This is a genomic window from Prosthecodimorpha hirschii (assembly GCF_001305515.1).
Lineage (GTDB): Bacteria > Pseudomonadota > Alphaproteobacteria > Rhizobiales > Ancalomicrobiaceae > Prosthecodimorpha > Prosthecodimorpha hirschii.
This window is the reverse complement of sequence record NZ_LJYW01000001.1, coordinates 4,696,049-4,809,730: the sequence shown is the minus strand read 5'-3', so window position 1 is coordinate 4,809,730 and position 113,682 is coordinate 4,696,049. Positions and strand designations below refer to the sequence as shown.

The 113,682-nt window shown below is 68.5% G+C and carries 104 protein-coding genes (1 of these 104 running past the window's edge); 56 read left to right on the top strand and 48 right to left on the bottom strand.

Annotated features, from left to right (window positions below):
* Positions 1-24 carry the 5' end (the start) of a class I SAM-dependent methyltransferase gene (locus tag ABB55_RS21165; protein ID WP_244472089.1) on the bottom strand. 693 nt of this gene lie to the left of the window's left edge, so 24 of the gene's 717 nt are visible here — the first part of the coding sequence; it begins with the start codon at positions 22-24; its stop codon lies off the left edge, out of view.
* A gap of 24 nt (positions 25-48) precedes the next feature.
* Positions 49-1,242 carry a tRNA 2-thiouridine(34) synthase MnmA gene (mnmA, locus tag ABB55_RS21160; protein ID WP_054360583.1) on the bottom strand — a complete coding sequence of 398 codons (1,194 nt, stop codon included), beginning with the start codon at positions 1,240-1,242 and terminating at the stop codon, positions 49-51.
* 380 nt (positions 1,243-1,622) lie between these two features.
* Here mnmA and ABB55_RS21155 point away from each other — a divergent pair, with 380 nt between their 5' ends.
* From ABB55_RS21155 to flbD, 8 genes are all read left to right on the top strand, one after another.
* Positions 1,623-3,455, top strand: coding sequence for a flagellar hook-length control protein FliK (locus tag ABB55_RS21155; protein WP_054360582.1), 1,833 nt, complete (start codon positions 1,623-1,625; stop codon positions 3,453-3,455).
* Between the two features lie 228 nt (positions 3,456-3,683).
* Positions 3,684-4,349 (top strand): flagellar hook assembly protein FlgD, encoded by a 666-nt coding sequence (locus tag ABB55_RS21150; RefSeq protein WP_054360581.1) that lies wholly within the window; start codon positions 3,684-3,686, stop codon positions 4,347-4,349.
* Positions 4,350-4,509: 160 nt separating this feature from the next.
* On the top strand, positions 4,510-4,785 hold the full coding sequence (gene sciP / locus ABB55_RS21145) for a CtrA inhibitor SciP (protein ID WP_054360580.1): 276 nt from the start codon (positions 4,510-4,512) through the stop codon (positions 4,783-4,785).
* A 327-nt stretch (positions 4,786-5,112) separates the two neighbouring features.
* A complete protein-coding gene (gene fliF, locus ABB55_RS21140; RefSeq protein ID WP_083463814.1) occupies positions 5,113-6,840 on the top strand; it encodes a flagellar basal-body MS-ring/collar protein FliF in 1,728 nt (575 codons plus the stop codon).
* A gap of 7 nt (positions 6,841-6,847) precedes the next feature.
* Positions 6,848-7,936 carry a flagellar motor switch protein FliG gene (gene fliG, locus ABB55_RS21135; protein ID WP_083463813.1) on the top strand — a complete coding sequence of 363 codons (1,089 nt, stop codon included), beginning with the start codon at positions 6,848-6,850 and terminating at the stop codon, positions 7,934-7,936.
* A gap of 16 nt (positions 7,937-7,952) precedes the next feature.
* Positions 7,953-8,636, top strand: coding sequence for a FliH/SctL family protein (locus ABB55_RS21130; protein ID WP_054360579.1), 684 nt, complete (start codon positions 7,953-7,955; stop codon positions 8,634-8,636).
* Between the two features lie 39 nt (positions 8,637-8,675).
* A complete protein-coding gene (gene fliN, locus ABB55_RS21125) occupies positions 8,676-8,975 on the top strand; it encodes a flagellar motor switch protein FliN (RefSeq protein WP_244472192.1) in 300 nt (99 codons plus the stop codon).
* A 23-nt stretch (positions 8,976-8,998) separates the two neighbouring features.
* The gene (gene flbD, locus ABB55_RS21120; RefSeq protein WP_054360577.1) at positions 8,999-10,378 is read left to right on the top strand and encodes a sigma-54-dependent transcriptional regulator FlbD; all 1,380 of its coding nucleotides are present in this window, start codon (positions 8,999-9,001) and stop codon (positions 10,376-10,378) included.
* A gap of 113 nt (positions 10,379-10,491) precedes the next feature.
* Here flbD and ABB55_RS21115 read toward each other — a convergent pair whose 3' ends face one another.
* Together ABB55_RS21115 and ABB55_RS21110 are read right to left on the bottom strand one after the other, a co-directional pair.
* Positions 10,492-11,193 (bottom strand): outer membrane protein, encoded by a 702-nt coding sequence (locus ABB55_RS21115; protein ID WP_054360576.1) that lies wholly within the window; start codon positions 11,191-11,193, stop codon positions 10,492-10,494.
* 122 nt (positions 11,194-11,315) lie between these two features.
* Positions 11,316-12,617, bottom strand: coding sequence for an MFS transporter (locus ABB55_RS21110; RefSeq protein ID WP_160321285.1), 1,302 nt, complete (start codon positions 12,615-12,617; stop codon positions 11,316-11,318).
* A gap of 76 nt (positions 12,618-12,693) precedes the next feature.
* Between ABB55_RS21110 and ABB55_RS21105 the strand changes: the two genes are divergently transcribed.
* Both ABB55_RS21105 and ABB55_RS21100 read left to right on the top strand, forming a co-directional pair.
* Positions 12,694-14,121, top strand: coding sequence for a class I adenylate-forming enzyme family protein (locus tag ABB55_RS21105; protein WP_054360574.1), 1,428 nt, complete (start codon positions 12,694-12,696; stop codon positions 14,119-14,121).
* An 88-nt stretch (positions 14,122-14,209) separates the two neighbouring features.
* Entirely contained in the window at positions 14,210-15,640 is a 1,431-nt protein-coding gene (locus tag ABB55_RS21100) for a class I adenylate-forming enzyme family protein (RefSeq protein ID WP_054360573.1), read from the top strand.
* 249 nt (positions 15,641-15,889) lie between these two features.
* On the opposite strand, the gene ABB55_RS21095 is transcribed toward ABB55_RS21100, so the two are convergent.
* The 3 genes from ABB55_RS21095 to ABB55_RS31310 form a co-directional block, all read right to left on the bottom strand.
* Positions 15,890-16,567 carry an outer membrane protein gene (locus ABB55_RS21095; RefSeq protein ID WP_160321284.1) on the bottom strand — a complete coding sequence of 226 codons (678 nt, stop codon included), beginning with the start codon at positions 16,565-16,567 and terminating at the stop codon, positions 15,890-15,892.
* Between the two features lie 180 nt (positions 16,568-16,747).
* Positions 16,748-17,455 carry a response regulator transcription factor CtrA gene (gene ctrA, locus ABB55_RS21090; protein ID WP_054360571.1) on the bottom strand — a complete coding sequence of 236 codons (708 nt, stop codon included), beginning with the start codon at positions 17,453-17,455 and terminating at the stop codon, positions 16,748-16,750.
* 338 nt (positions 17,456-17,793) lie between these two features.
* Complete coding sequence (locus ABB55_RS31310; protein WP_140941227.1) at positions 17,794-17,838, bottom strand: hypothetical protein; 45 nt, start codon at positions 17,836-17,838, stop codon at positions 17,794-17,796.
* A gap of 2 nt (positions 17,839-17,840) precedes the next feature.
* Here ABB55_RS31310 and fliI point away from each other — a divergent pair, with 2 nt between their 5' ends.
* The 3 genes from fliI to ABB55_RS21075 all read left to right on the top strand — a co-directional run bounded on the left by fliI (position 17,841) and on the right by ABB55_RS21075 (position 22,062).
* The gene (gene fliI, locus ABB55_RS21085) at positions 17,841-19,157 is read left to right on the top strand and encodes a flagellar protein export ATPase FliI (protein WP_054360570.1); all 1,317 of its coding nucleotides are present in this window, start codon (positions 17,841-17,843) and stop codon (positions 19,155-19,157) included.
* 251 nt (positions 19,158-19,408) lie between these two features.
* Complete coding sequence (locus ABB55_RS21080; protein ID WP_054360569.1) at positions 19,409-19,822, top strand: flagellar export protein FliJ; 414 nt, start codon at positions 19,409-19,411, stop codon at positions 19,820-19,822.
* A 278-nt stretch (positions 19,823-20,100) separates the two neighbouring features.
* Positions 20,101-22,062, top strand: a complete 1,962-nt coding sequence (locus tag ABB55_RS21075) for a methyl-accepting chemotaxis protein (RefSeq protein WP_054360568.1) — start codon at positions 20,101-20,103, stop codon at positions 22,060-22,062.
* A gap of 19 nt (positions 22,063-22,081) precedes the next feature.
* On the opposite strand, the gene ABB55_RS21070 is transcribed toward ABB55_RS21075, so the two are convergent.
* Positions 22,082-22,885 carry a sulfotransferase-like domain-containing protein gene (locus tag ABB55_RS21070; RefSeq protein ID WP_200912052.1) on the bottom strand — a complete coding sequence of 268 codons (804 nt, stop codon included), beginning with the start codon at positions 22,883-22,885 and terminating at the stop codon, positions 22,082-22,084.
* Positions 22,886-22,967: 82 nt separating this feature from the next.
* Here ABB55_RS21070 and ABB55_RS21065 point away from each other — a divergent pair, with 82 nt between their 5' ends.
* Positions 22,968-23,975: a proline racemase family protein gene (locus tag ABB55_RS21065; protein ID WP_054360567.1), complete on the top strand. Its 1,008-nt coding sequence runs from the start codon at positions 22,968-22,970 to the stop codon at positions 23,973-23,975.
* A 12-nt stretch (positions 23,976-23,987) separates the two neighbouring features.
* Here the strand turns inward: ABB55_RS21065 and ABB55_RS21060 are convergent, their stop codons facing one another.
* The 12 genes from ABB55_RS21060 to ABB55_RS21005 all read right to left on the bottom strand — a co-directional run bounded on the left by ABB55_RS21060 (position 23,988) and on the right by ABB55_RS21005 (position 37,435).
* Positions 23,988-24,671: a GNAT family N-acetyltransferase gene (locus ABB55_RS21060; protein ID WP_244472088.1), complete on the bottom strand. Its 684-nt coding sequence runs from the start codon at positions 24,669-24,671 to the stop codon at positions 23,988-23,990.
* 401 nt (positions 24,672-25,072) lie between these two features.
* Entirely contained in the window at positions 25,073-25,894 is an 822-nt protein-coding gene (locus ABB55_RS21055; RefSeq protein ID WP_054360566.1) for a MipA/OmpV family protein, read from the bottom strand.
* A 136-nt stretch (positions 25,895-26,030) separates the two neighbouring features.
* Positions 26,031-27,158: an iron-containing alcohol dehydrogenase gene (locus ABB55_RS21050; protein ID WP_054360565.1), complete on the bottom strand. Its 1,128-nt coding sequence runs from the start codon at positions 27,156-27,158 to the stop codon at positions 26,031-26,033.
* 184 nt (positions 27,159-27,342) lie between these two features.
* Positions 27,343-27,576, bottom strand: coding sequence for an antitoxin (locus ABB55_RS21045; RefSeq protein ID WP_054360564.1), 234 nt, complete (start codon positions 27,574-27,576; stop codon positions 27,343-27,345).
* 76 nt (positions 27,577-27,652) lie between these two features.
* Positions 27,653-29,794, bottom strand: a complete 2,142-nt coding sequence (gene flhA / locus ABB55_RS21040) for a flagellar biosynthesis protein FlhA (protein ID WP_054360563.1) — start codon at positions 29,792-29,794, stop codon at positions 27,653-27,655.
* Positions 29,795-30,075: 281 nt separating this feature from the next.
* Entirely contained in the window at positions 30,076-30,990 is a 915-nt protein-coding gene (locus ABB55_RS21035) for a CheR family methyltransferase (protein ID WP_054360562.1), read from the bottom strand.
* Positions 30,987-32,225 (bottom strand): protein-glutamate methylesterase/protein-glutamine glutaminase, encoded by a 1,239-nt coding sequence (locus tag ABB55_RS21030; RefSeq protein ID WP_054360561.1) that lies wholly within the window; start codon positions 32,223-32,225, stop codon positions 30,987-30,989. The genes ABB55_RS21035 and ABB55_RS21030 overlap by 4 nt, the downstream gene beginning before the upstream one ends.
* A 10-nt stretch (positions 32,226-32,235) precedes the next feature.
* Positions 32,236-32,601, bottom strand: coding sequence for a response regulator (locus ABB55_RS21025; protein ID WP_054360560.1), 366 nt, complete (start codon positions 32,599-32,601; stop codon positions 32,236-32,238).
* Between the two features lie 35 nt (positions 32,602-32,636).
* The gene (locus ABB55_RS21020) at positions 32,637-33,104 is read right to left on the bottom strand and encodes a chemotaxis protein CheW (protein WP_054360559.1); all 468 of its coding nucleotides are present in this window, start codon (positions 33,102-33,104) and stop codon (positions 32,637-32,639) included.
* Positions 33,101-35,863, bottom strand: coding sequence for a hybrid sensor histidine kinase/response regulator (locus ABB55_RS21015; protein WP_054360558.1), 2,763 nt, complete (start codon positions 35,861-35,863; stop codon positions 33,101-33,103). The genes ABB55_RS21020 and ABB55_RS21015 overlap by 4 nt, the downstream gene beginning before the upstream one ends.
* Positions 35,864-35,996: 133 nt before the next feature.
* Positions 35,997-36,653 (bottom strand): histidine phosphotransferase ChpT, encoded by a 657-nt coding sequence (gene chpT / locus ABB55_RS21010; protein WP_054360557.1) that lies wholly within the window; start codon positions 36,651-36,653, stop codon positions 35,997-35,999.
* A gap of 152 nt (positions 36,654-36,805) precedes the next feature.
* Positions 36,806-37,435 carry a YHS domain-containing (seleno)protein gene (locus tag ABB55_RS21005; RefSeq protein WP_054360556.1) on the bottom strand — a complete coding sequence of 210 codons (630 nt, stop codon included), beginning with the start codon at positions 37,433-37,435 and terminating at the stop codon, positions 36,806-36,808.
* A gap of 180 nt (positions 37,436-37,615) precedes the next feature.
* Here ABB55_RS21005 and ABB55_RS21000 point away from each other — a divergent pair, with 180 nt between their 5' ends.
* Both ABB55_RS21000 and ABB55_RS30475 read left to right on the top strand, forming a co-directional pair.
* Positions 37,616-38,194 (top strand): DUF1134 domain-containing protein, encoded by a 579-nt coding sequence (locus ABB55_RS21000; RefSeq protein WP_054360555.1) that lies wholly within the window; start codon positions 37,616-37,618, stop codon positions 38,192-38,194.
* 244 nt (positions 38,195-38,438) lie between these two features.
* Complete coding sequence (locus tag ABB55_RS30475) at positions 38,439-39,629, top strand: coiled-coil domain-containing protein (RefSeq protein ID WP_054360554.1); 1,191 nt, start codon at positions 38,439-38,441, stop codon at positions 39,627-39,629.
* A 236-nt stretch (positions 39,630-39,865) separates the two neighbouring features.
* On the opposite strand, the gene ABB55_RS20990 is transcribed toward ABB55_RS30475, so the two are convergent.
* Positions 39,866-40,732 carry a MurR/RpiR family transcriptional regulator gene (locus ABB55_RS20990; RefSeq protein WP_054360553.1) on the bottom strand — a complete coding sequence of 289 codons (867 nt, stop codon included), beginning with the start codon at positions 40,730-40,732 and terminating at the stop codon, positions 39,866-39,868.
* A 381-nt stretch (positions 40,733-41,113) separates the two neighbouring features.
* On the opposite strand from ABB55_RS20990, the gene ABB55_RS20985 reads away from it, so the two are divergent.
* The 15 genes from ABB55_RS20985 (at position 41,114) to ABB55_RS20915 (ending at position 59,572) form a co-directional block, all read left to right on the top strand.
* Positions 41,114-41,902 carry an N-formylglutamate amidohydrolase gene (locus ABB55_RS20985; protein WP_054360552.1) on the top strand — a complete coding sequence of 263 codons (789 nt, stop codon included), beginning with the start codon at positions 41,114-41,116 and terminating at the stop codon, positions 41,900-41,902.
* A 92-nt stretch (positions 41,903-41,994) separates the two neighbouring features.
* Complete coding sequence (locus ABB55_RS20980; protein WP_054360551.1) at positions 41,995-43,581, top strand: amino acid permease; 1,587 nt, start codon at positions 41,995-41,997, stop codon at positions 43,579-43,581.
* 101 nt (positions 43,582-43,682) lie between these two features.
* A complete protein-coding gene (locus ABB55_RS20975) occupies positions 43,683-45,050 on the top strand; it encodes a glutamine synthetase family protein (protein ID WP_054360550.1) in 1,368 nt (455 codons plus the stop codon).
* 110 nt (positions 45,051-45,160) lie between these two features.
* A complete protein-coding gene (locus ABB55_RS20970) occupies positions 45,161-46,558 on the top strand; it encodes an aldehyde dehydrogenase family protein (protein WP_054360549.1) in 1,398 nt (465 codons plus the stop codon).
* Positions 46,559-46,611: 53 nt separating this feature from the next.
* A complete protein-coding gene (locus ABB55_RS20965; RefSeq protein WP_054360548.1) occupies positions 46,612-47,787 on the top strand; it encodes an iron-containing alcohol dehydrogenase in 1,176 nt (391 codons plus the stop codon).
* 119 nt (positions 47,788-47,906) lie between these two features.
* A complete protein-coding gene (locus ABB55_RS20960; RefSeq protein WP_054360547.1) occupies positions 47,907-48,791 on the top strand; it encodes a choline kinase family protein in 885 nt (294 codons plus the stop codon).
* Positions 48,788-51,235 (top strand): GcvT family protein, encoded by a 2,448-nt coding sequence (locus ABB55_RS20955; RefSeq protein ID WP_054360546.1) that lies wholly within the window; start codon positions 48,788-48,790, stop codon positions 51,233-51,235. The genes ABB55_RS20960 and ABB55_RS20955 overlap by 4 nt, the downstream gene beginning before the upstream one ends.
* A gap of 328 nt (positions 51,236-51,563) precedes the next feature.
* Complete coding sequence (locus ABB55_RS20950) at positions 51,564-53,162, top strand: ABC transporter substrate-binding protein (RefSeq protein ID WP_083463808.1); 1,599 nt, start codon at positions 51,564-51,566, stop codon at positions 53,160-53,162.
* A gap of 218 nt (positions 53,163-53,380) precedes the next feature.
* Positions 53,381-54,394: an ABC transporter permease subunit gene (locus ABB55_RS20945; protein ID WP_054360545.1), complete on the top strand. Its 1,014-nt coding sequence runs from the start codon at positions 53,381-53,383 to the stop codon at positions 54,392-54,394.
* Positions 54,384-55,298 carry an ABC transporter permease subunit gene (locus ABB55_RS20940; protein ID WP_083463807.1) on the top strand — a complete coding sequence of 305 codons (915 nt, stop codon included), beginning with the start codon at positions 54,384-54,386 and terminating at the stop codon, positions 55,296-55,298. The genes ABB55_RS20945 and ABB55_RS20940 overlap by 11 nt, the downstream gene beginning before the upstream one ends.
* A gap of 63 nt (positions 55,299-55,361) precedes the next feature.
* Positions 55,362-55,613 carry a type II toxin-antitoxin system RelE family toxin gene (locus tag ABB55_RS20935; RefSeq protein WP_054360543.1) on the top strand — a complete coding sequence of 84 codons (252 nt, stop codon included), beginning with the start codon at positions 55,362-55,364 and terminating at the stop codon, positions 55,611-55,613.
* A 10-nt stretch (positions 55,614-55,623) separates the two neighbouring features.
* Positions 55,624-56,025 (top strand): helix-turn-helix domain-containing protein, encoded by a 402-nt coding sequence (locus ABB55_RS20930; protein WP_054360542.1) that lies wholly within the window; start codon positions 55,624-55,626, stop codon positions 56,023-56,025.
* 1 nt (position 56,026) lies between these two features.
* Positions 56,027-57,052 (top strand): ABC transporter ATP-binding protein, encoded by a 1,026-nt coding sequence (locus ABB55_RS20925; protein ID WP_054360541.1) that lies wholly within the window; start codon positions 56,027-56,029, stop codon positions 57,050-57,052.
* Positions 57,049-58,035: a dipeptide ABC transporter ATP-binding protein gene (locus ABB55_RS20920; protein ID WP_054360540.1), complete on the top strand. Its 987-nt coding sequence runs from the start codon at positions 57,049-57,051 to the stop codon at positions 58,033-58,035. The genes ABB55_RS20925 and ABB55_RS20920 overlap by 4 nt, the downstream gene beginning before the upstream one ends.
* Before the next feature lie 88 nt (positions 58,036-58,123).
* Positions 58,124-59,572 (top strand): pyridoxal phosphate-dependent decarboxylase family protein, encoded by a 1,449-nt coding sequence (locus tag ABB55_RS20915; protein ID WP_054360539.1) that lies wholly within the window; start codon positions 58,124-58,126, stop codon positions 59,570-59,572.
* 10 nt (positions 59,573-59,582) lie between these two features.
* On the opposite strand, the gene ABB55_RS20910 is transcribed toward ABB55_RS20915, so the two are convergent.
* Together ABB55_RS20910 and ABB55_RS20905 are read right to left on the bottom strand one after the other, a co-directional pair.
* Positions 59,583-60,083, bottom strand: coding sequence for a hypothetical protein (locus ABB55_RS20910; RefSeq protein ID WP_054360538.1), 501 nt, complete (start codon positions 60,081-60,083; stop codon positions 59,583-59,585).
* Positions 60,080-60,718 (bottom strand): hypothetical protein, encoded by a 639-nt coding sequence (locus ABB55_RS20905; RefSeq protein ID WP_152982124.1) that lies wholly within the window; start codon positions 60,716-60,718, stop codon positions 60,080-60,082. The genes ABB55_RS20910 and ABB55_RS20905 overlap by 4 nt, the downstream gene beginning before the upstream one ends.
* A gap of 82 nt (positions 60,719-60,800) precedes the next feature.
* Between ABB55_RS20905 and kduI the strand changes: the two genes are divergently transcribed.
* The 3 genes from kduI (at position 60,801) to ABB55_RS20890 (ending at position 62,837) form a co-directional block, all read left to right on the top strand.
* A complete protein-coding gene (gene kduI, locus ABB55_RS20900; RefSeq protein WP_054360536.1) occupies positions 60,801-61,631 on the top strand; it encodes a 5-dehydro-4-deoxy-D-glucuronate isomerase in 831 nt (276 codons plus the stop codon).
* A gap of 20 nt (positions 61,632-61,651) precedes the next feature.
* On the top strand, positions 61,652-62,410 hold the full coding sequence (gene kduD / locus ABB55_RS20895) for a 2-dehydro-3-deoxy-D-gluconate 5-dehydrogenase KduD (RefSeq protein WP_054360535.1): 759 nt from the start codon (positions 61,652-61,654) through the stop codon (positions 62,408-62,410).
* An 82-nt stretch (positions 62,411-62,492) separates the two neighbouring features.
* Positions 62,493-62,837 carry a cupin domain-containing protein gene (locus tag ABB55_RS20890; RefSeq protein WP_054360534.1) on the top strand — a complete coding sequence of 115 codons (345 nt, stop codon included), beginning with the start codon at positions 62,493-62,495 and terminating at the stop codon, positions 62,835-62,837.
* Positions 62,838-62,898: 61 nt separating this feature from the next.
* Here ABB55_RS20890 and otnK read toward each other — a convergent pair whose 3' ends face one another.
* From otnK to ABB55_RS20855, 7 genes are all read right to left on the bottom strand, one after another.
* Entirely contained in the window at positions 62,899-64,179 is a 1,281-nt protein-coding gene (gene otnK / locus ABB55_RS20885) for a 3-oxo-tetronate kinase (RefSeq protein ID WP_054360533.1), read from the bottom strand.
* Positions 64,176-64,958 carry a 2-oxo-tetronate isomerase gene (otnI, locus tag ABB55_RS20880; RefSeq protein ID WP_054360532.1) on the bottom strand — a complete coding sequence of 261 codons (783 nt, stop codon included), beginning with the start codon at positions 64,956-64,958 and terminating at the stop codon, positions 64,176-64,178. The genes otnK and otnI overlap by 4 nt, the downstream gene beginning before the upstream one ends.
* Before the next feature lie 103 nt (positions 64,959-65,061).
* Positions 65,062-66,021, bottom strand: coding sequence for an L-threonate dehydrogenase (gene ltnD / locus ABB55_RS20875; protein WP_054360531.1), 960 nt, complete (start codon positions 66,019-66,021; stop codon positions 65,062-65,064).
* The gene (locus tag ABB55_RS20870; protein WP_054360530.1) at positions 66,018-66,923 is read right to left on the bottom strand and encodes a carbohydrate ABC transporter permease; all 906 of its coding nucleotides are present in this window, start codon (positions 66,921-66,923) and stop codon (positions 66,018-66,020) included. Before ABB55_RS20870 ends, ltnD begins: the two co-directional genes overlap by 4 nt.
* An 11-nt stretch (positions 66,924-66,934) precedes the next feature.
* Positions 66,935-67,786 (bottom strand): carbohydrate ABC transporter permease, encoded by an 852-nt coding sequence (locus ABB55_RS20865; protein ID WP_390866563.1) that lies wholly within the window; start codon positions 67,784-67,786, stop codon positions 66,935-66,937.
* Positions 67,787-68,023: 237 nt separating this feature from the next.
* Positions 68,024-69,331 carry an ABC transporter substrate-binding protein gene (locus ABB55_RS20860; protein ID WP_054360528.1) on the bottom strand — a complete coding sequence of 436 codons (1,308 nt, stop codon included), beginning with the start codon at positions 69,329-69,331 and terminating at the stop codon, positions 68,024-68,026.
* 186 nt (positions 69,332-69,517) lie between these two features.
* A complete protein-coding gene (locus ABB55_RS20855) occupies positions 69,518-70,579 on the bottom strand; it encodes an ABC transporter ATP-binding protein (protein WP_054360527.1) in 1,062 nt (353 codons plus the stop codon).
* A 203-nt stretch (positions 70,580-70,782) separates the two neighbouring features.
* Between ABB55_RS20855 and ABB55_RS20850 the strand changes: the two genes are divergently transcribed.
* Both ABB55_RS20850 and ABB55_RS20845 read left to right on the top strand, forming a co-directional pair.
* A complete protein-coding gene (locus ABB55_RS20850; protein ID WP_054360526.1) occupies positions 70,783-71,793 on the top strand; it encodes a LacI family DNA-binding transcriptional regulator in 1,011 nt (336 codons plus the stop codon).
* A gap of 166 nt (positions 71,794-71,959) precedes the next feature.
* Complete coding sequence (locus ABB55_RS20845) at positions 71,960-72,508, top strand: phasin (RefSeq protein ID WP_054360525.1); 549 nt, start codon at positions 71,960-71,962, stop codon at positions 72,506-72,508.
* Between the two features lie 581 nt (positions 72,509-73,089).
* Here the strand turns inward: ABB55_RS20845 and ABB55_RS20840 are convergent.
* The gene (locus tag ABB55_RS20840; RefSeq protein ID WP_054360524.1) at positions 73,090-73,908 is read right to left on the bottom strand and encodes a quinoprotein dehydrogenase-associated SoxYZ-like carrier; all 819 of its coding nucleotides are present in this window, start codon (positions 73,906-73,908) and stop codon (positions 73,090-73,092) included.
* A 277-nt stretch (positions 73,909-74,185) separates the two neighbouring features.
* Between ABB55_RS20840 and ABB55_RS20835 the strand changes: the two genes are divergently transcribed.
* From ABB55_RS20835 to ychF, 8 genes are all read left to right on the top strand, one after another.
* The gene (locus ABB55_RS20835; RefSeq protein ID WP_054360523.1) at positions 74,186-74,527 is read left to right on the top strand and encodes an accessory factor UbiK family protein; all 342 of its coding nucleotides are present in this window, start codon (positions 74,186-74,188) and stop codon (positions 74,525-74,527) included.
* 352 nt (positions 74,528-74,879) lie between these two features.
* The gene (locus tag ABB55_RS20830) at positions 74,880-75,380 is read left to right on the top strand and encodes a type III secretion system chaperone family protein (protein WP_054360522.1); all 501 of its coding nucleotides are present in this window, start codon (positions 74,880-74,882) and stop codon (positions 75,378-75,380) included.
* A gap of 47 nt (positions 75,381-75,427) precedes the next feature.
* A complete protein-coding gene (gene proC / locus ABB55_RS20825) occupies positions 75,428-76,249 on the top strand; it encodes a pyrroline-5-carboxylate reductase (RefSeq protein ID WP_054360521.1) in 822 nt (273 codons plus the stop codon).
* A gap of 148 nt (positions 76,250-76,397) precedes the next feature.
* A complete protein-coding gene (locus ABB55_RS20820) occupies positions 76,398-77,063 on the top strand; it encodes a DUF2336 domain-containing protein (protein ID WP_054360520.1) in 666 nt (221 codons plus the stop codon).
* Between the two features lie 178 nt (positions 77,064-77,241).
* The gene (locus ABB55_RS20815; RefSeq protein ID WP_054360519.1) at positions 77,242-77,841 is read left to right on the top strand and encodes a 50S ribosomal protein L25/general stress protein Ctc; all 600 of its coding nucleotides are present in this window, start codon (positions 77,242-77,244) and stop codon (positions 77,839-77,841) included.
* 24 nt (positions 77,842-77,865) lie between these two features.
* Positions 77,866-78,561 carry an aminoacyl-tRNA hydrolase gene (pth, locus tag ABB55_RS20810; protein WP_054360518.1) on the top strand — a complete coding sequence of 232 codons (696 nt, stop codon included), beginning with the start codon at positions 77,866-77,868 and terminating at the stop codon, positions 78,559-78,561.
* A 256-nt stretch (positions 78,562-78,817) separates the two neighbouring features.
* Positions 78,818-79,129: an alkylphosphonate utilization protein gene (locus ABB55_RS20805; protein ID WP_054360517.1), complete on the top strand. Its 312-nt coding sequence runs from the start codon at positions 78,818-78,820 to the stop codon at positions 79,127-79,129.
* A 154-nt stretch (positions 79,130-79,283) separates the two neighbouring features.
* Positions 79,284-80,378: a redox-regulated ATPase YchF gene (gene ychF / locus ABB55_RS20800; RefSeq protein ID WP_054360516.1), complete on the top strand. Its 1,095-nt coding sequence runs from the start codon at positions 79,284-79,286 to the stop codon at positions 80,376-80,378.
* Positions 80,379-80,423: 45 nt separating this feature from the next.
* Here ychF and ABB55_RS20795 read toward each other — a convergent pair whose 3' ends face one another.
* Positions 80,424-80,714, bottom strand: a complete 291-nt coding sequence (locus ABB55_RS20795; protein WP_160321283.1) for a DUF4282 domain-containing protein — start codon at positions 80,712-80,714, stop codon at positions 80,424-80,426.
* A 409-nt stretch (positions 80,715-81,123) separates the two neighbouring features.
* On the opposite strand from ABB55_RS20795, the gene ABB55_RS20790 reads away from it, so the two are divergent.
* Positions 81,124-81,585 carry a MaoC family dehydratase gene (locus ABB55_RS20790; protein WP_054360514.1) on the top strand — a complete coding sequence of 154 codons (462 nt, stop codon included), beginning with the start codon at positions 81,124-81,126 and terminating at the stop codon, positions 81,583-81,585.
* The gene (locus ABB55_RS20785; RefSeq protein WP_317131869.1) at positions 81,585-82,067 is read left to right on the top strand and encodes a MaoC family dehydratase; all 483 of its coding nucleotides are present in this window, start codon (positions 81,585-81,587) and stop codon (positions 82,065-82,067) included. Before ABB55_RS20790 ends, ABB55_RS20785 begins: the two co-directional genes overlap by 1 nt.
* Positions 82,068-82,188: 121 nt before the next feature.
* Here the strand turns inward: ABB55_RS20785 and ABB55_RS20780 are convergent, their stop codons facing one another.
* The 4 genes from ABB55_RS20780 to ABB55_RS20765 form a co-directional block, all read right to left on the bottom strand.
* Complete coding sequence (locus ABB55_RS20780) at positions 82,189-83,982, bottom strand: IlvD/Edd family dehydratase (RefSeq protein WP_054360513.1); 1,794 nt, start codon at positions 83,980-83,982, stop codon at positions 82,189-82,191.
* A 168-nt stretch (positions 83,983-84,150) separates the two neighbouring features.
* Positions 84,151-85,278, bottom strand: coding sequence for a hypothetical protein (locus ABB55_RS20775; RefSeq protein ID WP_054360512.1), 1,128 nt, complete (start codon positions 85,276-85,278; stop codon positions 84,151-84,153).
* Positions 85,279-85,357: 79 nt separating this feature from the next.
* Positions 85,358-86,944, bottom strand: coding sequence for a TRAP transporter large permease (locus ABB55_RS20770; protein WP_054360511.1), 1,587 nt, complete (start codon positions 86,942-86,944; stop codon positions 85,358-85,360).
* Positions 86,945-86,948: 4 nt separating this feature from the next.
* Positions 86,949-87,467, bottom strand: coding sequence for a TRAP transporter small permease subunit (locus ABB55_RS20765; RefSeq protein ID WP_054360510.1), 519 nt, complete (start codon positions 87,465-87,467; stop codon positions 86,949-86,951).
* Positions 87,468-87,676: 209 nt separating this feature from the next.
* On the opposite strand from ABB55_RS20765, the gene ABB55_RS20760 reads away from it, so the two are divergent.
* The 4 genes from ABB55_RS20760 to ABB55_RS20745 all read left to right on the top strand — a co-directional run bounded on the left by ABB55_RS20760 (position 87,677) and on the right by ABB55_RS20745 (position 93,531).
* Positions 87,677-88,453, top strand: a complete 777-nt coding sequence (locus ABB55_RS20760) for a gamma-glutamyl-gamma-aminobutyrate hydrolase family protein (RefSeq protein WP_054360509.1) — start codon at positions 87,677-87,679, stop codon at positions 88,451-88,453.
* Between the two features lie 217 nt (positions 88,454-88,670).
* Positions 88,671-90,230 carry an AMP-binding protein gene (locus ABB55_RS20755; protein WP_152982123.1) on the top strand — a complete coding sequence of 520 codons (1,560 nt, stop codon included), beginning with the start codon at positions 88,671-88,673 and terminating at the stop codon, positions 90,228-90,230.
* A gap of 43 nt (positions 90,231-90,273) precedes the next feature.
* Complete coding sequence (locus ABB55_RS20750) at positions 90,274-92,004, top strand: thiamine pyrophosphate-binding protein (RefSeq protein ID WP_054360507.1); 1,731 nt, start codon at positions 90,274-90,276, stop codon at positions 92,002-92,004.
* A gap of 414 nt (positions 92,005-92,418) precedes the next feature.
* Positions 92,419-93,531 carry a hypothetical protein gene (locus ABB55_RS20745; protein WP_054360506.1) on the top strand — a complete coding sequence of 371 codons (1,113 nt, stop codon included), beginning with the start codon at positions 92,419-92,421 and terminating at the stop codon, positions 93,529-93,531.
* A 253-nt stretch (positions 93,532-93,784) separates the two neighbouring features.
* Here ABB55_RS20745 and ABB55_RS20740 read toward each other — a convergent pair whose 3' ends face one another.
* From ABB55_RS20740 to ABB55_RS20715, 6 genes are all read right to left on the bottom strand, one after another.
* Entirely contained in the window at positions 93,785-94,294 is a 510-nt protein-coding gene (locus tag ABB55_RS20740; RefSeq protein WP_054360505.1) for a c-type cytochrome, read from the bottom strand.
* Positions 94,291-94,737: a c-type cytochrome gene (locus ABB55_RS20735; RefSeq protein WP_054360504.1), complete on the bottom strand. Its 447-nt coding sequence runs from the start codon at positions 94,735-94,737 to the stop codon at positions 94,291-94,293. The genes ABB55_RS20740 and ABB55_RS20735 overlap by 4 nt, the downstream gene beginning before the upstream one ends.
* Positions 94,738-94,795: 58 nt before the next feature.
* Positions 94,796-95,335 carry a methylamine dehydrogenase light chain gene (locus tag ABB55_RS20730; RefSeq protein WP_200912051.1) on the bottom strand — a complete coding sequence of 180 codons (540 nt, stop codon included), beginning with the start codon at positions 95,333-95,335 and terminating at the stop codon, positions 94,796-94,798.
* Between the two features lie 34 nt (positions 95,336-95,369).
* Positions 95,370-95,963 (bottom strand): methylamine dehydrogenase accessory protein MauD, encoded by a 594-nt coding sequence (mauD, locus tag ABB55_RS20725; protein ID WP_054360503.1) that lies wholly within the window; start codon positions 95,961-95,963, stop codon positions 95,370-95,372.
* Between the two features lie 66 nt (positions 95,964-96,029).
* On the bottom strand, positions 96,030-96,587 hold the full coding sequence (locus ABB55_RS20720) for a MauE/DoxX family redox-associated membrane protein (protein WP_054360502.1): 558 nt from the start codon (positions 96,585-96,587) through the stop codon (positions 96,030-96,032).
* A 1-nt stretch (position 96,588) separates the two neighbouring features.
* Positions 96,589-97,743: an amine dehydrogenase large subunit gene (locus tag ABB55_RS20715; RefSeq protein ID WP_054360501.1), complete on the bottom strand. Its 1,155-nt coding sequence runs from the start codon at positions 97,741-97,743 to the stop codon at positions 96,589-96,591.
* A gap of 200 nt (positions 97,744-97,943) precedes the next feature.
* On the opposite strand from ABB55_RS20715, the gene ABB55_RS20710 reads away from it, so the two are divergent.
* Positions 97,944-98,951: a helix-turn-helix domain-containing protein gene (locus ABB55_RS20710; RefSeq protein ID WP_054360500.1), complete on the top strand. Its 1,008-nt coding sequence runs from the start codon at positions 97,944-97,946 to the stop codon at positions 98,949-98,951.
* Between the two features lie 8 nt (positions 98,952-98,959).
* On the opposite strand, the gene ABB55_RS20705 is transcribed toward ABB55_RS20710, so the two are convergent.
* On the bottom strand, positions 98,960-100,177 hold the full coding sequence (locus ABB55_RS20705) for an aminotransferase-like domain-containing protein (protein WP_054360499.1): 1,218 nt from the start codon (positions 100,175-100,177) through the stop codon (positions 98,960-98,962).
* A 196-nt stretch (positions 100,178-100,373) separates the two neighbouring features.
* On the opposite strand from ABB55_RS20705, the gene ABB55_RS20700 reads away from it, so the two are divergent.
* Positions 100,374-101,048, top strand: a complete 675-nt coding sequence (locus ABB55_RS20700) for a Crp/Fnr family transcriptional regulator (RefSeq protein ID WP_054360498.1) — start codon at positions 100,374-100,376, stop codon at positions 101,046-101,048.
* Positions 101,049-102,520: 1,472 nt separating this feature from the next.
* Here ABB55_RS20700 and ABB55_RS20695 read toward each other — a convergent pair.
* From ABB55_RS20695 to ABB55_RS20685, 3 genes are all read right to left on the bottom strand, one after another.
* On the bottom strand, positions 102,521-103,762 hold the full coding sequence (locus tag ABB55_RS20695) for a flavin-dependent oxidoreductase (RefSeq protein ID WP_054360497.1): 1,242 nt from the start codon (positions 103,760-103,762) through the stop codon (positions 102,521-102,523).
* Positions 103,763-103,795: 33 nt separating this feature from the next.
* Positions 103,796-104,251: a cupin domain-containing protein gene (locus ABB55_RS20690; RefSeq protein ID WP_054360496.1), complete on the bottom strand. Its 456-nt coding sequence runs from the start codon at positions 104,249-104,251 to the stop codon at positions 103,796-103,798.
* Positions 104,252-104,384: 133 nt separating this feature from the next.
* Entirely contained in the window at positions 104,385-105,557 is a 1,173-nt protein-coding gene (locus ABB55_RS20685; RefSeq protein WP_054362207.1) for an ABC transporter substrate-binding protein, read from the bottom strand.
* Between the two features lie 188 nt (positions 105,558-105,745).
* Here ABB55_RS20685 and ABB55_RS20680 point away from each other — a divergent pair, with 188 nt between their 5' ends.
* From ABB55_RS20680 to ABB55_RS20670, 3 genes are all read left to right on the top strand, one after another.
* Positions 105,746-106,288 carry a MarR family winged helix-turn-helix transcriptional regulator gene (locus ABB55_RS20680; RefSeq protein ID WP_160321281.1) on the top strand — a complete coding sequence of 181 codons (543 nt, stop codon included), beginning with the start codon at positions 105,746-105,748 and terminating at the stop codon, positions 106,286-106,288.
* Positions 106,289-106,519: 231 nt separating this feature from the next.
* Complete coding sequence (locus ABB55_RS20675) at positions 106,520-108,109, top strand: OpgD/OpgG family glucan biosynthesis protein (protein ID WP_054360494.1); 1,590 nt, start codon at positions 106,520-106,522, stop codon at positions 108,107-108,109.
* Between the two features lie 101 nt (positions 108,110-108,210).
* Positions 108,211-109,392 carry a pyridoxal phosphate-dependent aminotransferase gene (locus ABB55_RS20670; protein ID WP_054360493.1) on the top strand — a complete coding sequence of 394 codons (1,182 nt, stop codon included), beginning with the start codon at positions 108,211-108,213 and terminating at the stop codon, positions 109,390-109,392.
* Between the two features lie 143 nt (positions 109,393-109,535).
* Here ABB55_RS20670 and ABB55_RS20665 read toward each other — a convergent pair whose 3' ends face one another.
* A complete protein-coding gene (locus ABB55_RS20665) occupies positions 109,536-110,222 on the bottom strand; it encodes an NUDIX hydrolase (RefSeq protein WP_083463801.1) in 687 nt (228 codons plus the stop codon).
* Positions 110,223-110,616: 394 nt separating this feature from the next.
* On the opposite strand from ABB55_RS20665, the gene ABB55_RS20660 reads away from it, so the two are divergent.
* Positions 110,617-112,791: a cytochrome-c peroxidase gene (locus tag ABB55_RS20660; protein WP_054360492.1), complete on the top strand. Its 2,175-nt coding sequence runs from the start codon at positions 110,617-110,619 to the stop codon at positions 112,789-112,791.
* 540 nt (positions 112,792-113,331) lie between these two features.
* Here the strand turns inward: ABB55_RS20660 and ABB55_RS20655 are convergent.
* The coding region (locus ABB55_RS20655) for a transposase (RefSeq protein ID WP_152982281.1) at positions 113,332-113,682 on the bottom strand (351 nt) is incomplete at its 5' end.

Here is a 113,682-nt window from a genome sequence, read left to right as displayed (position 1 = left end):
GTTTCGGTTGTTCTGGATGGACATGCGTTTCTCGCTGATAGGGGCCCTTCACGCGGCTGCCGTGCCGGTGCTGAGACGATCGCCCGACGCGACACCCGCCGTGACGCTGCTACGCGCCACCCGCGCGATGGTTCCACCGCCGAGCACGCGGGCGCCACGATCCGCCGAATCGTAGAACACGCAGGCCTGCCCGGGTGCGACGCCATGCTCCCCGTCGGCGAGTTCGACGACGATGTCGCCATCGCGCCGAGCCAACAGTGCCGGCTGCGGCGGCCGGGTCGATCGTACCTTCGCCCAGACCTCGACGCCGGTGGCGGGAATCGCCTCGATCGTACCGTCTCCGATCCAATTGACCTGACGAAGATGAAGCTCGCGTGTCATCAGCGCCTCGCGCGGCCCGACCACCACCCGGCGCGTCTCCGAATCGAGATGGACCACATAGAGCGGCTCGCCGGCGGCGACCCCGATGCCGCGGCGCTGGCCGACGGTGAAGCGGATGATGCCGGCATGCCGGCCGAGCACGCGGCCGTCGACATGGACGATCTCGCCCGGCTCGGCCGCCCCCGGCTTCAGCCGCTCGATCACGTCGGCATAGCGCCCCGACGGCACGAAGCAGATGTCCTGGCTGTCGTGCTTCTCGGCCACGGCGAGCCCGAAGGCGCGGGCGAGGTCGCGCGTCTCGGCCTTGGTCAGACTGCCGAGCGGGAAGCGCACGAAATCGAGCTGCTCCTGCGTGGTGGCGTAGAGGAAGTAGCTCTGGTCGCGATCCTCGTCGACCGGGCGATAGAGCGCGCGGTGGCCGGTGCCGAGCGCGCGGCTGTCGACATAATGGCCGGTCGCCAGCGCCGCCGCCCCCAGACTGCGGGCGGTGTCGAGCAGGTCGGAGAACTTGACCGTCTGATTGCACGAAACGCAGGGCACCGGCGTCTCGCCATGCAGGTAGCTCTCGGCGAAGCTGTCGATCACGGCAGCGCGGAAGCGCTCCTCGTAGTCGAGCACGTAATGCGGAATGCCGAGCGTCTCGGCGACGCGGCGGGCGTCCAGGATGTCCTGGCCGGCGCAGCAGGCGCCCTTGCGATGGGTGGCCTCGCCATGATCGTACAGTTGCAGCGTCACGCCGACGACGTCGTAGCCGGCGCGTTTCAGGAGGCCCGCCACCACGGAGGAATCCACCCCGCCCGACATCGCGACGACGACGCGGTTCTCCTCCCGGCGACCCGGCAGGTCGAGCTCAGGAAACATGGGCGGTCCTCTCTCCTCCTCGCCCGTCACGCCGCGCGCCGGATGACCGGCGGCCCGGTTGCGGGTCGCATTGTCCAATGAACGGGCGATCTGGCCTGCCGATGGGTGGGCGGCCCGCAGCTGATGTGGGGCGGCCCGGGCCGGGCCGCAACGGCCGGACTATAGCCAAACCCGGCACCAGCCGGAAAGGGGCCGGGCGGCAGGTCTTGCCTGCGCAGGCACGAATTGCCGGGGCGGAAAGCGCGGCAGTCCCGCGGCGCCATCGCAATCTGAAGATAAGGCCTTGCCGGGACAGGCGTTTATCGGCCGTCGGCGCGGTGGCCCCGCGCTTGCAGCGGACCTTGCGTCAGTGAGCCCGAAATGGGCCGAGGAGACCCGACTTGGCTGCGATCTCGCTCCTTCCCGCCAGTGCCCAGACCGGAACGCCCGCCACCGCCATGGCCGCGGGCGGACCGACGGCGGATGGTCTGTTTCTCGATTTCATGGCGAATTTCGCAGCCTCGCTGAACGCCTCGGCGCCGGAGGCCGCAGCTGCGGCCGAGGCGGGCGGCGCGCCGCCGCTGCTTCCCGCCACCGCCCGGCGCCGCCCCGGCAGCGGCGACGATCCCGCCCTCGATGCGGCGGCGGCCGCCGCCCAGGCGGGCTTGATGGCCTCCGCCCTGCAGGCCCAGGCGCCGATTCCGATCCTTTTCCTCGCCGGGCTTGGGAGCGCGCCGGAAGCTGCCCCCGCGCCGACTGCGGACGCCGGAAAGGCCTTGGCCGGCGCCCCGGCGATCGGCGACGCGGCCAACGGCGGAGCGGCGATCCCGCCGGCCGGCGGCCAGGATGCCGGCGCCGCAAATCCCAGCGGCCTCGGCCCTGCCGGCACGGGCGCTGGTGGCGTGGGCCCCGGTGGTATGGGCGCGGCTGGCGCCGGCCCGGCCGCGGCCGGCAATGCCGGATCGACACCGACACCGAACGGCGCCGTGGTTCCGGCCGCCAGTTTCGCCGCCCTGATGGCGGCGCTCGGCGTCGACGAGGCGGCGACATCGGCAGACGGCTTGGCGCCGCCGTCCGGCGCCTCGACCGGGGCGGACGCATCCGCCGCCGCAGGAGACCGTCAGGCGCCCACCGCAGCCCAAGCGGCAGCCGCCGCGGCCGCCGCACCGGGCCTGCCGCCCGGGTTGGGACGCATCACCATTCGCAGCCTCGCCCCAGGGGCCACGCCTGGAGCCGCGTCCGGCGCTGCGGCTGCGGCTGCGGCCACCGGCCCCGGCGCGGACGGCGCGACGCCCGCCTCCGCCGCCGGTCCGGCACCGGAGGCCGCCGCGCCGTCTTCGTCCGGGGGTGCGGCGTCCACCGCGACCGGACCGGCGGGCGCCACGAAGGGCGGCGACGCGACGGCCGCACCGGAAGCGTCCGGAAAGTCCCTCGGTGCGACCGCCGCCATGGCAGATGCCGGCGCCGCGACCGGAAAGTCGGCGGCGAAGGCCGGGCATCGGATGTCGGACGGGCTCAAGGCCGGCACCGAACCGGCCGAGCAGGGTCCGGATGGCAAGGCGGTCGATCCGGCCGCGCCGCAGCCCGCAACCGCGCGGATCGCGGCCGGCCCCGGCGCTGCCGAGGCGGCCGGGCATGCGCATCGGGACGCAGCCGATCGGGACGGCGGCGACCGGGATGCCGACGGACCGGCCATCGATGCCACCGCCGCCCCGGGCGCCAACCCGGCCGCCGCCGCGACCAACGGCTCCGGAAAGGGACCGGACGGCCTCGCCGCGACGGCTCCAGGCGGCGCCGATACCGCCCGCGGCGCACCGGCCGAACAGGTCGCCGCCGCCGTGCAGGGTGCCGCCGCCCGCAGCGACAAGCGCCTCGAGATCCGCCTCGATCCGCCGGAACTCGGCAAGGTCGACATCCGCATGCAGATCGGCACCGACGGCGAGGTTCGCGCCCATCTGGTCGTCGAACGGGCCGAGACGCTCGACATGATGCTGCGCGATCAGCGCGGGCTTGAGCGCAGCCTGGAGCAGAGCGGCATGAAGCTCGCCGACAACGGCGTCAGCTTCTCGCTGCGCCAGGACGGCGGCCAGCCCGGAGGCGACGGCTGGCGCAATCCCTATGGCGCCGATCGCCGGGGCGATGCCGTGCAGGCGCCGGACGAGGAGATCGCCCTCCCGGCCGCCCTGCCCTACCGCCGGCCGGAGCGCGCCGGCGGTATCGATCTCAGCGTCTGATCCGGTGCCGGCCGCCGGCCGGCGCGAGGATCGACCCGTCCTTCAGTCATCGCATGCGGTTGTGGCGGCTCGACCGAAGTTCGCCGCCCCCCGTGGTCCGTTCGAGACGGATGGTTCCCATCCGCCTCTTGGATCCGAACCACTCACTCTTTGATTGCGTGGTCAATTCAATCTGACATTCGCGGAGCGCAAATGTCAGATTTTGACCACTAGCGAAGGAAACGCATCATGGCCATTTCCGGCATCTCGACGGCACCCGGCACCAGCAGCAATTCCGCCTCGACCGCGGACCAGACCCGGCTGTCGTCCAACTACACCATGTTCCTGACTCTGCTGACCACGCAGCTCAGACACCAGGATCCGACCCAGCCGATGGACGCCAACCAGTTCACCCAACAGCTGGTCCAGTATTCGTCCATCGAGCAGCAGATCAAGATGAACACCAACCTCGAGGACATGAAGAGCGCCCTGGCGATCGCCAACGCCACGCAGCTGGTCAACTATGTCGGCACGACCGTGACGGCGGATTCGAGCAAGACCACGCTGCAGGGCGGTCAGGCCAAGTGGAGCTTCTCCATGCCGAAGGCGGCCTCGGCGACCGTGACGGTGAAGAACGAGGCCGGCGCCGTCGTCTATTCGCAGCAGAAGAGCTTCACCAGCGGCGTCCAGGAATTCGTCTGGAACGGTAAGAAGACCGACGGGACCGCCGCGCCGGACGGCACCTACACGATTTCCTTCGACGCCAAGGATTCCGCCGGCAATGCCGTGAAGCCGAGCGCGGAAGTCACCGGCAAGGTGACGGCGCTCGATTTTACTTCCGGTCAACCCTACCTGCTGATCGACGGCATGAGCATCTCGGTCTGGTCGGTGAAATCGGTCACCGCGGCGAACTGACAGGCCCGCCAAGCCCTTGCCGGGACCGGCCGGGGCGCATTGCCGAAGATGTTCATCTCAATCCAGTCGAAGTGTCGGTCATCGCTTAGCCATATTTTAAGGCGGTCGCGCTTACGCTCTCAATCGATGTGGTCGCATCGAGTGTGTTTGTGAGAGTACGATGACCGATCAGGTTAGACCGCGAGTGAAATACGTCATCGGGCCGGACGGCAGCCCCCTGACGATCGCCGACCTGCCGCCGACCGATACCAAGCGCTGGGTCATCCGCCGCAAGGCCGAAGTGGTCGCTGCGGTTCGCGGCGGGCTCCTCTCGCTTGAGGAGGCGTGCAACCGCTATACTTTGACGGTCGAAGAATTCATCGCCTGGCAGCAGTCGATCGACCGCCACGGGCTAGCCGGTCTGAGGACCACGCGCATCCAGCACTACCGCCAGTAGCGATCCTCGCGAACGATGCCGAATTTCCTGAAGGCCGGGCCCGCAGCCCGGCCTTTTTCGTTCGCCCGTCGGCTCCGCCGTTGGCCCGGCCGGGTGCGTTTCCGGGAGCTTAAGGGCGGCCGGCAATTTCCGCACGGTCGCCGAACCGGCGGTTAACGAAATTGCCGTCATTTCTGCACCGGGCGTGCCGCAACGGGACCCTTGTTAACCAGACGTTTACCATCCACTGGGAAATTCTTGCCCAGCGGTTCGGCGTCGGGCCCCCCGCGCCCCACACGGGGGATCCGGCGCCGCCGCTGCCCCCTCCGACCTCGGACAAGAACCCCCGTGAACGGCGCCGTCGAGTTCCTCAAGACCCTCGGACCTGCCCGCCTCGCCGCCATGGCGGTGGTCACGGCCCTGCTCGTCGGCTTTTTCGGCTTCATCATCATGCGGGCGACCCAGCCGGTGATGGCGCCGCTCTATTCGGACCTCTCGGTCCAGGATTCCGCGTCGATCGTGAAGGAACTGGAGGCCGGCGCGGTCCCCTACGAACTGCGCCAGGACGGCGCCCAGATCCTGGTCCCCAAGGAGACTCTGCTGCGGCTGCGCATGAAGCTGGCCGAAAAAGGCATCCCGGCCGGCGGTTCGGTCGGCTACGAGATCTTCGACAAGTCGGACGCGCTCGGCACCACCAGCTTCGTCCAGAACATCAACCATCTGCGCGCCCTGGAAGGCGAACTGGCGCGCACCATCCGGGCCATCGACCGGGTCCAGGCCGCGCGCGTGCACCTGGTCATCCCCGAACGGCAACTGTTCCAGCGCGAGAAGGCGATGCCCTCCGCCTCGATCGTGCTGAAGCTGCGCGGGACGCTCGAAGCCCAGCAGATCCGGTCGATCCAGCACCTGGTCGCCTCGGCCGTGGAGGGCCTGAAGCCGTTCCGCGTCTCGATCGTCGACGAGAAGGGCACCCTGCTCGGCGGCGGCCAGGAGGAAGACCCGCAGGGCACCGTCGCGGCCTCCCTGCAGGAGCGGACCGCCGGCTACGAGCGCCGCATGGAAACCCAGATCGAATCGATCGTCGGATCGATCGTCGGCCAGGGGCGCGCCCGCGTCCGCGTCTCCGCCGAACTCGATTTCAACCGCGTCACGCAGACCTCGGACACCTTCGATCCGAACGGCCAGGTGGTCCGCTCGACCCAGACCAAGGAAGAGAATTCCAGCTCGGCGACCGGCGACAAGGCCGTCTCGGTCGGCAACCAGCTGCCGGGCTCCCAGCAGCAGAACGGCGCCGCCGGCCGCGATGCGACCAACAGTTCCGAGGAACTGGTCAACTACGAGATCTCCAAGACCACGCGGACCGAGGTCCTGGAGGCCGGCCGGATCAAGCGCATCTCGGTCGCCGTGCTGGTCGACGGCGTCTATGCCGCCGGACAGAACGGCGAGGTCACCTACCAGCCGCGCAGCCAGCCGGATCTCGACCGCATCTCCGCCCTGGTCCGCTCTTCGGTCGGCTTCGACCAGAAGCGCGGCGACCAGGTCGAAGTGGTCAACCTGCGCTTCGCCGAGGCCCCGGCCTCGCTGCCGCTGGAGGCGCAGGCCAAGACCGGCATCATGGCGCTGATCGACTTCACCAAGGACGACATCCTGCGCCTGATCGAGCTGGGCATCCTGTTCCTGATGACCATCCTGGTCCTGCTCTTCGCCGTCCGTCCTCTGATCAAGCGCATGGTCGATCCGACCGCCGCCCAGGCCGCTGCCGGCAACGGCGTGGCCGCCCTCGGCACCACGGCGGCACTCTCGGGCGAGCCGGGCTCGACCGTCCTGCAGGTCACCCTGCCGGGCCATGTCATCGGCGCCGACGGCAAGCCGGTGCCGGTCACCGCCGGAACGGTCGGTCCGGACGGACAGGCCGCCGGGGTGCCCCTGCCCGAGAACATGAACCTGCAGAAGCTCGAGCAGGCCAAGGCGCTCGGCGCCATGCATGCCACCTCGATCCAGAAGGTCGGCGAACTGATCGTCGAGCATCCGGCCGAAGCCACGGCGCTGATCCGCGGCTGGCTGATGGAGGGCTGAACCCGCGATGGCCGCACCCGCTCCCACCCCACCGCCCGCCACGCTGGCCCAGCGCGCCACCGGCGTCGCCGCGCTGCAGGTCAGCACCAACGAACGCTACCGGGAACTGGCCGGCGCCGAGCGCGCCGCCGTGCTCCTGCTGGCGCTCGGCGAGGAACACGGCCGGGAGGTCTGGAAGCGGCTCGACGAACTGGAGATCCGCCAGATCTCGCAGGCCATGGCCAAGCTCGGCCCGGTCACGCCGGAGATGCTGGAAAATCTCTTCGTCGACTTCGTCACCCGCATCTCGTCGAAGGGCTCGCTGACCGGCAATCTCGATTCGACCGAGCGGATCCTGCTGTCCTTCCTGCCGCCGGACCGGGTCAACCAGATCCTCGAAGAGATTCGCGGACCGGCCGGCCGCAACATGTGGGAGAAGCTCTCCAACGTGCAGGAGAACGTGCTCGCCAACTACCTGAAGAACGAATACCCGCAGACCGTCGCGCTGGTCCTGTCCAAGATCCGCTCCGACCATGCCGGCCGCGTGCTGGCGATCCTGCCGGAAGAATTCTCCCTCGAAGTCGTCAACCGCATGCTGAAGATGGAGGCGGTGCAGAAGGAGGTGCTCGACAAGGTCGAGCAGACCCTGCGCATCGAGTTCATGTCCAACCTCAGCCATACCTCCCGGCGCGATGCGCACGAACTGATGGCGGAGATCTTCAACTCCTTCGACCGCCAGACGGAAGCCCGCTTCCTGACCGCGCTGGAGGAGGACAACCGCGAATCCGCCGAGAAGATCAAGGCGCTGATGTTCACCTTCGAGGATCTCGGCAAGCTCGACAGCGCCGGCGTCCAGACGCTGCTGCGCAACATCGACAAGGACAAGCTGGCCATCGCCCTCAAGGGCGCCTCGGACAGCCTCAAGAACATCTTCTTCTCCAACATGTCGAGCCGCGCCGCCGGCATGCTCAAGGAGGACATGGAGGCGCTCGGACCGGTGCGCCTGCGCGACGTGGACGAGTCGCAGGCGACCATGGTCAACGTCGCCAAGGATCTCGCCGCCAAGGGCGAGATCATGATCACCAAGTCCAAGGGCGACGACGAACTGATCTACTGAGGACCGGAAAACCAGCATGGCAGCCCCCGCCCGCTTCCTGTTCGACAAGGACTTCGCCGCGCCGCCCGTGCCGCCGAAGCCGGTCGAGGTCGTGCCCGAGCGGCCGACGATCGATCTCGAACTGCATCTGGCCGAAAAGGCGGCCGCAGAGGCGCGCGGCCGCGAGGCGGGGCTTGCCGCCGGCCGGATCGAGGGCCGGCAGAGCGCCGAGGTGCGCGCCGCCGAGCGGCTGGCCGAGGAGGCCGCCGTGCTGGTCGCCTCCGCACGCGCCCTCCTCGCCGCCCTCGATGCCGACAGGACCGCGCTGGAGAAGCAGGCGATCGATCTGGCGCTCGCCGCCGCGCGCAAGCTCAGCGCCGGGCTGATCGACCGCGAGCCGACCGCGGCCATTCGCGCGGTGCTGGCCGAATGCCTCGGCCCGTTGCGCAAGGCGCCCCACATGGTGCTGCGGCTCGCGCCCGAACATGCCGAACAGATCCGCGCCGAGGTCGACCGGATCGCCCGCGAGAACGGCTTCGACGGCCGCATCGTCATCCTGGGCGAGCCGGATGTCCGGCGCGGCGACTGCCGGATCGAATGGGCCGACGGCGGCATCATCCGCGACGGGGCGGCCCTGGAGGCTGCCGTCGACGACGCCGTCGCACGCTATTTCGCCGCCCGCGATGCCGCGGCGGCCGCCGAAAACGGCGGGAGGACCTGAGCCATGGCCGGCCCGAACGAGGGAATCGCGCTCGACGAGATGGGCAACCCAGCCCGCCAGAGCGCACTCAACGACGAACCGGTGATCGCCCGCAGCGCGGCCGAACTGGAGGCGGTGTTCGACGTCCCGGTCAAAGTGTCGGCCGTGCTCGGACAGGCGCGGATGCAGGTCTCCGACCTGCTGCGGATGACCAGCGGCACCGTTCTGGAGCTCGACCGCAAGGTCGGCGAGGCGATCGACATCTACGTCAACAACCGTCTGGTCGCGCGCGGCGAGGTCGTCCTGGTCGAGGACCGGCTCGGCGTGACCATGACCGAAATCATCAAGGGCGAGCGCTGAGCCGCGCGCCGGAGGGCTGAGCCATGAGACTGCTGATCGTCGGAACGCTGGGAGGGCAGCTCGCCGTCGCCTCGCGCATGGCGATGGACCGCGGTGCCTCCGTGGTCCATGCCGACTCGGTCGAAACCGCGCTGAAGACGCTGCGCTCCGGCCGCGGTGCCGATCTGATCATGATCGACGTGGCGCTGAATATCGGCGACCTGATCCGGCGGCTGGAGCAGGAGCTGATCCACGTGCCGGTGGTCGCCTGCGGCACGACCACCAATGCCCGGGCGGCGGTCGAGGCGATCCGCGCCGGCGCCAAGGAATATATCCCGCTGCCGCCCGATCCCGAGCTGATCGCCGCGGTGCTGGCCGCCGTCGCCGAGGAAAGCCGCGACCTGATCGTGCGCGACGACGCCATGGCGCGCGTGCTGCGCCTGGCCGACCAGGTCGCCGCCTCGGAAGCCTCGATCCTGATCACCGGCGAGAGCGGCACCGGCAAGGAGGTGCTCGCCCGCCACGTGCACCGCAAATCGAACCGCGCCGACAAGCCGTTCATCGCGGTCAACTGCGCCGCCATCCCCGAGCAGCTGCTCGAAAGCGAATTGTTCGGCCACGAGAAGGGTGCCTTCACGGGGGCGATCGCCCGGCGCATCGGCAAGTTCGAGGAGGCCGACGGCGGCACGCTGCTGCTCGACGAGATCTCCGAGATGGACCTGCGCCTGCAGGCCAAGCTGCTGCGCGCCATCCAGGAGCGGCTGATCGACCGGGTCGGCGGCGCTCGGCCGGTGCCGGTCAACATCCGCATCCTGGCGACCTCCAACCGCACGCTCGCCGACGAGGTGCGCAAGGGCACCTTCCGCGAGGACCTGCTCTACCGGCTGAACGTCGTCAACCTGAAGATCCCGCCCCTGCGCGAGCGGCCGGCGGACGTGATCGCGCTCGCCGAACATTTCGCCGAGAAATACGCCAAGGTGAACGGGCTGAAGCCGAAGGCGATCGGCGCCGAGGCGCGCCGGCAGCTGATGCGCGCGCGCTGGCCGGGCAATGTCCGCGAGCTCGAGAACTGCATGCACCGCGCCGTTCTGGTCGCCGCCGGCGACGAGATCGGCCCGGACGCCATCCTGACGCCGGACGGCGAGCTGATGGGCGCGCCCGAGCGCCCGGACCTCGACCGGACCGTGGCCCGGGCGGCCGAGACCGCCGAGGCGGTGACGCGCGCGCTGGTCGGCCGGACGGTGGCCGATGTGGAGCGCGACCTGATCCTGTCGACGCTCGACCATTGCTTCGGCAACCGCACCCACGCCGCCAACATCCTCGGCATCTCGATCCGCACCATGCGCAACAAGCTCAAGGAGTATGCCGAAGAGGGCCATGCCGTGCCGCCGCCCGGCCAGGGCGAGGCGCGCGACGTCGCCTGAGCGGGGCCCCTCCCCGGTCGCCCCCCACAATGCAAAAGGCCCGGCAACGTGACCGGGCCTTTTCGATTTCCGCGCTCGCGGATAGCCAGAAGAAAGTACCCGTCCCGGCCGGATCAGAACTTGTAGGCGATGCCGGCGCGGGCGGTGAAATTGTCGTTGCTGGCCTTGTGCGAATAGGCCTGCGACCCGCCATAGCTGCCGAGCGACTTCGAGGTCGTGTTGGCCGCCTTGCCGCTGCCGAAATCGTACCAGGAGCCGTCGAGGCGCAGCACCACATTGCCGGTGACCGCATATTCCGCACCGGCGCCGACGACCACACCGCTGTCGGACTTGCGCCGCCAGGACCAGGGCAGCCCGAAACCGGCATCGCGAATCGACTGTTCCTGATCCGAGAAAGCCAGGCCGGCGCGGCCGAACACCAGGACGCGGTCGAAGGCGAGACCGGCGCGGCCGCTGATGCTGCCGATCCAGTTGCCGTCCGCCTTGTACTGCATCTGGGACGGCGAACGCTTCGAGGCGCCGCCGGACAGCGTGCCGAGGTCGACTTCGCCGCCGATCAGGACCATCGGCGAGACCAGGAAATTGTAGCCGGCGTAGCCGCTCAGCGAGAAGCCGGAGCCGTTGAGCTTACTGCCCTTTTCGCCGAGCATCCCGATCGCGTCGGTCTCGGTCCATTTGGCGTTGTTCCAGCCGTAGCCGGCGCCGACGCCGACATAGAAGCCGCTCCAGTTATAGGCCGGTGCGCCCTGCGCCGCGGCGACGCCGGCGGTCGCCAGCACGATCACGGCGGAGGCGGCAAGACGATCGATGGCCATGGACGATTTCCCCCCGGAATCGCGAAGCGGCCTGCAAGCGCGCGCAGGACCGAATTCAACGTCTTCAAGTACCACAACCCGACCGCGGCCACTATGTCCGGGAGGTCACAGCCAGGGCGGCGCTATGGCGTCCGCGCCAAGAGGTGCCGGCGGGCGGCCGGCAGCGCGGCGGTCAGCAGGCAGCCGGTCGCCGTGACCGCAGCGATCAAGTAGAGCCCGGCATCGAAGCTGCCGGTCGCCTGCTTGATCCAGCCGACCGTCCAGGGGCCGAAGGCCGAGGACAGCGTGCCGATGCAACTGACCATGGCGAGACCGGCGCCCGCGCCGGACCCGCCGAAGACGCGCGCCGGCAGGGTCCAGAAGGTCGGATTGCCGCCATAGGTGCCGAAGGCGGCGACGGTGAAGCAGGCGACCTTCAGCCAGGGATCGCTCACGAAGGCCGCTGCCGCCACCCCCGAGGCGGCGATGGCCAGCGCGCCCGCCGCCATGCCGATGCGGTTGCCGAGCCGGTCCGACAGGCGCGGCCAGATCAGCATGCCGAGCATGCCGGCCAGATAGGGGATGCTGGCGACGAAGCCGGTCTGCGTCGTGGTGAAGCCCTGCGCCTTGAGGATCTGCGGCAGCCACAGCGTCAGCGTCATGTTGGGCGCCAGCACGCCCATGTTGATCACGCCGAGCAGGATCACATAGGGGTTCGAGATCGAGGCCCAGAAGCCGAGCCCGGCGCGCCCGGCCGCCTCGCGCCGCATCGCCTCGGCCAGCGCAGCCCGCTCGGCGGCGGCAAGGAACGCCGCGTCGTCCGGACCGTCCGGCAGCATCAGGATATAGACGAGCCCGATCAGCAGCGACGGCGCCGCCTCGATCAGGAACATCCACTGCCAGCCGCGCAGGCCCATGACGCCGTCGAGTTGGAACAGCGCGACGGCGAGCGGGCCGCCAATGACGCTGGCCAGTGGGATCGCCAGGAAGCACAGCCCCGTCGCCCGGCCGAGCCGGCTGTCCGGGAACCAGCCGCGCAGGTAGAGCATGATGCCCGGAATGAAGCCCGCCTCGGCCGCGCCGAGCAGGAAGCGCATGACGTAGAAGCTGGTCTCACCCTGCACGAAGGCCATGCCGGCGGAGACCAGCCCCCAGGTCAGCATGATCCGGCCGAGCCAGAGGCGCGCGCCGAAGCGGTTGAAGGCGGCGTTGGACGGCAGTTCGAAGCCGATATAGCCGAGATAGAAGATCGAGGAGCCGAAGCCGAAGGCGGCCGGGCCGAGGCCCAGATCGGCGTTCATGGTCAGGCTGGCATAGCCGACATTGATCCGGTCGAGGAAGCAGAACAGGAAGGCCAGCAGGCACCACGGCAGGATGTGCCGGCCGGCCCCGTGCAGGGCGGCATCCAGCGGCGTGACGCCCTGCGGCGCGGCGTTGCGGCTCACCGCCATCTCCCTCGGTTGACGGTCGAGCAGGTAGCAGGCCATGTCTGCCCCGTCGAGACCGTGCGGAGCCGACGGAATGTCATTCCACGATCATGTGCTGTTCAATGCGCGGCTCTGGCCGGAGAAGCCCGCCATCGTGCTGATGGACCGGGTCGTCACCTACGGCATGATGGCGCGCGGCATCCATGCCGTCGCGGCGGTGCTCGGCGAGGCCGGCCTCGGGCGCGGCGCGGTGGTCGGCGTGCTGGTCGACCTGCCGAGCTGGAACCTGATCCTGGCCTGCGCGCTCGCCCATATCGGGGCGACCAGCGTGCCGCTCAACGCGCTCGACGATGCGCGGAGTTTCGGCCTCGCCTTCGACGCGATCGTCACGCGCGCCGATGTGGCCGACAAGACGCAGATCCGCTGCCTGCGCATGGACGAGCGCTGGTTCGCCCTGGCCGCCGAGCGGCCCGCCGCCCCCTTCGCGCCGGACATGATCTGCCGCGTCGCCTCATCCTCCGGCACGACCGGGCGGCCGAAGCTGGTCGGCATCGACCTCAACGCGTTCCGGGTGCGCCAGGCCGCCTGGCAGACCGCCATGGACTATGTCGGCTGGGAACGGCTGATGATCCTGCTCGGCATCACCACCCACTTCGCCTTCGGCACGGCGTTGATGGCGCTATCCTGCGGCCGCACGGTCTATTTCGCCGCCGATGCCGCCGAGGCGATGCAGATGCTGCAATTGTTCCGCATCGACGCCGTGATCGCCTCGACGCGCTGGACCGAAGTCCTGGTCGCCGAGCAGCTGAAGCGCCCCGCCCCGCTCGATGCGCTGCGCTGTTTCCATTTCGGCGGCAGCTACGCGACCGCCGCCCTGATGGACCAGGTCCGCACCCACCTGACCCCGAATGCCTGCGTCCAGTATGGTTCGACCGAGGCCGGCTGCACGGCCTACGGGCCGATCGCGCGCATGCGCGGGCTGTCCGGGGCGGTCGGCTTCGTCGCGCCCTTCGCGGCGATCGAGGTGGTCGACGACCAGGACCGTCCGCTCGCCGCCGGCCGCGAGGGCATCCTGCGCGTGCGCAGCGGCAGCCTCGGCCGGCCCCATGGCGGGGCCGATCCGGCCTCCGGCGGCTTCCGGGACGGCTGGCACTATCCCGGCGATGTCGGTCGCATCGACCCGGACGGCATCCTGGTTCTGTCGGGGCGGACCGACCATCTGATCACCGCCGGCGGCGCCAAGGCCGCGCCCGAAGAGATCGAGCAGGAGCTTCGCGCCGGCCCGGGCGTGCGCGACGTCGCCGTCGGCATGTACCGGGCCTCGCCCTCCGCCCCGGCCGAGGCCGTGGCGCTGGTCGTGGTCGAGGGCCGCTTCGATCCGTTCCTCCTGAAGCAATGGGCCGACCGCACCGTCACCGGCGCGCCGATCGCCCGCTTCCACCGGGTCGACGCCATCCCGCGCGGGCCTGCCGGCAAGATCGCCCGGGAGGCGGTGCGTGCGCTGATCGAGACCGCCACCTGAGCGACGGCGCGGTCGCATCCGGACCGTTGACCGCTACGTCAGCCCGTGACACCACCGTCCCGGTCGGACGACGATCGGAGGGGCCGCGGTGAATTTCCACGAGCACGTGCTGTTCCAGGCGAAGACCTGGCCGGAGAAGCCGGCTCTGATCCTGTCGGACCGGGTCGTCACCTACGGCATGATGGGCCAGGGCATCCGCGGCGTCGCCAGGACCCTGGCGGCAGCCGGCATCGGCCGCGGCGACGTGGTCGGCTTCCAGATCGACCTGCCGTCCTGGAACCTGATCCTGTCCTGCGCGCTCGCCCATCTCGGCGCGATCGGCGCGGCCTTCGGCGGCCAGGATCCGATCGACCGGCTCGGCGTCGCCTTCAAGGCCGTCATCGGCCAGACGGACCTGTCGGCGCGAACACGCCATCGCTGTCTGGTCATGACCGAGCGCTGGTTCGATCTGGCGCCGGAGACGCGGCCGGTCCGCTTCGAGGACGATGCGGTGATCCGCGTGGTCTTCTCCTCCGGCACCACCGGCACGCCGAAGCCGCTGGCCTTCACGGCGCTGTCGTTGCGCGAAAGACTGCAGGTGGTGCGCCTGTCGATCGGCTACCGGGCGGTCGACCGGCTGATGATCCTGCTCGGGCTTTCGACCGCCTACGGGCTGGTCTTTGCGCTGGAGGCGCTCTCCTGCGGCGCGAGCCTGGTGCTGCCGCCCGATACCGGGGCGGCGATCCGGATGGCGGCGCTCTACGGCGCGGAGGGCATGATCGCCTCTCCGCGCGCGGCGGAACTGATGATCGAGGATCTGCGCCGCAGCCCGGCGCCGATGCCGGCCCTGTCGATGGCGGTGATCGGCGGCGGCCTGCTCAGTCCCGCGCTCGCCGAGGCCGTGATGGCGCATCTCTGCAAGAATGCGGTCTGCGTCTATGGATCGACCGAGACCGGCGCCATGGCCTGGGCGCCGCTCGACCGGCTGCGTGTCCCCGGCGCGGTGGGGTTCATCGCCTCGACGGCCGATACCGAGATCGTCGACGACCAGGACCGGCCCGTGGCGGCCGGGATCGAAGGTCACGTCCGGACCCGCAGTCCGGCCGACGCCCGCCCCTATGGCGATGCCGATCCGGCCGCCTTCGGCTTCGACGCCGACGGGTGGCATCGCCCCGGCGACCTGGCGCGCATCGAGGCCAACGGGCTCCTGATCCTGACCGGACGGACCGATCACCTGATCAATTCCGGCGGCGCCAAGACCGCCCCCGAGACGATCGAGGCGGCCTTCGCGGGCGCACCGGGCATCACCGACATCGCCGTCGTCGCCGTGCCGTCAGCCATCGGCCGGCCCGCCATCGTCGCCCTCGTCGTCGCCGGGGCGGACTACCGGGAGGCGACCCTTGCCGACTGGGCTGCCCGCAACGTCCGCAGCGCGACCTTCGATCGCTTCGTACCGGTCAAGGCCATTCCCCGGACGGAAAACGGCAAGATCGCGCGTGGCGAGGTTCGTCGATTGGCGGCGGCCGCGCTCGGGGCGTGATGCCGACGGTCATGGAGTGATCGTCGGTATTCGATACGCGAATTTCTCATGCCTCTGACGCAAATGAGAAATTCGCGTTGCTTCAACGGCCCGATGCGTCAGCATCCTGGGCCGTTGGTATGACGCGGCCGCGCGCCCGGAGCGCCCGAAACGCAGGCGCCAGGGTCAGGCCCGGGCGCGGTAAGGATTGAAGGTCGGCACGACCCAAAGCCGACGGACCCGCGCGGGACCTGCACCCGCCGGCGCGGATCAGAATTTGTAGGCGACGCCGCCGCGCACGGAGACCGACTGCTGCGATCCCTTGAACTCGTAGCCGCCGATATTGTCGTAGGCATGCGCCTTGCCGCTGCCGAAATCGTAGGCCGCCCCTTCCAGGCGGAGCACGATGTTGCTGGTCACCGCCTGCTCGATGCCGAGGCCGAGGACGCGCCCGGTTCCGGCCTTGTAGGTCCAGCGCGACCCGACCGGGGTCCATTCGACGGTCGCCTTGGCGTCCGAATAGGCGACGCCGGCATTGGCGTAGATCAGCGTCCGGTCGAGCACGAGGCCGACCCGGCCGCGCAGGCTCCCCGTCCACTGGCCCTCCTGCTCGATCTTGGCGCCGAACTGCGAGAGCTTCTTGCTGGCCGAGCCCTGGATGGTGGCCGCTTCCGCCTCCGCGCCGATGAGGATCATCGGCGTGACCAGGAAATTGTAGCCGACATAGCCGCCGAAGCTCGCGCCCTTGCCGTCGAGGCTGTGCTTGCGCTCGCCCGGCGGCAGGAAGAAGGGCGTGGTCTGGTCCATCCGACCGGTCTGCGCGGCATAGCCGCCGCTGACGCCGCCATAGACACCCGACCAGTTGAAGGGGGTCGCCACCTGGGCTGTGGCGCTGCCGCAGCTCGCGGCCAGCACAGCGATGAAAGCGCCCGTCACGGCTCGAAACATGATTGCCCCCGAAATGTCGATGCGTGATTCATGATCGAGTTCGCGGGCTCGCGCAATTCCGCAAGGGCAACACAGGGCCATTTTTCTGCCGTTCCCCAAAGCAAAACCCCGCCTGAAGGGCGGGGTTTGGACGTGTGACGGCCGCGAGGGTCGGCGTCGGTGTGCGGGGCAGCCCAAATGTCAGGCGACGCTTTCGGAGTAGACGTCGTTTTCATCCGGCTCGCGCAGAACGTAGCCGCGGCCCCACACCGTCTCGATGTAGTTCTTGCCGCCCGTCGCGCTCGCAAGCTTCTTGCGCAGCTTGCAGATGAACACGTCGATGATCTTGAGTTCGGGCTCGTCCATGCCGCCGTAGAGATGATTGAGGAACATCTCCTTGGTCAGGGTGGTGCCCTTGCGGAGCGAAAGCAGCTCCAGCATCTGGTATTCCTTGCCGGTCAGATGCACCCGCTGGCTGTTCACCTCGACGGTCTTGGTGTCGAGATTGACGGTCAGTTCGCCGGTCTGGATGATCGACTGGGCATGGCCCTTGGAACGGCGCACGATGGCATGGATGCGGGCGACCAGCTCGTCCTTGTGGAACGGCTTGGTCATGTAGTCGTCCGCGCCAAAGCCGAGGCCGCGCACCTTGTCCTCGATGCCGGCGAGACCGGAGAGGATCAGGATCGGCGTCTTCACCTTGGAAACGCGCAGCGTTCTGAGGACCTCGTAGCCGGACATGTCCGGAAGATTAAGATCCAGCAGAATGATGTCGTAATCGTACAATTTGCCGAGATCGATGCCTTCTTCACCCAGATCCGTCGTGTAAACGTTGAAGTTTTCGGACTTCAACATCAATTCGATGCTCTGAGCAGTCGCGCTGTCGTCTTCGATGAGCAGTACGCGCATGCCAATCCCCTCGTGTCGCCTATCCTGGGCTTGGCGCATCGGCCCCCGTTCGACCGCTGCGAAGGAACCTGTGAACCCCGACTCGGTAGCGTACCGGCCAATGGTTAACAAATTTTGATTCGTAGCGGCAAGCGGCGCGCGGGATCAGTGCAGGAATTTTTCGCATGCGTCTGACGGAAAATGTGTTTCCGCGAGTTTGCTGGTTAACGCGGCACTTCAAGAAGCACCGCTAACCGACTCTCCGGAATCAGCTCTCCGCCGAACGCCGACGATATTTTGCGATCGACCCCACATCGAACGCTCGTTCATAATGTTTGACGAAGGACGTTAATAAGCCGTTACTGAACCGCCTGAGTCGGAACGACGTCTGCCGAAAGAAGCATCCGTGGAAGCGCTCATCCGGGAAATCGCGGAAATCGGCGAACTGGAGACCTTCGGGCGGGTCGTCGGCGTGCGCGGCCTGATGATCGAGGTCGCCGGACCGCTGCATGCCATGAGCGTCGGCTCCCGCCTCCGGATCGAAAGCGGCTCGGCCCGCCCGTCGGTGCCGGCCGAGGTGGTCGGCTTCGAAGGCGGCCACGCCCTACTCCTGCCGTTCGGATCGGTGGAAGGCGTGCGGCTCGGCTGCCGGGCCGTGATCGAGGCCGCCGATGCGGTCGTCAGGCCCTCCGAGGCCTGGCTCGGCCGCATCGTCGACGCCATGGGCATGCCGATCGACCGCAAGGGACCGCTCGCTCTCGGCCCCGAGGCACGTCATCTGCGCGCCAATCCGCCGCCGGCCGCCGACCGGACCCGGGTCGGCGACCCGATCGATCTCGGCGTGCGTGCACTCAATACCTTCGTGACCTGCTGCCGCGGCCAGCGCATGGGCATCTTCGCCGGATCCGGCGTCGGCAAGTCCGTGCTCCTGTCGATGCTCGCCCGCTACACCGCCTGCGACGTGGCGGTGATCGGGCTGGTCGGCGAGCGCGGCCGCGAGGTGCAGGAATTCATCGAGGACGATCTGGGCGAGGCCGGCCTCGCCCGTTCGGTGGTGGTGGTCGCAACCTCGGACGAGCCGGCCCTGATGCGCCGGCAGGCCGCCTATCTGACCCTGACGACGGCGGAGTATTTCCGCGACCAGGGCGCCAACGTGCTGTGCCTGATGGACTCGGTCACCCGCTTCGCCATGGCGCAGCGCGAGATCGGCCTGGCCGCCGGCGAGCCGCCGACCTCGAAGGGCTACACGCCGACCGTCTTCACGGAGCTGCCGCGGCTCCTGGAGCGGGCCGGACCGGGCTTCCCGGGCGGCGGCTCGATCACCGGCCTCTTCACCGTGCTGGTCGAGGGCGACAATCACAACGAACCGGTCGCCGACGCGGTTCGCGGCATCCTGGACGGCCATATCGTCATGGAACGCGCCATTGCCGAGCGCGGCCGCTACCCGGCCGTCAACGTGCTCAAGTCGGTCTCGCGCACCATGCCGCGCGCGATTCCCGAAGCGCGCCGGCCGCTGATCACCGAGGCAAAACGCCTCATGGCGACCTATGCGGACATGGAGGAGTTGATCCGGCTCGGCGCCTATCGCAAGGGCTCCAGCCCCGAGGTCGACCGCGCCATCGCTCTCAACGGCCCGTTCGAGGCCTTCCTGACGCAGCGCAAGGAGGAATCGACCCGTCTGCCGGACTGCTACGATCAGATCGCCAAGATTCTGGCGAGCTGAGGCCGACCGCCCTGCCGCCATCTGTTGCAGGAACACAACACACGGCGAAGTCGTAGCATCGCGCCGGACGGATGCCGAAACGATGCCGATGACTCACCATTTGGCAACCGGTCTCGCCTATTGTCCTCCTCGGCTGGAGGACGGCCGCCCCGCCGCCGCGCCGCAGCGCGCTCGGGCGGAGCTGGAGCGTGACGGGAGACGAAGGCCCGACGAGGCGATCGGCAGGCCGTTGTCCCAGGGAGTATTGCGTGATGAAGTCCCGTGAAAGCCTCATTCGGGTCCGGCGCTTCCAGGTCGACGAAAAGCGTCGCCAGGCGGCCCAGGTGGAAATGATGATCGCCGAGTTCATGCGCATGATCGGCGACCTCGACGATCAGATCGTCATCGAGCAGAACCGCGTCGGCATTCACGACGTGACCCATTTCGCCTATCCGACCTTCGCACGCGCCGCCATGCAGCGCCGCGACAATCTCAAAGTGTCGGTGCGCGATCTCGAAGAGAAGCTGGCCGATGCGCAGGCCGAGTTGGCCGAGGCGATCGAGGACCTGAAGAAGGTCGAGCTGATCGAAGAGCGCGATCAGCAGCGCGACCGCGATGCCCGCGACCAGGTCGAGCAGGAAGCGCTCGACGACATGGCCGGCCGCCGCCACGCCTTCGGGCGCTGAATTCCCAAGAAATTCTGAATTCTGGTGGCTGCCGGACCCCCGGAAGCTGGACACACCGGAAGCGAAGCCCGTCGTGCGGTCAGGCACGGCGGGCTTTTCGTATTCGGGGCACCGCCTGATGCCGCCGCGCATCCCGCCGGCCACCAGGACAAGGTTACGAAAGGTGAGCTCGCTTAAGGAAGCGGAAAGGCCGGTGGCCAATATATTCAATAATTCCATTTTCAGTTCGGCGCTGGCTTCGCGGCTCTGCGCCTCACGATCTCTGGGGGCCCTTCGCCATGCAGTTGCGATCGACGCGGTTCTATGTTCGCTGCGTCAGTCTGGTGATGGGGGCGACGCTGATCGGTTGCCTCCTGGTCGGCTATCGCGCGATCGAGACGGTGCGCGTCGGCGGGCCGGCTTACGATCGGATCATCAACGACAAGGACGTCGTCGCCGACGTGCTGCCGCCGCCGCTCTACATCATCGAAGCCTATCTGGCCGTGAACGTCGCCCTGAACACCCCGGCAGAGGCCGGCGATGTCGGGGCCAACCTCGCCAGATTGCGCCGTGAATACGACGATCGCCGGGCCTATTGGAGCCGCACGGATATCGACGGTCGCGTGAAGGCCGCGCTCCTGACCGACGCCCATCGGCCCGCCGAGACCTTCTGGTCCCTGGTTCTCGACCGCTTCATGCCGGCCCTCGCCAAGGGCGATACCGCCGCCGCGCGGGCCGCCTATCCGGCGATCGCGGCCGCCTATGCCGAACACCGGCAAAAGATCGAAACGGTGGTCGCCCTGTCCAACGAGTCCAGCGCGCGCACCGAAAAGGCCACGGAAGCCGCCGTCTCGTTCAACCTGATGCTCCTCGGCGGCCTCGGCCTGCTCGTGCTGGCCATGATGGCCGGATGCGCGCTGCTGCTGGAGGCCCATCTGGTCGGACCGATCGCCCGCTTCGCCGGCGCCCTGCGCGATCTCGCCGAGGGCGGCGATGGCCGCAGCGCCCCGGAAACCGGCCGGACCCACGAACTGGTCGACATGGGCAAGGCGGTCGCTATTTTCCGCCAGAATGCGGCCGAACGCCAGTCGCTGGTCGGCGATCTCAGCCGGGCCCGGACGGAAGCGGAGACCGGTCGCAGCCGCCTGGAGGAACTCGCCTTCAAGTTCATGCGCGATTCCGACCAGATCAAGATCATGCTCGATCGCGAGGCCCATGTCGTCCGCAACTGCGCCAATGCCTTCCGCACCACGGTCTCGACCACCGAACGGGAAGCCTCCGCGGGCCTGAACTCCTCCACCGCCGCCGCCGAAAGCGTCGGTTCGGTGGCCAACGCCACCGACGAGCTGTCGCAGTCGACGCACCGGATCGCCGCGCAGGCGGTCAACGCGCAGCGCCTGACCGAGAAGGCGGCCGACGGTGCCCGTGCGGCCGAGCAGGACGTGCAGCGGCTCGCCCGCGTCACCAGCGAGATCGGCGCCTTCCTCGACACGATCACCGGCATCGCGGGGCAGACCAACCTTCTCAGCCTGAATGCGACCATCGAGGCCTCCCGCGCCGGCGAGGCCGGTCGCGGCTTCGCGGTCGTTGCCGCCGAGGTCAAGGCGCTGGCCTCGGAGACCGCCAAGGCGGCCTCCTCGGTCGCCCGGCTGCTGCAGGACATCGAGCAATGCTCCGGCACGGTGGTCACCTCGATCAGCCAGATCTCCGATGCCGTGCAGACCGTGCGGCAGCTGAACGACGAGATCGCCGCGGCGACCGTCCGTCAGAGCGAGACGACGGCGCATATCGCCACCGGCGCGACCCGCGCGGCGGACAGCACCCGCGACGCCCGCGAGACCTCGGCCAAGGTTTCCGACATCGTGCACGGCGCACGCCGGGAGGTCGATCTGGTCGAGCAGGCCTCCGGCTCCCTGTTCGACCTGGTCCAGGAATTCTCGTCCGGGATCGACGCCTTCCTGGGCACCATCTCGGACGACATGAAGGACCGGCGGTCGCTGGTCCGCCACCGGGTCGATCGGGAGATCGAAGCCACGATCGGGGGACGGCGGACGCGCGTCATGCTGCGCGACGTGAGCCTGACCGGCGGCTCGCTCGGCGTCACGGCCGGGCTGGCCGTCGACGCGCCGATCACCCTGCACTTGCCCGGCATCGATGTCGCCGGCCGCTGCGTCTGGGTCGACGGCAGCGGCGTCGGGGTCCGCTTCGACCGCAAGCTCCAGGACCTGCCGGTCGCCCTTCTCACCGCCGCAGCCGCCTGAACGGTCGGCGGGCCGGCACTCAGAGACGATAGGCCCGCATCTTTTCGTAGTAGGTGCGGGCCACGGTGGCGATCGGCTTCAGCGGATCGGCAAGCGCATCGAAGGAGACCGCCCCCCGCGGCGGACCGAAGCCCGTGGACGCCTCCACGGCCTGGTACCAGACCGGCGCCCAGACGCCGTCCTCGCGCCGCCGCCCGGGTGGCCAGGCCAGCATCTCGTCCCGGAACGGGATCGCCAGCGCATCGCACAACGCCGCCAGCGTGCGGCGCGGATCCGCCAGAATATCCGCCGCATCGACCACCGGCGGCGCCTCGCCGAGCCGCTCGGCGACCTGCTCGAAGATCTCGAACTGCTCGACGAAGCCGATATCCCGCAAGGTGACCTCGGCGCGCTTGTCGACATAGGACGCGAGCACGCTTTCGGGCGCCCGGATCAGAAAGGCGCTCTTGACCTGATCGATCCAGCCGCGGCCGAATTCCGGCAGCATGTGATGGGTCATGTGCTTCTGGTAGAAGACCGGCTTCTCGTCCGGCACCGGCCCGATCAATTGGTTGACCACCTGGCGCCAATCCCTGGACTGCGACGCCAGCACTTCTTCGCGCATCGGATGATCGAGCCCGGTATGGGCCAGATAGGCCGCATAGAAGGGCTCGTCGACCGCGGCCGTGTCGAACCGATTGCCGAAGCTGCGCATCATCGCCGTCGAGATGTTGCGCGGCCCGGACCACATGGCGATCCGCACCGGCTCATCCAGCTCGGCCAGCATGGCCGGCGGCGCCTCGCTCAGATCCTCGGGTGCCTCTGGCAGAACGATCCCGGACATCGAACCTCCCGGTCGCGGCACCGCTCGCCACGGCGCCCGCTTCTCCTCTATCCTTGCGCGGCCGGAACCGGAAGGAGATTTCATGTCGGATTCGTCGATCCGCATCGCCACCACGGAGATGCACACCGGCGGGGAGGCCGTGCGCATCGTCGAGAGCGGCTATCCGCGCCTGGAAGGCCGCACGATTCTCGACAAGCGCCGCCAGGCCCGCGAGCATTTCGACCGCTACCGGCGGCTGATCATGTTCGAGCCGCGCGGCCACTACGACATGTACGGCGTGATCCCGGTCGAGCCCGATCTGCCCGAGGCTGACATGGCCGTCCTGTTCATTCACAACGAGGGCTATTCGACCATGTGCGGCCATGCGGTGATCGCGCTCGGCCGCTATGCGGTCGACCGCGGCATCGTGCCGGCGGTCGAGCCGGTCACGATCGTGCGCATCCAATGTCCGTGCGGGCTGGTCACGGCCCATGTCGAGGTGCGCGACGGACGTGCCGGCGCGGTCTCCTTCGTCAGCGTGCCGGCCTTCGCGGCCGCCCTCGACGCGACCGTGACGGTCCCGGGCTTCGGGCCGGTCACGCTCGACATCGGCTATGGCGGCGCCTTCTACGCCTTCCTGCCGGCCGAGCGGCTGGGCCTGACGCTCGAAGCGCGCGCCGGGCAGCTGGTCGAAGCGGCCGACGCCGTCTCGGCCGCCGTCAAGGCGCAGATGACGATCGAGCATCCGCTCGAACCGGACCTGGGCTTCCTTTACGGCACGATCCTGACCGACGGCGGCGACGGCCGGCACCGGCCGACCACCAATGTCTGCGTCTTCGCCGATCGCGAGGTCGACCGATCGCCGACCGGCTCCGGCGTGACCGCCCGGGTGGCGCTGATGCAGGCGCGCGGCGACCTCGCCCTCGGCGAGACCCGCCGCTTCCGCTCGATCACCGGATCGGAATTCACCGGCGCCATCGAAGCCCTGACCGACCTGGCCGGACGGCCCGCCGTGACCGCGCGCGTCGCCGGCAAGGCCCACTATTCGGGGTCCGCGGTGTTCACGGTCGAGGCCGACGATCCGTTCCCGGACGGCTTTCTGGTGCGCTGAGGCCCGTCAGGCTCAGGCCTCCGGCTCGATCAGCGGGATCTGCGGCGCGGCCGTGCGCGGCATCGCCCCGGTCAGGCGCGGGTCGGGACCGAGCTCCAGGGCCAGCCGGTAGGGCCGGAAGCCGGAGCGCTGGTAGAAGCTGAGCGCGGCGGGATGGTCGAAGGCGCAGGTGTGCAGCCAGACCCGGCGCGGCGGCACGGGGCCGGCCCAGGCAAGTTCCAGGCACCGGTCCATCATGAAGCGCCCGATCCCGCCGCCGACGGCCTCCGGCACCAGCCCGAAAAAGACGATCTCGACCTCCCCGGCCACGCGCCGGTCCAGTTCCAGGAGGCCGATCTCGGCACCGTCCCGGGTCAGCGCATGGACCTCGACGGCGGGATCGTGGAGGATGGCGGCAAGCTCAGCGACGCTGATCGCCCGGCGCGAGAACCAGAGCAAGTCTTCGCCGATCCGGTCGTAGAGGATGCGGTACCAGGCCGGATCGGGCCGCTCGACCCGCCGCAGCGCCAAGCCCGGGGGCAACGGGCGGCCCGCAGTCATCGGCGCCGGCGGCGCGGTCATCTCCAGATAGGTGACGAGGGTTGCGAGCAGGCCCGGCGGCAGATCGGTATAGCCGTCCGTGGCGACCGCCAAGGTCTCGGGCCGATGGACCGCATCGTCGGGAGCCCCCCGGCCGGACGGGGTCGTCGCTGTCATGGCAGCCATCTCCAGAAATCTGTGCCGGGCCGGCGGCCGGTCCGGACGGACCATGCACCGGCGCTGGTCGGGCCGAATGTCGGCCTGCGGCCGGTTACGGTCCACCGCCCGCAATGCATGCGCCCTCGGGTGACCGATCCGGCGCCCATCGAGACCGAGCGAACGATGAGGCCGAGCAAAAGAGACCGGGGAACCGACGCCGAGCGTTCGCGCCACGGGGGCCGCTTGCAGACCCTGAGGCCCGCGCAACCGCGGCCGATCCCCGTCGACGGCTCGATTGCGGCCGGTTCACCCGCGATGCCCAAAGCCCAGACCGACTCGATGCGCTGCCGGCACCGAACGGCGGGCAGATCACGCTTGGCCGACGCACCGGACGCCGAGGGCGTCCGGTGATCGGGGCGTCAGCGGTAGTCGACGCCGAAGCGGTAGGCGAGGCCGAAACCGACGGTGATCTGGTTGCGGCTGCCGATCTTCTGGACGAGCGGGCTGTCGGCGGCGTCGCCGGCGAGACGGCTGTAGTTCGCCTCGAACTTGCCGGTCCATTGCGGCGTGAAGTCATAGTCGACCTTCAGGTTCGGGCCGTAGGAGTTCAGCCCGGCATCGGCCTGGTAGCCGCCCTTGCCGCCGCCGCCCTTCTTGCGCGAGAACGGATCCGGCGGCGGGGTCGGCGGACCGGAACGGTCCGGCGGGACGCTGAAATAGGTCTCCATGTATTCCTTGCTGGCGAAGGTCAGCTTCGGACCGATGGCGATCTTCAGACCGCCGAAGGGCTTGAAGATCCCTTCCACGCCGACATCCGCGACCTGGCCGTGATGTCCGCCGAAGCCCTGGCGCACGGCCAGATAGCCGCGCGCGAAGGGCAGCGTATAGTCGATCACGCCGCCGAGTTCGTAGGCCGCATCGACCTTCGGGAAACCGGCAAGCTTCTTGTCCACGCTGCGGTCGCGCGCGCCGATATAGCGGAACGACGGTGCGAAGCCGAGGCCATACTCGCTCGACGGCTCGCCCGTGAACGGATTGATCAGGAAGCGGACGCTGACGATCGGGAAGGGCGACAGCATGTAGTTGCGCGCGCCTTCGTATTGCGGCTGAACGCGCGGCCCGCCGCCGAGCGTGACGATCAGGTCGTCGCCCGGCGCCGGGAAGGCGCTCTGCGCCGCGGCGAGCCCGGTCAGGCCGGTGGTCGCGGCGGCGGCGGCGAGGATGGCGGCAAAGAAACGCATGCGTGGCTTCCCCGGAGACGGCTGTCGATCGACGATCGGAATCAATCGGCAACAGTCTATCCGAGCCGGCCTCCGGCCACGAGTGCAAGAAGGCCACGCCGCCCGGCATTCGCGGCGGCGCAGCGCGGATTTCGGCTCAGACCATGACGGCGTCGAGCATCGCCCGATAGTCCTCGGCGGTCGCCGGCCGCGGATTGGTGGCGTGGCTGTGGTCGGCGAGCGCGCCCTCGACGATGCGCGGCAGGATGTCGGGCGTGACGCCCAGCGTCGCCAGTCCGGCGGGGATGCCCAGCCGGCGGTTGAGCGCATCCAGTTCGGCCGCGAGGTCCGCCCCCTCGGGGAGCCCCATCGCGGCGGCCAGCCGGGCGATCTTCGCACCCGCGACCGCGGCGTTGAAGCGGACGACCGTCGGCATCAGGATGGCGTTGAGGGTGCCGTGATGCAGGACGGGGCTCTTCAGCCCGCCGAGCGCATGCGACAGCGCATGAACGGCGCCGAGCCCCTTCTGGAAGGTCAGCCCACCCTCGAGCGCGCCCATCATCATCTCGGTGCGCGCCTCCAGGTCCGAGCCGTTGCGCACGGCCGTCTCGATATGCCGCCAGACCCGCCCGGCCCCATCGAGCGCGATCGCCTCGGCCGGCGGATTGTAGCGCGGGCTGAGAAAGGTCTCGATGCAGTGGGAGAGCGCGTCGAGCCCGGTCGCGGCGGTCAGGAAGGGCGGCAGGCCGAGGGTCAGTTCCGGATCGCAGACCGCGCGCTTGGGGATCAGATGCGGCGAGATGAAGCCGAGCTTGCGCCCGTCTTCCAGCGTGATCAGCGCGGCCCGGCCGACCTCGGAGCCCGTCCCGGCCGTGGTCGGCACGGCGACGACCGGCGCCACCGCGGCGGTGATCTTCGGGATGCCGCCGAGGATCGCCGCATAGGTTTCGAGCGGGCCGGCATGGGTCGCCAGCAGCGCGACGCCCTTGGCGAGATCGATCGGCGAGCCGCCGCCCGCCGCCACGACGCCGTCGCAATCCCCGGCCCGGTAGACCGCCAGCGCCGCCAGACAGGCCGCTTCGGTCGGATTGGTCGGCACGTCGAGGAAGATCGCGGGCTCGCCGCCGCACAGATCCGCAATCCGCTGCACGAGCCCGGTCGCCGCCAGCCCGCGGTCGGACACGATCAGCGGCCGCTTCACGCCGAGCGCGGCAAGCTGATCCGGCAATGTGGCGACGACGCCGGCGCCGAATTCGATGGTGGTCAGATACAGAATGGCGGACATGGGCCTCTCGCGGGCGTTTCCTCGACGAGCGCGTTTCTCGCAAGCCGGGCACGCCGCGACAAGAGCCGCCCGCGCACAGGCGGAATGCGGCCGCACAGGCCGTCACATTCGAGACCAGTCTTCGAGCCGAAGGCCGTCCACACGGGAGAACTCCCGCACATTCGCGGAAATCAAAACCAGGTTTTCAGGCCACAGCTTGACCGGCAAATTGATCCGGCACCTCTTCAAGTGCCGCGGCGACGGCATCGTCGGTGAACGGCTCGATCCGATCGAGCCAGTCCCAGCCGCCCTCGACCGGCTCCAGGACGACGGCGTTGCCATCCCGGCGGATCCGCACCTCCGAGGCGTCGAAGCGAAACTCCTTCGGCAACAGAACGGCCTGGGTGTGCCCGGACCAGAACAGCTTGGCTGTCGTCACGGCCGCCTCCTCTGGCAATGTTCGATCGTGCCGAGACTATACGACCGACGCCTGCAGCAGGCCAGCCCGCCGACCGCTACACCGTCCCGACCGTCTTCAGCCGTACGCGCGGGTGGACCTCGGCCTGGCTCATGACGACGGTGTGGGCGCGGAAGCGTTCGACGATCGAGCGGACATGGGGGCGGATCGACGGGCTGGTCAGCAGGACCGGGATCTCGCCCATGCGGGCGGCATCCTCGAAGGCCTCGCGCACGGCCGCGACGAACTGGCCGAGCTTGGACGGCGCCATGGCCAGATGCTTGTCGTCGCCCTCCCCGTGCAGCGCCTCGGCGAAGGCCAGTTCCCAGGCCGGCGACATCGAGATCAGCGGCAGATAACCGGCCGGCGACAGGTTGGAGGCGCAGATCTGACGGGCCAGCCGGGTGCGGACATGCTCGGCGATGCCCTGCACCGACCGGGTGAAGCCGACCGCCTCGGCGACGCCCTCCAGGATGCCGGAGAGATCGCGCACCGAGATGCGCTCGTTGAGCAGCGCCTGCAGCACGCGCTGGATGCCGGAGACGTTGATCAGGCTCGGCACGATGTCCTCGACCAGCTTGTGTTGGTCCTTGGGCAGGTCGGCGAGCAGCTTCTGCACATCCGCATAGGTGAGGAGTTCGGCCACGTTGGCCTTCAGGATCTCGGTCAGATGGGTCGACAGCACCGTCGCCGGATCGACCACCGTATAGCCGCGGATCGCCGCCTCCTCGCGCAGCGCCGGCTCGACCCAGGTCGCCGGCAGCCCGAAGGTCGGCTCGGTCGTCTTTACGCCCGGCAGGTCGATCGCCCGCCCCTCCGGGTCCATGAGCATGAACAGATTGGCGAAGATGGTGCCGCGCCCGGCTTCCACCTCCTTGATCTTGATGATGTATTCGTTCGGCTGCAGCTGCACGTTGTCGAGGATGCGGCAGGGCGGCATGACGAAGCCCATGTCGGCGGCCAATTGCCGGCGCAGGGCCTTGATCTGGTCGGTCAGCCGGTCGGCGCCGTCCGGGCCGTTGATCAGCGCCAGCAGCGCATAGCCGAGTTCGACGCGCAGATGGTCCATCTTGAGCGCGTCGGAGATCGGCTCCTCGACCGGGGCGGTCGGCGCGGCGGCGGCCTGCGCCTTCAGCGCCTCGGCGGCGCTCTGGGTCGCCTTGTCCTTCTGGTTGCGGTCGGAGACCATGGCGAGGAAGCCGGCGGTCCCGGCGAGCAGCAGGAAGGGCAGCGTCGGCATGCCGGGCAGCATGGCGAGCGCGATCATCACCGCCGACGACATGCCGAGCGCCTTCGGGTAGCCCGACAGCTGCTTCATGATCGCCTTGTCGGCCGAGCCGGAGACGCCGGCCTTGGAGACCAGCAGGCCGGCGGCGGTCGAGACGATCAGGGCCGGGATCTGCGTGACCAGACCGTCGCCGACGGTCAGCACGGTGTAGGAATGGCCGGCCTGGCTGAAGGTGATGCCCTGCTGGACGACGCCGATGATGATGCCGCCGATCACGTTGATGAAGGTGATCAGCAGGCCCGCCACCGCGTCGCCGCGCACGAATTTCGAGGCGCCGTCCATGGCGCCGAAGAAGCTCGATTCGTCCTCCAGGTCCTTGCGCCGCTGCTTGGCGGTCTTCTCGTCGATCAGACCGGCCGACAGGTCGGCGTCGATCGCCATCTGCTTGCCCGGCATGGCATCGAGGGTGAAGCGCGCCGCGACCTCGGCGATGCGGCCCGAACCCTTGGTGATGACGACGAAATTGACGATCAGCAGGATCGCGAAGACGATGATGCCGATGACGAAATTGCCGCCCATCACGAAGTTGCCGAAGGCCTCGATGACGTGGCCGGCGGCATGGGTGCCTTCGTGACCGTGGCTCAGGATCAGCCGGGTCGAGGCGAGATTGAGCGCCAGCCGCAGCATGGTGGCGATCAGCAGAACGGTTGGGAAGGCGGAGAATTCCAGCGGATGCTGGATGAACAGGCCGGTCATCAGGACGAGGACCGACAGCGTGATCGAGACGGCGAGGGCGAGATCGAGCAGCCATGGCGGCAGCGGGACGATCAGCACCATCAGGATGGCGATGACGCCGACGGCCAGGCCGATATCGCCGCGCCGGGCGTGGCCGAGCAATTCGCCGATCGAGGGGATCTTGAGAGGCGATGCCTTCGGAGCGGAAGCGGGCTCGCCGGCGGTCGTGTCGGTCATGGGCGCGGTTCCGGACAGGGGCCGCGCCGAACGGTGGGGACGCCCGGCGCTGGGCAAAAAATGCCGGGTTTATGGTTAAGGGACGGTTAACGTCGCCATGCGCATCCGCCGCGCCGCGGACGCGCCCGCCATCGATCTGGCAATCGTTTCAAGGGGCGCCAAGAGCGGCGGCGCGGACCCACGATCTCGCCGCATCGCCGGGCGGCCCGCGCCTGTCGGCGCGGAGAAGGCCGCCGTCCGGCCGCCCTGCTCCCGACCCGACCGCCCCCGGCCGCCCTGCCCTACCGGTTGGCGAAGGTGTAGCTGCCGAGCCGGCTGGAGCCGGCGGCAGGGGCCGCGGCGGCCGTCCCGGTGGTGCCGGTCTTGGCGGCCGGGCGGGCGCTGGCCCGGTTCGGCTGGTAGAGGCCGCGCCGGTCCGACATCGGTCGGAAGGCGTCCGTCAGGCCGACCACCGTCTCGGCGGCGCCGAGCACCAGGAAGCCGTCGTCGGGCAGCATCTTGGCGATCCGGTTGAGGACCCCGCACTTCGTCTCGTTGTCGAAATAGATCAGGACGTTGCGACAGAAGACGATATCGAACTGGCCGAGCGAGGAGAAATTCTCGAGCAGGTTCAGCTTGCGATACTGCACCATCGAGCGCAGGTCGGAACGGATCTGCCAGACGTCGCCGGTCTGGTTGAAGTAGCGCAGCAGATGGTTGATCGGCAGGCCGCGCTGGACTTCGAACTGGGTATAGATGCCGGCCTTGGCCTTCTCCAGCACCTCGACCGACAGGTCGGTGCCGATGATTTCCACCTGCCAGCCGGCGAGCTTGGCCTCGTTGTCCTTCAGGCACATGGCCAGCGTGTAGGGCTCCTGGCCCGTCGACGCGGCCGCGCACCAGATCCGCAGGCGCCGCTCGCGTGCGCGCGCCAGCTGCAGTTCCGGCAGCATGTAGTTGGTGAAATATTCGAACGGCGTCTTGTCGCGGAAGAAGAAGGACTCGTTGGTCGTCATCGCCTCGACGACGAGGTCCTGCAGGGCCGCGCCACCGGGTTCCTTGACGCGCGCGACCAGGGCCGAGATCGACGGCAGCCCCGCCTTGCGCGCGACCGGCAGGAGCCGGCTTTCGACGAGATACTGCTTCTCGTTGGTCAGGACCAGGCCGGAGCGTGCCTTCAGGAAGACGCGGAGATAGTCGAATTCGGCCGGTGTCACGGGCGCCCCCCGCTCAGGATGCGGATGATCTTGGAACCGATCTGGTCCAGGGGCAGAATCTCGGAGGCGGCGCCGGCCTGCGCGACTGCGCCCGGCATGCCCCACACCACGCTGCTCTCCTCGTCCTGCGCGATGACGCTGCCGCCGGCCTTGGCGATGACGCCGGCGCCGGCGGCGCCGTCATGGCCCATGCCGGTCAGCACGACCGACAGGATGGCGGCGCCGAACAGAGGCACGGCGCTCTGGAACAGCGGGTCGACGGCCGGCTTGCAGAAGTTCACCGGCGGCAGATCGTTGAGTTGGACGACCGTGTCGTGGCCGTCCTTGCCGATCACCATGTGCTTGCCGCCCGGTGCGACATAGATGCGGCCCGGCATCAGCGGCTCGCCATGGACGCCTTCGGCGGCGCGGCGGCCGGAGGCCTTGGTCAGGTGCTCCGCCAGGATGGCCGTGAAGGTGGCCGGCATGTGCTGGGTGACGAGGACCGGCAGATTGCCGATCGCCGGACCGATCTCGCCGAAGAGCTTGGTCAGGGCCTGGGGCCCGCCGGTCGACGAGCCGATCAGCAGCACGCGCGGCGCCACGTTGGAATAGGCGCGCGTCGTGATCCCCGGCTTGCCGCCGTCCGGCCGCGCCGTCGCGGAGATCCGCCCGGGCTGGGCCGCGGGCCGTGCGAAGGGCGTGCGCTGCGGCTGCGGCGCGTGGGCCATGGCGGTGGTCGGGCGCGTGCCCGGCGCCGGGGCGGCCTCCGGCAGGCGGACCGCACGGCCGGCACGCTGGCGGGCGCGCAAGCCCAGGGTCTTCACCTTCTGGACGATCTCCGCCTTGAATTCCGGCGACGTGGTCACGCTCGCATTGGATTCCGGCTTCGGGACATAGTCGGCGGCGCCGAGGGAGAGGCACTTCAGGCTGATCTCGGCATTGCGCCGGGTCAGCGTCGATGCGACGACGACGACCAGACCCGGCTTCTGCTTGAGCAGCAGCGGCAGCGCGGTCAGCCCGTCCATCTCCGGCATTTCGACATCGAGCACGACGACGTCGGGGTTGGAGCGCATCACATCCCCAACGGCGAGCCGGCCGTTGCGATGGCTTGCGACCACGGCAAGCGCCGGATCTTCGTCGATCCAACGGCCGATCAGACCGCGGACAACGACGGCATCGTCGACGATCATCACGCGCACGGGATCGGTGACCGCGGCGCCCGAGGCGCTGGCGGCAGCAGAGGGCAACGGCATGGGACCCCGCTCAGATGAGACCGACTTCGGCGAACTTGGCTTGCACGATGTCGCGATCGAAAGGCTTCATGATGTACTCGTTGGCACCGGCCCGAATGGCGCGCGCGATGTGCGCCACATCGTTCTCGGTGGTGCAGAAGACGACCTTCGGGGCCTCCCCGCCCGGCTCCTGGCGGAGCGCGGACAGGAATTCCAGGCCGTTCATCACCGGCATGTTCCAATCGAGCAGGATGGCGTCGGGCATCTTCTGCCGGCACAGGTCGAGCGCCTGCTTGCCGTCCTCCGCTTCGACGATCTCGAACGAGAGATCTTCGAGGATGCGTCGGGCGACTTTTCGGATCACGCTCGAGTCGTCGACGACGAGGCAATGCTTCATGGCAACCACTCCACTTCCCGGTCCGGCCGGGGTCGTCATGCCGCAAGCACTTCGGCCATGCCGCCGAGTACGCGGTCCACGTCCAGGATCACCATGAGGTGACCGTTGAGGCGGTGCACGCCACCGGAAATCGCGGCCCATTTCTGATCGAGATTGACCGGGTTCGGTTCGCGGCCGGCCGTCGGCAGGGTCAGGACCTCGCCGACATTGTCGATCAGCAGGCCGTAGGACTCGCCCTTGTGCTCGATGCCGACCGCCATGGTCTGGCCGCCGTCCTGGCGCAGCGCCAGATGCAGGCGCTTGCGCATGTCGATCGCGGTCACGATGCGGCCGCGCAGGTTGAGGACGCCGGCGATCTCGCCGCGCGCCAGCGGCACGCGGGTGATCGATTCCGGCATGAACACGTCATGGACGCGCTCGATCGGCAACCCGAACAGCTGACCGCCGATCATGACGGTCACATACTGCACCGAGTCGGTGAGGCTGGTGATCTCCTCGCTCATGCCGCGATCCCATATTCGGTGGTGGTGACTTCCTTCAGCGCGGCGATCAGGCCGGCCCGGTCGAACTTGGCGATGTAGTCGTCGAAGCCGGCCTGACGGCCGCGTTCGATCGAGGCCGGCGTGCAGATGGCACTCAGCGCGAGGATCGGGATCTGGCGGTACTTGGGATGCCGCTTCAGGATCTCGGCGAACTCGTAGCCGTTCATGTTCGGCATCTCGATGTCGGAGACGACCACGTCGAACCGCCGGCCGTCGTCGAACAGCTTGAGGCCTTCGACCGCGGATTCGACGCTGGTGACGTTGAAGCCGGCGGCCTTGAGCACCGGGCCGAGCATGTTGCGGAAGAACGGCGCGTCGTCGACGAAGAGCAGCGAGCGCGTCAGGCTCTCGACCTTCATCTCCTTGCGCTGGAACCAGTCCTCGAAGGCCTGGGGCAGGTAGAAGCCGATGTCGACCACCTCGGTCGCGCGGCTCTTGATGACCGCCGATCCGAGCACGCCGGGCCGCTCGGACCCGACCTGGATGTTGAGTTCGTCCTCGACGATGTCGATGATCTCGTCGACCACCAGGCCCATGGACCGGCCGGCATCGGAGAAGACCAGCATCGGCACGCTGCCCTCGCTCTTGCGCTGCAGCATCTCGTCGAAATAGACCAGCGGCATCAGCGAACCGCGATACTGGACCAGATCGCGGCCGTTCGAATGCTCGACCTTTTCGACCGAGAATTCTTCCAGGCGCGTGACCAGCGAGAGCGGCACTGCCTTGGGCTCGGCGGAGCCGGCCCGGAACAGGAGCATCGAGATGGTCTGCGCGTCGACCCGGGCGCGGTCGTCATCGGCATCCTTCTCGCCGGCCATCTCGGCCGTCGACGTGATGCCGCCGAGCGCCTGGGCGATGCCGTTCGGATCGACGATCATGATCACCGAACCGTCGCCCAGAATGGTGTTGCCCGAGAACATGGTGATGTGCCGGAGCATCGAGCTCATCGGCTTGACCACGATTTCCTCGGTGTGGAACACGCCGTCGACGACCACGCCGAAGGTCTGGTTACCGACCAGCATGACAACGATGAAGCCGTCATCCTCGGGTCGCACCACCGCGTTCGGCGACCGGTCGGTGATGCCGAGCAGCTTGGAGAGATGCACCAGCGGGAGCAGCTTGTTGCGCAGGCGCAGAACCGGCGTATCGCGGATCCGCTCGATGCGGTGCTCGGTATTGGACTGGGCGCGAACCAGTTCGACCACCGAGAGCTGCGGGATCGCGAAGCGGTCGCCGGCCGCCTCGACGATCAGCGTCGAGACGATCGCCAGCGTCAGCGGGATCTTGATGGTGAAGCTGGTGCCCTGACCGATCACGGTCTTCAGATCGACGGTGCCGCCGATCGCGTCGATATTGGTCTTCACCACATCCATGCCGACGCCGCGGCCGGACACGTTGGTGACCTTGGCGGCCGTCGAGAAGCCCGGCGCGAAGATGAACTTGCAGATCTGCTGCTCGGTCATCTTCTCGAGCTCGGACTCGCTGGCGAGACCGTTCTCCAGGACCTTCTGGCGGATGCGATCGACGTTCAGGCCGCGGCCGTCGTCGGCGATCTCGATGATGATGTGGCCGCCCTCGTGATAGGCGGACAGGCGGATCGTGCCCTTCTCGGACTTGCCCGACGCCTTGCGCTGATCCGGCGTCTCCAGGCCGTGATCGGCGGAGTTGCGGACCATGTGGGTCAGCGGATCCTTGATCAGTTCCAGAACCTGGCGGTCGAGCTCGGTATCCTGGCCGACCATCTCCAGTTCGATCTGCTTGCCCAGTTCCTGGCTGAGGTCGCGGACGACGCGGGGCAGCTTCTGCCAGGCATTGCCGATCGGCTGCATGCGCGTCTTCATGACGCCTTCCTGCAGCTCGGCGGTGACGTTGGAGAGCCGCTGCAGCGGAACCTTGAACTCGGAATCCTCGTGCCGGCGCACGATCTCGAGCAGCTGGTTGCGGGTCAGGACCAGCTCGGACACCATGGTCATCAGGTGTTCGAGCGTGTCGACCGACACGCGGATGGTCTGGGCGGATACGCCGCCTTTGGCCGCTTCGGTCTCAGCCGCCGGATCGCGTTCCTTGGCAGGCTCCCGCCCGCCGCGCTTCTCGGCGCTGGGCGCGGTCTTGGCCGGTGCGTCGCGCTTGGGTTCGAGCTGCTTCAGCAGGGGCACTTCGGCTTCGGTCTCGCGGAAGGCGCGCTCCAGATCGTCGAGCGAATCCTCGCCGGGACGGAGCGGGCGCTCGAGAACCTGATAGACGATATCGCCGGAGGCATGCTTCGGCCCTTCGGCCTGGACCAGCGTCGGCCCGGGCTTCGCCTCGGGCGGCGGTGGAGCGGCCGCGACGGGCGCCGCAGGGGCGCCGGATTCCGCCATCCGTTCGAGCAGCTCGATCAGGTCGCGATCCGATCCGGTCGGCTCCTGTTCGGTCGCCTCGAGCTCGGCGACGAGCGACTTGATCCGATCCAGCGAAGACAGGACGAGGCTGACCGCCTGGGGCGTCACGGGGACGCCGTCGCGGAACTTGCCCATCAGCGTTTCGGCTGCATGCGCAATCGCTTCGAGCCGCGGCAGGCCTAGGAAACCGCAGGTTCCCTTGATGGTATGGACCAACCGGAAAATGTTGGCCAGGATCTTGGCATTGTTCGGATCCTGCTCGAATTTCACGAGTTCGACGTCCACGACGTCGAGGCTCTCGTTCGTCTCCGTCAAGAATTCGCGAAGGAGATCGTCCATGGCCTCTTCCTTGCCCTCTGGTGGACCGCGATCGGCTCGGGCTCGCGGTTCCTTGGGTCAAGTATCGAGGTCAAGCGTTAAGAGAGACTTGCCGAACGGGAAACTTCTAGCCTTTCCCTAGGGAATCCGGAAATCAACCGACGATATCCTGCGGCACGGCCGTGAAGACGACGTCGTCGCCTTCCTTGGCCACAGTCGCCCGCATGGCGGCGGCGCGGGCCAGAAGACCGGCATAGATCGGCTGGATCATATGCGCGTCCGGTGCCTGCTCGGGCAGACGTCCGTCAAGGATCTGGTCCACGTTCGGCGGGATCCGGGCATTGGTGCCGGTGCAGGCCAGCCGGAAGGTCGGTGCGGTCGGCGCGCCTTCGACGGTGACGCGGATGGTGCCGCCGCGCGGAATGGCGTGGGTGGCGATCAGAACCAGGTTGAGCAGCAGCTTGACCTTGTTCTTCGGCATCAGCACGCGAACGGCGGTCCATTCGATGTTGGCCTTCTCGCCGGACATGAAGTTGCGCGTGACCGCTTCGGCGTCGCCGAGATCGATCTCCGCGCCGGCCGAGCCGGCCGCCCCGAAGGCCAGACGCGCGAACTGGAGCTTTGCGGACGCCTGGCGTGCGCTCTTCTTGATGAGATCCATCGCGAAGCTGCGCATCTCCTCGCCGGTCTCCTCCTCCAGGACTTCGAGCCCGTTGGTGATGGCGCCGACCGGCGAGATGATGTCGTGACAGACGCGGCTGGCAAGAAGGGCCGCGAGATCGAGCGCGGCGATGTCGGCGGCGTCGGCCATGGCGGAAAAACTCCGGAAGGGGGCTCTGGATGGGAAAAGACGAGCCCGATTCGCCCGAATCGGGCGGATGAGGTCAGTTTTGAGATACAGGCTCGCCGTCGGATTTCAAAGCGCGCCGCGCCGCCAATCCACGGCCCCGGGTCCGAAGCCGCCTAGGGAAGTTGCCGCGACAGGGCCGGCCAGGCGGCCTCGGCCTTGGCCACGGCCCCGTCCGGATCGAGCATGAACGCGGCCCGTTGGGCGGGCGACAGGAAGAGGTAGAGCCGGTCGCGGTAGATCACCCAGATATTCGGCGCCGCCTCGGCGAGAAAGCCGCGGCCGAGCTGGAACGCACAATAGCCGGAGAAGCGCGGCGCGTAGATCTCCGGCGCGTCCCGGAAGGCGGCCTGATTGCCCTCGTTGGCGAAACGCCAGGCGGCGCCGCGCCAGTCGAGTTCCAGGTCCTGGCGTCCTTCGATCGGCCTGCCGTTGGTGAAGAAGGCGACCGGGTCCAGGCCGCCGAGCGCCAGACCGGTCAGCGGGTCGGCGAAGACCTTCGGGATCCGCGGGACGGTCTCGACCTTCTCCAGCTTCGGCAGGGGCGGCGGCGGCGGCTTCTCGGGGGGCGGCGGCGGTTCCGGAGCGGCCGGCTTGGTCTCGCCGTGCCCACCGCCGTGACCGGACTCCGCGGCCCACCCGGCGGGTCCGGCGACCAGGAGCGGTCCGGCGAGCGCGAGGGCGCGAAAGCAGCCGACAACCCCGCGTAACCATGGCGTCGCCTGAATTCCGCTAAAGTCTGCCATATTGATTCGGCCTGTCGTCATTCACGCCCAATGTCCGGAACGGCCGGGAGCGGTTTCCCGGTCTGTCGGGCATTCCAGACCCGAAGGCATGACCTCCGGTGCGGGAAGGGTGGCAGGAAGACATGAGGCCTCCGTTAAGGCAGGCCCATCCGGAATGCTTGCGTCACCACGAGGTCCTCCATGGCTCGCCCTTGGCTCACGACTATCCTTGCCGCCGTCGCGGCGTTCTTCGCCTACGCGGCGGCTCCCGCCGGCGCCCAGTCGGGTCCGCCCGGCGGCAGCTATAGCTCCAACGAACTCATCTCCACCGGACACCGCTTCTTCGGCACCGTTTCGGGCGGCCTCGCCACCGTGATCGAGAAGGCGGTCGCCCAGTATGGCCAGCCGAACGGCTACATTCTCGGCGAGGAGGGTTCGGGCGCGATCGGGGCCGGCCTGCGCTACGGCGAGGGCACCCTGCATACCCGCGACCAGGGCCAGCACCGCATCTTCTGGCAGGGTCCGTCGCTCGGCTGGGACATCGGCGGCGAAGGCGCCCGGACCATGATGCTGGTCTACAACCTGCCGGCCGTCGGGGCGATCTACAACCGCTTCGGCGGCGTCGACGGCTCCGCCTATTTCATCGGCGGCTTCGGCATGACGGCGCTGGTCAACAACAACGTCTATGTCGTGCCGGTCCGTGCCGGCGTCGGCATGCGCCTCGGCGTGGCGCTCGGCTATCTGAAGTTCACGCCCACCGCCACCTGGAACCCCTTCTGATCCCAAGGGAGCGGGGCCGGCGAATTCTCCTCAAGAGGTCGAACGCCGTCGCGGATGGACGTGCCGTCCGCTGCCCGGCATGCTAATCATCGAAATCGAGCCACGGCCGGCGGCCGCGACTGGGGCGGCCGGCGCGGTGACCGGCCCCTCGGGCGGCCGTCTGACCATGGCGGCCGTAGGATGCGGCACCCGGGCCGGCTCGGTGACGGCGCATAGCTCGGCTCCTCTGGCGGAGTGACCAGACTTGATCGAATCGGCCCTCTTCTTCGCCCTCGGATTCCTGGTCGCAGGGCTGATCGCCCTGATGATCATGCCGAGCTTCTGGCGCCGGGCCGTTCGCCTGACCCGCCTGCGCATCGAGGCCTCGACGCCGCTCAGCCTCGCCGAGATCAAGGCGAACCGCGACCAGATGCGCGCCGAGTTCGCGCGCGAGACCCGCCGGCTGGAGATGGCTGCCGCGGAGCTCCGGCGCCGCGCCGCTGAGCGTCAGATCGAGGCCGCCCGCGCGCGCGACCAGGTCGCGGCGATCGCCGGCGAACGCGACCGGATCGCCGCACAACTGGCGGCCGTCGAAGCCGATCTGGCCGCGCGCCGCGACGATTTCGACAATGCCCGCGCCATTCTCGACCACAGCCGGCACCAGGGCGAGAGCCAGGTCCACGAGGTCAACGACCTCAAGATCCGGCTGGCCGATCTGATCGCGGAGGCCGATGCCCGCAAGGTCGAGACCGCGGCGCTGCGGACCACCATCCAGGCCCTGGAGGCCAAGGCCGGTCATCTCGGCGACGATCGCAAGCAGGCGATCTACCGGGCCGAAGTCGCCGAGGCCGAGATCGCCAAGCGGGATGCGCTGATCGCCGACGAACGGGACAGGATCAAGCGCATCGAGAGCGCGCTCGCCGAACGGGCCAAGGATCTGACCGCCAAGTCCGACCGGCTGACCAAGGCCGAGGCGCGGATCGCGGTGCTCGACGCCGAAGCCGCGCGGCTGCGCGAGGCGCTGGCCGCGGCGTCGGCCGGCCCGGGCGACAACCTGACCCGCACCATGGAAGGCCTGGAACGGGCCAATGCCGATCTGGAGTCCCGCCTCTCGGCCCTGACGGCGGACCGCGACGCGCTGGCCGACCGGCTCGCCCTGCTCCAGACGGGTCCCGACGGCAACGGCAACGCGATCCTGCGTGACCGGCTGGCGGATCTCGCCGCGCGGATCGTCGACATGACCGCCACGGCGGAGGGACCGGACTCCGCCATCACGCGCATCCTGGCCGATGCCCCGGACCGGGCGCCGCCCGCCCCGACATCGCCGTCGCCTTCGGCATCCGCACCGCCGGCGCCGCCCGCGAAGGGGGGCGGCAAGCGCAAGCGCCGCGGCCTGGCCGAACGCATTCGCGAACTGAAGCCGAACGATCCCGCCGACGCGCCGCCGGCCGCCTGAATGCGGCCCAACCCGGACCGGCTTCCGGTCCGATCGGCCCTCTTGCCGTCTGACCGCCGTGGGGGTGCTGAAGAGCCCGTCGCAACGCGATCCGAAGAGGGCAATTTCAGCCCTGCCATGCCCGGGTTCGCCGCGGGCACTTCGATTTTTCAATGGCTTGGACGCCGCACTGGGGCCCCGGGACAAACCCGGGGACGACGGTATGGCGGGTTCGATATGCGCTGCTCAGCAACCGGCTATTGGGCGTCGCCCCGGCGCAGGGCCTCCAGTTCGGCGATGCGCTGATCGGCGATCGGGCCAAGCCGCTCGGTGACGGCGGCGATCAGCGCCTCGGCGAGCGTCAGCAGCGCGACCGAACTGTCCCAGCGCGACGGCACGGCGATGCGGCCGGCCAGGACGTGCTCGGCATGGCGGGCGACCGGCGAAAGCCACTGGTCGGTGACCAGCAGGATGGTTACGCCCCGGGCCGCGGCAGCCTCCGCGAAGGCCACGACATCCTCCTGGTAGCGGCGGATATCGAAGACGACCAGGACGTCGCGCCGGTTCATGTCGAGGAGATGGTCGCGCCAGACGCCGGTCCGGCTGCCGACATGCTCGACGCGCGGCCGCACGATGGCCAGATGGGCGGCCATGTAGCCGGCGAGCGCGTCGGTAAAGCGGCCGCCGATCAGATGGATGGCGCGGCGGGTATCGGCGACCAGATCGACCGCGGCCTCGAACTCGGTCGGCGGCAGGTGGCGGCGGGTCTGCTGGAGATTGTCCACGACGGCGGTCGCGAAGCGGTCGAAGGCGCTCGGCGGCGCGCCGCGGCTGCCGGGTCCCGCCGCCTTGACCAGCGGCGAGGCCGATTGTGCCTCCAATTCGCTACGCAGCGCGCGCTGGAAATCCGGATAGCCGGCAAAACCCAGCTTGGCGACGAATCGCAGCACAGTCGGCGCGCTGACGCCGGCGCGTTCGGCGAATTCGGCGACCGGCGCGAGGCCGGCGGCCGGGTAGTTGGCAAGCAGCGCATGGGCCGCCTTGCGTTCGGTCGCCGTCATCGCCTCCAGGCGGTCGCGCACCGCCTCGGCGACCGATCCGCCTTCGTCATGGATGTCCGACATGGCGCTCCTCCCCGTCGCGAGCCCTCGCCGCCCCCGGCACGCGTCGAAGGCGACCCGATTCCGGTCCGGACCGGCAGCTTACGGCACGGCGGCCCGAACCGTCCGGCACCGTCCCCATGCCTTGATGCCGGCCTTGAGCGCCTTCTCCCGCCGCCCTTCCGATCTTCGCCCCGCAGCTTCGCCATTGGAACCGAAATTCCGAAATTGACAAAACGATTTCCCATGTAATGAATAATACAGCCCCGTGCGGAAGCGGGGTTCCAGAACGCGATGCCGATGCGACCGCGCCTGTCGGGCGTGGGGCCGAGCCGTTATGTGCGGCCGGAGGGACCATGCGTGTCCGCGCGACGGCTTGCCTGGAGCACCAATGCGGAGAGGCGCGTGACGGAAGCCGGAACCGGGGACCTGGACATTTCGGAGCGCGGCGGAGCGGCTGCGACGATCGAGCGCCCGGACGGCGCCGGCCGCTGGCTGCTGGTCTGCGATCATGCCTCCAACCGCCTCCCCACACGCTTCGGCAGTCTCGGCCTCGACGCCACCGATCTGACCCGACATTTCGCCTGGGACCCGGGAGCACGCGGCATCGCCCGCCGGATGGCCGAACGGCTCGACGCCGCGCTCGTGCTGTCGACCGTGTCGCGGCTGGTGATCGACTGCAACCGCCTGCCGAGCGATCCCGATTCGATCGTCGCGGTCGGCGAGACGACGCCGGTGCCCGGCAATGCGGCCATCGACGCGGCCGAGCGCGAGCGTCGTGTTGCGGAAGCCTACACGCCCTATCATGAGGCGATCGAGGCGGCGCTCGGCCGGCGCCTCACGCAGCCCGGCCCGGTCGCGCTCTGCGCGGTCCATACTTTCACACCGGTGATGCGCGGCGTGGCACGGCCCTGGCATGTCGGCATCGTCCATCATCCGGACGATGCGCTCGCCGACCGGATCATCGCCATCCTGAGCCGAGAGCCGGGCCTCGTCGTCGGCGACAACGAGCCCTATGCCCCGGCCGACCGGGTCTACCATACGCTCGACCGGCACGGCACCGCCCGCGGCCTGGCGACCGTCATGATCGAGGTCCGCAACGACCTCGTCACCACCGACGAGGAGGAACGCCGCTGGGGCGACCGCCTCGCCGCCGCTCTCGACGAGGCCCTTGCGGCCCTGCCGGGCGCATGAAGCGGATCCCTCCGCGAACGACGGAGCGGGACGCCTGAAGGAGGAATTGCAGGGAAGTCCATTCGGAGCCAATCGATACGGGGGTCATTGTCATGAGCAGCCTGGACGCGGACCAGTATTCCGATCGCGACAAGAAGGAAGACGTGCACATCCTCCATTCCATGGGCTACGCCCAGGAACTGGAACGGCGGATGAGCCGCTTTTCGAACTTCGCCATCTCCTTCTCGATCATCTGCATCCTGTCCGGCGGCATCAATTCGCTGGCCCAGGCCACCTCCGGCGCCGGCGGCGCGGCGATCGGCTACGGCTGGCCGCTCGGCTGCCTGATCTCGGGCGTCTTCGCCCTGGCGATGGCGCAGATCGCCTCGGCCTATCCGACGGCCGGCGGCCTCTACCACTGGGGTTCGATCCTCGGCAACCGCTTCACCGGCTGGGTCACGGCCTGGCTGAACCTGCTCGGCCTGGTCACCGTGCTCGGTGCCATCAATACCGGCACCTGGGGCTTCTTCGCCGGCTCGATCGCGCCCTGGTTCGATATCGCCACCGACACGACGACCTCGGCGGGCTTCCGCAACCAGATCGTCTTCGTGGCGGCGATCACCTTCGTGCAGGCGCTGATCAACCATTTCGGCATCCGCCTGACCGCCAAGCTGACCGACTTCTCCGGCTACCTGATCTTCGCCACCGCGATCGTGCTGACGGTCGTGCTTCTGTTCGGCGTCAAGACCTGGGACTTCCAGCGCCTGTTCACCTTCACCAACTATTCCGGTCTGCCGGAGGGTGATGCGCCGATCTGGCCGAAGGGCGACAATATCTGGTATATCTTCGCGCTCGGCCTGTTGCTGCCGATCTATACCATCACGGGCTACGACGCCTCGGCGCATACCTCCGAGGAGACCCAGAAGGCCGCCCATTCGGTGCCGGCCGGCATCGTCTCGTCGGTCTGGTGGTCGTTCCTGTTCGGCTACCTGATGCTGTGCGCCTTCGTGCTCGCGATTCCCGACATGAACGAGGCCGCCAAGCAGGGCTGGAACGTCTTCTTCTGGACCATGGATTCGGCCACCCATCCGAAGGTCGCCCAGGCGCTCTACATCGCCATCTTCGTCGCCCAGTTCCTGTGCGGCCTGGCCACCGTCACCTCGGTGTCGCGCATGATCTTCGCCTTCGCCCGCGACGGCGGCCTGCCGGCCTCGGGGCTCCTGTCGAAGGTCAGCCCGGCCCATCGCACGCCGGTGGCGGCGATCTGGACCGGCTCGACGCTGGCGGTCCTGTTCGTTTGGGGCGCCTCGCTGGTCACCATCGCCGGCTCGTCGGCCTATACGATCGTCGTTTCCTGCACGGTCATCTTCCTGTTCATCTCCTTCACCATCCCGATCGCGCTCGGCATGCTGGTCTACGGCACGTCGAAGTGGCCGAAGCCGGGCCCGTGGAACATGGGCGGCTTCCTGTTCCGCATCGTCGCCTTCCTGTCGGTCGTGGCCATGGTGGCGATCTTCCTGATCGGCATCCAGCCGCCGAACGACTGGGCGCTCTACATCACCGTCGGCTTCCTGGTGCTGACCGCAATCGTCTGGATCGCCTTCGAGAACAAGCGCTTCCAGGGCCCGCCGATCGGCGACATGATCGCCAAGCGGCAGCGCGACATCCGGGAAGCCGAGAAGGCCGTGGGCGAGATCTGATCCCGGCCGACCAGTGCGGGACGGGCTCGATCCGTCCTGCCGCCTCCGACCCTTGACCGACCCATCCGACGCCCGCCGTCGGCAGCGAACCCGAGACGATCATGACCGAGACGAGCCCGATCCGGACCGCCGAAGACGCCGCCCGCTACATCCGCGAACGCGACATTCCCTACGTCAAGGTCGGGGTCTTCGACACGGACGGGATCATGCGCGGCAAGTACATGGCCCGTGACAAGTTCCTGTCCGCATTGGAAAAGGGCTTCGGCTTCTGCGACGTGGTGCTGGGCTGGGATTCCAACGACCAGCTCTACGACAACGTCACCCTGACCGGCTGGCACACCGCCTATCCGGATGCCGAGGTGCGCGTCGTGCCGGAGTCCATGCGCACGATCCCGTTCGAGGAGAACGTGCCGCTGTTCCTGGCCGAATTCGCCGGTCCGCACGAGGCGGCCTGCCCGCGCGGTACGCTGCGCCGGGTGCTCGACCGCGCCGCGAGCCACGGCTACGGCGTGATGAGCGCGGTCGAGTTCGAATTCTTCGTCTTCGACGAGACGCCGCACTCGGTGCGCGAGAAGAAATACAAGAACCTGACCAACATCACGCCGGGCTTCTACGGCTATTCCATGCTGCGCTCAAGCGTGCATGCCGAGTTCTACCAGGAACTGCTCGATACCGCCCGGCTGATGGATTTCGAGATCGAAGGCCTGCACACCGAGACCGGCCCGGGCGTGCTCGAAGCCGCGATCCGGGTCGACAACGCGCTCGCCGCCGCCGACAAGGCCGCGCTCTTCAAGACCTACACCAAGATCCTCGCCCAGCGGCGCGGCTGGATGGCGACCTTCATGGCCAAGTGGTCGAAGGACTGGCCGGGCCAGTCCGGCCATATCCACTGCTCGCTGACCAAGGACGGCAAGGGCGTGTTCCATGACGCCTCCAAGCCGCACGGCATCTCCGACACCATGCGCTGGTGGATCGGCGGCCAGCAGGCGCTACTGCCGGAACTGCTCGCCATGGTGGCCTGCACGGTCAACAGCTACACCCGCCTGATCCCGGGCTTCTGGGCGCCGACCGACGCCACCTGGGGCATCGAGAACCGCACCTGCGCGCTGCGCGCCATCCCGGGTTCCGAGAAGTCGCAGCGGGTCGAGTTCCGCATCGCCGCCGCCGACATCAATCCCTATATCGCGCTCGCCGCCGCGATCGGCGCGGGCCTCTGGGGCATCGAGAACCGGATCGAGCCGGATGCGCCGGTGGTCGGCAACTCCTATGCGAAGAAGCACCCGGCCAAGCGCCAGCTGCCGCGCACGCTGTGGGATTCCGCCCAGCGCCTGAAGGCCTCGAAGGCCGCCCGCTCGCTGTTCGGCGACACCTTCGTCGACCATTATGCCGCCACGCGCGAATGGGAAGAGCGCGAGTTCCGCCGCGCCATCACCGATTGGGAGATGGAGCGCTACTTCGAGATCATCTGATCGATCCCGTCGCCGCCCTGGGGCGCGGCCTTCAGGCCGCCCCTCCGCCACGCCGCTTCGCGCCGGCCTTCCCCCGCCCGGCCCCTTGCGAAGACCATCGAGGTTCCGACATGTCCGCCAGAATCCAGTGCATCTCCCCCGTCGACGGCAGCCTCTACGTCGACCGCCCCGTCGCCACGCCGAGCGAGATCGACGCCGCGCTCGCCCGCGCCCGCGCCGCCCAGAAGGCCTGGCGCCGGGTGCCGGTCGGCGAGCGCGCCCGGCTGGTCGGCGGGCTGGTCGAGGCCATGAAGGCGATGGGCAACCGGATCGGCGAGGAACTCGCCTGGCAGATGGGCCGCCCGATCCGCTACGGCCAGGGCGAGCTGCGCGGCGTCGAGGAGCGCACCAACTACATGGTCGGCATCGCCGAGGAGGCGCTCGCCCCGGTGCTGCCGAAGGACGTGCGCCCCGGCTTCGAGCGCTACGTCACGCGCGATCCGCTCGGCATCGTCTTCACCATCGCGCCGTGGAACTATCCCTATCTGACCACCGTCAACTCGGTCGTCCCGGCCCTGATCGCCGGCAATGCCGTGATCCTGAAGCATGCCGCGCAGACGCTCCTGGTCGGCGACCGCTTCCAGGAGGCCTTCGACCGGATCGGCCTGCCGGCCGGCCTGTTCCAGCATCTGGTCCTGTCGCACGAGCAGACGATCGGCATCATCGCCGGCGGCCACGTCAACCATGTCGCCTTCACCGGTTCGGTCCCGGCCGGCCGCGCCATCGAGCGCGCCTGCGCCGGCACCTTCACCACCTGCGGCCTGGAACTCGGCGGCAAGGACCCGGCCTATGTGATGGCCGACGCCAACCTGCCCTTCGCGGTCGAGAACCTGGTCGACGGCGCCTTCTTCAATTCCGGACAATGCTGCTGCGGCATCGAGCGCATCTATGTCCACGAGAGTCTCTATGACGGCTTCGTGCAGGGCTTCGTCGACCTGACCGCGAAATACGTGCTCGGCAGCCCGCTTTCCGCCGACACCACGCTCGGCCCGATGGCGCGCACCAACCTCGCCGACGTGGTCCGCCGCCAGACCGCCGAGGCGATCGCGGCCGGCGCCACCGCGCATCTCGATCCCGCCGCCTTCCCGGAGAACCGCGACGGCTCGCCCTATCTGGCGCCGCAGGTGCTGACCGGGGTCGGCCATGCCATGAGCGTGATGACCGAGGAGAGCTTCGGCCCGGTCGTCGGCATCATGAAGGTCAAGGACGACGCCGAGGCGATCGGGCTGATGAACGACAGCCCCTACGGCCTGACCGCCTCCATCTGGACCGAGGACGTGGCCGCCGCCAAGCGCGTCGGGGAAGAGGTCGAGACCGGCACCGTCTACATGAACCGCTGCGACTATCTCGATCCGGGTCTCGTCTGGACCGGCGTCAAGGATACCGGCCACGGCGCCGCCCTGTCGGCGATCGGCTACGACGCCCTGACCCGCCCGAAGAGCTACCATCTGCGCCTGACCACGAACTGAGCCGACGGCCGCCGGGCCGGCGGCCGGACCTCCCCCTTTCCGAAGAGACAGCCATGACGCTCCGCGCCAACTGGAACTACCCGACCGCCGTCCGCTTCGGCGCCGGCCGCATCGCCGAACTGGCCGATGCGCTCGCCGTCGCCGGCATCGCCCGTCCGCTGCTGGTCACCGATCCGGGCATCGCCCGGCTGCCGATGCTCGCCAAGGTGCTCGACGGCCTCGCCGCGGCCGGCCGTCCCGCCCTGGTCTTCTCCGACGTGAAGCCGAACCCGGTCGAATCCAACATCGCCGCCGGCGTCGCCGCCTACAAGGCCGGCGGCCATGACGGCGTGATCGCCTTCGGCGGCGGCTCGGCGCTCGACGCCGGCAAGGTGATCGCCTTCATGACCGGCCAGACCCGGCCGATGTGGGACTTCGAGGATATCGGCGACTGGTACACCCGCGCCGATCCGGCCGGCATCGCCCCGGTCGTCGCCGTGCCGACCACCGCCGGCACCGGTTCGGAGGTCGGCCGTGCCGGCGTCATCACCAACGAGGCGTCGCACACCAAGAAGGTCATCTTCCACCCGAAGATGATGCCGATCGTCACCATCTGCGATCCGGAGCTGACCGTCGGCCTGCCGGCCTTCCTGACCGCCGGCACCGGCATGGACGCGCTCGCCCATTGCCTGGAGGCCTATTGCGCGCCCGGCTACCACCCGATGGCCGAGGGCATCGCGGTCGAGGGCATGCGGCTCTGCAAGGAGTTCCTGCCGCGCGCCGTCAAGGACGGCACCGATCTTGAGGCCCGCGCCCACATGATGTCGGCCGCCGCCATGGGCGCCACCGCGTTCCAGAAGGGCCTCGGCGGCATCCATGCGCTCAGCCATCCGGTCGGCGCGCTCTACGACACCCATCACGGCATGACCAACGCCGTGTTCATGCCCTACGTGCTGTTCTTCAACAAGAAGGCCATCAAGGACAAGATGGAGCGGCTTGCCCGCTGGCTCGACCTGGAGCGCGGCAACTTCGCCGCCGTGATGGACTGGATCCTGGAGCTGCGCGAGGAGATCGGCGTCCCGCACACGCTGGCCGGCCTCAAGGTCGACGATGCCAAGGCCGACCTGATCGCCGAGATGGCCATCGTCGACCCGACCGCCGGCGGCAACCCGATCCCGCTCGACAAGGCCGGCGCGCTCGAGATCTTCGAGAACGCCATCCAGGGCGACGTGAAGAGCAAGATCGACTGATCGCGACGGGCGGCGGCCCGACCGGTGCCGCCGCCCCGCCCGACCTCGTCCACGCGGGTCGCCACCGGCCCGCGTGGCGTCCGCCGGCTTGGTTTCTGTTCGCTCCGGAGCGCAACCGCATGACCGACCTTGCAGACCGCGCCGCGTCGCTCGCCTGCTGGTCGGGTCCGGTCACGCCGCGCCCGCTCTCGGGCGGCATGACCAACGCGAATTTCGTCGTCGAGGACCGGGGTGCGCGCTATGTCGTGCGCATCGGCGGCGACATTCCCCACCACGGCATCCTGCGCCGCAACGAACTGGCCGCCAGCCGGGCCGCCGCCGAGATCGGCGTCTCGCCGCCGGTCTTCCATGTCGAGCCCGGCGCCCTGGTGGTCGGCTTCATCGAGGGCCGCACCTTCACGCCCGAGGACGTGCGCGATCCGGCCAACCTGCCGCGCCTCGTCGATCTCGTCCGCCGCGCCCATACCGAGATCCCGAAAGCCCTGCGCGGGCCGGCGCCGCTGTTCTGGGTGTTCCATGTCCTGCGCGACTATGCCCACACGCTGCGCGAGGCCGGCAGCCGGCATGCCGCGGCGCTGCCCGGTCTGATGGCCGATGCCGACCGGTTCGAGCTCGCGGTCGGGCCGGTCGACCTGATCTTCGGCCACAACGACCTGCTCGCCGCCAATGTCATCGACGACGGAAGCCGGCTCTGGCTGGTCGACTGGGACTATGCCGGCTTCAACTCGCCCCTGTTCGATCTCGGCGGCCTCGCCTCCAATTCGGAACTCGGCCCGGCAGCGCGGCAGGCGCTGATCGAGGCCTATTTCGAGCGGCCGCTCGACGACGCCCTCGCCCGCCGCTTCGCCGCCATGACGGCCGCCTCGCTGCTGCGCGAGACGCTGTGGAGCATGGTCTCGGAGATCACCAGCACGATCGACTTCGACTACTCGGCCTACACGGCCGAGAATTTCGCCCGCTACGAAATCGCCCGCGCGGCCTTCGCCGCCATGGAGTCCGCATGACCGACCTCCCCTCCTCGGCCAAGATCGTCATCATCGGCGGCGGCATCGTCGGCTGTTCGACGGCGCTGCATCTCGGACGCATGGGCCAGACCGACGTGATCCTGCTGGAGCGCGGCCGGCTCACCTCCGGCTCGACATGGCACGCCGCCGGCCTGGTCGGCCAGCTCCGGACATCGGCCAACATCACCCGGCTGCTCGGCTATTCGGTCGATCTCTACAACCGCCTGGAGGCCGAAACCGGCCAGGCGACCGGCTGGAAGCGCAATGGCGGGCTCCGCCTCGCCTGCCGGCCGGAACGGATGATCGAGGTCAAGCGCCAGGCGACCACGGCGCGCTCCTTCGGCCTCGACATGCATGTCATCTCGCCGACGGAGGCGCAGGACCTCTGGCCGCTGATGCAGGTCGACGACGTGGTCGGCGCCGCCTTCCTGCCGACCGACGGCCAGGCCTCGCCCTCCGACATCTCCGCCGCGCTCGCCAAGGGCGCCCGCATGGCCGGCGTGACCATCCGCGAGGGCGTCGCCGTCACCGGCATCGCGGTCGAGAACGGCCGGGTCGTCGCGGTCGAGACCGACCAGGGCCGGATCGCCTGCGAGAAGGTCGTCATCTGCGCCGGCCAGTGGGCGCGCGCGGTCGGCCGGATGGCCGGCGTCAACGTGCCGCTGGTCTCCATCCAGCACCAATATGTCATCACCGAACGCATCGCCGGCGTGACCCCGACCCTGCCGACTTTGCGCGACCCCGACCGCCTGACCTACTGGAAGGAGGAGGTCGGCGGACTGGTGATGGGCGGCTACGAGCCCAACCCGAAGCTCTGGGATGTCGATCCGCCGCCCTCGCCCTTCGAGTTCCAGCTGCTGCAGCCCGATTTCGATCACTTCGAGCCGATCATGGAGCTGGCGCTCGGCCGCGTGCCGGCCCTCGCCGAGGCCGGCATCAAGCAGATGATCAACGGGCCGGAGAGCTTCACGCCGGACGGCAACTTCATCCTCGGCGAGGCGCCGGAGGTGAAGAACGTGTTCGTCGGCGCCGGCTTCAACGCCTTCGGCATCGCCTCGGGCGGCGGCGCCGGCATGGCGCTCGCCGAATGGGTCGCCACCGGCGCGCCGCCCTTCGATCTGTGGACGGTCGACATCCGCCGCTTCGGCCGCAACCACCACGACCTCGACTGGCTGCGCACCCGGACCATGGAGGCCTATGGCCGCCACTACACCATGGCCTGGCCGTCCGAGGAGCCCGAGGCCGGCCGCCCGCTGCGCCGCTCGCCGCTCTACGACCGCCTGCAGCAGGCCGGCGCCTGTTTCGGCGAGAAGCTCGGCTGGGAGCGTCCGAACTGGTTCGCCGACCGGGCCGCCGGCGAGGAGCCGGTCGACCGCTATTCCTTCGAGCGCCCGAACTGGTTCGCCGCGGTGGCGCGCGAACACAAGGCGGCCCGCGAAGGCGCGGTCCTGTTCGATCAGACCAGCTTCGCCAAGTTCGAGCTGGTCGGCCGCGACGCCGAGGCCGCGCTCACCTGGATCTGCGCCAACGATGTCGCCAAGCCCGCCGGCCGCATCGTCTATACCCAGATGCTCAATGCCCGCGGCGGCATCGAGGCCGACGTGACCGTCACCCGGCTCGCATCCGACCGCTACCTGATCGTCACCGGCACCGGCTTCGCCACCCACGATTTCCACTGGATCACCAGCAACATCCCCGACGGGCTCGACGCCCGGCTCGTCGACGTGACCTCGGCCCAGGCCGTGCTGGTGCTGATGGGGCCGCTGGCCCGCGCCATCCTGGAGACCCTGACGCGGGACGACATCTCCAACGCTGCCTTCCCGTTCGGGCGGGCGAAGCGCCTCTCGGTCGCCGGCTGCCCGGTGCTGGCGCTGCGCGTCACCTATGTCGGCGAACTCGGCTGGGAACTGCATGTGCCGGTCGAATTCGCCGCCACGCTCTACGATGCGCTGCATTTCTCCGGCGGCCCCTACGGCCTCGCCAATGCCGGCTACCGGGCGATAGAGACGCTGCGGCTGGAGAAGGGCTATCGCGCCTGGGGGGCGGAGATCGGGCCGGATCACTCGCCGCTGGTCGCCGGCCTCGGCGGCTTCGTCAAGCTGAAGACGGCGATCCCGTTCCTCGGCCGCGCCGCCCTGGAGGCCCAGGCGGCCGCACCGCTGCCGCGCCTGCTCGCCGGCTTCTCGGCCGATCCGGCCGTGACGCTGCTCGGCCGCGAGACGATCTATCGCGACGGCGAACGCGTCGGCTGGCTCGCCGGCGGCGGCTTCGGGCATACGGTCGGCCGCGCGCTCGGCTACGGCTATGTGCGCCGCCCTGAAGGCGTCGATCGCGACTACGTCCTGTCGGGACACTACGAGTTGGAGGTGGCGGGCGAGCGGGTTCCGGCCGAGGCGTTCCTGGAGCCGCCCTACGATCCGACCGGAATCAGAATCCGAGCATGATTAAGGCGCGGATCGCCTTCGGACTGGAGCCAATTCAAGGTGGGAAAGAAAGGCGGACGGCCGATGCGGCCATCCGGGGAATGATATTCCCAATTTCGTCCCCTGCATGGAAAGCGCCCGCACCAATACCCGTGCTTTCCTGCTGAAATCGATCCCGGACCCCATTGCGCAGCTTGTCCGGTTGGGATTTGATCATCCGATCAGACGGGGGTGCCATGCGTCCCCGGCATAGACGCGGCGGGCGCCCCGCCCGCCAGGAATCCGTCCGGACGGCGTCTGAGACGACCGGTCCGCGACCATCGAGCTTCGAGCGAGGGAGAGCCGTTCCATGAAGTCAGTCCTGAAAACAGGCGTACTGGCCCTGTTTGCCGCCGCCATGCTGGGCGGTACCGCAGCCAGCGCGAAGACCCTTGTCTATTGCTCGGAAGGCAGCCCGGAGAACTTCACCCCGGCCCTCAACACCACCGGCACCTCCTTCGACGCGGCTCGTCCGGTCTACAACCAGCTCGTCGAGTTCGAGCGCGGCACCACGACCGTCGTCGCCGGCCTCGCCGAGAAGTGGGCCGTCTCCGAGGACGGCAAGACGATCACCTTCAATCTGCGCAAGGGCGTCAAGTTCCACTCCGGCGTGAACGGCTTCAAGCCGACCCGCGACTTCAACGCCGACGACGTGCTGTGGTCGTTCAATCGCCAGTGGAAGGATGATCATCCCTACCACAAGACCTCGGGCGGCAAGTACGACTACTTCGACGACATGGACATGCCGAAGCTGCTCGAGTCGATCGAGAAGAAGGACGACTACACCGTCGTCATGAAGCTGAAGGAGGCCAATGCGCCGATCATGGCGAACCTCGCCATGGACTTCGGCACGATCCATTCGGCCGAATATGCCGACATGCTGCAGAAGGCCGGCAAGCTCGAGCAGCTTGACCAGATCCCGGTCGGCACCGGTCCGTTCCAGTTCGTCGCCTACCAGAAGGACGCGGTGATCCGCTACAAGGCGTTCGATGCCTATTGGGGCGGCAAGTCCAAGATCGACGACCTCGTCTTCGCCATCACGCCCGACCCGACCGCCCGCCTTGCCAAGCTGAAGAAGAACGAGTGCCAGGTCATGATCGCGCCGCGGCCGGCCGATCTGGAAGAGATCAAGAAGGACGCCAATCTCCAGCTGCTCAACCAGCCGGGCCTGAACATCGCCTATTGGGCCTTCAACACCCAGAAGGCGCCCTTCGACAAGAAGGAAGTCCGTCAGGCCTTCAACATGGCGATCGACAAGGCCGCCATCATCCGCGACGTGTACCAGGGCGCCGGCCAGGCCGCGAAGAACCTGATCCCGCCGACCATCTGGTCCTATAACGACAGCGTGAAGGACTATCCGTTCGATCCGGCCAAGGCCAAGGCCATGCTGGAGGCCGCCGGCGTCAAGACGCCGCTCGAGATCGACCTGTGGTGGATGCCGGTGCAGCGTCCCTACAACCCGAATGCCAAGCGCATCGCCGAGATGATGCAGTCCGACCTCGCCAAGCTCGGCATCAATGCCAAGCTGGTCTCCTACGAGTGGGGCGAGTATCGCAAGCGCATGCAGCAGGGCGAACACCTGACCGGCCAGCTCGGCTGGACCGGCGACAACGGTGATCCGGACAACTTCTTCTTCCTGCGCGGCTGCACCGGTGCCCGTCCGGGCGGTCAGAACCTGACCAAGTGGTGCAACAAGGAGTTCGAGGATCGCCTGATCAAGGCGCGCGGCATTTCCGACGTGAAGGAGCGCACCAAGCTCTACGAGGAGATGCAGGCGATCATGAAGGAAGAGGCGCCGGACATGACCATCGCCCATTCGGTGGTCTACGAGCCGGTCCGCAAGGAAGTGAAGGGCTGGAAGATCTCGCCCTTCGGCCGGCATGAGTTCTACGGCGTGGAACTGAACTGACCGCGATCCCGCCCGATGCATGAGGGAGGCCGGCGGGGGCGACCCTGCCGGCCTCTTTCGATCGGGCCACGCCGCCGGCATGCCGCCGGCGGACCGGATCTTGCTTTGCGACTGAAGACGATGCCGCTGAAGACGATGTCCGACGGTGCCGCGACACACGCCGTGCGGACCGCAGCGGGTCGCCGACGCCTTCCCAGCCCCGGCCGCCGGAGCCGTGCATGATCAAGTATTTCCTGCGCCGTCTGGCGCTGACCCTGCCGACCTTCGTGGCGCTGATGTTCGTGACCTTCGTGATGATCCGGCTGGTGCCGGGTGATCCGGTCGAGGTCCGCACCGGCGAACGCGGCATCGCGCCGGAACGACTGGCCCAACTGCGCCACGAGATGGGGCTCGACCAGCCGATCTGGAAGCAGTTCGTCGACTATGTCGTCGGGCTGCTGCACGGCGATTTCGGCACCTCGCTGGTCACCTCCGAGAAGGTCCTGACCGAGTTCTCGGTGCTCTTCCCGGCCACGATCGAACTGTCGCTCTGCGCCATGCTGTTCGCCGTGCTGATCGGCGTCCCGGCCGGCGTCATCGCCGCCGTCAAGCGCGGCGGGCCGTTCGACCATGGCGTCATGGGCGCCTCGGTGATCGGCTTCTCGATGCCGATCTTCTGGTGGGGCCTCCTCCTGATCATGCTCGTGTCCGAGCGCTGGGGCCTGACCCCGGTGTCCGGACGGCTCGACCCGATCAAGTTCTACTTCGACAGCGTGACCGGCTTCATGCTGATCGACAGCATCCTGTCCGGTCAGGAGGGCGCCTTCCTGGATGCCGTCCAGCACCTGATCCTGCCGACCATCGTGCTCGGCACCATCCCGCTCGCCGTGATCGCGCGCATCACGCGATCGTCGATGCTGGAGGTTCTCTCGGAGGACTATGTCCGCACCGCCCGCGCCAAAGGCCTGTCGCCCTTCCGGGTGATCGGCCTGCACGCGCTCCGCAACGCCATGATCCCCGTCGTCACCTCGATCGGCCTGCAGATCGGGACCCTGCTGGCCGGCGCGGTGCTGACGGAGACGATCTTCTCCTGGCCCGGCGTCGGCAAGTGGCTGATCGAATCGATCGCCCGGCGCGACTATCCGGCCCTGCAGGGCGGCATCATGCTGATCTCGTCCATCGTCATCATGGTCAACCTCCTGGTCGACGTGATGTATGGCGCCATCAATCCGAGGCTCCGCCATGCCCGCTGACACTGCTGTCCCCGCCGGCGCTGCAGCCCGGCCTGCGGCCCCCCAGAGCCCGCTTGCGGAATTCTGGTCGTCCTTCACCGAGAACCGCGGCGCGGTCTTCGGCATGGTCATCCTGGTGCTGATCGCACTGACCGCCGTTTTCGCCGATTTAATCGCGCCCTATTCGCCGATCGAGCAGTTCCGCGACTTCACCAAGCTGCCGCCGGTCTGGGACGACGGCGGCAACTGGCGCTTCCCGCTCGGCACCGATGCGCTCGGCCGCGACACGCTGTCCCGGCTGATCCACGGCGCGCGCATCTCGCTGTTCATCGGCCTGTCGGTGATGGTCGTCTCGGTGGTGATCGGCGTCTGTCTCGGTCTCGTCGCGGCCTTCGCGGGCGGCACGGTCGACAGCGTGATCATGCGCGTCATGGACCTGATCATCGCCGTGCCGAGCCTGGTCCTGTGCATCCTGGTCGTCGCCGTGCTCGGCCCCAGCCTGCCCAACACCATCTGGGCGGTGACCATCGTCTACCTGCCCCGCTACGTCCGCCTGGTGCGCGCCTCGGCGCTGTCCGAGATCGGCAAGGACTATGTCACCGCCGCCCGGGTCGTCGGCGCCGGCCGGCTCAGGCTGATGTTCGTGACCGTGCTGCCGAACTGCATCGCCCCCCTGATCGTGCAGGCCGCCCTCGGCGTCTCCGACGCCATCCTGGAGGCCGCGGCCCTCGGCTTCCTCGGTCTCGGCGCGCAGCCGCCGACGCCCGAATGGGGCTCGATGCTGGCCGACAGCCGCGAGTTCATCCGCTCCGATCCCTGGATCGTGACCCTGCCGGGTCTCGCCATCCTGATCACCGTCGTCTCCATCAACCTGATGGGCGACGGCCTGCGCGACGCACTCGACCCGAAGCTGAAGCGGAGCTGAGCCGGACTGCAGCCATCGACCGCATGGAGATATTATCTCTAGAAATGGAGCGATATTATCTCTATGAAGACGATCATTCTGACACCGTCGGCGGCCCGGGATCTGGATGCCTTGCCGGCCGCGGCGCGGGACCAGATCACCGATGCGCTCAACCGATACGCCATCTCCGGCCTCGGCGACGTGAAGCGGCTCAGCGGACGGAACGAGTATCGGTTGCGCATCGGGCGCTACCGGGTGCTGTTCGAGGAAGACCAGATCACGATCCTGGCGATCTATATCGGCAAACGCGAGACAACGACCTACCGGCGGAATTGAGGAGACCGAAATGCCCTCGCCACAAATCATCCGGAGCCCCAGCGGCGAAGAGCTCGTCGTCCTGCCGCGAGCCGAATACGAGGCCCTGCTCGCCGCCGCCGAGGATGCCGAGGAGGACGCCGCCGACCTCGCGATGCTCGACCGCCGCCGGGCCGAGACCGCAGGTCCGGATGGGCTGCTGCCCGCCGAGGTTTCGCAGTCGATCCTGAAGGGCGACAGCCTGCTCAAGGCTCTGCGCCGCTGGCGGGGCCTGACCCAGACGGAATTGGCCGAAGCCGCAGGTCTCGGCCAAGGCTACCTGTCGGACCTGGAGGCCCGGCACAAGCAAGGCAGCCCCGAAACGCTGGCACGTCTGGCCGCCGCCCTCGGCATCCCGCGCCCCTGGCTCGTCTCCGCCGAAGGAAACCGCTGACATGCCCCTTCTCGAGATCGAGAACCTCACCGTCGAGTTCGAGACGCGATCCGGCCTGTTCCGCGCCGTCGACCGCATCTCGCTGACGGTCAATCCGCGCGAGATCGTCGCCATCGTCGGCGAATCCGGCTCCGGCAAGTCGGTCGCCATGCTGGCCGTGATGGGGCTCCTGCCCAAGACCGCGCGGGTCACCGCCGACCGGATGACCTTCGAGGGGCGCGATCTTCTAAAGCTGACCTCCTCGGAGCGACGACGGATCATCGGCAAGGATGTCGCGATGATCTTCCAGGAGCCGATGACCTCGCTCAATCCCTGCTTCACGGTCGGTTTCCAGCTCGGCGAAAGCCTCGCCACCCATCTCGGCCTCGGCCGTGCCGAACGCAAGCGCCGGTCGATCGAACTGCTCGCCCAGGTCGGCATCCCGGAGCCCGAAAGCCGGCTCGCCGCCTTCCCGCATCAGCTCTCCGGCGGCATGAGCCAGCGCGTCATGATCGCCATCGCGATCGCCTGTTCGCCGAAGCTGCTCATCGCCGACGAGCCGACCACGGCGCTGGACGTGACCATCCAGGCGCAGATCCTCGATCTCCTCGTCTCGCTGCGCGACAAGACCGGGATGGGTCTCGTGCTGATCACCCACGACATGGGCGTGGTCGCGGAGACTTCCGAACGGGTCGTCGTGCAATATGCCGGCCAGCAGGTCGAGGAGGCGACGACGCGCGCGCTGTTCGCCGATCCGCACCATCCCTATACCAGCGCGCTCCTCGCAGCCCTGCCCGAACGGGCGCGCGAGCGGCGCCTGCCCTCGATCCCCGGCATGGTGCCGGGCCAGTTCGACCGGCCGCCCGGCTGCCTGTTCGCGCCGCGCTGCGACTTCGCCTTCGAGGCCTGCCGCACCACGCCGCCGGTCCGGGCGCGCGCCGATCTCGGCTTCGCGCTCTGCCACACGCCGCTCGTCGGCGGCCGTCCCACGCCCCAGAACCTGCCGAAGGGCGTCACCTTCGCCGAGCCCGGAAAGGTCTCCGCATGACCGCGCCCGACGCACCCGTCCTCGAAGCCCGCGACCTGCACCGCACCTATCAGGTCAGCCGCGGCATGTTCGCGCCGACCGCCGACGTGAAGGCGGTCGCCGGCATCTCCTTCTCGGTCCGGCCGGGCAAGACGCTGGCGGTGGTCGGCGAATCCGGCTCCGGCAAGTCGACGCTCGGCCGCATGCTGACGCTGATCGAGACGCCGACCGACGGCCGCCTCGCCATCGACGGCATCGACGTGACCGGTTCGACCGGCGCGACCCTGAAGGCCCTGCGCCGCAAGGTGCAGATGGTGTTCCAGAACCCCTACGGCTCGCTCAACCCGCGCCAGACCATCGCCGACACGCTGGAGGAACCGCTTCTGGTCAACGGCATGGGCGGTTCGGCCGACGAACGGCGGGCGGCCGCGCTCGACATGCTCGAACGGGTCGGCCTGCGCCGGGAACATGCCCGGCGCTATCCGCATATGTTCTCCGGCGGCCAGCGCCAACGCATCGCCATCGCGCGCGCCCTGATGCTCAGGCCGAAGATCCTGGTGCTCGACGAACCGGTTTCGGCGCTCGACGTCTCGGTGCGCGCGCAGGTGCTCAACCTGATCTCCGACCTGCAGACCGAGTTCGGCCTCGCCTACGTGTTCATCAGCCACGACCTGTCGGTGGTGCGCCACATCGCCGACGACGTGCTGGTGATGTATCTCGGCCGGGTCGCCGAATACGGGCCGCGCGACGCGATCTTCGCCGATCCGCGCCATCCCTATACGCGCGCGCTCCTGTCCGCGACGCCGGTCGCCGATCCGACCGCGCGGAAGGAACGGATCATCCTGCGGGGCGAGCTGCCGTCGCCCTTCTCGCCGCCGCCGGGCTGCGTCTTCAATCCGCGCTGCCCGCTCGCCTTCGACCGGTGCCGGCGCGAGCGCCCCGAACTGGAGGGCGGCGTTCATCAAGCGGCCTGTTTCGCGACCGCTCACGCTTCGGTAGGGTGACGACCCCGAAACAGGGGTGAAGCCCTCGAAACCGGGGGGAATGCCCCCTGACTCGTGGGACACCCCCGCCATCCGAGTGGAATTCCCGATGCCGTCGTTCGATTTCCGCCAATGGGCGCGCCGCGCCGCCGATTGGGCGGTCGACTATCTCGCCACCGTGCGCGAGCGCCCCGTGCGCGCCCAGACCGCGCCCGGCGCGATCCACCAGGCGATCCCGGCCGAGCCGCCGCTGCAGGGCGAGCCGATGGAGGCGATCTTCGCCGATCTGGACCGGACCATCCTGCCCGGCATGACGCATTGGCAGCATCCGCGCTTCTTCGCCTATTTCCCGGCCAATTCCAGCCCGCCCGCGGTGGTCGCCGAGTTCGTCACCGCCGCCATGGCGGCGCAATGCATGCTCTGGCAGACCTCGCCGGCGGCGACCGAGCTTGAAGCGCGCATGATGGAATGGCTGCGCGGCATGATCGGCCTGCCGCCGAGCTTTGCCGGCGTGATCCAGGATTCCGCGACCAGCGCCACCTTCGCGGCCGTGCTGACCGCCCGCGAACGCGCGCTTTCCTATATGAGCAACACGGCCGGCCTGTTCGGCGCGACGCCGCTCCGGGCCTATTGCTCGGCGGAAGCGCATTCCTCGGTCGACAAGGCGATCCGGATGGCCGGCATCGGCCACCAGAACCTGGTCAAGCTGCCCAGCGCCGGCCCGCTCTGCAGCCTGGACGTGGCCGCCCTCGACGAGCAGATCCGCGAGGACAAGGCCGCCGGCATGACGCCGTTCCTGATCGTCGCGTGCCTTGGCGGCACCTCGGTTGGCGCGGTCGACGACATCGCCCGCGTCGCCGACGTGGCACGCCGGCACGGCATCTTCCTGCATGTCGATGCCGCCTGGGCCGGTTCGGCGATGATCTGCCCGGAGTTCCGCCATCTGATGCGCGGCGCCGAGGCGGCCGACAGCTTCGTCTTCAATCCGCACAAATGGCTGTTCACGAATTTCGACTGCTCGGCCCATTTCGTGAAGGATCCCAAGGCCCTGACCTATACGCTCGGGCTGCGGCCGGCCTATTTGCGCACCCTCGGGCTCGGCGACAACGAGATCGCCGGCGTCACCGACTATAACGAATGGTCCGTGCCGCTCGGCCGTCGCTTCCGGGCGCTGAAACTGTGGTTCGTGATCCGCTACTACGGCGTCGAGGCGCTGCGGGCCAAGATCCGCGATCACGTCGCCTGGGCGCGCGAACTGGCCGGCCTGTTCGACGCCGATCCGGATTTCGAGCTGACATCGACGCCGGTCCTCGCCCTGTTCAGCTTCCGCTATCGCCCGCACGGCTTTGCCGGCGACGACGCCGCACTCGACCGGCTGAACACGGACCTCATCGAGGCGATCAATGCCGACGGCCGCATCTACCTGACCCAGACCCGGCACCAGAACCGCTTCGTCATCCGCGTCCAGGTCGGCCAGACCGACACCACCCGCGCCGACGTGCTCATGGTCCTGGAGGTCGCCCGCGAGCTCGCGGCACGGATCGGCCGGGAGGGATAGTCTCCGCGGGTCACCCCTCGCCTTGCGCGAACCGGGTCTTCGATCGCGTGGGCGCAGCCGGGGGCACAACACCGACCGGCTTGGGGAGCTTGGCGGCCCGCTTGGGGAGCTTGGCGGCCGCCTCAGCGATTCTTTGCTTTGCAGTCTTTGGCGGTACCGCCGAAAGGGCGGTCGCCGCCGCCCGCTCGGCACCGATCGCAACGATCGACGGGATGTCGGCGCCGCCAAGCGCGGATTGGAACGCCTCGTCGACCGGGGATGCGACCGTCTCCATGAAGTCCGCAACCGGTCGGCCCAATCGTGCGGCCAGCACGCGCAGGTCGGAGGCCACGGTCACCATGTCGTCGGCCACGGATTGCGACACCGGCCCCGGGTATTCCTGCCGGACGAAAGCATGCAGCGCCGTCCTGAATTCCTCCAGACCGCCCTGACGGATCCCGTCGGCGAGGCGATCGAGTTCGCTCGGCCGCAACCTTCCGAGGAGATGAATCAGGTCAACGGTATCGTTCATGCGCCACCACTGCTTCTAAAATCGATCTCCACCTCGACGCCACACACCGCGAGAATTTCGGCGACGTTCCGGAGATGTCGTTCGGAACGATCCTCGACAAGACCGTAGCGGCCGGATCGATTGGAAAGCACCCATTTCGGCTCCGATGCCGAGACATCATACAGCAATTCCCCGCCTATCCGAGCCGCTTCGCCAGCGACCAGGGCCGGATGCCCGCGCTTTGGACGGCCGCGCACCGCCCGGCTGCGCGGAATGGCGACCGAAAACCGGTCGTGGTCATCCTCCTCGAGCCCGATCCGAAGCAGACCCTCCAGGTCCACAACCCAGATCATCGAATAGTCGGAATGAAAGCCGTGCGACGGATAGACGGACCGATCGACAGCCTTCAACATGGCTCGCAGTGCTGCCAGAAGCGCGCCGTCTTCCAGTTTGACGACCACAAGGCTTCTCGGCGGCAGCGCCTGTTCGCAGGGATGCACGTAAGCCGGCACGATCGCCTGTCCGAAGCGGGAATCCAAATCTGACATCGATCGAAAGCCGTCCGGCGAAGCTGGCGATCCATATTGCCGGGGCGACATTTCGCGCGCAAGTGGCATGGACAGCGCGATACCCAGCGAATTGCGATCCTCTCCCAACTTGTCGTGTCATCATACAAGCTGCTATAGAACGGCACCGGCCGCGAAGTGCCGGGCAGCGACAGGACGAGGCCGGAACGCCATGGACATCCGCTATTCGACCCACGCGGCCGACTATCCGGCCTATGACACCGCGACGCTCCGGGCGCGCTACCTGATCGACGGCGTTTTCGCGCCCGGTGCGATCCGGATGACCTATTGCCACGACGACCGCATGGTCGTGGCCGGCCTGATGCCGGTCGGCGAACCGCTCCGGCCCGAGGGCGGCGCCATGTTCGGCGGCCTCGGCTTCTTCGACCGGCGCGAGGCCGGCATCTTCGTCATTGCCGGCGCCGGCCGGATCATCGTCGACGGCACCGCCTACGATCTCGTCGAGGCGGATGCGCTCTATATCGGCAAGGGCGCCAAGGACGTGGCCTTCGAAAGCCCGGATCCGGCCAATCCGGCCAAATTCTACCTGGTCAGCGTGCCGGCACACCGCGCCTGCCCGACCCGGGCGATCCGCAAGGCCGATGCCCGCACCCTGGAACTCGGCACGGTGCGCGACGCCAACAAGCGCCAGCTGCGCCAGTATCTGCACCCGGACGTGATCGAGACCTGCCAGCTGTGCATGGGCCAGACCGATCTTTATGAGGGCAGCGTCTGGAACACCTATCCGTGCCACACCCACGAACGGCGGATGGAAGCCTATCTCTATTTCGGGCTCGGCGAGGACGGCCGCGTCTTCCACTACATGGGCAAACCGGACGAGACCCGGCATCTGGTCCTCGCCAACGAGCAGGCGGTGATCTCGCCGTCCTGGTCGATCCATATGGGCTCGGGCACGCGCAACTATTCCTTCATCTGGGCGATGGCCGGCGAGAACCAGGAATTCACCGACATGGACATGGTCAAGCCGCAGGACCTGCGCTGACCGGTCGGCACAAGAGGGCGATGGCCGTGACACTGTTCGATCTCTCCGGCCGCGTGGCCATCGTCACCGGCGCCTCGACCGGGCTCGGCCGGGGCATGGCGAAGGGCCTCGCCCTGGCCGGCGCCGACATCGTCGGCATCGCCCGGTCCGACCAGTCGGCGACCGCCGCCGGTGTCGAGGCTGCCGGGCGCCGCTATCGCGCGATCGCGGCCGATCTCGGCAGCGCGGATGCCGGCGACACGATCCGACAGGCCGTCGCGGCCTTTGGGCGGGCCGACATCCTCGTCAACAATGCCGGCATGATCCGGCGGGCGGATTCGCTCGACTTCACCGAGGCCGACTGGGACGCGGTCATCGACCTGAACCTGAAGTCGATCTTCTTCCTGTCGCAGGCCTTCGCCCGCCATTGCGTCGCGGCCGGGCAGCCGGGCAAGATCATCCATATCGCCTCGATGCTGTCCTATCAGGGCGGCATCCGCGTGCCGGCCTATACGGCGGCCAAGAGTGGGCTGCTCGGCCTCGCCCGGATCATGGCCAACGAATGGGCGAAGCACCGCATCAACGTCAATGCGATCGCGCCCGGCTACATGGTCACCGACAACACCGCCGCGATCCGCGCCGATGCCACCCGCAACGCCGAGATCTCGGCGCGCATTCCGGCCGGGCGCTGGGGCGAGCCGGCCGATCTCGCCGGCGCGGCGGTGTTCCTGGCCTCGGATGCTTCCGACTATGTCCATGGGGTCTGCCTGCCGGTCGACGGCGGCTGGCTCGCGCGCTGAGCGCGCATGCCTTTGCTGGCGCAAACCTGTTCCGATCGGAGCCTGTCGCTCCGACCGGGCGTTGCTTCTGAAGGGAGACGACATGGTGACGGTCGACAAGGCGGCGCCCTTCGGCAAGGCGGCCGAGATTGCCTGGCAGGATCTGGGCGCCGGCGTGAAGCGGCGCATCCTGTGCTTCGACGACCACCTGATGGTGGTCGAGGTCGCCTTCGAGGCGGGCGCGGTCGGCGCGCTGCACAGCCATCCGCACCGGCAGGCGAGCTACGTCCAGTCCGGCCGCTTCGAACTGACCATCGACGGGCAGGTCGCCGAGCTCGGCCCGGGCGACGTCTATTTCGTCTCTCCGGACCTGGTCCACGGCGCCGTTGCGCTGGAGCCCGGCGTGCTGGTCGACGTGTTCACGCCGGCGCGCGAGGACTTTCTTTGATCGCCTGAGGGGACCGGAGGGGCGGATGCGATCCGTCCCCCGCCTCGTCAGCGCATCGGCGTCACGGCATCAGCTTCAGCGCATCGGCGAAGAAGGTCGGGGCGCCGAAATTGCCGGACTTGAGCGCCAGCACCATCGGCCCGCCGGCGATGCCGAGGGCATGCAGAACCGGCACGCCGGGCGCAATCTCCGGGCCGAGCCGGAAGGCCGGGATGGCCAGCCGCTCGACGACCGCGCCGGAGGTCTCGCCGCCGGCGACGACCAGCCGGCGCACGCCGCGCGCCACCAGGGCCTCGGCGATGCGCGCCATGCCGGCTTCGATGGCGTGGCCGGCCGCGTCGCGACCGAACTTCGCCTGCACGGCCGCCACCTCGTCCGGCGTGCCGCTGGACGCGACCAGCACCGGGCCGGCGCCGATGCGCTCGCCCGCAAAGGCGATCGCGCGGTCGGTCTCGGCGATGCCGTCCGTCCCCAGCCGCTCGGCATCGAGCCGCAGCACCGGCATGATCCGCTCGGCCTCGGCGATCTGGCCGAGGGTCGCCTGCGAGCAGGACCCCGCCAGGCAGGCCGCCGGTCCGCCGACCACCTCAAGCCCGGCCGAGCCGCTCGTCGCGGCGCGCACCCGGCCCGAGGCGACCAGCGCCCGGGCGATGCCGAGGCCGAGGCCCGAGGCGCCGGTCGAGACCTTGTGGGTCATCGCGACCCGGCCGAGGGTTTCGAGATCAGCGTCCTCGATGGTGTCGGCGATCGCCGCGCCCTTGCCCTCCTGGACGAGTGCCGCGAGGCGCGCCGCCACCGCCGCATCGCCGGCCGCGATGGTCTTGCGGTCGACCAGGCCGACGCCGGAGCGGCTCTGCCGCGCCAGCACGCGCACCAGATTGGCGTCGGTCATCGGGTTGAGCGGATGGTCCTTGAGCGGGCTCTCGTTCAGCGGCAGCGCGCCGACGAAGAGATGGCCCTGGTAGATGGTGCGGCCGGCCTCCGGGAAGGCCGAATTGACCAGCGCGATCGGCTCGCCGGCCCGCGCGCGCAGCGCATCGGTGACCGGACCGATATTGCCCTCATCCGTGGAATCGAAGGTCGAACAGACCTTGTAGAGGACGTGGCCGGCCCCCTGCCCGCGCAGCCAGGTTTCCGCCTGCAAGGCCGCCGCGACGGCGTCCGCCGCCGGCACCGAGCGGATCTTGAAGGCGCAGACGATGGCGTCGATTTCCGGCAGGGCCAGCCCGGCAGCGGGCACGCCGATCGTCTGCACGGTGCGCAGCCCGGCCTTGGCCAGGCTGTTGGCGAGGTCCGAGGCGCCGGTATAGTCGTCGGCGATGCAGCCGAGGGCGAGCGTCACGACCGCGCTCCGCGATAGGGGGCGATCCAGCCCAGCCCGTCGAGCGTGGCGCCGCGCGGCCGGTATTCGCAGCCGACGAAGCCCTGGTAGCCGAGCCGGTCCAGCTCGGCGAACAGGAACGGATAGTTCAGTTCGCCGTCGTCCGGTTCGTGCCGGCCGGGCGGATTGGCGATCTGGACATGGCCGGTCAGCGGCATCAGCCGTTCCAGCCCCTTGGCGACATCGCCATGGATGATCTGGCGATGGTAGATGTCGAACTGGAGCTTGACGTTGCCGAGCCCGATCTCGCCGATCAGCGCCGCCGTGCGGTCGAAATCGTTGAGAAAATAGCCGGGCATGTCGCGCCCGTTGATCGGCTCCAGCAGCAGGTCGATGCCGGCCTCGGCGAGGCGGCCGGCGGCATGCTCGACCGACCGGCGATAGGCGGCCATGGCGGCGGCATCGTCGGACGCGGCGAGACCGGCCATGATGTGGATGCGCTTGACGCCGGTCGCGGCGGCATAGTCGAGCGCCTTGGCGACGCCGGCCTGAACCTCGGCGAAGCGCTCCGGCAGGGCGGCAAGGCCGCGTTCGCCGGCCGCCCAGTCGCCCGGCGGCATGTTGAACAGCGCCTGGGTCAGGCCGTTGCGGCGGAGCCGTTCGGCCACGATCTCGGGCGGATGATCGTAGGGGAACAGGAATTCCACCGCCGTGAAGCCGGCCTCGGCCGCCGCGTCGAAGCGGTCGAGAAAGCCCCACTCGTTGAACATCATGGTCAGATTGGCGGCGAAGACCGGCACCGGCCCCTCCCCTGGCGTTGGAACGGCCGGGGCGTGATCGCCGCCGGCCCGGATCGATCCATCGATGCGCGCGCCGCGCGGGCGCTGGCTCGAAGGCGCGCGCCTACTCGGCCGGCCCGCCGGGCTGCGGCAGACGGGCACCGGAGAGCTGCGCATAGGTGCGCGCGACCGAACTGTCGTCGTCGCGGCCGAAGCCGAGGCCGGCGCTGGCGAGATACATCTGCAGGGCCGCGGCCGCGATCGGCGCCGGGAAGCGCTCCGCGCGGACCATGTCCTGGACGATGCCGAGATCCTTGACGAAGATCTCGATCGCCGACAGCGGCCGGTAGTCGCCGGCCAGGATGTGCGGCACGCGGTTCTCGAACATCCAGCTGTTGCCGGCCGAGCCCGTGATCACTTCGTAGACCTTGTCGAGGTCGAGACCCAGCTTGGCGGCGAGCGCGACCGCCTCGCCGGCCGCTGCGATATGGACGCCGGCCAGGAGTTGGTTGATCATCTTGAAGGAGGCGCCGATCCCGGCCGCATCGCCGAGTTCGTGCACCGTGGCGGCCATGGCGTCGAGCGCACTGCGGGCGGCCGCGAAGGCCGCCGGCGTGCCGGATGCCATGACGGTCAGCTCGCCCTTGGCGGCCCGGGCCGCGCCGCCGGAGATCGGCGCGTCGAGATAGTGCCGGCCGGTCGCCTCCAGGCCGGCGGCGAGGCGGCGGGCGACCGCCGGATCCATCGTCGCCGAGGAGACGAAGACGGCGCCTTCCGGCATCGCGGCGGCGACACCGCCGGGACCGAACAGCACCGCCTCCGTCTGCGCCGCATTGACCACCACGCAGACCACGACCGACGCGTCGGCCGCGGCCTCGGCCGGGCTCGCGGCGCCGCGGCCGCCCTCGGCGACGAAGCGGGCGACGGCCTCCGGGTTCACGTCGGTGCCGGCGACATCGAAGCCGGCGCGGCGCAGCGACTGGGCCATGCCGAAGCCCATCGAGCCGAGGCCGATGACGGCCGCGCGCAGAGCGGTCCCCTGGGCGGCCCCCTGGGCGGCCAGCGGGGCAGTTTGAGTGCTCATTCCTTCACGGCTCCGGTCATCGAGGCCACGTAGTAGTCGACGAAGAAGGAATAGAGGATCACCACCGGCAGCGAGCCGAACAGGGCGCCGGCCATCAGCGAGCCCCACTCGAACACGTCGCCGCGCACCAGTTCGGTCAGAACGCCGACCGGGATGGTCTTGTTCTCCGAGGACTGGATGAAGGTCAGCGCGTAGATGAACTCGTTCCAGGACAGCGTGAAGGCGAAGATGCCGGCCGAGATCAGGCCCGGGACGGCGAGCGGCAGCAGGACCTTGGTCAGGATCTGCCAGCGCGAGGCGCCGTCGATCAGGGCGCATTCCTCAAGCTCGTAGGGGATCGAGCGGAAGTAGCCCATCAGCAGCCAGGTGCAGAAGGGGATCAGGAAGGTCGGATAGGTGAAGATCAGCGCCAGCTTGGTGTCGTAGATGCCGAGCCCGAAGATCAGCAGCGCCAGCGGGATGAACAGGATCGACGGCGGCACCAGATAGGCGAGGAAGATGCCGAGGCCGACCCAGCGCGAGCCGAAGAAGCGCAGACGCTCGATCGCATAGGCCGCAAAGACCGAGGCGACCAGGGCGAGCGCGGTCGCGCAGACCGACACGACGACCGTGTTCCAGAGCCAGCCCGGATAGGAGGTTTCGAACAGCAGATATTTGATGTGCTGCAGCGTCGGCTCGACCACCCAGAAGGGCGAATAGTGCTCGTAGTCGGTCAACTGGTCGTTCGGCTTCACCGCCGTGATCGCCATCCAGTAGAATGGGAACAGCAGCACGAAGATGAAGCAGGCCAGCGGCAGATAGGTCACCAGGATGCGCCGCGGCAGGCTGTCGAGATAGTCCATGCCGACGGTGTCGTCGGAGGCCGTCGCGGCGGTTGCGGAGGCGGGGGGCGCGGAGGTCATGGGCTTTCTCCTCAGTCCGAGCCGCCCTGCTGCCACTTGCGGCGCTGCAGGCCGAAGAAGCTGAACAGGATGGCGGCGAGCAGGAACGGGATCATGGCGACCGCGATCGCGGCACCCTCGCCGAGCTGGCCGCCGGGAATGGCGCGCTGGAACGAGAGCGTGGCCATCAGGTGGGTCGCGTTGACCGGCCCGCCCTTGGTGAGCACGTAGATGAGCTGGAAGTCGGTGAAGGTGAACAGGACCGAGAAGGTCATCACCACCGAAATGATCGGCGACAGCATCGGCAGAGTCACATAGCGGAAGCGCTGCCACGGCGTGGCGCCGTCCAGCGTCGCAGCCTCATGCAGCGACGGCGAGATGGTCTGCAGGCCGGCCAGCAGCGAGATGGCGACGAACGGGATGCCGCGCCAGACATTGGCGGCGATCACCGAGGCGCGCGCCATGTTCGCCTCGCCCAGGAAGTTGATGTAGTGGTCGATCACGCCGAGCTTGATCAGCGACCAGCTGACGATCGAGAACTGGCTGTCGTAGATCCACCAGAAGGCAATGCCGGACAGGACCGTCGGCACGACCCAGGGCAGCAGCACGATGGCGCGGAAGAAGGCCTTGAACGGCAGGTGCTGATTGAGGATCAGCGCCAGCCAGAGCCCGAGGCCGAATTTCAGGATCGACGCCGTGATCGTGTAGAGCAGCGTGTTGAAGACCGAGAGCCAGAAGACAGCGTCGATCCAGAGAAACTGATAGTTCTCCAGGCCGATGAACTGACCGGTCCGCCCGATGCGGGCGTCCGTGAAGCCGAGCCAGACCCCGAGCCCGAGCGGATAGGCCAGGAAGCAGATCAGGAACACGCCGGCGGGCAGCATGAAAGCCAGGCCGAGCGCATTGCGGCTCTGCCCGAGGCGCGACAGAAATGAAGGGGGTGCGGGCGCGCGTCCGGCCGTGCCGGCGTGATCCGTCATGGTCTGGCTCCGTTGCGGGCACCTCGGCCCGAAGGGCGCGAGGCACGCAAAACAAACCCCGGCGCGCATGGGCTGCGCGCCGGCAGGCTCTCATTTCGGGATGGGAACGGACGCGGCCGCGCCGCATCCGTTCTCAGCCGATCAAACGCGGTAGTAGCGGTTGATACGGGCCTCGGCCCGCTTGATCGCGTTCTCCGGCGTCTGGGCACCTGTCACGGCCTCGGCGAACATGTCGACCAGCACGTAGTCGGCCATGACGCCGGCCGAGGCATAGCCGAGCGGGCCGGCATAGCCGTTCGGACGCAGGGTCTCCGAGGCCTTCGCATAGGCCGCGTGGTTCTTGTCCGAGGTCCAGATCGGGTTCGAGGCATAGGCCTTGAGCGGCTGGCAGCAATAGGCCGAGGAGCCCTGCAGCCAGGCATTCATCTGCTCGGGCTGGTACATGAATTCCAGGTAGGCCATGCAGGCCTGCGGGAACTTGGTGTGCTTGAAGGTGGCGATCGAGGTCGTCTGATGGAGCTCGATCGACTGGCCGACCGGGCCGACCGGGAAGTTGGTCGTCCGGATGTCGGCCGCCATCTCGGCGAGCTTCGGATCGTTCTTGGCCGCGTAATAGAGCGACACGCCGTTCGCCGTCAGCGAGATCTGGTTGGCCAGGAAGGCGCGGTTGTTGTTGATGTCGAGCCAGCTCTCGGTGCCCGGGATGAAGGTCCCGTAGAGCTCCTTGGCATAGTTGATCGCGGCGAGCGTCTCGGGGCTGTTGATCGCCACCTTGCCGCTCTCGTCGACGGTCTTGCCGCCATGGCTCCAGAGCAGCCAATGGGCATAGTTGTTGCCGTCGCCGACGGCCTTGCCGTGCGGGAAGCCGGCCGGGGTGCCCTTGGCCTTGAGGGCCTTGCAGAGTTCCAGGAAGCCCTTGGTGTCCTTCGGGAATTCCGAGAAGCCGGCGGCCTTCATGTGGCTTTCGCGATAGCAGATCGCGTTGCCGATCGCCGCGAGCGGCATGGCCACGAACTTGCCGTCACGCTTGGCGTAGCCCTCGAGGCCCGGATACCAGCCGCCACCGGCGGCGCCGAGCTTGTTGGCGAGAGCGGACACGTCGACCAGCTTGTCCGGATACTGCTGGGCGTCGTCGAACCACACCCACACCATGTCCGGACCGGCGCCCATATTGGCGGCCACCGCGGACTTCGGACGGATGTCCTCCCACGATTCCTTGTCGATCCGGACTTCGACGCCGGTCTTCTCGGTGAACTTCTTGGTGTTGGCGAGCCACGCGTCCTCGTCGCCCTTGACGAAGGGCGCCCAACGCAGGACGCGCAGCGAGGCGCCCTTCTCCGGGGTGAAGCTCGACGCGGTCTGCGCAAAGGACGGCATCGCGCCGAGGAGCGGCAGACCGGCCGCACCGACGGCGGCGCCGAGGAGAAGTTCGCGACGATTGACCGACATGGATATTTCCTCCGCTTTGTGTTTTGGGACTTCCGCGTTCCGGCGCCCGACCGATCGGACGATCCGCCGGAGCGGTATTCCGACTTGGAGCCAGGTCCGATCAGGGCAAGCCGCCCTGCTCGGAAAAATCGTGCGTAAACAAATATTTACGGCACATCGTCCGATCCCTTCGGAGCGGACGACAGACTAGAGCCGCAGACCGCTTTCGGCATCGAAAAGATGCGTGACGCTCGGATCGACCGAGATCGTCAGCGTGTCGCCCGGCCGCGCCGCGATCCGCTCGCGGAACACGCAGGTCATTTCCTGACCGGCGAAATGGACCACCACATGGGTCTCCGCACCGGTCGGCTCGGTCACCACCACCTTGGCGGGCTGGCCGTTCGGGTCGAGGCGGACATGCTCAGGCCGGATGCCGAACACGGCCGGGCGGCCGTCGGAACCGGCCGGCACGACGGCGAGCGGCAGAGTCGTGCCGTCATTCGCCACGAAGGTCGCCGGATTGCCCGCCTTGATCTTGCCCTTCAGCATGTTCATGGCCGGCGAGCCGATGAAGCCGGCGACGAAGAGATTGGCCGGGCGATCGTAGAGCTCGAGCGGCGCGCCGACCTGCTCGACGATGCCGTCATGCATGACCACGATCTTGTCGGCCATGGTCATGGCCTCGATCTGGTCGTGGGTGACATAGACCGTCGTGGTCTTCAGGCGCTGGTGCAGTTCCTTGATCTCGGTGCGCATCTGCACGCGCAGTTTGGCGTCGAGATTGGACAGCGGCTCGTCGAACAGGAAGACCTGCGGATCGCGCACGATGGCGCGGCCCATGGCGACGCGCTGACGCTGGCCGCCGGACAGCTGGCGCGGATAGCGGTCGAGCAGAGGGGTCAGCGAGAGGATCTCGGCGGCGCGCTTGACGCGCTGGTCGATCTCGGACTGCGGGGCCTTCCGCAACTTGAGCGAGAAGGCCATGTTGTCGGCGACCTTCATATGCGGGTAGAGCGCATAATTCTGGAACACCATGGCGATGTCCCGTTCCTTCGGCGGCACATTGTTGACCACGCGGTCGCCGATCAGGATGTCGCCGGAGGTGATGTGCTCGAGCCCTGCGATCATGCGCAGCAACGTCGACTTCCCGCAGCCCGACGGGCCGACGAGAATGACGAATTCACCTTCGCGAATTTCGACGTCGACACCCTTGATGATGCTGACCGCGCCGAAGGATTTCCGCACGTCGCGGATCTGAACGGAAGCCATTGCCGAAAGTCTCCTCCCGTGCCGCCTGGCTGCGGCATTCGATTGCCGCCTTTTTCTTTTTATAAGTTGGCAGCGCTGCCAATGCTGTTAACATGCCGTTGGATTGGCGCCAAGCCCCTTGCGGCAGAATCCGTTGTGGGCTCAGGAGACGCCGACCGCAGCGCGACCCGACGTGAGATCGGGCGCGAGGGAGGGACGATCGAATGGTGATCAACGACCGGGAGCGGCCGGTTCCTGCCGTGACCATCGCTGACGTGGCCCGTCTGGCCGGGGTCGGCGAGAGCACCGTTTCGCGCGTGTTGCGCCGGAGCGGTTCCTATTCGGAGGAGACGCGCGACAAGGTCCTGCGCGCGGTGTCGGCCCTCGGCTACGTTCCCAATCGAATCGCCGGGGCGCTGGCGTCGACGGAGTCGGATCTGGTCGCGCTGATCGTGCCGTCGCTGGCCAACATCGTCTTTCCGGACGTGCTACGCGGCGCCTCCGTCGCGCTGGAGTCGAGCGGCTTCCAGTCGGTCATCGGAGTGACCGACTATGAAGAGGCACGCGAGGAGGATCTGATCGCCTCGGTGCTCGCCTGGCGGCCCCGCGCCCTGATCCTGGCCGGGCTCGAGCATACCGACCGTTCGCGCGCCATGATCGCGGCGAGCGGCGTCCGGGTGGCCGAGATCCTGGATCTCGACGGCCAGGGCATCGACCATGTGGTCGGGTTCAGCCAGCATGCGGCGGGTCGGGACACGGCCCGCCATCTGGTCGGGCGCGGCCGGCGCCGTCTGGCCTATCTGGGCATCCGTCTGCCGGGCGACAGCCGGGCGCGCAAGCGCCACGAGGGCTTCCTGGCCGGTCTGGCGGAAGCCGGCCTGTCGCCGGCCGATCAGGAACTCGTCCCGGCCCCCTCCTCGGCCGAAGCCGGCCGCATCGGGCTCGCCACCCTGCTGGCGCGCACGCCGGACCTCGACGCGGTCTATTTCGTCAATGACGACATGGCCATCGGCGGCTATTTCCACTGCCTCGCCGAGGGTATCACGGTGCCGGACCGGCTCGCCCTGTTCGGCTTCAACGGCCTCGAAGTCGGCCAGGCCCTGCCCCAGCCCCTGTCGACCATCCGCACGCCGCGCTATCGCGCCGGCGAAGTGGCGGCAGGCCTTCTGCTGGCGCAGGCTCCGGCGACGGTCGTCGACACCGGTTACGAACTGGTGCCGGGGGCGACATCGTGATATTCTTATACGTATAACTCCCTAATCCGTTTGCGGTGCGCAAATCATGTTGCACTGCAGCAAAAGCCATCCTATATTGGTTTCAGTCGAACGGAGATGCCCCATCAAAGGTGGATTTCCGGCGGTCGCAACGCGGCCGACAGACCGAAACCCAGGAGGCATGACAATGACCGATATCGAATCCAAGCCGACCGCGAAGAAGACCGCCCCGAAGTCCGCCTCGACCGACAAGGTCGTCCCCTTCGAGCTCCCCAAGATCGAGATGCCGAAGTTCGAGATGCCCAAATTCGAGATGCCGAAGGTCGACTTCGCCAAGATGCCGCAGGTCGAGGTGCCGCAGGCGCTCCGCGACGTGGCCGAGAAGACCGTGGCGCAGGTCAAGGCCAACTACGAGAAGATGAAGGTCGCGGCCGAAGAGACCACCGACCTGATCGAGGACACCTTCGAGACCGCCCGCGCCGGCGCCGTCGAGTACAATCTGAAGACCCTCGACGCGCTCAAGGCCAACACCGACGCCGCCTTCGCCTTCGCCAAGGATCTGGCCGGTGCCAAGACCTTCGCGGAAGCCATCGAGCTGCAGACCGCCTTCGTGCGTCACCAGTTCGAATCGGTGACCGCCCAGGCCAAGGACCTGCAGTCGCTCGCCACGAAGGTCGCCACCGAGACCGCCCAGCCGGTCAAGGACGCCGTCTCGAAGACCTTCAAGGCGGCCTGAACGGTCCGATCCTGAACGGTCCGAACCTGAAAGTCTGGCCCGGTGCGGCAGCGGCTTTGCGGCCGCCCCACCGGGTCCGACACCTCGCTTCGCCGCGGCTGGCTCTCCCCCGGACCGGCCGCGCGAAGGAACGACGGCCCTGACACCGTCGTTCGCGGTGCAGTCAAACGCGTAGAGCGTGCCTCAACTCGGCCCGGACCTCGTGTCCGGGCTTGTTTGTTTCAACAGCATCGATTGCACGACCGGCCGGGCGCCCATCAGCCGCAGTACAGGACGATCGCCCTCGAAGAAGAGCGGTTGCGGCGGCATTGCCCGGAGGCCGACGCGTCAGTCGCCCCGCGATCCGTCCGGGCGTTGGCATCAGTCGCGCCGCGATCCGCCCGGCCATTCGCATCGGGCGCATCGCACCCGAACCCCGATCCCGCGGCTCCTTCCCCTTCTCCCCTTGGGGGGCGAAGGGGATAACCGCGAGATTGAAATGAGGCCGCGGGGATGGTCGCGTCAGCGCCACCCGTCACCGGATCCGCGGCTTTCGCCCACCCGGTGTGTCGGGCCTTACGTCTTCACCCCGATCCGCCGGCTCAGCCGCCAACGCCGTGCGGGAAGCTGCGCTGGAACATTGCGCCGTCGGTATCGCGCATGCGCACGGTCAGGACATCGCCACCGTTCGACTGGTAGTCGAAGTCGATGCGCGGATCTTCCGACAGGGCGAAGCCGGTCTCGACGGTGAAGAGCCTCTCCTGGCCGTGGCGGACTTCGACTTCGTCGACATAGCGGGCCGGGATATAGAGCAGCGTGATCTGGTTCATCTGCATCCCGGTATTCTGGGGATGCTTGATCTTCAGCCGCGCCGAGCGGGTGAAGGGATTGTCGGCGGCCGCCGGCAGCGCGGCGAGTTCCATGTTGCCGAGCGTCCGCAGCGCCACCGCGGCATCCCCGACCGGCGGAGCCGCGCAGGCCCCGAGGCCGGAGGTCTTGACCAGGCTTTCCGCCATGTAGAGCTGGCCGTCGCTGGCCTCGACCACGGCCCGCACCATCGACGGACCGTTCAGGCGGATGTCGATGCCGAGGCCGACCTTGTCGCGCCCGCGGTCGAACCGGAAGGTCGCCGCCATCGGCATCGGATTCTCGTCGATGATGAAGGCGACCGACTTCACCGAGCGGCCGTCCGGAAAGGCCGCGACGGCCGAGACCGGCACGCGCCGGTCATCCTCGGCGCGGTAGGGCGCCGTGAAGGTCACGATGCCCTGGCCGTTTGCAATCTTGCGGTCGCCGAACATCATCGGCCGGATGTCGTCCCAGCTCGAACCCGCCGCTGCCGGCGCGACGGCGGCCGCGAGACCGGCCGCCACGGTGAGGCCGGCCAGAAGGCTCTTCAGGGCGCGCGACACGACCGACATGGACTTTCTCCGGAACCAGGCTCGTTTCAATCGATTGATGTCGCATGATGGGATGACGCCGGCTCCTGTCAAGCCCGACGAGCGGCAGCCGGCCGGCCATACCGTCGCACATGCCGTCGCGCCCTGCTCCCGATACGAAGCCCTGCCGACTTGCAGGTGACGCTGGGAGTACCCATAAGAGCCGGCAGAGGAACGGCCGCGCGCCATCCGGCGACGGCTCGGGTTCCGGGCCCCGCGGCGGGACCCGCCCCGATAGGCATGAGCGGAGACGAGAGCCATGACGCAGACTTCGAACCGCCTCCTGGACGAGTTCGCCAGGCTGATGACCGATGCCGCCGGCGTGGCCCAGGGCGTGCGCCGCGAGGTCGACACCGCGTTCCGCGCCCAGGCGGAACGGTTCCTGGCCGACATGGACGTGGTCCGCCGCGAGGATGTCGAGGTGCTGCGCGACATGGTCGTGCGCGCCCGCGAGGAGAATGAGCGCCTTGCCGCGCGCGTCGCCGTGCTCGAAGCCCGGCTCGGCATCGCCCCGGAACCGGAGGCGCCCGCCGCCGTGCAGACGGCCGCCGCCGACCCGGCACCGGGCGCCGATGCCGCCGGGTCCGACCCGTCGATCTGACCGCAGTCGCCCCCGCGCGACCCGATCACGCGACCCGATCCCGACTTTCAGATCGTTCCGAAGGCGCGCCGGCCGGCGCGCCTTTTCGCGTCTTCGGGTCGGGAAAAGAGCGGACGTCCACAGCCGATCGTCCGGGAGGCGCACGCGACTGTCGCGCAGGAGTCACGGATACGTATACTGAATCGCAAGAGAGATTCGCGCCGGCCTCGGAATTGATTCGGCGGCTACCGGACGACCTCGGGCGATGGCTCCGAGGTTTTCCGGCGGCAGGGGTCGTTCGTCGGACGAGTAGCGTCAGAAGTTGCGTCGCACGCCCGCGTATGGTCCGTCTCTCACCCCGAGGACTTGGCCTATGAGCCTGATCGAATACGAAATCGAACAGCACGCCAACCCTGTCGACGTGATCGAACACGTCGCCGCCTTGGAGGACTGGTCCTTCGAGCGTTCGGGGGACGACGAGATCACCATCTCGGTCAGCGGGCGCTGGGCCGACTACCACGTCTCCTTCTCGTGGATGGAGGATGTGGAGGCCCTGCACGTCGCCTGCGCGTTCGACCTCAAGGTGACCGAGGCGCGCCGGATCGAGGTGATGCGCCTCCTGGTCGCCGCCAACGAGCAGATGTGGCTCGGCCATTTCGACCTGTGGACGCACGAGAACGCGGTCGTGTTCCGGCACGCGCAACTGCTCGCCGGCGGCGCGGCACCGTCCAACCGCCAGGTCGAGGGCCTGCTCGCCAACGCCATCGAGGCCTGCGACCGTTACTATCAGGCCTTCCAGTTCGTGGTCTGGGCGGGTAAGACGGCCCGAGAGGCGCTCGAAGGCGCCCTGTTCGAAACGGCCGGGGAGGCCTGAGCGGCACGGTCCCGTCCGGGACGGCTTGGGCCCGGAGGGGGGACGACATGACGGATCTTCGCGCGGCGACGCCGCTCGTTCTGGTTGGCGCCGGCAAGATGGGCGGCGCCATGCTGGCGGGTTGGCTGGAGAACGGGCTCGATCCGAAAGGCGTCGTGCTGATCGATCCGGCCCCGCCGCCGGAAATGGCCGAACTGATCGCCGGCCGGGGCATGACGCATGTCACCGCGCCGCCGTCCGACTTGAAGGCCGCCGTGATCGTCGTCGCCGTCAAGCCGCAGGTGGCCGATGCGGTCCTGCCCGGTCTTGCCGGTCTGGTCGGTCCCGGCACGGTGGTCGTCTCGGTCGCCGCCGGCAAGACGCTGGAGCGGCTGGAAGCCGGCATCGGCCCGGCTGCGATCGTTCGGTCGATGCCGAACACGCCGGCCCAGGTCGGACGCGGCATCACGGTCGCGGTCGCCAACGGCCGGGTCACCACTCCGCAGAAGGTGCTGGTCACCGCCCTTCTGGCCGCGGTCGGCAAGGTCGAGTGGGTCGCCGAGGAAGCGCTCATCGATGCGGTCACGGCGGTGTCCGGGTCCGGGCCGGCCTATGTGTTCCATCTGGTCGAGGCCATGGCGGAGGCCGGGCGCCGCGCCGGCCTGCCGGATGCGCTCGCCGAAAAGCTGGCCCGCGCCACCGTCGAGGGCGCCGGCGAACTGCTGTACCAGTCCCCGCTCGACCCGGCGACCCTGCGCAAGAACGTGACCTCGCCGAACGGCACCACCGCGGCGGCGCTGGCGGTGCTGATGGGCGAGGCCGGCCTGCAGCCGATCATGGATGCCGCCGTCGCCGCCGCGGCCCGGCGCTCGCGCGAACTCGCCGGCTGACGGCGGTCCGCAATGGGGCTACGGGGGGCCACAGGTGGCGCCACGGACGGGACCACGAAATTCGAACCGGATCCGCCCCGCCACGCATGACCTTGGGTAATTCATTTACATCTTTTCGGCGACAGTGATCGTGGCGGGAGAGACGGCAATGAATGACCTTGGCTTCGTGGAGCTCTTGTCGGCAGCGCAGGATGCGCCGGCCGAGAAGCGTGGCGAATGCGTGCGCCGGGTCCGGGACGCCTTTCTGCAGAATGCCACCGCGCTGCCGCCGGACCAGATCGAACTGTTCGACGAGGTCATGACCAAGGTCATGGACCAGACCGCCCTGCTCGACCGGGTCACCTTCGCCAAGGCCGTGGCGCGCTCGCCGCGTCTGCCCGATCGGCTGTGCCGGCGCCTGCTCGGCGACACCACCATGGTGGCCGCACCGATCATCGAGCATGCGGCGATGAGCGACACCGATCTCGTCCGCCTGATCGATCCGAAGAACGAGACGGTCTGTCTCTCGGTCGCCCGGCGCCAGCCCCTCAGCGTCGATGTGGCCGACAAGCTGATCGCGGCCGGCCAGCCCAAGGTGCTGATCGCCCTGGCGCGCAACGTCGAGGCCGAGCTCTCCTATGCGGCCTTCGAGATCCTGTCCGACATCGCCGTCGAGGGCGCCGAAATGGACGAGGCGCTGTCCTCGCGTCCGGACCTGCCGACCGAGATCGCCCGCAAGCTGACCCGGGCCCTGGAGCGGCGCACCAGCCGGCGCCTCAACGCGATGATCGAGCGGGATCTCGAAAAAGGTCGCAAGCCCTTCGTCCTGCGCTGACATCCCGGCCACCGCCGAGCCCTGTCGCCCGAAGCGTCCGGGATTGCGCCCGGGATTGCGTCCGGGCCCGTCTTCCCGTATATCGGCCGCGTCCTTTCGCGCCGACACCCCTGGAGGCAACGCGAGGACGAGGCTGGGCCGGTCTGACCGGCCCTTTTTGCATTGAAGGAACAGACCCATGAGCCGTCAATCCTACGAGCTCCAGGCGTCCGTGCGTGACCGCGTCGGCAAGGGGGCCGCGCGTTTGCTGCGTCGTACTGGCAACATTCCGGCCGTGATCTACGGCGACAAGAAGCCCCCGATCGCCATCGCGATCGACTATCGCGAGGCGGACAAGCGCCTGCGCGCCGGCGGCTTCATGACCACGGTCGCGACCATCGCGGTCGGTGGCGAGAAGATCCTGGTGATCCCCAAGGATTATCACCTCGATCCGGTCAAGGACTCGCTGACCCATATCGACTTCCTGCGCATCGGCGCCGGCTCGAAGGTCACCGTCTGGGTGCCGGTCCACATCGTCGGCCAGGACAAGTCGCCCGGCATCAAGCGCGGCGGCGCGATCAACGTCGTGCGCCACGAGATCGAGTTCGAGTGCCAGGCGGACCAGATCCCCGAGCATGTCGTTGCCGACGTGTCGGCGCTCGAGATCAACGATTCGCTGCACATCTCCGGCGTCCAGCTGCCGGAAGGCGTGAAGCCGGTCATCCAGGACCGCGACTTCACCGTCGTCACGATCGCGGCGCCGGCCGGCTTCGACGAGCCCGCCACCGCCTCGGCCTGACGCAGAGCGGCCGGAGCGATTGTCATGCTGCTCCTGGTGGGCCTCGGCAATCCCGGCCGCGACTATGCCGGCAACCGGCACAATATCGGCTTCATGGCGGCGGACGCGATCGTCCGCCGCCATTCCTTTTCGCCCTGGCGGCAGAAGTTCTCCGGCGAGATCGCCGATGGCACCGTCGCGGGCGAGAAGGTCGCGGTGCTGAAGCCGCTGACCTACATGAACGAGAGCGGCCGCTCGGTCGCCGCCGCCGCGCAGTTCTGGAAGATCGAGCCGAAGGACATCGTGGTCTTCCACGACGAACTCGACCTGCCGCCCGCCAAGATGCGCGTGAAGACCGGCGGCGGCCATGCCGGCCATAACGGCCTGCGCTCGATCCAGGCCCATCTCGGCCCGGATTTCCGCCGCGTCCGCCTCGGCATCGGCCATCCCGGCGCCAAGGAACTGGTCACCAACTGGGTGCTCGGCGACTTCGCCAAGGCCGATTCCGATTGGCTGCAGCAGCTTCTCGACGCGCTCGCCGACCATCTGCCCCGGCTCGTCGCCGGCGAGGATGCCGCCTACCAGAGCGATATCGCGCTGGCGCTCCAGCCCGAGAAGAAGGCGAAGGAGCCCAAGGCGCCACCGCCCGCCGAGGCGCCCAAGCCCGCCGGCCCGAGCGAGGCCTCCAAGAACGCGATGGCGGAGACGCTGCGCCGCCTGCTGGCGCAGAAGAAGCGTTGACGGCGTAAAGGAAGCGCTACGGCGCCGAAGGAGCGCTGACAGCGCCGAAAGGGGTGCCAGCCGTCATCGCCCCGCCGCTCGGCGGACGCCGCCGTCGAAAGCCGGACCGGTTCGCGAGCCTGACCGGTTCCGGCCGTGCGCCGTACCCGACGCGGATCGCGCCGCACCCGAAGCGATCGCGCCGCCCGGTGCGCGGCAGCCCATTCGTTTCCCCTGCCCCCACCGGCAGGCCACGCAACCTGGAAGGACCGAGACCATGTCCGACGACGACTATGTCTATGACGAAGCCACCGGTGAATGGATTTCGCCCGCCGAAGCCAAGGCCAAGGCGGCCGCCGGCGCCAGCGCGGATGAGGTCGAGGTGCGCGATTCCGTCGGCAACCGGCTCGCCGACGGCGACAGCGTGGTGCTGATCAAGGACCTGAAGGTCAAGGGCACCACGCAGACGCTGCGGCGCGGCACCGTGATCAAGTCGATCCGGCTGACCGGGGACGCCCAGGAGGTCGACTGCCGGCACGAGACCATCCGCGGCCTCGTGCTGCGCGCCGAGTTCCTCCGCAAGCACTGATCGGGACCGGCGGCGGCGGGCCTGGACGCGGCGGCTGCCGCCTCCCGGCCCGGCCGCGCGCCCAGCCCGTCGGCACGGGACTTGACGGGGCGCGCGCCATTCCGTCTAACACCGGCCAAATCCTTCCCGAACCGGACCGGAAAGACCCCTCCCCATGGGCTTCAAATGCGGCATCGTCGGCCTGCCCAATGTCGGCAAGTCGACCCTCTTCAACGCGCTCACCCGCACCGCGGCCGCCCAGGCCGCGAACTATCCGTTCTGCACGATCGAGCCGAATACCGGCGAGGTCGCCGTGCCGGATCCGCGCCTCGACAAGATCGCCAAGGCCGCGAAGTCGGCCAATATCGTGCCGACCCGCATCACCTTCGTCGACATTGCCGGCCTGGTCCGCGGCGCCTCCAAGGGCGAGGGCCTCGGCAACCAGTTCCTCGCCAATATCCGCGAGGTCGACGCCATCGTGCATGTGCTGCGCTGCTTCGAATCCGGCGACATCACGCATGTCGAGGGCCGGGTCGATCCGGTCGCCGATGCCGAGACGGTCGAGACCGAACTGATGCTCGCCGACCTCGACAGCCTGGAGCGGCGCGTCGTGCCGCTGCGCAAGAAGGCCGCCGGCGGCGAGCGCGACGCCAAGGCCCTGCTGCCGGTCATGGAGGCCGCCCTCAAGGTGCTGCAGGACGGCAAGCCCGTGCGCACGCTGTCGCTGCCGGCCGACGACAGGCCGCTCCTCGACGGCATGATGCTGCTGACCGCCAAGCCGGTGCTCTATGTCTGCAATGTCGAGGAAGCTTCCGCCGCCTCCGGCAATGCCCATTCCGCCGCGGTCGCCGAGATGGCCGCGCGCCAGGGCGCCAAGAGCGTGGTCATCTCGGCTGCCATCGAGGCCGAGATCGCGCAGCTTTCCGACGAGGAGGAGCACGAGTTCCTGGAGACGATCGGCCTCGCCGAGCCGGGCCTCGACCGGTTGATCCGGGCCGGCTACGAACTGCTCGGCCTGATCACCTACTTCACCGCCGGGCCGAAGGAGACGCGCGCCTGGACGATCGTCAAGGGCACAAGGGCACCGCAGGCCGCCGGCGTGATCCACACCGACTTCGAGCGCGGCTTCATCCGCGCCCAGACCATCGCGTATGACGATTTCGTGACGCTGGGCGAGGTCGGCGCCAAGGAAGCCGGCAAGGCGCGCGACGAAGGCAAGGAATACGTGGTCGCCGACGGCGACGTGATGCTGTTCAAGTTCAATGCCTGAGGCGACGCGGCCGGCTCCTGCCGGCCGCTGCCCGGGCCTGCCGGATCACTCCGGGATGCCGTCCTTCGGATGGCCGCCGACGAAGCGGTCGTGCAGGCGGAACACCGCCTGATAGAGCTCGACGAAGATGCGCAGGCCGATCGCCGCCATGGTCGACCAGATCACGGTGGACAGGAGCCCGAACAGGGCTGCACCGGGCGCGCTGATCAGAAGCGCGAGCGATCCCAGCACGCCGAGAACGGCGCTGAGCCCGATCAGGGCCAGGCCCAGGAGATAGAGCGGCTTGATCAGGCTCGGCGTGACGAACTCGTCGAGCGAGAGGAATTTGTTAAGCATCGAGACCCTCTTCATTCGGAATGCAGCCAGGCGCCGGATCGCCGACACCGGATATGGCCCGGCGCAACCGCCCTGCCAACCCGAAGCCCTTCAATTTCGGGACCTTCCCGCCCGGACTTTCGTCCGCCCAAGGTCCGCGCGTCCGGAGCGTTTCACCCCGACCATCGAGCAATGCGAATTTGCACCACCGCCGTGACGGCTGAGTGGTACAGATTCCCGCCGCCGACCGCTACCATCTCGCGACACGGAAGGCGAGGGCCTGGACCCTAGAGCATTTCCCGATCGGATGGAATCATCCGATCGCCAAGGAAATGCTCCAGGTTCAATACCTTGAGCCGGTCCTTTTCGTCCGGATCGCTTCGATCCGGGCGGGACAGGCTTTCGCCCACAGAGGAAACGAAGGGGGATCATGACGAACAAGAAGATCAGCTTCGACGATTTCGAGGTCGGCGGGCGCATCGAACTCGGCAGCAAGGACGTGACGCGCGACGAGGTCATCGCCTTCGCGGCGGTCTACGATGCCCAGCCGATGCATCTCGACGACGGCGCCGCGCGGGACGGCATGCTCGGCGCCATGTCGGCCTCCGGCTGGCACACCATCGCAATGTTCATGCGGCTCCTGTGCGACAACCTGCTGCTCAAGGCCCATTCGCTCGGCTCGCCCGGCATCGACAAGGTGCGCTGGCTCCGGCCGGTCTTCCCCGGCGACCGGCTGACCGCGGTGGCCGAAGTGATGGAGACCCGCGCCTCGAAGAGCCGCCCGGAGCTCGGCATCGTCCGCTTCCGCTTCACCGTCACCAACCAGTCCGGCGAGGCGGTGATGACCATGGAAAACCCGATCATGTTCGCAACCCGGGAGGCTGCCGCCTGATGTGGTACGAGGATATCGAGCCCGGCCGGGTCAGCGAACTCGGCAGCTACACCTTCACGGCCGACGACATCGTCGGCTTTGCGAGCCAGTTCGATCCGCAGCCGTTCCATCTCTCCGACGAGGCGGCGCGCAACTCGCTGTTCGGACGCCTCGCCGCCTCCGGCTGGCAGACGGCGTCGGTGTTCATGAAGCTCAATGTCGAGCGGATCGAGCGCAACAAGGCCGCCTATATCGCGCGCGGCGAAACCCCGCCGGCGCTCGGCCCCTCGCCCGGCTTCGACAATATGCGCTGGCCGCGCCCGGTGCTCGCCGGCGACACGGTGACCTACCGGTCGACCACCCTCTCCAAGCGCCTGTCCGCGACGCGCGCCGGCTGGGGCCTGTTCCAGGAGCTCAACGAAGGCTTCAACCAGAACGGCGACAAGGTGTTCGAGTTCACCGCCAACGTCTTCGCCCCGGTCCGCCTGGCCGGCGCCGCCTGACGGGCCGGTCCCTGCATCCGAGAGGCGGTCGGACCCGGGCCGACCGGCCCCGACACTGCCGGAAGCGGCTTGATTGAAACGGGCGACGCCGCTCCGGCGCCGCCCGTTTTCGTGATGCGGCTCAGTGGTTGTCGCGCGGGACGCCCTTTTCGGCGATGCGCTGATACTTGACCGCCGGCTTCAGCACCATGCCGTCGGAGAGCTGGTCGACCATCGAGCGCTGGATCTCCTGCCAGGGGGTCTGGCTGGCCGGGAAGGCGTAGCCGCCATGGCCCTGCAGGTCGGCGCGGCGCTCGGCCATCTCGGCATCGGAGATCAGGATGTCGGCGGTGCGCTTGCGCAAATCGATGCGCACCTTGTCGCCGGTCTTCAGCACCGCGAGGCCGCCGCCGGCCGCCGCCTCGGGGCTGGCATTGAGGATCGAGGGCGAGCCCGAGGTGCCCGACTGGCGGCCGTCGCCGATGCAGGGCAGCGCCTTGATGCCGCGCTTCAGGAGATAGTCCGGGGCGCGCATGTTGACCACCTCGGCCGCGCCCGGATAGCCGATCGGGCCGGTGCCGCGCATGAACAGGATGGTGTTCTCGTCGATGGCGAGCGCCGGGTCGTCGATCCGGTGGTGATAGTCCTCCGGCCCGTCGAACACCACGGCGCGGCCGACGAAGGCTTCCGGGTCGTTCGGATCGGACAGGTAGCGGTCGCGGAACTCCGGCGAGATCACGCTGGTCTTCATGATCGCGCTGTCGAACAGATTGCCCTTGAGCACGATGAAGCCGGCCTCGGCCTTGAGCGGGGCTTCGAAGCTGCGGATCACGTCCTGATCGCCGATCGTCACCGCGCGGCAGTTCTCGCCGATCGACTTGCCGTTGACGGTCTTCGCGCCCTCGTGGATCAGGCCGTGCTTCATCAGTTCGGCGACCACCGCCGGCAGGCCGCCGGCGCGGTGATATTCCTCGCCGAGATAGTGGCCGGCCGGCTGCATGTTGACCAGCAGCGGCACCTTGTGGCCGATCCTCTCCCAGTCGTCGATGGAGAGCTCGACGCCGATATGGCGCGCGATGGCGTTGATGTGGATCGGGGCGTTGGTCGAGCCGCCGATCGCCGAACAGGCGACGATGACGTTTTCGAACGCCTCGCGGGTCATGATGTCGGAGGGCTTCAGATCCTCGTGGACCATGTCGACGATGCGCCGGCCGGTCTCGTAGGCGATCTGGCCGCGCTCGCGATAGGGCGCCGGGATCGCCGCGCAGAAGGGCAGCGACATGCCGAGCGCCTCGGCGAGCGCGTTCATGGTCGAGGCCGTGCCCATCGTGTTGCAATGGCCGACGGACGGCGCCGAGGAGGCGACCATGTCCATCATCTCGTCATAGCTGATCTCGCCGCGGGCGAACTGCTCGCGTGCGTTCCAGACCACCGTGCCGGAGCCGGCGAGCTGGCCCTTCCAGTAGCCGTTCAGCATCGGCCCGCCGGACAGGACGATGGCCGGGATGTTGACCGTCGCCGCCGCCATCAGGCAGGCCGGCGTGGTCTTGTCGCAGCCGGTGGTCAGCACGACGCCGTCGAGCGGATAGCCGTAGAGCACCTCGACCAGGCCGAGATAGGCGAGGTTGCGGTCGAGCGAGGCGGTCGGGCGCTTGCCGGTCTCCTGGATCGGATGGACCGGGAATTCCAGCGGCACGCCGCCCATGGCGCGGATGCCGTCGCGGACGCGGTGGGCGAGATCGAGATGGCCGCGATTGCACGGCGAGAGATCCGACCCGGTCTGCGCGATGCCGATGATCGGCTTGCCGCCCTGCAGCTCCTCGCGGGTCAGGCCGAAATTCAGGTAGCGCTCCAGATAGAGCGAAGTCATGTCCGGATTGGCGGGGTTGTCGAACCAGAGCTGCGAACGGAGCTTCTTCGACGGTGACGCGGACATGCTAGGCCTCCCTGGGATTTCGGCTGCTTCGTAGAGGTAAATTGTATGAGGATTGCGGTGCGGCTTTCAAGCATTCTCGCGTCCGGGCTTGCGCGGACCAGCCGTGCGGCGCCCATCCGGCCTGCGGCCTGCCGTCACGGCCGCACGGACTTCACGATCGCACGGGCCTCACGGCCGCATCATGCCGCCGAGATCGGCCAGGACGGTGCCGAAGCGGCGCTCCTGGGCGTGGCGCAGGATCAGCGCCGCCTCGCTGCGCCGGCGCCGGCCGATCTCGCGTTCCAGCCGTGCGATTTCTCCGGCCTTCTCCTCGGACGACCAGACCGCCGGCGCGTCGTCGGGCGGGCGACAGTCGGCGAACACGCTCGGATCGTTCATCTCGCCACGCAGCCATTCGACATCCGGCAGCGATTCCTGCCAGATCCGCTCCAGGAGCGGACGCGGCAGCGTGAAGGCCGGGCCGGGCCGCTCGCGCAGGTTCTTGCGGAACCAATATTCGAGCGACGTGATGTCGTAATCCTTGAACAGGCCGCGCTTGAGCGGACCGGCCCAGCGGCGGCGCAGCGCGATATAATGCTGCTCGATCAGTTGCGCGGCCTCCGCGCTGGTGCGCGGGTTGTTCCAGGGCCGCGGCAGGAGCGCGACGACCTCCGGCCCGGCCCCGATCGCGGCGGCGAAATCGGCGATCAGGTCGCCGCCGACCATGCGGCGCCGATCGAACAGGCGCAGATCGACGGCGTCGCGGCCGAACCGCTCGATGAAGCGCTCCAGCGAACGGCGATAGTTCGGCACGATCGGGCTCGACGCCGGATCGTCGCCGACGGTTGCGGCCAGTTCGGAGACCGGATGGCCGTGCTTGATGTTCTCCTGCGCCCGGCTCGACGCCCAGGAGAACGGATCGCGCAGATAGGCGACGATGCGGATACGCTCGAAATGCCGCGAGAGCACGTCGTGGAGGCCGTCGGCCTCGCGCTCCTCGACGCGGAACAGGCCTTCGCCGGACATGATCATCCGCGCCGCCTTGGGCTGGCGGATGAGGTCCATGAATGGCCCGGCGACACGGCCGACATCGAAACCGCCGACATTGCGGGCGAGCCCGAGCCGGTCCGCCGCCGCCCCCTTCACGCGCTTCGACCGGCCCTTCACCACCATCTTGATGATGCGCGAATGGTTCTGGCCCATGTCGAGATAGTCGTAGCCGTGGCCGATCAGCGCGCCGCGCGCGGCGTGAAAGGCGCCCTGGATCGACGTCGATCCGGTCTTGGACATGCCGATATGCAGGAACAGTTCGCTCATGGGGTCTCCGCTGACGGGCGATAGCCTATCGCGTCTCGGGGGCCAACAAAAACCGTCGCGACGGCGGGGCGCCTGCCGGTCATCGGCCGAGCATCCGGTTCGGCAGCCAGGTCGAAAGGCCCGGGAAGCTCCAGAAGACGGCCAGCGATAGAAGCTGCAGGATCACGAAGGGAATGATGCCGCGATAGATGTCCGAGGTCTTCACCTCGGGCGGGGCGACGCCGCGCAGATAGAACAGCGCGACCCCGAAAGGCGGGTGCATGAAGCTGGTCTGCAGGTTGACCCCCATCATCACGCCGAGCCAGACCGGGCTCATCGGCGAGCCGTCCGGCATCGGCATCTTGAGCAGCACCGGCGCGGCGATCGGCACGACGATGTAGCAGATCTCCAGGAAGTCGACGAAGAAGCCGAGCAGGAACATCGCCGCCATCACGACGAAGACCGCCCCCATCGTGCCGCCGGGCAGATCGGCCAAGGCCCCGGTGACCATCTCCTCGCCGCCGAGCCCGCGGAAGATCAGGCTGAACAGGGTGGCGCCGATCACGATGGCGAAGACCATGGCGGTGATCTCGCCGGTGCCGCGCATGACCGGGCGCAGCACGCCGGCCCGCAGCGTGACCAGGACCGCCGCCAGGATGCCGGCCGCGACCAGCGCCACCGCGGTGAGCGCGGCCGCCAGCGCGACCGCCTCGGCGGCGCTCCGGCTCGCCCGTCCGATGCGCAGGTCGAAGGCCAGCGTCAGCAGGACGATCGCGCCGAGCGCGACCCAGGCGGCCAGGAACAGCGGCGCGAGACGCGGCGCCTGCCGCCGGCCGGCCAGCAGCAGCGTGCCGACCGCCCCGACCGAGGCCGCCTCGGTCGGCGTCGCGATGCCGGCCAGGATCGAGCCGAGCACGCACAGGACCAGCGCCACCGGCGGCATCAGCGCGCCGGCGACCTCGCCGAAGGTGACGCGCCCGAGCGCCTCCGGGGCGGGCGGCGAGGTCTCCGGCCTCAGCCAGGCGACGAGCGCCTGATAGACCAGATAGAGCCCGGCCAGGATCAGTCCCGGGATCAGCGCGCCGGCGAACAGGTCGGCGACGGAGACCGACTCGGGCGCGAAGATGCCCTGGTCGGTCTGGGCCTTCTGATAGGCGTTGGCGAGCACGTCGCCGAGCACGACCAGCACGATCGAGGGCGGGATGATCTGTCCGAGCGTGCCGGCCGCCGCGATCGTGCCGGTGGCGAGCTTCGGGTCGTAGCCCCAGCGCAGCATGGTCGGCAGCGACAGGAGCCCCATGGTCACGACCGTGGCGCCGACGATGCCGGTCGATGCGGCGAGCAGCGCGCCGACGATGGTCACCGAGAAGCCGAGCCCGCCGCGGATCGGCCCGAACAGCCGGCCCATGGTTTCGAGCAGCAGTTCGGCGACGCGCGACTTCTCCAGCATCACGCCCATGAACACGAACAGCGGCACCGCGAGCAGCACGCCGGAGGTCATCACCCCGAAGACGCGCTGCGGCAGGGCGCCGAGAAAGGCCGGATCGAACACGCCGAGCGCGAGGCCGAGGCCGGCGAATAGGATCGCCGTGCCGGCGAGCGTGAAGGCGACCGGATAGCCGGCCATGACCAGCAGGCAGGCCGTCACGAACATGCCGATATCGAGGCCGTGGGCGAGCGACGCCATCCGCTCAGGTCCCCTCGCCGGCCGGTTCGGTGCGCGACAGCACGTCGACGCCGCGGATCACGAAGGCGAGACCCTGCAGGGCGAGCAGCAGCACGAAGGCCAGGATCTCGCATTTCAGGAGCCAGACCGCCGGAATGCCGGCCGTCTCCGCCGAGCCCTCCAGGATCGCGACCGACTTCGCCACATAGGGCCAGGCCTGCCAGCCGAGCACCAGCATGGTCGGCCAGAGCAGGACGAGAACGCCGATGAGGTCGACCCAGACCTTCGCCCGCGCCGGCGCGTCGCGGTACCAGATGTCGACGCGGACATGGGCGCCGCGGCGCAGCGCATCGGCGCTGCCGAGCATGAACAGCGAGGCGAACAGGTAGGTCAGCGCCTCCTGCATCCAGATCGAGCCGAGCCCGAAGGCATAGCGCAGGATCACCACCGCGAACTGGATCAGCACGATGGCCAGCGTCGCCCAGGCAAGCCCGGCGCCGAGGCGGTCGTTCATGCGGTCGATGAGGCAGGCGAGACGGAGCATGGCGGGGCCCGGACCAGGGAGGCTCCGAATACAGGCCGGGACCGGCGCGGTCGAGGGCCGTCATGCAATACGGTGCCTCGAATCGGACGCGAATTCGTGCCACCCTGTTCGCACGTTCACGCGACGGTCCCGTCCGGACCGCGATCCGCCGAAAGCCTCCCCGTCCCGCCCTGCACCCCGTCCCGCCCTGCACCCCGAGCCGCCTCTCCATGTCAGCCACGCCGATCGTTCTCGTCTCCTCCGACAATCGCGTCTTCGACCATGTCCGCTGGCACGCCACCCCGGCGCAGTATCTGGAGGCGGTCCTCTACGGCTCCGGTGCCATTCCGCTGATGCTGCCCTCGCTCGGCGGCGCGCTCGATCTGGAGACGATCCTCGACCGGGTCGACGGCGTGCTTCTGACCGGCTCGCGCTCCAACGTCCATCCGAGCCTCTACGGCGTCGAGCCGGACGTGAAATACGAGCCCTATGACGAGGCGCGCGACGCCACCACGCTGCCGCTGATCCGCAAGGCGATCGCGCGCGGCAAGCCGCTGCTCGCCATCTGCCGCGGCTACCAGGAGCTCAACGTCGCGCTCGGCGGCTCGCTGCACACCGAGATCCAGGAATTCGACGGCCGCATGGACCATCGTGCGCCGATCTCCGACCACCAGGACGAGCGCTACGCGATCCGCCACCGGATCGAGATCGTGCCGGGCAGCTGCATCGGGCGGATCATGGACTCCGACGCGATCGCCGTGAACTCGCTGCACCGCCAGGGCATCGCCGAACTGTCGCCGCGCCTCGCCATCGAGGCGACCGCGCCGGACGGCACCATCGAGGCGGTCCGGGTCGCCGACGCGTCCGGCTTCGCGGTCGGCGTGCAATGGCATCCGGAATACTGGGTCGGCTCCGACAACGCCTCCTCGCGCCTGTTCCAGGCCTTCGGCGAGGCGGTGCGGGCGGAGGCAGCCACCCGCGTGCCGCAGTCCCTCGCCGCTGAGTAGGCAGCCGCGGCGCAGGCATCGGGGGTCGCTCGGGACCCCAATCGTCGGTTTGTCGGACAGACCAGCCAATCACGCATAAAAGACGATCCGGCGCGTCGGGGCAAGCGGTCCCGGCGACGGCCTGTCTGTCGGTCGCGATGCGTTGTCCCAGCCCGGCATCCGTGGCTTGATGCCACCCGAAAGCCGGCCCGAAGAGCCGGATGCGCGGGAGGTGCGCTTGGAGACATTGCTGACCATCGGGCAGATTCTGTCCGCACAGGCACGGCTCAGGCCGGAGGAGACCGGCGCCGCCGATCTCGACCGCGCGATGAGCTTCCGGCTCTGGAACGATCGGGCCTGTCGGCTGGGCAATGCCCTGCTCGGCCTCGGTCTGAAGCCGGGCGACCGGGTCGCGGTGCTGGCCTACAACGCGCTCGAATGGGTCGAGATCTACGCCGCCACCGCCAAGGCGGGCCTGATCGGCGTGCCGGTCAATTTCCGCCTGACCGCCCCCGAGGCGCTCTACATCATCCGCGACTGCGGCGCCGCGGCGGTGATCGTGCAGGACGACCTGGCCGGCGTGATCGAAACCATCCGCGCCGATCTCGGCATTGCGGACGGCCGGATCGTGCAGTTCGGCACCGGGCGCGTGCCGGCCGGCTGGCGCGGCTACGAGGACCTGCTGGCGGCGGCCTCCGGTGCCGAGCCGGGCATCGCGGTCTCGCCCGACGATCCCTGGATGTTCATGTACACCTCGGGCACGACCGGCAAGCCGAAGGGCGCGATCCGCAGCCATCGCGGCGGCGCGCTCCTGTCGCTGGTCACCGACATCCATCTCGGCGCGAACCGCTTCGACCATGCCCTCCTGGTCATGCCGATGTGCCACGCCAATTCGCTCTATTTCTTCGGCGCCTTCGCCTATTGCGGCGCGCCGGTCACGGTCTATTCGCGGCGCAGCTTCGATCCCGAGCACATGCTGAGGACGCTGTCGCAGTCGGGCGCGACCTTCACCTCCCTGGTGCCCACCCACTACATCATGATGCTCGGCTTGCCCGACGCGGTCAGGGCGCAATACGCGCAGGAGCGGGTCTCCAAGCTGATGATCTCCTCGGCGCCGGCACGGCCGGACACCAAACGGGCGATCATGGAGCTGTTCCCGAAATCCGGCCTGTTCGAGCTCTACGGCTCCACCGAGGCCGGCTGGGTGACCATGCTCCACCCGCACGAGCAGTTCGACAAGCTCGGCTCGGTCGGCCGCGAATGCGTCGGTTCCAAGCCGATCCGCATCCTGGATGCCGACGGCAACGAGGTGCCGGACGGCGAGCCGGGCGAGCTGTTCTCGTCCAATCCCTACACCTTCGACGGCTATTGGAACCTGCCGGAGAAGACCCGCGAGGCGATCCGCGGCGAATACTGCAGCGTCGGCGACATGGCCCGGCGCGATGCCGACGGCTACATCTGGCTGGTCGACCGCAAGTCCAACATGATCATCTCGGGCGGCGAGAACGTCTATCCGTCCGAGGTCGAAACGCTGCTCGGCCAGCATCCGGCCGTCAAGGACGTGGCCGTGATCGGCCTGCCGGACCCGGTCTGGGGCGAGCGCGTCCATGCCGTGGTGGTGCCCCATGACGGCGCGCCGGCGGACGCCGACGAGATCGTCGCCTGGTGCCGCGACCGGATCGCCGGCTACAAGCGGCCGAAATCGGTCAGCGTGATCGCCGAGGCCGAGATGCCGCGCACCGCCACCGGCAAGATCCTGCACCGCATGCTGCGCAGCCGCTATTCCGAGCCGTCGTGAGCGGCCCCTCTCCCCATCACAAGAACGATCCGAGGACACGCCCATGGCCGAAACCGTCATCGACCTCAATTCCGATCCCGAAAGCTGCGCGGCCTGGATCGCCAAGTTCCTGAAGGCGCGCGGCGTCGACCGCCTGTTCGGCCTGCAGGGCGGCCATATCCAGCCGATCTGGGACTTCGTCGCCCGCGAAGGCATCCGCATCATCGACGTGCGCGACGAGGGCGCGGCGGTCCACATGGCGCATGCCCATGCCGAACTGACCGGCACGCTCGGCGTCGCCATGGTGACGGCCGGCCCGGGCGTGACCAATTGCGTCACCGCCATCGCCAACGCCTCGCTGGCGCGCATGCCGGTTCTGCTGATCGGCGGCTGCACCTCGCGTCCGCAGGCCAATATGGGCCCGCTGCAGGACATCCCCCATGTCGATATCCTGAAGCCCGTGACGCGGACCTCGCGCACCGCGCGCGTCGCCGACCAGGTGATCCGCGAGTTGGACGAGGCCGTCGCCCGCGCCTTCGGCGACATGGGCGAGCCGGGACCGGTCTATATCGAGATCCCGACCGACGTCTTGAGGACCCGGGTCGCCCCGAACCTCGTCCTCGACGACTGGATGCGGCCGAAGCCTCCGCGCATCATCCCGCCCGAGGCCGGTACGATCGAAGCCGCCATGCAGGCGATCTGGTCGGCGCGCCGGCCGCTGGTCGTCACCGGCCGCGGCGCGCGCGACGCCGGGCCGGCGCTGGAACGCTTCCTCGATGCCTCCGGCGCGCTCTATCTCGACACCCAGGAAAGCCGCGGCCTGGTGCGCGCAGACCATCCTTCCGTGGTCGGCGCCGTGCGCGCCAACGCCATGTCGGAGGCCGACCTGGTGCTGGTGATCGGCCGCAAGCTCGACTACCAGCTCGGCTACGGCTCGCCGGCGGTCTTCCCGCATGCCCGCTTCCTGCGCCTCGCCGACAATGCCGGCGAACTCCTCGACAATCGCCGCGGCGATCCGGAACTGCTCGCCACCCCGGCGCTGGCGCTGGACGCCATCGTGGCCGCCGCCGGCAACCGCGCTCCGGCGGTCGACCGCGACTGGACCGGCGGATTGCGCCGCAAGCACGAGGAGCGCAGCCGGCCGCGCGGGCCGGCGGAAAGCCGCGGCAGCGACGGCAAGGTGCATCCGGCCGCAATCTTCGAGGCGCTGGCAGCGGTCGCCGACCCGGATTTCATCGCCATCGCGGACGGCGGCGATCTCCTCAGCTTCGCGCGCGTCGGCCTGCAGGCGAAGACCTACATGGATGCCGGCGCCTTCGGTTGCCTCGGCATCTCGGTGCCCTACGCCATCGCAGCCGCCCTGGCACTGCCGGAAAGACAAGTCATCGCGGTCACCGGCGACGGCGCCTACGGCATCAACGCCATGGAGATCGACACCGCCGTCCGGCACGGCGCGAAGATCGTGGTCGTCGTCTCCAACAACGCCGCCTGGAACATCGAGCGCTTCGACCAGGCGACCAACTATGGCGGCCGCGTCGTCGGCACGACCCTGCGCCATTCCGACTATGCCGGCATGGCGCGCGCGCTCGGCGCCCATGGCGAGCGGGTCGAGGATCCGGCCGACCTGATCCCGGCGCTGAAGCGCGCCATCGCCAATGCGCCGGCGGTGGTCGACGTGGTCACGACACAGACCGCCGTGTCGTCGGATGCGAAGAAGGGCCTCGGCTTCGTGCCGGATTTCCAGGCCCTGACCGCCTGGGACGATGCCGAACGCGCGCGGCGCGGACTGCTCTGAACGGCCCTCGACACAGGCGGCGGGAAGCCGCCCGACCCCACCCCGCCCCGCCCTGCGCCCCGGATCGAAACCGGTCGGGGGCGCCGTCGTTTGATCGACGGCCGTCATGCCCCGCGCGTCGACGATCGTCCCAGGGCGCGCGCTGCCGATGCAGAGGCTGGGAAAGTCGATCGGCCCCAGGGGCCTGACGGAGACTTGTCACATTCGCGACAAGCCGATCATGACGTCGATGCTAGTCATCGGATCATCAAGACGCCGCCGATCGATCGAAAGACCATCGTCGGCGACTGAACATGAATTCGATCGCGACGGCGGATGCGCCAGGTCGCGGCATCGAGACGGATGGCTACGCGGCTTCTCACCCACCAAGCGGTGTCTGATGGAAGGTCGCGCAAGGACGAGAGGGTAAACGTCATGGTCAATCTCAATCCCGACCGGATCGCGCGGACCACGATCGGCAAGCAGGCCCCGAGCCTGAACGAAATCGCCTCGACGCTCGCCGACGCCAAGCCGACCGGCAATGTCCGCGCCAAGGCCGACGGCGAGGGCGGCGTGGTCGTGTACGGCCACAAGGGCGGGTTCCGGTCGCTGTTCCAGAAGGCCAATCCGCAGCGCGAGGTCGCCGGCACGCAGATGGTCGCCAGAAGCGTCCAGGACTATGTGCGCGACAAGAGCCCGCAGATGCAGGAACGGGCCGCCAAGCTGCTCGAGCCTTTCTACGACAAGGAGGCGAAGGCCTGGAAGAGCATGACGAACCAGCAGGTGCTGGACATCAAGAACAAGCTCGACACCTTCGAAGAGAACATGGCCCCGGTCTCGAAATTCACCGAGGACCTGCGCGACGACCGCGACCTGACCAATTTGTTTCAGAACAATACGCGGCTGCTCGACGAGTTGGTGCAGGTCGGCCACAAGGTCGGCGGCCGGGCCGAGAACCGCAAGGCCTGGGCCGGCGTTCCCGCCCCGGAACTCGGCGCCGGCATGATGCTCGCCATGCTCGACGATCTCAACGAAGACTCGTGGAAGAACGGCATCAACAACAAGGCGCTCGATCCATTCACGAAGGCCGGCGGCAATGACTACATCATTGCCCAGAACAAGATCATCCAGGACTACAAGAACGACAAGGACTTCGATGGGTTCCTGAGCAAATACTGCGATCTCGCCTACAATCGCTTCTTCTCGACGCAGAGCTTCTCGGACTGGAGCCGGCAGTATGCGGAGACGCACCCCAAGGTGGACACCCCGCGCACGCCGAACGACATGCGCGCGCCGATGTTCATCAGCGACGAGGAGGCCCGGGCCGAACTGGTCGGCTTCGACAAGGCGACCGGCAGCGAGAAGCTGCAGATGCTCAAGCATGCCTTCGAGAAGCACATGCATGTGCCGCACGGCGTCCAGCCGGAAGAGCCGGTCAAGGTCGACCCGCACGAGCGCTTCGGTCTCGACAATCGCAGGCCGGAGATGACCCCGCTGCAGGCCCTCGCCAACGGGATCGACCGTTTCGGGTCCGTGATCATGGTCTGATCCCGACGTCGATCCCGCCGCCCGCATGATGCCTGCCGATCGCCGACGGGCCGGGCCTCCAAGCCCGGCCCTTTGCGTGCGTCAGCGGGCCCCGACCGGTGCGGCCGTCCACCCCGGGAAATCGCGGGCCTGATACCACCGGCCCAGGATGCTGACGCATCGGGCCGTTGAAGCAACGCGAATGTCTCATAGGCGTCAGGGACATGAGAAATTCGCGTATCGCATACCGACGATCATTCCATGACCGTCGGTATTACGGATAGCGCCCGACATCAATGCCGCGGCGTCTGAGGTCGACGGAGATCCGATTGCGCAGTACGAAGATGTCGTCGACGGTCTTGCCGCGCAGGCGGCCGATCTCCTCAGTGGTGAAGGGCGCCGCATCCTTCGGCCGGTCCTTCGCCCCCCAGGTGTCGAGCACCCAGTTGAGGAGGCGCGCGGTATCCTCGTCCGGTAGGCCGGAATTGATCACGCCGGGCACGTTGGCGAGATAGAGCCGGCCGTCGCGGTGATGCAGGTGCTTGCCGACGATGTTCGGAAAGGGCGGGATGCGCCCGATCACCGAGCCCGATCCGTCCGACAGATGGCAGCCCGAGCAATGCAGCATGAACAGCGTCGCCGGCGTGTCCTGACCGGCCTGCGCGGGGTCGATGGCGCGTGCCGCCAGACCACCGGCGACGGCCAGCATCAGCGCCAAGGCGGCCCGGCGCCAGACAGATGCACGCCGGACGGCAGCGCGCCAGATGGGCAGACGGGGCGTCACGGCCGGCTCCGCATGGCGCGCAGGTCGGCGGCGCTGGGCGCCTTGCCGGCGCGCAAGGCCGCGACCGCCTTGGCGTCGACCTTTGCGCCCTTGGCGCCGTTCAAGGTTTGGGTGACGTAGTGGGTCACGGCGGCGATCTCCTCGTCGGAGAGGTGTCCCTGCGGCGGCATCACGGTCTGGAAGGAAAGCCCCTCGCTTTCGATCGGACCGGACAGGCCGTTCAGCACCACGAGCGGCACATAGTCCCGGGTCTTGGCCGTGGTGGCCTTGACGACGGCGGATTTCAGCGGCGGCGCGACCCCGGCCGCACCCTTGCCGGCGTCCTGGTGGCAGGCCTGACAGACCGCGGCATAGACCGCCTTGCCGTCGGCCGCCCGGGCCGCTCCGGCGCCGCCCGATAGGCCGGCAAGGCCGGCGAGGCCCGCGGCCAGCGCGATCGCCACGGCCCGTCGCCCCCCGAGTTGGACGCAAGAGGCGGCCCCCCGGGAGACCGGGACCGTCTCAGCCCGCATCCGAAATGCCCACCACGGCGGCGACGGTGCAATGATACATGCCGTGCTTCTCGGCCATGCACCAATTGATGTCGTTGTGAACGCCCATCCGGTAGCCGGGCCGTTCGCGCAGGTTGAAGTTGCACAGGCAGCGGCCGCACGAGGTCTTGCCGCAGCAGTCGTTGTAGCTGATCAGGTAGGACTTGTTGTCCTTCGGGTTCTGGCAGGTGCCGACCCAGGTCACCTTGGAGACCGAGGCGCCCGGCGGACAGGACGAGATGCTGCCGCCGCAGCAGGTGCACAGGAACCCGTCCAGCGCGCAGTAGCGCCAGTATTCGCAGGCCTGATCGGTCGGTTCGGCATCCGCCGCATGGGCACGCAGGCCCTCGCTGCGATCGAACGGCAGCATCGGCAGGACCGCGCCGCCGACGATCACCTTGCCGATATGGGCGAGCGCGCTGCGCCGGCCGTGCAGTTGCGCGGAGCGGCGGACCACGATCTCGGTCGCGCCGTCGATCTTGGACATCAGACGATTGAACAGGCTCAGCATGGGTGGGCCTCCGGAAGGCGGCGGTTCGATCGGATCACGAGACGGCCGGACGGTCCAGGTAGTCCTGGATCGACGGCACGGCGAGTTCCTTGGCGTTGAACAGGCTCTCGAGCTGTTCGCGGTTGTTGATCAGGCCCTTGGCGCGGACCACGCCGGCGCCGTCGATCAGGATCGCGAAGGGCAGCCGGCTGACCCGGAAGGTCATGCCGAGTTCGGTCGAGAGGATATAGGGGAAGCTCTCCAGCCCCTTCTCGCGCACGAACACGTCGTGAGCGGGGCGGTCGCCGTCGCTGGCCAGCACCACGTCCATCCAGGCGGCTTCCGCCGTGCGCGCCGATTTCAGCACCGGCAGCAGCTTCTTGCAGACCGGGCAGGTCGGCGAGAGGAAGAAGACCAGTGTCGAGCGCGGCGACGGCCCGCCGAGTGCGAGGCGCTTGCCGGTGAGCGTGACCAGATCCATGCGCGGCGCGGCCTCGCCGATCTTGGGGCCGGCATCGGTCATCAGCGCGCCCATCGGCGCGACCCGCTCGAACAGCACGCCGACCTGACGGGCGAGCGCGAAGACCACCACGGCCAGGATGACGACCAGGACCCAGAGCAGCCCGACGGCGACGACGAGACCTTCCATCACGCGAAACTCCCTTTCCACCGGCGGCGATCGGCACCCGGGCGGGCGCCATGGGAACGCTGCAGTTCAGTCGAAGCCGTTTTCGCGCAGGGTGCGGATATGCGCGAAGGTGCGGGCCAATTGCTCGATCACGACCAGGACCAGCCAGGTGGTCAGCACCATGACCGGCAGGGCGATCATGTCCAGAATGCCGAGCGGGCGGGTCGCGGCGGGCAGCAGGACCAGCCCGGCGACGGCCGCGAGCACCAGGTTGCGCACGACCAGGGTCCAGGAGATGGCCTGGCCGGGACCGCCGCAGCCGCAGTCGATCGTGGTCCGCCCGCGCGCCAGATTGAGCGCCATGGCGCCTGCATAGGCGAGGAGCACCGCCATCGCCCCGACCCCGCCCACAATCCGGGCGGCGGGCCAGAGCAGCGCGGCGATCACGGCGACCTCGGCCAGACCGAGCAGCACGGCGACCGGGCCGGACAGCGCCGCCGGCAGCAGGCGATAGTCCTCGACCTGCTGGCGGAAGGTCTCGAAATCGGAGGCCTTGTGCAGGACGGCGCGCGCGAAGACGAGCACGGTCAGGCCGATCGCGGCGGCGACCAGAAGCGGATCGAGCGGCATCAGGACGGCCGCCATGTCACTTGCCCTCAAGCTGAATGACGGCCTCGCCGACCTTGGCGGTCTTGGTCTCCTTGACGGCGCCGCCCGCCTCGATGTCGTAGCGGATCACGGCGGCGTCGATCGGGTTGACGCCGAACAGTGCCGGCTTGGCGCCGGGCAGGATGGCCAGGGTCGTGGCCGGCTGGGTCGGCGAGCGGCCGGCGACCTTCTTGGCCTTGAGGTCGATCGCCCAGATCTCCTCGGCCGGGTTCTTGTGGCTGCCCTCCGCGCCGCCCTTGTGCATCAGCACGTAGAGCATGCCGGCCTTGGCATCGAGCGCCATCGGCTGGTACCCGCCCGGCCGCCAGTCGCCCTCGACATCCTTGGCGAGTGCGAAGCTGTCCTCGACCGTCGCCGTCTCGCCGGCGATCGAGACCTTGTGGACGACGCCCTGGAAGGAGACGAACCACAGCGTGTCGCCGTCCTGCTCGGCATGCAGGAACAGGGCGTCCTTGTCGGCATCGAAGAATTTCGCGCTCGCCTTGGCGGACGCCTTGGCGCCCTTCGCGTCGAGCGTGAAGCTGCGCATGGTGCCGTCGCCGCACAATGTCGAGAAGACGTTCGGCTTGGCGGCGGCCGGATAGATGCCGTAGCAGCCGGGGTTCGGCACCTCGCCGGACTGCTTGCCCGCCTTCATGTCGACCACCGTTACCGAGGTGGCCGGCGTCGCGTTCTGGACGAACATGAAGCGGCCGTCGGTGGAGGCCTGCATCAGCGGCCGATAGTTCAGCGCCTGGGCCCGGCGGGAGACGATCCGGATCTCCTTCTTCAGCTCCAGCGTCTGCGTATCGTAGACCTCGAGCCAGTCGGAGCGGTCGCCGCGCGTCAGTTTCGGATAGTAACTGGTCGCGACATAGACTTCGTCGCGGCCCTTCGGCACGTAGAACTGGCCGGCAAAGCCGGTCCCGATCAGACCGATCATCTCCAACGTTTCGGGATTGAGCACATAGGCCCGACCGTCCACGATATGGTTGATGGCAATGTCGACCGCATAGATACGAGGCGTTGCAGCGTCGAGTCTGGCGACGGTGACCTTTTCGGGACGTAAATCTTCCGCCGTCGCGACGGTCGGCAAGACGGCGGCAGACGCCAGCAGCAACGTGGCGAAGACTTCTCGCGAGTTCTGACGCATGGTCACCTCGAGCGGGCCCGATTTCGGAGGATCGGAGCGTAGTGTCGACCTGCCGTCCCGGTCTATCCGCATTGCGCAATCCGTCACTTGCTGCAACGCACCAATTTTCGGCGCCGGACGGCGCGCATTTGTGCTTGCCTATTCTATATCGGACGGTGGACCATGCCCGTCCCGACCGACCGCCTCGAGGGGAGCGGCCCATGGGGGTCCCGATCAGCAACCCTGCGCACGGTTCCGAAACCGGACCGATTGCCGCCGTTCCTGCCGGCGTCGAGCGCCGGGAGACGCGCTCGACCGATATCGACGAGCACGCCGCCGCCCTGTCGGGCTGGGACCAGTGCTACACGCAGCTCGACGCCGGCCCGTTTCGCGGCCTTCTGACCCAGGTCGGCCTGCCCGGCATCACCCTCTTCGCCGAGACCACGAACCTGAAGCTGCGTCAGGATGTGGCGCCGCCGCCGAACAGCTTCGTGCTCGGCTTCCCGCTGCCGAGCAGCGCACCGGGCCTGTTCCATGGCTGCCCGGCGGCCGAGGGCACCGCCCTCACGCTGCGTCATGGCGAGGCGCACGAGTTCATCTGCCACGAGCGCATGCATCTTTCCGCCGTTGTGCTGGAGCTCGACCGCTGCCCGTCCTGGGGCCTCGATGCGGACGATTTCTCGCGTGCCAGGATGCCCCCGATCGTCGGAGGACCGGCCGCGCAGGCGCTCGGCGCCTGGGTGATGGGCCTGGTCGGCGATCTGGCCGCGGCCGGCCCGATGATCGCCGACGAGACCGCCCTGGCGAGCCTGCCGGCCCTGATCGCCGGGCGCTGCCTGTCCCTGTTCGCCACGGAGGAGCGGCCGGCCGCCGATCTCAGTCCGAGCCAGCGCTACCGGATCGTCGCGGAGGCGCGGGCGCTGGTCGAGGCTGCGGAAACCGAGCCGCCGCCCCTGACGGTGCTGGCCCGCCGGCTCGGCGTCTCGGTGCGCACGCTCGAATACTGCTTCTCCGAGACGCTCGGCCTGTCGCCCTCGACCTATATCCGCAATGTCCGCCTGCACGGCGCCCGCCGCGACCTCAAGGCGGCCGCCGGCACCGACGCGACCGTAGCCGACATCGCCATGGCCTGGGGCTTCTGGCATCTCGGCCGCTTCTCGGCCTTCTACCGCGACATGTTCGGCGAGAGCCCGAGCGAGACGCTGAGAAAGCGCGGCGCGCGGGCCTGATCCCGCCGTTAAGGGCGGCTGTCCCGGATCACGCCGGCCAGGCGCGCGATGCCCTCGTCGATGCGATCGACCGGCGGCATCGAGAAGTTCAGCCGGATGGTGTTGGCGCCCGAGCCGTCGGCGAAAAAGGCGCGGCCGGGCACGAAGGCGACGCGGGCACTCTCGACCGCGCGGGCGAGCAGCGCGGCGCCGTCGAAGCCCTCCGGCAGGGTGACCCAGACGAACATGCCGCCCTCCGGCCGCGTCCAGCTGACGCCCGCCGGCATGTGCCGCTCCAGGGCGGCCAGCATGGCGTCGCGCTTGGCGCGGTAGGCGGCGACGAGACGCGGCACCTGGGTCGCGTAGACGGCGTCCGCGACCCGGTGCATGACCATCTGGTTGATGGTCGGCGTGTTCAGGTCGGAGGCCTGCTTGATCAGCACCAGCTTGCGGATCAGGGGCTCGGCCGCGCAGATCCAGCCGAGCCGCAGGCCGGGCGCGAGCGTCTTGGAGAAGCTGCCGCAGAAGATGGTGCGGCTGGCGTCGATGCTGCCGGTGCGCGCGATGTCGAGCGCCAGGATCGACGGCGGGGCCGCGCCGTCGTAGCGCAGCGGCAGATAGGCGGTATCCTCGATGACCGGAATATCCAGCGCCTCGGCGAGATCGAGCACCCCTTCGCGCTGGGTCCGGTCGATGGTCTCGCCGGTCGGATTGGCGAAGTCGGGCGTCAGATAGGCGAACTTGACGCTGCCGCCGGCCGCCGCGGCCGCGTCGCGATAGGCCGCCGGCGTCATGTTGCCGCCGTCCGGGTTCAGCCGGTCGTAGCGCGGCTCGTAGCTGTTGAAGGCCTGCAGGGCGCCCAGATAGGTCGGCCAGGTGACCAGCGCCGTGTCGTCCGGCGACAGGAACAGCTTGCCGAGATAGTCGAGCCCCTGCTGCGAGCCCGACGTGATCAGGATGTTGTCGATCCCGCAGGGCACGCCGATCTCGGCCATGCGCGCGACGATCCAGGCCCGGAGCGGCGCATAGCCCTCGCTGACCGAATATTGCAGCGCCGTGCCGGCCGTCTCGGCGCCGAGCACGTCGCGATAGGCGTCCGCAAAGGCCGAGGCCGGGAACAGGGCCGGGTCGGGAATGCCGCCGGCGAAGGAGATGATGTCGGGCTGATCCAGCAGTTTCAGCAACTCCCGGATCTCGGAGGCGCGCATCCGTTCGGCGCGCCGGGCGTATCGTTTCTCCCAGTCCATGACATTCCCCTTCTGAGGTGGCCCCTTCTGGCGAGGGATGGCGACCTTAGACCTCCGCGGATTTATGTCAATAAGACTTACCTTTTGGAATGGATGGTGCCGTCCGCGCGCCTGGATGGCTGGATCGCAGGCCCCCGGATTTCCCTGCCGACCGGCCTCGTCTATGGTCCGTCGATCGCAGCGGCGGGGCATCGGGTTGATCACGGGGGAGACGTTTCTGGCCATCGCGGCCTGGTCGCGCGAACTCGCCGACGACGAGTTCGAGCGCGCACGGCGCGGCATCGTCGAGAAGGCCTATCCGCGCGGCGCCTATCTGTGGCATCGCGGCGATCGCTTCGACCATTGGACCGGCGTTTCGCGCGGGCTGGTCAAGGTTTCGACCATTGCCAAGTCCGGCAAGGCCATGACCTTCACGGGGGTCAGGACCGGCGGCTGGTTCGGCGAGGGCACCATGCTGAAGGACGAGCCGCGCCAATACGACGTGGTCGCCCTGCGCGACACGCGCATTGCGCTGATGAACAAGGCGACCTTCGCCTGGCTGCTCGACCACTCCGTCGGCTTCAACCGCTTCCTGGTCCGCCAGCTCAACGAGCGGCTCGGCCAGTTCATGGCCCTGGTCGAATACGACCGCACCCTCGACGCCGCGTCGCGCGTCGCCCGCACGCTCGGCTGGCTCTACGATCCGGTGCTCTATCCGAACCCGGCGCCCGACCTGGAGATCACCCAGGAGGAGATCGCGCTCCTCTGCGGCCTGTCGCGCCAGAGCACCAACGAAGCCTTGAAGGTGCTCGAACGCCGCGGCGTCGTGCAGACCGACCACGGCATCCTGACCGCCCCCGACCCCCAACGCCTGCTGCGCTTCGAGACGTGAGGCGGGGACGGGAGACGTCGGGATGCGCCGCGCCGGCGGGCGGGGGCATTCGGGAGTGGGCGATTGCCAACGGGGAGACGGCCGCTGGCGCTGGGCACGGGCATCGAGCAGGGAAGCGTTATCCAGCAAGAAAGCGTTGGAGCCCGCCCCCTCTGCCCCACTCTCGCAACGCATCCCCGGACAAGGCCCGAAGGGCCGCCGATCCGGGGCCTACTCGCATCGCAGCGGGCGTCAGGTTCACCAGTTAAATCAAAACCTTGCGGCAAGCCGCCGGCAGAGTGGGTCCCGGCTCTCCGCTGACGCTCCGGCCGGGAATGCGGCCCTTCGGGGGGATGGTTCCGCTGGACGGAGGGCATTCGGGAGCGGGCGATGGCCAACGGGGAGAAGACCGTTGGCGCTGGGCGCGGGCATCGAGCAGGGAAGCGTTGTCGAGCAGGCAAGCGTTGGAGCCCGCCTCCCCTGCCCCACTCTCGCAACGTATCCCCGGACAAGGCCCGAAGGGCCGCCGATCCGGGGCCTACTCGCAGCGCAGCGGGCGTCAGGTTCAGCAGTTAAATCAAAACCTTGCGACACGTCGCCGACAGAGTAGGTCCCGGCTCTCCGCTTACGCTCCGGCCGGGAATGCGATGGGAGATCGCGGATCTATTCCCAAATCCATCGCGTGCCCTTTCCTGGATCAGGGGACCCGCCGCAATCTCGCGGGCCGCATCCCCGGACAAGGCCCGAAGGGCCGCCGATCCGGGGCCCACTCGCCCTGCGGCGGCATCAAGATCGCCAATTAAATCAGAATCTTGCTGCAAGTTGGCAGCAGAGCTGATCCCGGCTCTCCACTGGCGCTACGGCCGGGAATGCGGTGCGAGATTGCGCGTGCCTTCTCAAATGCGAGGGCTCCCCACCGATCTCCCGGTGCATCCCCGGACAAGGCCCGTGAGGGCCGCCGATCCGGGGCCTACTCGCATCGCAGCGGGCGTCAGGATCGCAATTCGAATCAAAGCCTTGCGGCACGTCGCCAGGAGAGTGGGTCCTGGCTCTCCGCTTGCGCTCCGGCCGGGAATGCAGCCCTTCGGGGGGATGGTTCCGGTGGACGGAGGGCATTCCGGCGCGGGCGATGGCCAATGGGGAGGCCGCCGCTGGCGCTCGACGCGCGCATCGAGCAGGGAAGCGTTATCGAGCAGGAAAGCGTTGGAGCCCGCCGCCCCTGCCCCGCTCTCGCAACGCATCCCCGGACAAGGCCCGTCAGGGCCGCCGATCCGGGGCCTACTTGTATCGCAGCGGGCGTTAGATTCACAAGTTAATTCAAAATCTTGCGATACATCGCCGGCAGAGTGGGTCCCGGCTCTCCGCTTGCGCTCCGGCCGGGAATGCGATGGGAGATTGTCGTAGAACGGCCGAACCCACGGCTCCGCGGGTGAGACCCGGACGGACTCGAGCATCGCCGCGGCCGGGGGAGCCGGCCGCGGCGATGGGATCGGCTATCGGTTGACCTGGGTCAGGGCGAAGCCGGCCTTGCCGGCATAGCCTTTGACGATCATGTCGCGCTCGGCCGGGCTCATCACCTGCTCGATATAGTCGAAGCCGGACGGGGCGCGGCGCTCGACCTCGTCGATGACCCGTTCCGGGCCGCCGGTGCGGTTGAGCCGCACGATCTCGGCGGTCTTCGGCAGGCGATCCTCCTCGTAGAGCGACAGCGCCAGCATCGGATGCTCCGAACGGGCCAGCATGTCGGACAGGCAGCGCGCGTCCAGGATCGCCTGGGCGGCACCGTTGGAACCGACCGGATACATCGGATGGGCGGCGTCGCCGAGCAGCGTCACCCGGCCGAAGCTCCAGCGCGGCAGCGGATCGCGGTCGCACATCGGATATTCCCAGCAGGTCGATGTCGCGCGGACGAGCGCCTCCACATCCACCCCCGGCACCTTGAAGCGCGCCGCATAGGGCACGACCTCGTCCATCCGGCCGGTGCGCGACCAGCTGTCGACCGGCGGGGTCGTCGCGGCCGGGTCGGCGACGCGGATGCCGATCGCCCAGTTGGTCAGGCGCGTCTCGGGCGTCGAGCCGGGCGCGATCGGATAGAGCGCGAGCTTCGCCCCCATGCCGCCGCCGATATACATCGAGCGGCCGGTCAGGAATTTCGGCCACTCGGTGGCGCCGCGCCACAAGAGCACGCCCTGCCAGCTCGGCCGGCCCTGCTCGGGATAGAAATAGCGTCGCACCACCGAATGGATGCCGTCGGCGCCGACCAGCACCTCGCCGCGCACGGTCTCGCTCGACTTGCCGAACCGGCTGTCGACGAAATGCGCCGTCACGCCGCCCTCGTCCTGGAAGAAGCCGCCGAGCCGGAGCCCGGTGCGGACCGCATCCGGGCCGAGCCGCTCGATCACCGCGTCGTGGACCAGCTTCTGCAGCCGGCCGCGATGGATCGAGAATTGCGGATAGTCGAAGCCGCCGTCGAGGCCGCGCGGCTCCGCCCAGATCTTCTGGCCGAGCCGGTTGATGTAGATGAGCTCCTTGGTGCGCAGCGCGACCGCGTCGAGCGCCGGCAGCAGATCGAGCGCGGCCAGTTCCTTGATGGCATGCGGCAGCACGTTGATGCCGACGCCGACTTCGCGGATCTGCGGCGCCTGCTCGTAGACCACCGAGCGGATGCCCTTGCGGTGCAGCATGAGCGCGAGCGTGAGCCCGCCGATGCCGCCGCCGACGATGAGAACCGTCATGTCACTCTCCCGAATACGCGGAGGAAGGCGCCGTCACTCCTGCGCGTCCGGCGGCGGCAGGAAATCGACCTCGTGCTTGGCGGCCAGCGCGACCACTTCGGCCGGCGTCTGGCTGGGCATGTTGTGGATCGCCCAGAACAGGTCGTAGAGCCGGCGGGTCGGCGCGACCCAGAACAGGCACTTCGCCGTGGTGCCGGACTTGTTGAAGATGCCGTGCGGGATGCCCATCGGCATGCGCACCAGATCGCCCGACCGCGCGACCGCCTCGCGGCCGTCGAGGACCAGGTCGAGCCGGCCCTCGAGCATGTAGATGAACTCGTCCTGGGTCGGATGGATATGCGGCGGCACGAAGGTCTCGGCCGGGAAGGTGGCGTGCCAGCCGAACGAGGCTTCGCTGACTTCCTTCGGCACATAGGTCTGGCCGAGAATGTTCCAGCGGATGTTGTCGAGGCCTTCACCCGCCTTGGTGATGCCGGGAGCCAGGATCATCGGGGCTTTCCTTTCATACGCAATACGATTTCCGGCACCGAGTCGGGCGGCCGCCCGGCGGATCAGATGCGCCAGCGATCTCAGGTCGCAGCCTTTCCGTCCGCTCATGGCCACCGCCCCGTCCCGGCGGAGATCACTTCATCGGGCAATCGCCGGCATGCGCGTCGACATAGTCGGCGAAGACCTTCTCGGCGATCTCGGTCTGGTACTTGCCGTCGGCGCGCTTGGCGACCTTGACCAGGTAGAAGTCCTGGATCGGATAGTTGTTGTTGCCGAAGCGGAACTTGCCGCGCAGCGAGGTGAAGTCGGCCTTCTTCATGGCCGCGGTCAGCGCGGCCCGGTCGCCGACCTTGCCGCCGGCGCCCTTGATGGCGCTGTCGATCAGAAGCGCGGCGTCATAGGCCTGCATGGCATAGGTGCCGGGCACCGAGCCGTAGGCGGCCTCGAAGGCGGCGACGAAGGCCTTGCTCTGCGGATTGTTCATGTCCGGCGCCCAGTTGGCGCCGCCGAGGAAGCCGATCGCATCGTCCTTCTGCGCCGGCAGGGTGGATTCGTCGGTCGTGAAGGCCGACAGGAACGGGATGGCGGCGAGGCCGGCCTGACGATACTGGCGGACCAGATTGACGCCCATGCCGCCCGGCATGAAGGTGAAGAAGGCCTCCGGCTTGGCGGCGGCGATCTTGGTCAGCTCGGCGGAGAAATCCAGCTGGCCGAGCGGGGTGAACATCTCGTCCAGCACCTGGCCCTTGTAGTGGCGCTTGAAGCCGGCCAGCGAGTCCTTGCCGGCCTGGTAGTTCGGCGCCATCAGGACGACGGACTTGTAGCCTTTGTCCTGCGCATACTTGCCGAGGACCTCGTGCACCTGGTCGTTCTGGTAGGAGGTCACGAAGAAGTTCGGATTGCACTGCTTGCCGGCGAAATTGGACGTGCCGGCATTCGGGCTGATCAGGATGGCGCGGGCGGAGTCCGTCACCGGCTTGTGGATCGCCTGCAGCACGTTGGAGAAGATCGGGCCGACGACGAAGTCGACATTGTCGCGGTCGATCAGGCCCTTGACCTTGGTCACCGCCTGGTCCGGCTTCAGTTCGTCGTCGGCGACGATGACCTCCGCCTCCAGGCCGCCGAGCTTGCCGCCGAGCGTCTTGACCGCGAGGTTGAAGCCGTCGCGCGCCTGGGCGCCGAGCACCGCGGACGGCCCCGACAGGGTCACCACGACGCCGATCTTGACCTTGTCCTGGGCACTCGCCGGAACGGCGGCCAGAAGCGCGGCGGCAAGCACGGGAAGGACGGCGGACGCTCTCAACATGGCACGGATCTCCGGTTCGGCGCCGGCGGGCGACATGCCCGCGTATCCGGTACCCCTCGGCCACCGGAGGACGCATGCGGGAAACTGCGCACAGCATGCTTGGAAAATTAGGTGGAAGTCAACATAATATACGGGTTCTCCCGAGGTCGCCGACGATCGGCGCCTCCCGACCCCGCCCCGGAGCGACCGTGACCGACCGCGCCCCGACCGACCCGAAGGCCAGGCGACCCGCCCCGCCCCCCGCCGCCGCATCGCACATGGCGGCGAGCCCCGCCGGCGCGCCGGCCGAGGGCGCCGACGCCTTCCCGCTGCGCGACCATCTGTTCTATTATTTCAGTCAGATCATGGCGCACCGGAACCGGCGCCTGAACACGGAGCTGAAGCCGTTCGGCGTCGACTATGCGCGCTGGCGGATCATGGCCGTGCTCAACGACCAGCCGGGCTGCTCGATGCAGCAGCTCGCCGATACGACCTCGGTCGACCGGACCTCGCTGACCCATACGCTGAAGCTGATGGAGGCCGAAGGATTGGTCTCGCGCACGCCGAGGGCGACCGACCGGCGCAGCGTCGTGCTCGGCCTGACCGAGGCCGGCAGCCGGCTCTTCGTGCGCATCCTGCCGACGGTGCGCGCGCAGACCGAACTGGCGCTGACCGGCATCGGCGCCGGCGAGGCGGAGGGCCTGATGCGGCTGCTCGCGCGCATGGCGGAGAATCTTCGCGACGAAAGCTGACCGTTCGCTGACTTTTCGGCACGGGCGTCAAGTTTCAGCCGCGATTGCGGCGCATCCGACCGCCGTCCCGCCGGGAACGGCAAGGCGAGGCTGCCGCAGCGTTTTTCGAGCGGCGGCGTTGGCCTTTCGCGTTCGCGTGCGGCACCGGTTCCATGTCGGCCGGCCGTTTCCGTCCCGACCGAACTTGCGCTAGAAGATCTGCGACCGCCCCTCCCGCTCCGGACCCCATCGATGACCAAGCGCCTTTCCCGTCGTGACCTGCTGCAGGCCTCCTTCGCCACGGCCTTCGCCGCCGGCCTCGGCCTGATCCCGACCGACGCCCAGGCCATCCCGCTGAAATTCGGCCCCGCCAAGCCGTTCTCCTGGGACAGCCTGGTCAAGCGGGCGCGCGAGATGGCCGGCAAGCCCTACAAGGCGCCCTACCGCCCCGCCCCGCAGATCGTCGAGCAGATCGACTACACCGCGCACGGCAAGATCCGCTTCAAGACCGACTACGCGCTCAATGTGGAGTCCGGCGGCTACCCGATCAGCTTCTTCCCGATCGGTCGCTACTTCCCGAAGGCGATCCGGATGCACGCCATCGACGCCGACAAGGCGCGCGAGGTGCTCTACGAGCCGGAATATTTCGACATGCCGGAGGACAGCCCGGCGCAGAAGCTGCCGGAGGATTCCGGCTTCGCCGGCTTCCAGATCAAGGAGGCGAAGAGCCGGGCCGACTGGCGCACCCAGGACTGGGCCGCCTTCCTCGGTGCCTCCTATTTCCGCGCCATCGGCGCCAACGGCGAATATGGCCTGTCGGCGCGCGGCGTCGCCATCGACACGGCGAGCCCGACGCCGGAGGAGTTCCCGGACTTCACCGAATTCTACATCCAGCCGGCCACCGCCGAGCGCCAGCCGGTGGTGATCTACGCGCTCCTCGACGGCCCCTCGATCGCCGGCGCCTACAAGTTCGTGCTGCGCCGCGCCGAGGGCGTGGTGATCGATGTCGAGAATGCGCTCTTCATGCGCAAGGCGGTCGGCAAGCTCGGCATCGCGCCGATGACCTCGATGTTCTGGTTCAACGAGGCCAACAAGGGCTACCAGCTGGAATGGCGCCGGGCGGCGCATGATTCCGACGGGCTGGCCATGTTCACCGGCGCCGGCGAGCGCATCTGGCGGCCGCTGGTCAATCCGCCGCGCGTCTCCACCTCGGCCTTCGTCGACAACAATCCGCGCGGCTTCGGGCTGATGCAGCGCAGCCGCGACGCTTCCGCCTATCTCGACCGCTGGCTCAACTACGAGCGCCGGCCGTCGCTGTGGATCGAGCCGATCGGCGCCTGGGGGGCGGGCTCGATCCAGCTGGTCGAGATCCCGACCGACCACGAGGATTTCGACAACATCGTCTGTCTGTGGGTACCGAAGGAGCCGATCAAGGCCGGCGACGCGCTCGACTTCCGCTATCGCCTGCACTGGAACGCCGACGAGCCGCAGCCGGCGACCAGCCTTGCGCGTGCCATCACCACCCGCATCGGCCGCGGCGGCTTCCCCTATACCCGCAAGAATCCGCCCGAGATCAAGCGCATCGTGATCGAGTTCGGCGGCGGCACCAATCTGGAGACCCTGCCCAAGGACGTGAAGCCGGAGGCCGTGATCACGCCCTCGCGCGGCACGCTGAGCGCGGTCTTCGTCGAGACCACGTCGTGGAACAAGAACTGGCGCGTCCAGTTCGACATCCAGGCCGACGGACCCGAGCCGGTCGACATCCGCTGCTTCCTGAAGAACGGCGAGACCGCGCTTTCCGAGACCTGGCTCTACCAGCTGCATCCGCAGCAGATGGGCTGAGATTCCGGCAGGGCGGACCGCACGTCGCAGCCGCCCTGCTGCCCTTCCCCTGATCGGCGCAAGGCCCTATGAAGGCCGCGGCCAAGAACAGGGGAACGTCCATGCTGAAGACCATCGCGGGTTTCGACCGGATCGGCGAGGAAAACGCCTTCGCGGTGCTGGCGCGGGCCACCGCGCTGGCCGCGTCGGGCCGCGACATCATCAATCTCGGCATCGGGCAGCCGGATTTCCGCACGCCTGAGCATATCGTCGAGGCGGCCGTGAAGGCGCTGCGGGACGGCCATCACGGCTATACGCCCGCGACCGGCATCCTGCCCTTACGCGAGGCGGTCGCCGCCGACATCCATCGCCGGCTCGGCGCCGAGGTCAGCCCGGAGCGGATCACGATCGTGCCGGGCGGCAAGGTCACCATGTTCATGGCGATCCTGATGTTCGGCGAGCCGGGCGCGGAGATCCTCTATCCCGATCCCGGCTTCCCGATCTACCGCTCGATGATCGAGTTCACCGGCGCCAAGGCCGTGCCGGTGCCGATCCGCGAGGAGAACGGCTTCGCCTTCTCGGCCGACGAGACGCTGGCGCTGATCACCCCGGCGACGCGGCTGATCATCGTCAATTCGCCCGCCAACCCGACCGGCGGCGTCACCCCGAAGGCCGAGATCGACAAGCTCGTCGCCGGCCTCGCCCGCTTCCCCGACGTGGCGATCATGTCGGACGAGATCTACGGCCAGATGGTCTATGACGGCGAGGCGCATGTCTCGCTGCTCTCCTATCCGGAGATCCGCGACCGCCTGATCCTGCTCGACGGCTGGTCCAAGACCTATGCCATGACCGGCTGGCGCATGGGCTTCTCGATCTGGCCGGACCGGCTCTACGAGATGGCCCGCAAGCTGGCCGTGAATTCCTATTCGTGCGTCAATGCCCCGGCCCAGTTCGCCGGCATCGCCGCGCTGACCGGCCCGCAGGACTGCGTCGCCGACATGGTCGCCGAGTTCGACCGTCGCCGGAAGGTCGTCGTCGAGGGGCTCAACGGGCTGCCGGACGTGACCTGCGCCACCCCGAAAGGCGCCTTCTACGCCTTCCCGAACATCTCCAAGACCGGTTGGAAGGCCAAGCCGCTGGCCTCCGCGCTCCTGGAGGATGCCGGCGTCGCCACCATCGGCGGTCCGGATTTCGGCGTCTACGGCGAGGGCTATATCCGGCTCTCCTACGCCAACTCGACCGAGAATATCCTGAAGGCGCTCGACCGCATCCGCGCCTTCCTGGAACGCCGCAACGCGGCCTGACCGGACGGATCGATACGGTTCGGCCGGACCGATCACACGGGACGAGTCGATACGGTTCGGCCGGACCGATCACACCGAACGGATCGATACGGTTCGGCTGGACGGATCACACCGGACGGGTCGATACGGCCCGGCCGGACGGATCACACCGTCCGGTCGAACTCGACCAGCCGGTCGGCCGCCAGCCGCCAGAGCTGGGCCGGGCGACGGACGCCGGCGGTGGCGCCGCGTTTCTCCGGCACCTCCTCCAGGATGCGCATCTCCATCACCTTGCGGCGGAAGGCGCTGTCGTTGAGCGCCGTGCCGAGCACCGCCTCGTAGACCGCCTTCAGCTCCGGCAGCGTGAAGGTCTTCGGCAGGAGGAAGGCCGGCAGGGTCGAGTAGGACGCCTTCCCGCCGAGCCGGGCGAGCGCCGCCGCGGCGATCCGATCGTGATCGAACGCCAGCGGCGGCATCCGGCCGACCGGCCAGACCGCCAGGCCCGGCCGGGCCTCGGCGAGGCGCCCGAAGGGCACCAGCGCGTAATAGGCGATCGAGACCGACCAGCCGCGCGGGTCGCGATCGGGCCCGGAAAACGTCATCAGTTGTTCGACGAAGACATCCGCCAGCCCCGCCTTCTCGGCCAGGAGGCGATGGGCCGCGTCGGTCGCGCTGCCGTCCGAGCCGGGCCGGAGAAAGCCGCCGAACAGCGCGGGCCGGCCCGCGAAGGGGTCCCGGTCGCGCGTGCCGAGGACGATGGCGAGGCCCTCCTCCGGCAGGAGCGTGAACAGCGCCACGTCCACCGTCACGATCGGCCGGCCCTCGGTCTCCACGGCGGCGGTATGCGGCATGGGTTCTCCTGGCGAAGGCGAGGCGACGTGACCGGCATGGCGAGACCGGCGCGGAGGCAGGAGCCGCCGACATGGTCCGGCAGTCGGCGCGCCGGATCGGCGCCGCCGCCCCCGCACAGGGCCGCGCCGGACCGGCTTCGTCAAGCACCTGCCGCGCGGACGATCGGGATCGGGCGCCGAAGCATCCCGCGCCCATCCGTCCGCCCCTCGTCCTGCAAGTGCGGCCGGCCACGCCCGAACAGGCCGATGCCAGCCAACCCATGCAGGTAACCATAGAGGTTAACCAGTGACTAATATTTCATTAAAACTCAGTTAAATTATTCGATCTGCGCGATACAGATCATCCCCGTGCAAGGTTGTGGTGTTCCCGCCGACGACATTGGGGAAGCGTTTCATGAAGATCTTGACTGTGAAGATGGCGACCGGACTCGTCGTTGCGACGGTGCTGATGCCGGGCGTCGTGCGGGCCCTGACGGCGGCGCCCATCCAGCCGCTGACCGCCGCCAACGGGCCGATCGTGCCGGATACCGGCGACATCATCGTCGACCGGACGGCGGCCGCCCAGTTGGGCAAGGCGCTGTTCTGGGACAACAAGGTCGGCTCGGACGGCAATGCCTGCGCGAGCTGCCATTTCGCCGCCGGCGCCGACATCCGGGCGATCAATCAGGTCAATCCCGGCGGCGAATTCGATACGCTGCGCCGCTTCGCGGCCGACACCTTCGGCCCGCGCCGCTCCAACGCCAAGGCCGCTTTCGGGCCGAACGCCACCGCGGTGGCGGCGGACTTCCCGTTCCATGTCCTGTCGAACCCCGCCGACCGCAATTCCGCGGTTCTGTTCACGACCAACGACGTGTTCAGTTCGCAGGGCTCCTATGGCGGGACCTTCAAGTCGACCGCCCCGATGGTCAACACCTACGGCGTTTCGGCCTGGTCGGGCGCGCTCGGCGCGCTGACCGAGACCTGCACCCAGACCCTGAACACGGCCGATCCCTTCCACGCCGCGGTCGGCGGCGTGCGCGTGGTGCATCGCCACGTCCAGCTGCGCAACACGCCGTCGGTGATCAACGCGGCCTTCAATGCCCGCCAGTTCTGGGACGGCCGCGCCAACAACGTCTTCAACGGCGTCGACCATCTCGGCGAGCGCAGCAACACGCAGCCGACGGTCGGCATCGTCGTCGGCCAGACGCCGGGCGAACTCGCGCTGCAGAAGGTCTCGATCGCCAATGCCAGCCTGGCCTCGCAGGCCGTGGCGCCGCCGCTGTCCTTCTTCGAGATGTCCTGCGCCGGCCGGACCTTCGCGGATATCGGCCGCAAGCTCCTGGCGTTGCGCCCGCTGTCGATCCAGACGGTGCATCCGAAGGACAGCCTGTTCTCGGTGACGCGCGCGCCCTATGCGCCGCTCGTCGGCAGCGCCAAGCAGGCCGGCCTCAACACGACCTATCAGGCCCTGATCCAGCGCGCCTTCAATCCGAAATACTGGGCCTCGAGCGGCACCTACAAGCTGGCCTTCGACGGCCGCGTCGTCGCCGATCCGGCCGGATATCGTCAGGTCGAACTGAACTTCTCGCTGTTCTGGGGGCTGGCGATCCAGGAATACGAACTGCTCCTGGTCTCCGACCGGACCCCCTACGACGCGGGAACCCTGTCGGCGGCGGCCCGGCGCGGCATGGCCGTCTTCAACGGCCAGGGCGGCTGCAGCCGCTGCCATACCGGCCCGGCCTTCTCGGACGCGACGGCCTATAAGGGGGCGCCGCTGAGCCCGATCGACCGGATCGGCATGGTCGACGGCGGCGCCGCACTGGTCGATGCCGGCTTCCACAATATCGGCGTCACGCCGACCCGCAACGATATCGGCGTCGGCGGCCTCGACCCCTACGGCTATCCGCTCTCCTTCAGCCGGCAGGCGGTCACCGCGCTGCTGCACGGCCCGGTGCCGGACCGCGCGCAGCTCGCCGGCGTCGATCCGTGCCGGTTCGAAATCCCCTTCAACAAGGACCTCCTGGTCGGCCAGCCCTGCTCGGCGCTGCCCGAGTCCGCCCAGGCGTTCAAGCTGCGCACGGCCGTCGACGGCGCCTTCAAGGTCCCGAGCCTGCGCAATGTCGCGCTGACGCCGCCCTACATGCACAATGGCGGCTTCGCCGATCTGACCCAGGTGATCGATTTCTACAATCGCGGCGGCAACCGGCGCACCGGCGCGACCTGCACCGGCAAAGGCGGGCCGACCAGCGACACCTCGGGCTTCGACGACACCTGCTCCAACGCCGACCCCGACATGCGCCCGCTCGGCCTGACCGCGGCCCAGCGCACGGACCTGATCGAATTCCTGAAGTCGCTGACCGACAACCGCGTCGCCTGCCAGCAAGGACCGTTCGACCACCCCTCGCTCCTGTTCATGAACGGCCACCACTATCCCTCGGGCATGAAGACCGGCTACCGCGCGCCGGATCTCGCCCGCACCCTGCCGGTGACCGGCACCGACGGCCTCGCCGCCGAAGGCAAGCCCTGCTTCGCCAACAACGGCGACCTGTTCGGCACCACCCAGACGACCGTCAACCGGATCGTCCAATAGCGGGTTCGGCCCCTCGAACCGCGCCAGGCCCCCCGCCGCCGGACGGAGCCCCCTCCGCCGGCGGCCAGCCGCATGACGGAACCGCCCCAGGTGAACTCGGCGCAGCCGCGATCCCCATGGCCCCCGGATCGGCGGCCCTCACGGGCCTTGTCCGGGGATACGCTGGGAGATTGGGGGCAAACCCCGCAGCTCCCGACGCGGCGGACCAACGAGCGGAAAGATCGGGCAGCGGGCGCACCGCCCCGAAGGGCCGCATTCCCGGCCGGAGCGCAGCGCAGAGCCGAGACCCACTCTCCGGGCGACGTGCCGCAAGGCATTGGTTCTCATCAAGATTTCGACGCGGCTGCGATCGCATAAGGCCCCGGATCGGCGGCCCTTCGGGCCTTGTCCGGGGATACGCTGGGAGATTGGGGCCGGCCCCACTTCTCGCAACGAATAGAACCAGCGAGCGGAAAGTTCGGGGAACGGGCGCACCACCCCCGAAGGGCCGCATTCCCGGCCGGAGCGTAAGCGGAGAGCCGGCAACTGTGTCGAGACCTTTCATGCGTGGAAAGGAATCTGGTCTCGGATGACGGCGTTGGCGGTGACGAGGAGTTTACGGCTGACGGCGACGAGGGCGAGCTTGAAGGGCTTGCCGGCATCCCGGAGGGTCTGGAAGAAGGTCTTGAAACGGGGGCAATGTCGGATGGCCGCGAGAGCGCCCATGTAGAGCGCGTCGCGGACGCGTTTGCGTCCGCCGAGGATGGATCGCTGGCCGCGGAATCGGCCGCTGTCGCGGGCGAAGGGGGCGAGGCCCGCGAGGGCGGCGATCTGCTTGGGCGAGAGGCGGCCGAGCTCGGGCATCAGGGCGAGGAGCGTGGTTGCGGCGACCGGGCCGATGCCGGGGATGGA

What these genes read in the sequence shown, in the direction of transcription:
- ABB55_RS20855 (WP_054360527.1), bottom strand. Translation starts at nt 70,579, where the DNA reads ATGGCTTCCGTTCAGATCCGCGACGTGCGGAAATCCTTCGGCGCGGTC.
- ABB55_RS21130 (WP_054360579.1), top strand. Translation starts at nt 7,953, where the DNA reads ATGGCAGCCCCCGCCCGCTTCCTGTTCGACAAGGACTTCGCCGCGCCG.
- ABB55_RS21075 (WP_054360568.1), top strand. Translation starts at nt 20,101, where the DNA reads ATGCAGTTGCGATCGACGCGGTTCTATGTTCGCTGCGTCAGTCTGGTG.
- ABB55_RS20695 (WP_054360497.1), bottom strand. Translation starts at nt 103,762, where the DNA reads ATGACGGTTCTCATCGTCGGCGGCGGCATCGGCGGGCTCACGCTCGCG.
- chpT (WP_054360557.1), bottom strand. Translation starts at nt 36,653, where the DNA reads ATGGCCGACGCCGCCGACATCGCCGCGCTCGATCTCGCGGCCCTTCTT.
- ABB55_RS20860 (WP_054360528.1), bottom strand. Translation starts at nt 69,331, where the DNA reads ATGTCGGTCAATCGTCGCGAACTTCTCCTCGGCGCCGCCGTCGGTGCG.
- ABB55_RS21060 (WP_244472088.1), bottom strand. Translation starts at nt 24,671, where the DNA reads ATGACAGCGACGACCCCGTCCGGCCGGGGGGCTCCCGACGATGCGGTC.
- ABB55_RS20675 (WP_054360494.1), top strand. Translation starts at nt 106,520, where the DNA reads ATGACCAAGCGCCTTTCCCGTCGTGACCTGCTGCAGGCCTCCTTCGCC.
- ABB55_RS20765 (WP_054360510.1), bottom strand. Translation starts at nt 87,467, where the DNA reads ATGCTCCGTCTCGCCTGCCTCATCGACCGCATGAACGACCGCCTCGGC.
- ABB55_RS20775 (WP_054360512.1), bottom strand. Translation starts at nt 85,278, where the DNA reads ATGAGCGAACTGTTCCTGCATATCGGCATGTCCAAGACCGGATCGACG.
- ABB55_RS20910 (WP_054360538.1), bottom strand. Translation starts at nt 60,083, where the DNA reads ATGAACGATACCGTTGACCTGATTCATCTCCTCGGAAGGTTGCGGCCG.
- ABB55_RS21115 (WP_054360576.1), bottom strand. Translation starts at nt 11,193, where the DNA reads ATGGCCATCGATCGTCTTGCCGCCTCCGCCGTGATCGTGCTGGCGACC.
- ABB55_RS20710 (WP_054360500.1), top strand. Translation starts at nt 97,944, where the DNA reads ATGGGGGTCCCGATCAGCAACCCTGCGCACGGTTCCGAAACCGGACCG.
- ABB55_RS21150 (WP_054360581.1), top strand. Translation starts at nt 3,684, where the DNA reads ATGGCCATTTCCGGCATCTCGACGGCACCCGGCACCAGCAGCAATTCC.
- ABB55_RS20705 (WP_054360499.1), bottom strand. Translation starts at nt 100,177, where the DNA reads ATGGACTGGGAGAAACGATACGCCCGGCGCGCCGAACGGATGCGCGCC.
- ABB55_RS20660 (WP_054360492.1), top strand. Translation starts at nt 110,617, where the DNA reads ATGAAGATCTTGACTGTGAAGATGGCGACCGGACTCGTCGTTGCGACG.
- ABB55_RS20830 (WP_054360522.1), top strand. Translation starts at nt 74,880, where the DNA reads ATGAGCCTGATCGAATACGAAATCGAACAGCACGCCAACCCTGTCGAC.
- mnmA (WP_054360583.1), bottom strand. Translation starts at nt 1,242, where the DNA reads ATGTTTCCTGAGCTCGACCTGCCGGGTCGCCGGGAGGAGAACCGCGTC.
- ABB55_RS20730 (WP_200912051.1), bottom strand. Translation starts at nt 95,335, where the DNA reads ATGCTGAGCCTGTTCAATCGTCTGATGTCCAAGATCGACGGCGCGACC.
- ABB55_RS20850 (WP_054360526.1), top strand. Translation starts at nt 70,783, where the DNA reads ATGGTGATCAACGACCGGGAGCGGCCGGTTCCTGCCGTGACCATCGCT.
- ABB55_RS20745 (WP_054360506.1), top strand. Translation starts at nt 92,419, where the DNA reads ATGGTCAATCTCAATCCCGACCGGATCGCGCGGACCACGATCGGCAAG.
- ABB55_RS20950 (WP_083463808.1), top strand. Translation starts at nt 51,564, where the DNA reads ATGAAGTCAGTCCTGAAAACAGGCGTACTGGCCCTGTTTGCCGCCGCC.
- kduI (WP_054360536.1), top strand. Translation starts at nt 60,801, where the DNA reads ATGGACATCCGCTATTCGACCCACGCGGCCGACTATCCGGCCTATGAC.
- ABB55_RS20960 (WP_054360547.1), top strand. Translation starts at nt 47,907, where the DNA reads ATGACCGACCTTGCAGACCGCGCCGCGTCGCTCGCCTGCTGGTCGGGT.
- ltnD (WP_054360531.1), bottom strand. Translation starts at nt 66,021, where the DNA reads ATGAGCACTCAAACTGCCCCGCTGGCCGCCCAGGGGGCCGCCCAGGGG.
- ABB55_RS21015 (WP_054360558.1), bottom strand. Translation starts at nt 35,863, where the DNA reads ATGGACGATCTCCTTCGCGAATTCTTGACGGAGACGAACGAGAGCCTC.
- fliN (WP_244472192.1), top strand. Translation starts at nt 8,676, where the DNA reads ATGGGCAACCCAGCCCGCCAGAGCGCACTCAACGACGAACCGGTGATC.
- ABB55_RS20795 (WP_160321283.1), bottom strand. Translation starts at nt 80,714, where the DNA reads ATGCTTAACAAATTCCTCTCGCTCGACGAGTTCGTCACGCCGAGCCTG.
- ABB55_RS20930 (WP_054360542.1), top strand. Translation starts at nt 55,624, where the DNA reads ATGCCCTCGCCACAAATCATCCGGAGCCCCAGCGGCGAAGAGCTCGTC.
- ABB55_RS20945 (WP_054360545.1), top strand. Translation starts at nt 53,381, where the DNA reads ATGATCAAGTATTTCCTGCGCCGTCTGGCGCTGACCCTGCCGACCTTC.
- mauD (WP_054360503.1), bottom strand. Translation starts at nt 95,963, where the DNA reads ATGGAAGGTCTCGTCGTCGCCGTCGGGCTGCTCTGGGTCCTGGTCGTC.
- ABB55_RS21020 (WP_054360559.1), bottom strand. Translation starts at nt 33,104, where the DNA reads ATGAGCGAGGAGATCACCAGCCTCACCGACTCGGTGCAGTATGTGACC.
- ABB55_RS20770 (WP_054360511.1), bottom strand. Translation starts at nt 86,944, where the DNA reads ATGGCGTCGCTCGCCCACGGCCTCGATATCGGCATGTTCGTGACGGCC.
- ABB55_RS21030 (WP_054360561.1), bottom strand. Translation starts at nt 32,225, where the DNA reads ATGCCGTTGCCCTCTGCTGCCGCCAGCGCCTCGGGCGCCGCGGTCACC.
- ABB55_RS20750 (WP_054360507.1), top strand. Translation starts at nt 90,274, where the DNA reads ATGGCCGAAACCGTCATCGACCTCAATTCCGATCCCGAAAGCTGCGCG.
- ABB55_RS20665 (WP_083463801.1), bottom strand. Translation starts at nt 110,222, where the DNA reads ATGCCGCATACCGCCGCCGTGGAGACCGAGGGCCGGCCGATCGTGACG.
- ABB55_RS21050 (WP_054360565.1), bottom strand. Translation starts at nt 27,158, where the DNA reads ATGTCCGCCATTCTGTATCTGACCACCATCGAATTCGGCGCCGGCGTC.
- ABB55_RS21070 (WP_200912052.1), bottom strand. Translation starts at nt 22,885, where the DNA reads ATGTCCGGGATCGTTCTGCCAGAGGCACCCGAGGATCTGAGCGAGGCG.
- sciP (WP_054360580.1), top strand. Translation starts at nt 4,510, where the DNA reads ATGACCGATCAGGTTAGACCGCGAGTGAAATACGTCATCGGGCCGGAC.
- ABB55_RS20915 (WP_054360539.1), top strand. Translation starts at nt 58,124, where the DNA reads ATGCCGTCGTTCGATTTCCGCCAATGGGCGCGCCGCGCCGCCGATTGG.
- fliG (WP_083463813.1), top strand. Translation starts at nt 6,848, where the DNA reads ATGGCCGCACCCGCTCCCACCCCACCGCCCGCCACGCTGGCCCAGCGC.
- ABB55_RS20720 (WP_054360502.1), bottom strand. Translation starts at nt 96,587, where the DNA reads ATGGCGGCCGTCCTGATGCCGCTCGATCCGCTTCTGGTCGCCGCCGCG.
- flhA (WP_054360563.1), bottom strand. Translation starts at nt 29,794, where the DNA reads ATGACCGACACGACCGCCGGCGAGCCCGCTTCCGCTCCGAAGGCATCG.
- ABB55_RS20975 (WP_054360550.1), top strand. Translation starts at nt 43,683, where the DNA reads ATGACCGAGACGAGCCCGATCCGGACCGCCGAAGACGCCGCCCGCTAC.
- ABB55_RS21065 (WP_054360567.1), top strand. Translation starts at nt 22,968, where the DNA reads ATGTCGGATTCGTCGATCCGCATCGCCACCACGGAGATGCACACCGGC.
- ABB55_RS20815 (WP_054360519.1), top strand. Translation starts at nt 77,242, where the DNA reads ATGAGCCGTCAATCCTACGAGCTCCAGGCGTCCGTGCGTGACCGCGTC.
- ABB55_RS20790 (WP_054360514.1), top strand. Translation starts at nt 81,124, where the DNA reads ATGACGAACAAGAAGATCAGCTTCGACGATTTCGAGGTCGGCGGGCGC.
- ABB55_RS20990 (WP_054360553.1), bottom strand. Translation starts at nt 40,732, where the DNA reads ATGTCGGACATCCATGACGAAGGCGGATCGGTCGCCGAGGCGGTGCGC.
- ABB55_RS20805 (WP_054360517.1), top strand. Translation starts at nt 78,818, where the DNA reads ATGTCCGACGACGACTATGTCTATGACGAAGCCACCGGTGAATGGATT.
- ABB55_RS20845 (WP_054360525.1), top strand. Translation starts at nt 71,960, where the DNA reads ATGACCGATATCGAATCCAAGCCGACCGCGAAGAAGACCGCCCCGAAG.
- ABB55_RS20940 (WP_083463807.1), top strand. Translation starts at nt 54,384, where the DNA reads ATGCCCGCTGACACTGCTGTCCCCGCCGGCGCTGCAGCCCGGCCTGCG.
- ABB55_RS20715 (WP_054360501.1), bottom strand. Translation starts at nt 97,743, where the DNA reads ATGCGTCAGAACTCGCGAGAAGTCTTCGCCACGTTGCTGCTGGCGTCT.
- ABB55_RS20920 (WP_054360540.1), top strand. Translation starts at nt 57,049, where the DNA reads ATGACCGCGCCCGACGCACCCGTCCTCGAAGCCCGCGACCTGCACCGC.
- ychF (WP_054360516.1), top strand. Translation starts at nt 79,284, where the DNA reads ATGGGCTTCAAATGCGGCATCGTCGGCCTGCCCAATGTCGGCAAGTCG.
- ABB55_RS21095 (WP_160321284.1), bottom strand. Translation starts at nt 16,567, where the DNA reads ATGTTTCGAGCCGTGACGGGCGCTTTCATCGCTGTGCTGGCCGCGAGC.
- ABB55_RS20965 (WP_054360548.1), top strand. Translation starts at nt 46,612, where the DNA reads ATGACGCTCCGCGCCAACTGGAACTACCCGACCGCCGTCCGCTTCGGC.
- ctrA (WP_054360571.1), bottom strand. Translation starts at nt 17,455, where the DNA reads ATGCGCGTACTGCTCATCGAAGACGACAGCGCGACTGCTCAGAGCATC.
- pth (WP_054360518.1), top strand. Translation starts at nt 77,866, where the DNA reads ATGCTGCTCCTGGTGGGCCTCGGCAATCCCGGCCGCGACTATGCCGGC.
- ABB55_RS21025 (WP_054360560.1), bottom strand. Translation starts at nt 32,601, where the DNA reads ATGAAGCATTGCCTCGTCGTCGACGACTCGAGCGTGATCCGAAAAGTC.
- ABB55_RS20780 (WP_054360513.1), bottom strand. Translation starts at nt 83,982, where the DNA reads ATGTCCGCGTCACCGTCGAAGAAGCTCCGTTCGCAGCTCTGGTTCGAC.
- ABB55_RS21105 (WP_054360574.1), top strand. Translation starts at nt 12,694, where the DNA reads ATGTCATTCCACGATCATGTGCTGTTCAATGCGCGGCTCTGGCCGGAG.
- ABB55_RS21080 (WP_054360569.1), top strand. Translation starts at nt 19,409, where the DNA reads ATGAAGTCCCGTGAAAGCCTCATTCGGGTCCGGCGCTTCCAGGTCGAC.
- ABB55_RS20865 (WP_390866563.1), bottom strand. Translation starts at nt 67,786, where the DNA reads ATGCTGCCCGCCGGCGTGTTCCTGATCTGCTTCCTGGCCTATCCGCTC.
- ABB55_RS20980 (WP_054360551.1), top strand. Translation starts at nt 41,995, where the DNA reads ATGAGCAGCCTGGACGCGGACCAGTATTCCGATCGCGACAAGAAGGAA.
- ABB55_RS20840 (WP_054360524.1), bottom strand. Translation starts at nt 73,908, where the DNA reads ATGTCGGTCGTGTCGCGCGCCCTGAAGAGCCTTCTGGCCGGCCTCACC.
- ABB55_RS21000 (WP_054360555.1), top strand. Translation starts at nt 37,616, where the DNA reads ATGGCTCGCCCTTGGCTCACGACTATCCTTGCCGCCGTCGCGGCGTTC.
- ABB55_RS20820 (WP_054360520.1), top strand. Translation starts at nt 76,398, where the DNA reads ATGAATGACCTTGGCTTCGTGGAGCTCTTGTCGGCAGCGCAGGATGCG.
- ABB55_RS20835 (WP_054360523.1), top strand. Translation starts at nt 74,186, where the DNA reads ATGACGCAGACTTCGAACCGCCTCCTGGACGAGTTCGCCAGGCTGATG.
- ABB55_RS20970 (WP_054360549.1), top strand. Translation starts at nt 45,161, where the DNA reads ATGTCCGCCAGAATCCAGTGCATCTCCCCCGTCGACGGCAGCCTCTAC.
- ABB55_RS20670 (WP_054360493.1), top strand. Translation starts at nt 108,211, where the DNA reads ATGCTGAAGACCATCGCGGGTTTCGACCGGATCGGCGAGGAAAACGCC.
- flbD (WP_054360577.1), top strand. Translation starts at nt 8,999, where the DNA reads ATGAGACTGCTGATCGTCGGAACGCTGGGAGGGCAGCTCGCCGTCGCC.
- ABB55_RS20690 (WP_054360496.1), bottom strand. Translation starts at nt 104,251, where the DNA reads ATGATCCTGGCTCCCGGCATCACCAAGGCGGGTGAAGGCCTCGACAAC.
- ABB55_RS20925 (WP_054360541.1), top strand. Translation starts at nt 56,027, where the DNA reads ATGCCCCTTCTCGAGATCGAGAACCTCACCGTCGAGTTCGAGACGCGA.
- ABB55_RS20785 (WP_317131869.1), top strand. Translation starts at nt 81,585, where the DNA reads ATGTGGTACGAGGATATCGAGCCCGGCCGGGTCAGCGAACTCGGCAGC.
- ABB55_RS20685 (WP_054362207.1), bottom strand. Translation starts at nt 105,557, where the DNA reads ATGTTGAGAGCGTCCGCCGTCCTTCCCGTGCTTGCCGCCGCGCTTCTG.
- ABB55_RS21055 (WP_054360566.1), bottom strand. Translation starts at nt 25,894, where the DNA reads ATGCGTTTCTTTGCCGCCATCCTCGCCGCCGCCGCCGCGACCACCGGC.
- ABB55_RS20890 (WP_054360534.1), top strand. Translation starts at nt 62,493, where the DNA reads ATGGTGACGGTCGACAAGGCGGCGCCCTTCGGCAAGGCGGCCGAGATT.
- kduD (WP_054360535.1), top strand. Translation starts at nt 61,652, where the DNA reads ATGGCCGTGACACTGTTCGATCTCTCCGGCCGCGTGGCCATCGTCACC.
- ABB55_RS20870 (WP_054360530.1), bottom strand. Translation starts at nt 66,923, where the DNA reads ATGACCTCCGCGCCCCCCGCCTCCGCAACCGCCGCGACGGCCTCCGAC.
- ABB55_RS20955 (WP_054360546.1), top strand. Translation starts at nt 48,788, where the DNA reads ATGACCGACCTCCCCTCCTCGGCCAAGATCGTCATCATCGGCGGCGGC.
- ABB55_RS21005 (WP_054360556.1), bottom strand. Translation starts at nt 37,435, where the DNA reads ATGGCAGACTTTAGCGGAATTCAGGCGACGCCATGGTTACGCGGGGTT.
- proC (WP_054360521.1), top strand. Translation starts at nt 75,428, where the DNA reads ATGACGGATCTTCGCGCGGCGACGCCGCTCGTTCTGGTTGGCGCCGGC.
- ABB55_RS20935 (WP_054360543.1), top strand. Translation starts at nt 55,362, where the DNA reads ATGAAGACGATCATTCTGACACCGTCGGCGGCCCGGGATCTGGATGCC.
- ABB55_RS20760 (WP_054360509.1), top strand. Translation starts at nt 87,677, where the DNA reads ATGTCAGCCACGCCGATCGTTCTCGTCTCCTCCGACAATCGCGTCTTC.